The sequence below is a fragment of the Spirosoma koreense genome, assembly GCF_054777875.1.
This window is the reverse complement of record NZ_BAAHAC010000027.1, coordinates 57,672-173,014: the sequence shown is the minus strand read 5'-3', so window position 1 is coordinate 173,014 and position 115,343 is coordinate 57,672. Positions and strand designations below refer to the sequence as shown.

Sequence of the window (115,343 nt, the reverse complement as noted above, 5' to 3'; positions counted from 1 at the left end):
TCCAGCACAGCCGCCGATGTTCGATCGGTTGTGGGGTCGTACCACTGACCCGTATATTCCTGGCGAAGCGGGTTGTAAAGCAGCACCCTGGTCGCTACGGGCACGTAGACCATGATAGTCTGGCGGTCGTCGGATTGCACTACTGAGATGTACTGATCGGGAGCGGTCTGACCGGGTTGATCGGCCAGCAGCCCCGGCGCTGGTTTCAGTTGCCACCAGTTGTGTTGTCTCATAAAATGGCTCAACAGGCCGATCTGCCTGCTGCCCGGTAGTTTCAGGCATTCATCCCAGGTAGGCAAGCCGTCTGACTTACCGTGATTCAGTATGCTCTCGCCGGTTCGGAGCCAGGGCCAGATACCCCCCGCCCCGTAGGTAATGCCCGCAACCGGGGTCGAAAATAAACTCCAATAGCTGGCGTTTCGAACGTCTTTGTCTATCAAATTCGGGCTGATCCGCTCATAGACCGGCTCCATGTTGATAACTACCTTGGGTGGCAAGCTGCCCCATTCGGTTGTTACGGGGCCGGTTGTCGTCCAGCGAATAGTAGATGGCGAACTGTTATGGCCAGTCTGATAACCGATGATATCGAGCCAGTTTTCGTGAGCGTATTCTTTACCAATCCACGAACGACCCTGCGGATGCAGGGCCACCGTGCCTGGATGTTCGCGCCCAAAAACAGCCCGACCGATCGTTTTCCAGCGCTGCTCATATTCCTGTACGTATTTTCCGTCGCCCCCCAGAATCCAGATGACCTGATTGCCACCGTACCGGGCGACCATATAGTTAGCCAGCAAGATAGCTTCGTTGTCGGGGAGGTAATACCCTGGACTTAATTCCCGGCCCTCCGCCACTGGAAGTGCCCACAGCAAAACCGGTGCGGCTACCAGGCCGCGTTGGTTGATAGCATCGATTTTTTTGTCCAGATGCTGAAAAAAAGCCGGGTTGAGCTGAATTCGGCCGCTGCCTTCGAACGCAACCTGGCCTTCGCTGTTGGTGGCGCACCCACGCCACTGCGTAGCCGCAAACTGAATGACGGTGTACTGGTTTTTTACGCGATCCTGCAGGTAGGTGTCCCACTCGGCTTCGGTCGATTTGAGAGCCCCGTTCCAGGCCGTGCAGGCAGCAAAGAAGAAAGGTGAACCATCGGCATGCGTCAGGTAGTAAGCCCCTTTTGGGTGTATGATGGAGCCTTTCGAATAAATAGCCAGTGGTGATTTTCGGTCGGTGCAATCAAACTGACCCACCACGTTGTGCAGACCGGTATTCAGCGTGTCGGAGCAGCGGGACCGGAACAGCCAGGTTCCGACTTCGTCGGGCGCAAACCGGACTTTCCAGGAGGAACCCCCGTCCCAGAAGCCACTGATGGTTTTCGTACGACCCGAGGGGGCCAGGAACTCCACTTCAAATGCCTGAAGGTCATACAGAGGATTCGTGTAGCGTTTCGAACTCTCGAAGGTTTTTTCGTACTTCATCCACACCCCGGTTTGGGCAAGGCTGGGAGTACCGATGAGCAGCAGGAAGTATAGGCTTAGACTCGAAAAAACAGACAGGCGAACCAGCGGAATGGGCATTGTTTTTCTACTAATAATTCACAAAACAGGCGTTTCTACTCACTTGCCGAACCATTTTAGTAACTCATTGGCAATAACTGTGTGGCCCATATGGTTGGGATGATTCACGTGAGACATGTATTTTGTGAGTGTGCCCTGGGCGGCTATCCGCTTAAACTGGGTATATGGGTCGGCCAGACCGACGTGGTACTCAGCGGCCAGCTGCCGAATCATCTGCCCGTACGGTTCCAGCGGATTGGTATCATCCAGGATATTCAGGCGCTGATCGGGCGAAGGAGTCAGGAGAATGACGGTAATGTTTCGGGCCTGGGCCGCCCGGATCATACTCGTCCAGGCCGCTCTGACTTTTTCGATCTCCGAAAATCGGTCGTTGAGCGCGTAGTCGATGAACAGTACATCGGGTTTATGACTGAGCACGTCGGCGTCAAAGCGAGTTTGCCCTTTGATCGAATTTTCTCCGCCAATGGCCGTCACGATCACATTGACGACGGCGTATGGGTACTGTTTTTTTAAGGCCTGTAGCAGCAGGTTCGGATACGATTCGAGCGTATGCACCTCATGATCATGCCAATATCCTGCGGGAACCGAGTGCCCATGGAACACCAGATTGATTGTACGATTTTTTGGCCAGACCGCATTCAATTCTTTTTTTACGCCGGCTAAATACGTCACCGAATCGGCTGGCTGCGCCTTCAGATTTACCGTTGCGTTGACTAGGAGAGGGATAAAAAAAAGTAACCGATTCATGAATCGAAAAGCCATTTGTAAATTCGTTCTATAAGACTACATACTTTTACCAGAAGGCAACCAGATCGCCGGTGGCGTGCTCGACTACATAATGCCGGCCGTAAGCCGGATCACCGGACTTGAAAACCGTCTGGTTTTTTTTCCACGGATAGCCGGTGTTGGAATAGACGTGCAATCCCGGCTCCGCAACGCCCTCATCCGGATAGATACGAACGGTCGCGTCTTTCAGCCCGGTCAGCCGGAGGCACCGCTTCATCCGCTGAACCCCCGACGTCATTTCCTGGCAGGAAACGATGCCGTCGGTCTGATCGATGAAAATACGGCTTTCCCGATGCCAGGCTTTGGGTAGCGTATATACGGAGTAGCCATTGGCCAGCTCCGTTTCGTAGCCGGTCAGGATAGGAGCCCCCTGGGGTAGTCTGAACCGATGCGTGACGGTTGTGTTCGGGCAGTAGCCGGAAAAGAAAAAGCCGTTGCTACTTCTTGAAATCGCCAGTACCGGATTTTTCACCGACGGGTTGCGTTTGACAAGCTGGTAGTCCAGACCGAATTGCTTCAGTACGTAGCGCACCAGCAGTGGTCCCGTAAACAACTGCTCAGGATCGTCGGGGGTCAGCAACTTACCGCCGGTCCATTTGCTGGAGTTGGTGCCCCGCACATAAGCTACTTTACCTCCTTTCCAGTCCGGCTTTTGGCGCACCCATACCACATCCCGCTCGTTGGCCGATTGAGTCATTTTCGCCAGAATCTGCGTGCCCGCATCGGCTTTGTCTTTTACCTGGGTCGCTACGCCACCGCCCGAAAACAGGGCGCTATGAACGATTTTGTCGGGGTATTTTTGGGTTAGCTCATCCCAAACGAGGGTCGACTGAAGCTGGAATTCTCCTTCCAGTGGGGTTATATTCTGTAAGTTCAGTAAAGCCAGGAAAGCCGCTCCAGCGTGGTCGGCAGGACCATAGACCAGTAGTTTTCCGCCGTTCTGTACAAAACCGATCAGGGCTTTCTCCAGCGGAGAATTGGCTTCGGGCACGATCGAAACGAGAATCGATTCTGTAAAAAAGGCGGGTTTGGCAGCGATCACTTTCTGTAGCGAACCCGTCGACAGCACCGTATTCAGAGGAAACCCGTTGTTGATGGCTTGTCGAATAAACCAGTCGCCGTAGTAAATTTCGGGGAGCCGTTCGGGCTGTTTATACGCCCAGTTATGGTACTCGTCGAACGGATACACCCACACCAGTGGCCCCGGTGCGGTAGGCGAGTCGTAACGGGCTTTTAGAATATGGGGCGTCACTTCGTCGGGCACCTGGGTCGGCATCTCCCCGTATGAATTATCTGCGGTCAGGAAATTCAGGTGCGTCGGTAAACGGATTTCGCCTTTCGCGTTGATGCGCGCCACCGCCATAGGCAGGTAAATGTCGTGCGGTTCCTGGCCATACCGATCCAGCCACGGGCTGTTCACCCACCACGGATCGTGGGTATAATACCGAAACAGATAGCGCTCATCCGGCAACTCCGCCATGCGCGACATGTAGCCAGCCAGTTCCAGCCCAAAGTCGCCATCGAGGGCGGCCCAGGGCGAATTGGGTGGGGGAAGCATGTTGTAGTGGCCGCTATAAATCTGCTTTAGATCGACCCCATCGCGGGCCAGATCGGCACCCGTCGATAAGTTGGTGCCGCGCGTCTGGATCTGGAACGTAGGGCATTCCCGGCGAAATAACTTCCAGAAGTCGGCAATCAGCGCTTTGGTCGTCGCCAGTTTTTCGGGCAGGAACGCCTTGCCGGTAAAGGTAGCACCCGTCGACGACCACCCTTCAACTCCGAAGCCAAACCCATTGCTCAGCCAGATGAAATCATACCCCAAGTCTGTGAGAAAATGCTGGCTCTGCCGACCCAGAAACGTGCCGAAGGGCGTATTGGCCGGAATGCCCTTCGGAAAACCGGCGTAGGCTTCGGTATCGGCATTCAGTGTAGAATAGCAGCTGACCATGGTTCGATGGCCCATGGCATTCCCACCCAGAATTTCAGGATGTTTTTTGTATTTAAACGCTGATTTGGCGAACTCCGGCCCAGGATCGAAAGTTGCGCCAATCCGGATGGGTTTGTTCGTAATCCGTCTGCCGGTTTCTTTCAGCGTCTGAATGATAAATTTCAGATCGCCGTACGTAAAAGCGGGTGGGTTGTCGATGTACAGATACGCCCGTTCGTGAAGCGACAGTTCTTTAGGCCCCGAGCCTACTTCGTGTTCGGTGTTGGGGTTGCCGATGTAGCGTGCCCATTCGAGAGGCTGGTCCATCCGGCCTTTGTAGTCCAGGATTTCAGACCCGTCCGACGTCCAGAGCATGACCGACACCGTATCGGTATGCCGCAGCAGCGCCGACCATTGGGTGAATAGTTCCGTAGCCACTTCCTGGATATACGCCTTATCCTTTTTCTTGAACGGCTTCAGCGACGCTTCCAGAGTAATGTTGTTGAACGGCTTTCCCTTCAGGGTCGAATGGTCCAGATTCGGCGTATCGGCGTTGTGTGTAAAGCCCAGTAAAAGTCCGCTGATCAGACAGAGTGAGGTTAAGACTTGGAAGCGCATAGGGTTTGGGGGAGTCAGTAGCACAGGCATCGACCCGTAATGTAGCTGTTTACGAACGTCGGCCCGTGCTGCTTTAGTAGCCGGTATTTTGTGTCAGTTTCGGATTGAGATCGATCTCGGCCTGCGGAATCGGGAACAGCAGCTCGAAATCCTGAACCGAGAAGTTCAGTTTCTGGGCCGCATAATAAGCATTCAGCACCGTTTGTGCTCGTCCGGTTCGGACCAGATCGAACCAGCGATGGCCTTCGTACAGAAACTCAACCCGGCGTTCGCGTTCGAGCGCCAGCCGTAGCGCGGCCTGCGAAAGCCCCGCTAATGCCGGTAGTTTGGCGCGCTGCCGCACCTGGTTGATATACGGTAAGGCGTCCGCTGGCTTCCCCTGTTCGTTCAGCGCTTCGGCGTACATCAGCAGCACATCGGCATACCGGAGAATGGTGAACGAGATGCTGCCATCACCCGGATCGACGGCTTTGAAGTCTACAAACTTCAACCCGTAGCGGCTGTACGATTTCTTTCCGCCGATCAGCAGGACCGAATCGCTGACGGAGGCTGCCCGTCGCCCGTCGCCTGTTTCGTAGGCTTTGGTCAGGTCGAGCGTAGGAACGATACGACCCGCGCCCTGTGCATTACCGGGGAAAATAGCCATGCTGGTGATGGCAGGGGTAAATAAAGCCGAATAGTTATTGCCCAGGGTTTGCCCCGACAGGTAGTCGATTTCCAGCATCGTTTCCGCCAGGTTGGTATTACCGTTCGTCGACAGGGTCTTGTAGTCGGCCACCAGCGAATATTGTTTCGAATCGATCACTTCGTTTAGTTTCGCAGCCGCCAGTTCGTAGTTCAGCTGAGTCAGATAGACTTTCCCCAGCAGGGCTTTGGCCGTCATTTGCGATGCTCGGGTTTTGTCGGCGTTCAGCGCAGTCGGTAGTAGCGTTTCGGCACTGGTTAGGTCGCTCAGGATCTGTTTATAAACTTCTTCCTTGGGTTTCAGGCTCAAATCGGCGGTTGCCACCTGCGCCGGACTGGTAAACGTCTGATTCGTGATGGGAACGTTGCCGAACAGCCGAACCAGGTAGAAGTAGCTGAACGCCCGCAGAAACTGGGCCTCGCCTTTGATCCGGTTTTTGGCCGTTTGGTCGAAGTTGACAGCGTCGATCCGGTTCAGGATGTTGGATGTCTGGGAGATGGTATACAGGCATGAGCTCCAGACGGCCCGCACGAAGCTATTCGTTGCCGTTACCGCATTCTGATCCAGCTGCATTTCGTCGGCCGAGGGCGACGACCACTGAATCTCCGTATTGTCGGTCGTCAATTCGGTCAGATAAAGAAGATTGCTACTGTTGTAGAGCCCCCGAAAAGTGCTGTATGTGCCAACCAGCGCCGTTTCGAAGTCGTTCTGATTCTGGTAGAAGCTCTGATCGCTGATCTGGTATTCCGGTTTCAGATTTAAAAAATCACGACAGGCAGATGCGATGACCGTCAGAAATAATATAACCAATAGTCGCTTTTTCATAGCGGTAATAGTCGTTAGTGGTTAGTTGTCAGTGGTTAGTCCGTAGTGGATAGTCATTGCTTGTCAGTAAGTAGTCAGTACTTGTTAGGCTCAATCCGGTCATTTTCTAAATGACAATTACTGACCGCTCATGACTGTTTACTACCGACTAACCACTATCAAAATGTTACACGCAAGCCCAGGGTATAGGTCCGCGGGTTGGGATACGAGAAAAAATCGACTCCACTTCTAGCCAGATTGTCACCACCAGTACTGCCTTCCGGGTCGTAGCCCGGGTATTTCGTGAACGTATACAGGTTCGTCACATCGGCGTAGACCGAAAGCGCCTGTATCTTCAGCTTCGTGACCACCGGCGCAGGGAACGTATACGAGAAATTGACATCTCGGATGCGGGTAAACGATCCATCGAACAGGTATTTGGTCGTGCCCGCACTGAAGCCGAACGCGTAGTCGTTGCGGATGGCCCGCCCGTACCGTCCGGCGCCTGGACTCTCCGGCGACCGCCACCGATCTGCTATGGACGCCTGTTGATTCTGAACGCCTGCGTCGTTGAGATTGACTTCGCCCCCCTGGAAGTAGACCTGGTTGCCGTACGTGCCGTTCAGACTAATATTCAGCGCAAAACCTTTGTAGCTGAAGCGGTTTCCCAGACCCCAGGTGAATGTCGGCCAGGGACTGCCGACAATGGTCTTATCCGAAGTGTTGATTGTGCCGTTGCCATCCACATCCTGGTATTTATAGTCGCCTGGCTGAACGCGCGGATTTTGCAACGGACTCTTGCTGACTTCTTCCTGGGTTTGAAAAACCCCCAGAATGTTCAATAGCCGGAAGCTGGAAATCGGATAGCCGACCTGTGCCACCTGATAGTCGGAGGTAACAATGCGAGCCGCGTCGGAGTTGAGCGCCAGCACTTTGTTGCGGTTCCAGCTGATGTTGAAATCGGTATTCCACTGGAACGGTCCTTTGCCGATATTCTGCGAATTGATCGTCAGCTCAAGCCCCTTGTTTTCGACTTCTCCAATGTTCTGCACCGAGCTCCCAAAGCCCGAAGCAGAGGGTAGGGTTACGTTCAGCAACAGATTTTTCTTGTAGGCCTGGTAAGCATCGACCGTAAACGACAGCCGGTTCCGAAACAGCGAAATGTCTACTCCCACATTCGTTTGTACGGACTGTTCCCAGGTCAGCTGGTCGTTGGCCAGACTGGTCGGCACGATACCCGATACGATCTGCCCGTTCGAGACAGTTCGGGCAACACCCAGCAAGCCCTGGGTGGCATAATTGGGAATCAGATTATTGCCCGCCACGCCATAACTCGCCCGGATTTTCAGGTCACTGATCAGGCTGACGGATTTCATGAACGGCTCATCCGACAACCGATACGCAGCCGATAGCGAGGGGAACGTTCCCCACCGGTTTTTGGTCCCGAAGCGCGAACTGCCGTCCTGCCGAATGGTCGCCGTCAGTAGGTATTTGCCCGCAAAGGTGTAGTTCACGCGGGCCAGCCACGACATAATCGCCCATTCGCTGATGTAGTTGGTACCGGTCGAAACGGTTCCGGCAGACAGATAGGGGACATAGTCGGTCGAAAAGCCCGTTGCGCCCGCTTGCAGCACTTCGTCCGAATTTTTCTGAATCGTGTAGCCAACCAGCGCATCGAGATCGTGTTTGCCGCCGAACTTATGTCGGTAGTTGATGGTATTCTCGTTCAGCCAGTTCAGGCTTTTAACCTCGGTGGCCCCCGCCGTAGCTGCTCCCGTCCGGCTGGTCGCCAGACCGACTTTCGAGGATTTCCACAACCGCGTAACGTTGTTCGAATAATTGACCCCGACGGAGGTTTTCAGCACCAGTCCCGGCGCCAGTTCGTATTGTAGGTAGTTGTTCGTGAATACGTTGGTATTGTTGCGTTTGTCCGAAAATTCAGCGGCTATTACCAGCGGATTTTCGACGGGAATGCCCGTTGGGCTGGAAAATTCCGAATACGGTGTGCCGTCGGGGTTATAGACCGGAATAGTTGGGTCGCTGGCTAAAGCGGCTGAAATCAGGCCCCGGTATTGCAGGTGCCCTTCGGCCCGCGCGAAGTTGCCGTACGAATGCGCACCGGAAAAGGAAGCCCCGATCTTCAGCCGTGGAGTCAGGTGCGCGTCGATGTTGGTACGCAGGGTAAACTTGTTAAAATCGGAGCCGATGATGATGCCCTTCTGGGTGAAAAAACCACCGGACACGTAGTAACTCACATCTTTGCTGGTGCCGCTGGCCGACAGCTGGTAATTCTGCACCATGCCTTTCCGGAAAATGACATCCTGCCAGTCGGTTCCATACCCCTGATCGGCAAACTGGCTGGGATTCCGGAATTCGGGTTTTATCTGCGTGGCGGTGCTGCGTACGCTATTCGGATCGGTGGCTTTGCCTCCGGCGAATACCCAGGCATTGTCGCGGCCTTCCGCGACGAATTCAGCGTATTGCCGCGGTGTCAGCAGTTTCATTTTTCGGGCCAGCTCCTGCATGCCGGTCGACTGTTCGAAGCTGATCGTCGGCTTGCCTAGCTTACCGCGCTTGGTCGTTATGATAATGACCCCGTTGGAACCCCGCGAACCGTAAATGGCCGTGGCCGATGCATCTTTCAACACCTGAATCGACTCGATATCTGCGGGGTTGATGATACTGAGTGGGTTGATCCGGTTAGTCGAGCTACTGCTGACGATGCCACTGGCTGAGTAAGCATTCGAGCCGAAGTTCGTCAGGTCGGAGCCGCCCCCGCCCGTTCCAATAGCGTACCCGTCGACAACGTACAGGGGTGAGTTCCCGCCGGTGATGGAACTGATACCCCGAACGATCACATTGACGTTCCCGCCCGGTGCGCCCGATGTCTGGGTAATCTGCACACCCGCCACTTTGCCCTGCATCATCTGATCGACGCTAGTTGCGGAGGGTACCGGCACCAGGTCTTTCGTGGTCAGATTGACGATGGAACCGGTCAGGTCTTTTTTGCGCTGGGTGCCGTACCCTACCACTACTACGTCCTGTAGTTGCTGCTGGTCTGTTTTCAGGGCAACGTTGATCGTTGTGCGCGGTTGGCCGCTGCTGCCGCTGACGGTAGTTTCCTGAGTAGCGTACCCAATAAAACTGACGACCAGGGTGGCCTGGGGCGATACGTTCAGCCGAAAGCGCCCTTCGGTGTCGGTGGTTGTGCCGTTGGTGGTTCCTTTTTCCGTAACGGTAGCACCAACCAGTGCCTCGCCGTCTTCATCGGCGGTGATTCTGCCACTCACAGGCCCTTTGGCCGACTGGGCAACCGATACATTGAGGCCGGTCAGCAGACTCAACAGGCTACCCATCACCAACAGCCGCAGGCGATGGAATAAAATAGGCTTCATGGGTAAAAAAATGGATGGTTTAGGAGTTTGGGAACTATTGAAGCGCACTTCAGGTCGGAATAATAACCGAGTCGACTTTCAGGTAGTCGGCAATTTTCCGGATGGCTTCGGCATGGTGCCCAACGCCCAGCGCAAAGTGGTGTGTTGGGCCTTCCTGAATCCAGCGCTTGAGAAACGTGCGTACATCGGGTTTGAAAAACCCGCGCGTATTGGTATTTCCGGTCGGTGGGATAGGCCCCGCAATCGATTCCCCTTCCGCAATGACGAACTTTATCCGGCCCTCGTAAGTCGAGCTGATACTCAGCATGGTAATCGGCCCTTCCTTAATTTTAAACTCGACACCGGCGCCAAAGCCAGGTTTGCCGTGGTACTTTTTCAGGCTCCGCAGTACCGGCTGGCCTTCGGCAATGGTGATGTTGTGGGGCCCATCGTGGCCGACCAGCACAAAATCTTCCTTGAAGTCGACGGGGTGAAACTCGGCAAAACTGCCGCCGATGCCGAGCCGCTCCATGATGAGCATGGCAATGCAGGTTTTCAGGTCCGATTCGCCACACATCGGAAAGCCGGCGCCCTGAAGCAGAGAATTGCCCACGATCAGGTTCGACATAACCACCCGGGTATCGCTGCCGTCCGGGCCGTCGTAATAATACGCCAGCCCATCCAGGTTTTTGGATTTAATGAATTTTTCCAGTGCTACGGCCGCCTGAGCCGCCGTGTGCAGATCAGTGTCCCGGAGTTTTTCGGAGATTGGGTCTGAAACCGGATCCGGGGTAGCGAAGAAATCCAGGATCCGGTCCCGGACCGCATCGATTTCGTCGGCGGTTGCCCGCTGGTATTGCGAAACGATTTCATGTGCCTCGCACTGAACAATATGCACACCAAAATGTGCTGTCAGCATGGTCGAATCCGAATGCATGTCCAGCATAGCCTCGATTGGATGACCAATGTGCCCGATGCGTGCTGTTTTCAGGTCGTGCAGCACAGCCGCAATCCGGCAATATTCTTCGAGTTCAGCCTCGGCAGCCGGATCGTCGTGTAGCGTGCCGATAATGATTTGGGGAACTTTCTTGCCCATCCGGACCGCAACCCCCGCAAATTCGGGCAGCGAGCAGATGTCGTCATTGTACAATTGCAGGTACGTAGAAGCCCGGCTGTAATCCATAGCCTGGTCGGGCTGGAGCGCGACCAGTACAATCGGGACGTCGATGCTTTTGATAATGATTCCGAAAGTGCTGGAAGTGGCATACGTGAGCATGTCGCAGAAAATCAGATCCAGATTCGCTGCGTTCAGTTTTGGCACCAGTTCGTAGGCCTTGGTCACGTCATCGACCAGACCAAAGTCGACGATTTCGGCCTGATCGAGCGCTTCGATTTTCTGGATCAGAGTGGACTGCTTCTTCAGCATATCGTCTAACAGCCCGTCGAACTGGCTCCAGTATTTGAAATACCCTACGCCGAATAAGCCAATGCGCGGGCGGGTCTTTTTTCGTTTCACCATCTCTGTTCGATGGGAAGCGATACTGTTCGGGGAATGATCATTCATATAGTTTACTTCTATCTTTTTCTGTTCTTACTTAGTGCACTAAGTTCAAAAGATCACTATTGATTTTTCGTAACGAGTGTTTAGGGTTTAAGCCTTGCTCGCGTCGGCTTTCAGTCCGTAGAGCAAGCTGTTCAAATAATTTTACGGAACCGATGTCGTTACATCTGCTGCCCGTTCGGCCTCCGATCCACCAAAATTGAGCGGTTCGATCCTGGGAATCAGCCGGAGTAACAGCACGAAGGCCAGCGGGTAGAGTAGCCCGGAGGCAATCCAGAGCGGGCGATAGGTGTACTGCTGAATAACGACGCCTATTAACGGATTGAGCAACAGGCCGGATACAGCACCAGCCGTTCCTGACAGACCGACGACTGTTGAGGTGGCTTTCTGGCCAAACATGTCTGAGATGGCAGTGATGTAGTTGGTGATCCAGAACCCGTGCGCGAACATAAATACTGCCATGAGCGTGATCGCTGTTTCGACCGATGATACCCATTCGATAGCGGGTGCTGCCAGCGTGAGCACCGCAGCAAGACCCATGACCGTTTTTCGTGCCCGATCAATCGAGAGCCGGCGAGCAATCAGTTGACCCGAAAACCAGCCTCCCACTACGTTGGCAATCCCTAACGCCAGAAACGGAATCCAGAACAGTTTCCCAATCTGCTCGAACGAAACATGACGAACCGAGCTGAGGTATTTGGGAATCCAGAACATCATGAAATAAAAGACCGGATCGAGCAGAAATCGAATGAGAATGAACACCCAGGTTGGCCGTTGCTTCAGTAAGCTGGGAAAAGAAACGGTTCCCGTCGCCACGGGTTCGCTGGGTTGGTCGCTAATACGACGCTGTTTCTGCCAGGGAATGAATAGCCAGATCATCACCCAGCCGATCCCGACGAGACCGGGAATTAGGAATCCCCCGCGCCAGCCGTAATTGGCCGATAGCCAAATGGTTAGGGGGGGCGCTGCAACAGCACCGATCGCCGAGCCACCAATGGCAATGCCATTCGCCAGTGCCCGTTCTTTCTGATCGAACCAGCGATAAACCGTCCAGGCAGCTCCGGGAAAACAGCCTCCTTCTCCTATGCCCAGCACGAACCGAAAGGCCAGCAACTGTGGAAACGTGGTCATGAGGGCATGCAGACTATTGGCCACCGACCATACTCCTACCGAAATAGCTAACCCGATTTTCCCACCCAACCGATCGATCAGCCAGCCGCCCAGGGTAAACATGATGGCATAACTGATCAGAAAGCTGGTATTGATCATCCCGTATTGAACGTCAGTAATGCCGAACTCCTCCTGAATTTTAATGATGGCAATGGACAATACCTGTCGATCCAGGAAACTGAGTCCTGTAGCGATAAAAAGCAGGAAAACAATGAGCCACCGAACGTTCGTTTGCATGGTACTTAACGCACTAAGTTAGTGTCTGCAAAGATATAAGTCGGATTTGCTGAAAATCAAGCGATATGGTATATTTTTTTAAAGGAATAGAAATAATTTCAGACTGTACCCATACACTTCCTGGCTAAAGTCGACTCAGGTAACGGGCATCATGAGCAAGGAGTGGATCGAGCAGCAGGTGTTTTTGAGAAGTACTACTGTTTATAACGACGCCCCTATTAACCGGGGCACGGTTCTGGACGAAACCGAAAACGAGGCTAATCTGCTTTGTTCGACGATGCATGAAGAACAATGAGCCGACTTAGTAATAGTCATCGTCGGGCCCATCTTTGCGGGGGGTAATGACGAGTTCGGCACCGAACAACTGCTTTACTTCGTGCTGTAGTTGGTGGGCATAGGTGATGGAGATTGGCGTCGTCCCATCCAGTAACTCCCAGCCTGTATCGTGCCTGAGCAGAGTAATAATTTCGTAGGGGGTTGCATATTGGAAGCAGTTTTTCTGCAACAGGGCCTCGGCAAACCCAAACCGTCGGAGTAGGTAATAATCCAGAGGTTTGGGGGTGATACTTTTCAGCGGCCTTACCGGACACTCATTCCAGCCGTATATATCGACAACGTCGACGGTCGTCTCGTGGAGTCCAGTAATAACAGCTGTGAACGTATCGATATCCATCTGTTGGACCACCGCTCCTATGAATAACTCCTGCGGGTCTACCGGCTTCAGCATACCTATCTGGGTCCTGCAATTCGATGGGAGCAACGCCTATACCGACAACAAGCTGAGGTGGTGTATCTCTATGATACGGTTGCTTCCCGTTTTATACGTTCACTTTAATGCCATCGACTTGCCTTTACAACGTTAGAACGCGTAAACCCTTGTTTTTTACTTGATTTCAATTAGCCTACGGCTAATTGGGTTGGATTTAAGCCATTTTCTGACCGGACTTTACCTTTAGTCGTAAAAAGATCGGTTCAGAGCGCTAGTAGCTGAGCCAGTTAGGCTTCAGGGTTGACAGCGCAGGACCGATGCACAGGCATTATGCCATTGCCACTGATCAATTCATTTCGGTCAACAATAGGGATTGATAAGAGCTTCTTGAAAAGGCTGCTGGCCATGTGTATGTACGTTAATAATTATGTGTCTATGTACATAATTGTCGACGTATATAGATGACCGAATAATACATTTTGGTTATATATCCAGGTGACAAAAGAAGCTGGATATAAGGTTTTTTGTATTATAGAAGCTTGAAATACAGCCCACTATATACGAAAATGAGCCTCAGTAACTACAAAGGATTTTCTTATTATACCTGGTATCCTACAAGTAAACTTCCACCCCCCGATTTAATATTAACTGATTTAGAAATGATCATAATGGTAGCAAACATCGGTGTTGTTGCCGGCCTGTATAGCGAACACGAAAAGTCATTTTGTATTCACTGCCAACGATACGATATGGAGCGATACGGGGGGATTATCGACTGGGAAATCAACAACCATCTGGAATGGGTGATTGAGCCTATTGCTGCGGGCACTCACTGGATGATTATTGAACGAACGACAGCATAGACGTAATTTACAGGAAACGCAACGAGTCGTCCAACGCATGAGTAAATTCGCTTGCGTCGGACGACTCGTTTTTAGTTGTTTAGCGATCAGTATTCCGAAATGGGTAGTCGCATCTGCGGAATAGGAGGTAGCTGAATGCCATTCTCAATATAGTCCCAGGTGGCCAGGGCAATCATGGCTGCGTTGTCTGTCGACCACTTTAGGGGAGGTAAGCACAGGTTTATACCGTGCTGGTCGCATAGCTTCCGGGCTTCTTCCCGCAATTGTGGACTGGCCGCAACTCCTCCGACAATAACCAGTGAGGCACAGGGATTATGCTGAATGGCCCGGTCGCACTTGGTCATCAGTACATCCATGATGGTCTTCACGAACGATGCCGCTACGTCTTCGGCCACAATGGGTTCTCCGGACTGGATATACCGAAACACGGCCGATTTTAAACCCGAAAACGAAAAATCCAACTCTTCGTCGATCAAGGGCCTGGGAAATTTAATGGTCGGATGGCCCGTTTTGGCCATTCGATCGACCAGAGGACCGGCTGGAAAATCCAGCCCCAGCATTCGGCCTACTTTGTCGTAGGTCTCACCAACCGAGTCGTCGCGCGTTGTACCCAGCAGCCGGATATCGTTCCGATTTTGCATGTAAGCCAAAAACGTATGACCACCCGAAACCAACAGGATGATCGCCGGATAGTCGACGGGCTGTTTCTCCAGTTCGACACTCCGCAGGTGCCCGCGCAGGTGGTTGACGCCGTATACAGGTTTCGACCAGCCCACCCCTAAAGCCGACGCTGTGTTCAGGCCGACGAGCAATGAACCGACCAGCCCTGGCCCGCGGGTAACCCCAATGGCTTCGATGTCGTCCAGCCCGACGTTGGCCTTGGCCAGGGCTTCTTCGACCGTAGGAATTATGTTGAAAATGTGCGCCCGTGAGGCAAATTCGGGGTAAACCCCCCCGAACCGATTGTGAATCTCGTTCTGAGAAATAATAATCGACGAACGGACATTGCCTTCCCGGTCAACTACGGCCGCAGAGGTATCGTCGCAGGAGGTCTCGATGCCCAGCACATAATTAGTCATGGTTCAGCCAGGTTTGAATTTGTTGAAAACTAATCGGTCCTTCCCGTTCAAGAAGCAACTGGTTGTGGCGGCAGTTGACAATCGTGGATGATGTATTGGATAAAATACCCCGGTCGATCACGATATCGGGCAAGGCACTGATTTCCTTTAAAATTTCTTTGACATTGCCCATATTAGCCTTACTGCCATGCGTGTTGGCACTGGTCACCAGCAGCGGACCGGTTTGCCGCAGAATAGACAGCAGCCATTCATCCGACGGAATCCGGACCGCTACTTCCTCGCGGCCTTCCAGCCAGGCTTTTCGGGGGGCGTCCGTAAATCCTAAAACCAGTGTTAAGGCCCCCGGCATAAACGGCGAATGCAATAATTTCCCGGCGTTTTCGCCGACTTCTAAACCCAGTTCGAGAATGTCGGCCTCGGAAGCCACCATGATAGGCAGATTGACATTTTTGGGGCGTGATTTTATGTAAAAAATCTTATCGATGGCTTCCGGATGCGTTGGCGAGGCTGCCAGGCCGTACACCGTATCGGTCGGCAGAAGCGCCACTTCGCCGGATCGGATTCGTTCGATTAATTCGCTGTCTTCCATAAATTCAGAGCTTATTTCAGGTTGGGATCGCCAGCTTTACAGCGTCGATTCGGTAATCGGAATTGGGAGGTTAGGATAAGTTTGCAGCCGGTTCGTCAATGAGTGGAAAAGGCTGAGCATCCGTTTCGCATTGACTTTCTGAATACCGGCGTCCGAAAATTGGCACGTCTGTAGCTGGCTGGCCAGCGCTACCCGCGCTTTTTCATAGCCTGCAATGGCAATGCTCGTAAATTCATTGTCGATCAGGGCCGCCAGATCGGCAATCGGGCCATAATGCGTCGTTACGGATTGGCCATCGTAAATTCCGAGGTAAACATTACCCTTGATAGACGGAATGACCGTCACCACCGGTCGCCTGAACTGCTCGTATGCCTCGATGCCGATCATCTCAAATGCCGACACCGGCAGGATCGGTACATGCAGGCTATAAGCTAACCCGTTGGCAAAAGCGACCCCCGTCCGTACGGAGCTTGTGCCGCCCGGACCAATATCGACCACAATACCCGTTATCGAGTGGACATCCAGATGGGCATCGGTCAGGGCCTGGGATACACAGGCCCCAATTTCATTTTTACCGTCGGGAGAAATCGCGTATTCAGTAAAATACAACAGCGTGTTCTCGTCACCGATCGCAATGCCGAGGGTAGACTGAGAACTGGAAATGCCTAAAATCATAAACGGCTAAACAGATAAATCGGATTGCTGAAAAATGGCCTGGATTTTATGTAAGCGGGAAACCCAGGAGGTACTGGCTGCCGAAAAGGAAATTTTTCGGGCGTTTAAATTGCCATCCAGGTAATCGAAACCGATCGTCAGACAATCATCGAAATAATCGGCGAATTTATCGCCCCACTCGATAAACGTAATCGATCGGTCGAAAAAATCTTCGAGCCCCAGTTCCGTAAATTCCGCGACCGTTTTAACCCGGTAGAGGTCGGCATGAATAACGAAGCCGTCGGAGATGTCGTAAAAATTGGCAATGGTGAAAGTAGGACTGGCTACGCCGTGGCCGTAGTGGAGCGCCTGCAGACAGGCTTTGACAAAATGCGTTTTTCCGGCGCCAAGTTCGCCTTGTAAGAGGATGACATCGCCGAACTCGAGAACCCTGGACAATGTTTCCGCGATCTGATTGGTCGACTGCACATCCGGTGCGATGAACTGAACCTGATACATGGTATAACGTGTATGTAGGATTTAACTAATCTGACAAAGCCCGTTCACGAGTTCCGCCCCGCCCTACCTGGGCGATGTGCCCGCTTCGCTTTTCCGGCAATCCGGCCCGGACGTTGTCTGGCAGGAACACGAAAAGGGACGCCCGAGTTAGCGCGTTGACCGTTCGTTAAGTGGATTAGACTAAATTCTCTTCTTTTCGTTAACTTAAATCCGTTTCGAAACATTCAAAGGTAGCACTTTTACCGGATTCGTTTCTTCAGCCTCTGATCCGGTACCGGTCAAGACAGTAGCGATTTGCGGAGTCGGTGAGAAAAGGACCTGTCGGACCTTTGAACGAATATGGGCGTAAGGACCTAATTTGAAAGCTTGGTTAGCTAGAGCCTATGCAGACGTTGAACGATAAATGGATGCGCATCGTTGGCGTGCCGCTACTATCACTGACGGGACAATGGATGATGTATGGATATACCAACATTCCATATCCCGACGACTGGCGAATTCCGTTTTTCTTTATTCTGGGTAGCGTGGCGGTTTGGGAAGCCAACCGATGGGGAATCATTCTGTCTCGCCGGCGTTATCCTGAGCTGGCGCAGACGCTGCCGCGAATTCTGTATCAACTGGCGTGGTTTGTCGTCTTTGCGAGCGTGATTCGCATTACCCAGACATTTTTCTACGTATTTATCGGTCTCTGGCACGGGGCCGATTCATTAGAGTTCCGGCCTTATTTTTTCAATACCCTGGTTTCGGTTGTCGGTACGGTTCAAATTGCGGCTTTTTACGAAGGGGTTTATTTGTATCAGCGCTGGAAAGTGGCTTATACCGAAACCGAAGAGCTTAAAAAAGTCAATCTGCAGAGTCAGCTCGATTCGCTGAAAACGCAGATCAATCCTCATTTTCTGTTCAATAACCTGAATTCGCTGTCGTCGCTGATTACCAGCGACGCCGGGCAGGCTGAACGATTTCTCGACGAACTGTCGTCGGTATACCGCTATCTTTTGCGTCAGAACAGCCAGGACCTCTGCCCACTGTCGGAAGAGATGAATTTTATCAAAGCGTATTTTCATCTGCTCAAAACCCGGTACGGCGACGGTATTTTTCTGGAAAATCAGATCGAAAGCCGGTATCTAAACTACCTGATTCCACCCCTGACACTCCAGATTTTATTCGAAAATGCCATCAAACACAACATCATACTGGCTAACCGGCCGTTGACGATCCGGCTTTATACCCAGGATGGTAATCTGTACGTCGAAAACAACCTGCAGCGGAAGAAAATAGCCGTTCAATCTAACCACGTTGGCCTGCAGAACATAATGATGAAGTACAAACTGCTCGAACATCCGTCTGTGATAGTTTATCACGACGACGAGAAATTTCTGGTAGGTATGCCCCTTCTGATGCCTTCTGCCGAAATCCTGCCTGCCTAAGCTAGTTTGCCGACCCTGCCACAGGTAGGTACACCTGAAACGTGGCGCCTTCGCCCGGCTTGCTGCTGGCCGTAATGGCTCCGTTGTGATTCGTGGCTACTTTCTCGCAGATGGCCAGGCCGATACCGGTTCCTTCGAATACGTTCTTGCCGTGCAGCCGCTGGAAAACCTGAAAAATACGGTCCAGGTATTTCTCTTCGAAGCCGATGCCATTGTCGGTAATGCTGATGCAATGGAAAAACCTGGCGGCCCGGGCAGGCTTGACCAAAGGGGGTAAATCGACCGAAGCGACCGGGTGCGACTCGATGTCGATGCGAGGACTGACGTCCGGCCGCCGGAATTTCAGTGCATTGCTGATCAGGTTCTGGAAGAGCTGACCTAACTGGGAAGGGTCGCCCTGCACCGTCGGTAGCGGTCCGACGGTTACTACGGCCCCGGTTTCCTGGATGATCAACTCCAGATCTGTAAGTGCTTCATTGACGATGCTCGCCAGATCGACCGACTCACTGGTGTCGCGCTGGGTAGAGATACGGGAAAAGCTCAACAAATCACGAATCAGCGACGACATGCGGCTGGCCGCCGTTTGCATTCGCTCCAGATAACCGATGCCATCGCCGAGCTGACCGCCATACCGGTTCTTCAGCAGATCGCCGAACTGCTGTACCTTCCGGAGCGGTTCCTGCAAATCATGGCTCGCTACGTAGGCGAAGCGCTGTAAGTTATCGTTGGAACGGATGAGCAACTGATTGGCTTCGGCCAGTTCCTCGTTGGCCGCCATCAATTCTTCATTCGTAGCGGCCAGCTCTTCATTCGTGGCGGCCAGTTCTTCATTTGTGGCAGCCAGTTCTTCGTTCGTCACTTCCAGCTCTTCGGTGCGCTCCTGTACCTGCTGTTCCAGACTCAGCTGAAGTTGCCGTTGCTGGGTAACGTCCTGTGCAGTACCACGCAGCGTAAGCGGATTGCCGCTGGCATCGTACGTGACCTGGGCCTGTGCATGGATGATGCGTACCTGCCCCGTCAGTCGATTGATAATCGGATGTTCGTTCTCGTAAAGACCCGATGAACCCGGTTGTATGGCAGCCGCAATGGCGTCGGCAACCGACTGTCGGTACTCGTCGGGCACCGGACTATAGGCCTCATCCGTACGTTTGGTAGAAGCCGAAAAGCCAAGCCAGTCCATAAACCGGGGCGAATAGCTGAACACACCCGTCTGAACATCCATGCTCCAGATGGCTAGTTCGGCCAGCTCGACGGCGCCCCGCATGGCCGCTTCGGCGTCTTCGATCTGCTGTTTCGCTACGACCACATCCGTTACTTCGGCGGCCGTATTCATCACCCCGTATATTTGCCCATCGGCATCGAAAAGGGGCGTAAAGCTATAGTTGAAATAATAAGGCTGCAGTTTACCATCGACTACAATATCGACGCGCTGGTATTTGGCGTGGAACGCCGTTCCGGTCGTGTAGACGTCGTCGAGCTGAGCATAAATATTCTGATTGGCCAGTTCGGGCAGTATCTCTGAATAGCGTTTGCCAATAACATCGTTTCCTTTGCCCCACACATCCATAATCGACTGGTTGGCCAGCATGATGCGCATTTCGCGGCCGATATACACGCCGATGGGGAAGGGGGCGCTTTGAACAAAACTGCGGAGCCGCTGTTCGCTTTTCCGCGATTCGGTAATATCCTGCAGCGTACCATTGAACCGGTAAGCTACCTGGTCATCCGTAAACCAGGCTCGTCCCTTAGCCCTGACGATCCGTTCCTGGCCGGTCAGCGGATGAACGATGGTATATTCCGTGTCATATCGGCCACCCGACGAATGGTGCAGGGCAGTCGCAATTTCATTCGTTACCCGCTGCCGGTCTTTTTCGACGATGACACTCGTGGCCAATGCCAGATCGATTTCGTCTTCGGGCGGTACGCCAAACCATTCTTTCAGACGGGTATTGCCGGTAAATCGATTCGTGGCCGGATTCAGGTCCCAAAGGCCCAGTTCGGTCGCTTCGATCGCAAACGCCAGTTGGTCTTTGCTCTCTTTCAGACTTTTTTGGGCGATGACCTGCTCGGTTACCTCGGTTGCCATGGCTAAAATGGCGTCGATTTCACCGGCCTGATTCCGCAGGGGTTTATAAGTGAAATCGAAATAATACGTGCCCAATACCCCGTTGATGGTCAGAACAACGGGGCTGGCGGTAGCTGAGTAGGGTAGGCCCGTTCTGAATACGTCGACTAACAATTGCTCGAAGGGTTGTCCGGCTAACTCCGGTATGGCTTCGGCGTGGGGCTTTCCAATGACCGACTTGTCTTTGCCCCAATAACTCAGCATAACATCGTTGGCCAGCCCAATAATCATCTCCGGACCTACCAGCAGCGCAGTAGCCACCGGTGCTTCTTCGATCAGGCTTCGGAAACGTTGTTCGCTGGCCGCAATCTGCTGCCGGGCCTGTACCTCATGTGTGACATCCTGAAACGACAGTACGACCCCATCGTCGACTTTAACCGCTCGGGTGGTATACCAGTTTTGTAACCCTTCGCCCGTGTAGAGAAACTCCATCTGACGGATCTGGCCTGTTTCTACAACCTCTTTTAAGCGCTCGAACAAACCGACCTGCTTAAAGCCCGAATGCGCAACTGAATACCGCTGGCCCACCAGGTCGGTGCGGTTATTGGTCTGCTCAGTCACCCGATTAACCAGTCGATACTCAAAATCGATAATCTCGCCCTGCTCGTCGCGGACGCTTTTCAGGACGCTGATGCCGTCGGCTGAACTGTCGAAGAGCGATTGCAGCAGCTCCGCTGTTTCCTGGCGTTTTTGCCGGGCGGCTGCATCCGGGGTGATATCCTGAACAATACCGGCAAGGCGATAAACCTGCCCGCCGGCGTCGACGTACTGTTGCCCGGAGAATCGAACGGTATACAAAACTTCCTGGTCAGGGCCGACGGTCCGGTACGTAGCTTCGAAAAAATCGCCCGATCGAGTACTGATCGCCCGGCTGATTGTCTGCTCAAAGGAGGGAATATCGTCCGGGTGAATATGGGTTTTTAGCTGTTCATACGGTACTGGAGTCGCATTTGTCAACCCGAACAACGCCTGACATCGTTCATCCCAGCGGATCAGCCGGGTGAGTGTATCCAGTTCCCAGACGCCGAGTTGAGCGGCTTTTAAGGCAAAAGGTACGTCTAAACGTTCAATAAGCGACTTATCTTCATTCGACGGCATGTTGAGTAATCCGGCATTTAGTCGTTGGTTTAGCAAATAAACTGCAAAGTAAGCGCTCTGTTTGGCTCCCCGGCCGGAATATCAACGCATCGGGGATTTATGGTTGAATAAGGAGGGCGGCTCGGCTGTCCTGCAATGACTTATCGTGGCAAATACACCTATTCGGTCAGAATCACGTTACATCCATAGACAATTGCGAGGGAAGAAGCGTTATGTTTTCGGAAGCCTTCCTGGCGGATTGATCGCAAAATTTTCTCAATTCAGCGGGTAGACCCTGGTAATTGGGCCGTTGGCGACCAATTTTAAGTCAGTAGACAACGATATGTCGATGAGCCGCTTAATTAAAAAAACGTTCGCGTCCTTTCGATAGCTTTGATCCAAGCCCCCATCTCAGTACATTTATTGGCTACGCCGTGGGGGTAAGTTGCCAACGGATTGTCTTCCTCTCAAATAAACCCAGACGTACTGTTAACGCATTCAGCCGATGTTACTAGGAAAATGGATCATGGTCAGCTTACTTGGCTTGCTGTTGAGCGCCGAACCGACCCAGCCCGCTCTAACATACGACGTCTTGATCAAAGACCGTACGATCGGTCAGATGCAGGTAGCTACTTTACCTACACCGAGCGGAACGCAGTACCGCGTAGATGCCGACGTGCGGCTACAATTTCTGGGAGAACGCCGGATGGTCACTCATTTTACCAGTACGTATCAGAATAACCTCCTGACCGAATCCTCCTTCCATGATCAGCTCAACGGCAAAACCCGCACCGATGCACTGGTGCGCTGGGATGGAACTTCGTACAAGATTCGGATCAACGGCAGTCAGTCGCAACTGCACAACAAACGAGTGACCTACAGCACGGCCAGCCTGTATGCCCGCGAGCCGCAGGGCGTTCGTGAGCTTTTTTCCGAGCGGTACGGACAGTTCTGCGCGTTGCGTCCTGTGGGTGCCCATACCTACGAGCTGACCTTACCCGACGGCCATAAAAATCAGTACCACTACGTAGAGGGCGTTTGCCGGGAGGTCGTCGTAGAGCAAGCCCTGTTTACCCTTTATTTCCGGCTGCGTCCTGACAGATAAGCCAGCGACGGCACTCCACATCGGCACTTTATTACGGGCCCAGGGCCGCATTGGGCGAACGATGGTTGCGCAACCGGGCTGGCCCCTCTTTTTCTGGCCGTGGTAGAACAGCCAGTACGGGTCGCTTCTTTCTTCAACCGCGCCTGGGGCCATGGCTGTCGGACCAGAAGCCTGGCAAAAAAACAATTGAAAATTTTTCTGAAAATATTGCAACTCGCGTAAGGGTTTGTACGGCCTCACCGTGTCTATCCTTATTCGAGCATATTTACCGATTGGCAATTCATCTTTAAGCGTCTGTAACATGCAGCAAAAGGGTATTGTGCGGGTTCTTCCGACGACCGACCCAGCTTCGTTTTTGCCGGTCGACGACCCGGCCGACCGGCCGCTGGTGACCGACTCCGAGTTGTTTATCCGGCGAACGTTCGAGACGGATGTGCGGCTGGGGTGCGAGCTGCTGTTTCGGCAGTATTATGGGCCGCTGTGTAGCCACGCCGTTCGGATGCTGGGAAGCAAAGCGATTGCCGAAGATTTGGTGGCCGATGTATTCTGTCGGTTTTATGCCGAACAAACGTTCCAGACAATCACCACGTCGTACCGGGCGTATCTATACAAAACCGTGCGGAATCGAGCCTTCAATTACCTGCGGGATACGCTTCAGCGTGAGACCGACCTGGACGAAGCGCAGAGCCAGTCGGCCGCCGAAACCCTGCAACCCGATGCCATCACGCATTACGAAGAGTTGTACCAGGATGTCGAGCGGGCTATTCAGTCGTTGCCGGTGCAACGGCGCCGGATTTACCTGATGCACCGCTTCGAAGGTAAAAAGTACGACGAAATCGCCAGTGAGCTGCAACTGGCTCCCAAAACCGTTGAGGTTCAGGTTCGAAAAGCGAGCCATCAGCTGCGCGATCTGCTCCGGGCCAAGTGGACGCTGTTTATTGCCACACTCTTAACCCTACTGGTATGAAACCGATCGTCAGTCAGGAACTTCTGTTCGATTACTTCGCGGGACGGGTGACCAGTCTGCAACGGCAGCTGATTGCCGACTGGTTGCGTGATCCGGCCAACGAGGAGATTTTCTATCGATACCTCGATGAGTGGGAGCGCCAGAAGCTTCAGTACATGGTCGACGCAACCGATGCGCTACCTCGGTATCGGGCCTTTCTGCACCACGAACAGCCAGCCGCCGAACCTACAGTGGCTCCCCCAAATCCGCCGGCTCGTAGTACCTTCCGGAACTGGCTTCGGGTAATCCAGGCGGCCTCGGTGGTGTTGCTGATCGGCCTGATCGGCTGGCTTTGCCGCGATTTAATTCAATACCGTACGGTCACGACCACCTACGGCGAAACCCGGTTGCTGCACCTGGCCGACGGTAGCAAGGTCATGCTGAATGCCAATTCGTCGCTTCGGGTGCCCCGGTTCGGCTTCAGCAACCGAAAACGGGAAGTGCTCCTGACCGGCGAAGCGAACTTTACGGTTTCCCATACGCCCGATGATCAGCGGTTTGTCGTACACACCATCAAAGGGCTCGATGTCGTGGTGCTGGGAACTGAGTTTACCGTATTTACACGACCCCGCCAGACAAAAGTAGTCCTGGCCAAAGGAAAGGTCCTGGTCAGCTATCGGGCCTCGGCGCGGCAAACCGGCCAGTTGATGCTGAAACCCGGTGATCTGGTGACACTCGATAATCGCGGTCGCCTGAATCGAACGACAACGGCTCAACCCCGCGACTTTGCTGCCTGGCAACAGCATCGGTTTGTTTTCGACAAGACTACGCTGCAGGAAGTAGGTCAGCTATTGACCGAAAATTACGGTATTCAGGTCCAGATCAATGGTGAGGGACTGGCTCAGCAAACCCTTACCGGCTCGTTTCACGCCAAAACCGCCGACGAACTCCTCCAGGCTATTTCGGAGGTCATGAGCATCAATGTGGTGCGCCACGACGATCAGGTTATTTTAAGCGACAACAATTGATAAACCCTTATGCGATGAAGAAAATGATTTACGTATTTCGTTCGGCCTTTTTATTAGTGGTGGCCTGGTTCGTGCATGAACCGCCGGGGATGGCACAGACACTGGCGATGAACCGACTGACGCAGGTTCGCCAGCCGGTTGGTGGTGCTCAGCCAGGTACGGCGGTGCGGCAACTGAAAGACGTACTGATCGAACTCAAAAGTCAGTACAACGTAGACATTCTGTTTGCCGACCGGGTGGTGAGCGGTATTACGGTTTCGCAACGCCTTGACTTGTCGGCCGCCCTCGAACGAAACCTGGAAGCCGTACTAAAGCCCGCCGGGCTACGCTACAAAAAAGTGAAAGCCGGTACGTACCTGATTACGGAGCGGAAAAACAAGGTCAGTGCCCGCACTACCGACGGTGAGGAAATAAACGAGGAAACCTCCCTGAGTAGTCCGGAACGGGTAGCGCTCGATGGGGTGAATCCGATTGGGCCACTGGGCCACGCCCAAACGGCCGATATACCCATCAGGGGGCGCGTGACCGATAGCGAAAAAGGGGAAGCGCTGCCGGGTGTGAGCGTCGTTGTGAAAGGAACGACGCTGGGCACCACAACCGATGCTACGGGGAATTTCCAGTTGGCTGTCGCAAATCAAAATGTAGTACTGGTTTTCAGTTTCGTGGGGTACGAGCGGCAGGAAGTGGCTCTTGGAAACCGGACATCCGTAGATGTGGCGCTGGCGGTCAGCGACAAAACCCTGAATGAAGTCGTGGTGGTGGGGTATGGTCAGGTCAGGAAAAGTGACCTGACCGGTGCCGTATCGACGGTGCCGGTCGACGAAATTCGCAAAGTAGCGGTCACCTCCCTCGATCAGTCGCTGCAGGGGCGGGCCGCTGGGGTACAGATCACGCAAAATTCGGGGGCGCCGGGTAGCGCAACGACCATCCGCATTCGGGGCGGCAACTCCATCCAGGGCGATAACGAACCGCTGTACGTGATCGACGGTATTCCGTTCAAGAACGATGGGGCCGGGAGTGGATCGAGTTTCAATGTCCTGAGTACCCTCAATCCCAGCGACATCGAATCCATCTCGGTGCTGAAAGATGCGTCTTCGACCGCCATCTACGGGTCACGCGGGGCTAATGGCGTGGTCATCATCACCACCAAACGGGGCAAAGCGGGCCGGTCTACGATCAACTTCGATACGTACTACGGCATTCAGAACGTTCGGCGGAAATACCCCGTGCTGAACGGGCGCGAGTACGCCCAGTTTGTCAACGATGCGAATACCAACGAAGGCCGGTCGCCGGTGTATACGGCCGATCAGGTAAACGCTTTTGGCGAAGGCACCGACTGGCAGAACGAGATTTTCCGGCAGGCGCCCATTCAGAACTACCAGCTCTCGCTCAGCGGGGGCGACGATAAAACCCAGTATGCCATTGCGGGCGGTTATTTTAAACAGGGTGGCATTGTAACCAACTCCGATTTCGACCGGTACTCTTTTCGGATAAACCTGGACCGCAAACTAACCAACCGGCTTAAGATCGGGAATAGCCTGACGGTGAACCGGACGGTAACGAATCAGTCGCGCACCGACGGTGACCTGGGAAGCGGAGGGCTGGTCACGATTGCAGCGCTTCAGTTTCCGCCGATCCTGCCTGTTTATAACCCCGACGGGACGTACCTGTTGACCAGTCCGGCCCTGCCCTTTACGGCCGACAATCCGGCGGCACTGGCTCGCGACAGCAAAAACCGCAATACCGCCTTTCGAACATTCGGAAGTGTGTTCGGCGACTGGCAGATCATCGATGGACTGAACCTGCGGGTGCTGATGGGTATAGACGCGGTTTTGCAGAAGCAGGATTCGTACCTGCCCCGCTCGGTGTCCAGTGGCCTGGCGCAGGGGGGAGTGGGCTCTATTTCGAACGGGCAGTCGGTTACCTGGCTGAACGAAAACCTGCTGACCTACACCCGTACGTTCGCCAGTATTCATAACGTAACGGCGCTGCTGGGTTATACCCAACAGGCAAACCGAACGGAAAACAGCACCGCTTCGTCCCGCAACTTCGTCAACGACAACCTGGGTTCAGGAAATCTGGGAGCGGCTTCGGTACCGCTGGTCCCATCGTCGGGCGTCGGCGCGTGGGGGCTCCAGTCGTATCTGGCGCGGGTCAACTATGGCTATAAAGACAAATATCTGATCACGGCTTCGTTCCGGACAGATGGGTCGTCGCGTTTTGGAGCCAACAAGCGATACGGCTATTTCCCCTCGGCTGCTTTAGCCTGGCGGGTGAGTGAAGAGCCATTTCTGAAAAATGTCCGGGCGCTGAGCGACCTGAAACTGCGGGCCACCTACGGTTCGACGGGAAACCAGGATGGGATCGGCAATTATCCGGCCTATTCATTACTGGGTACGCAGAACTATGTCTTCGGGAATGTCGTCTCGACCGGAATCGGGCCCGCTCAGGTAGCCAACCCGGATCTATCGTGGGAAACGACCACACAGGCCGATTTTGGTATAGACCTCGGCTTGCTGAACAACCGCATTACGGTTACTGCAGATGTGTATCTGAAGCGGACGAAAGACCTGCTGCTGAGTGTAACGATTCCGAGCACGTCGGGCTATTCGAGCGCGATCAAAAACCTGGGAAAAGTTGAAAATAGAGGAGTCGAGTTAAGTATTTCCTCGCGCAACATCGACAAAGCGTTCAAATGGAGCACGGACCTGAACCTGTCGGCCAACCGCAACCGGGTACTCGATATTGGCGGGGCTCCGCAGATTTTCGCCGGACAGGTTGCTAACATCGGGCAAAACCTGACGTCGGGAATCATTCGGGTAGGCGAACCGCTGGGCTCGTTCTATGGCTACGTTACCAACGGCCTGTACCAGACCACCGACGAACTGGCCGCGCTGGCCGATCCGCAGGCCCGGAAACCCGGCGACCGCCGATACGCGGACCTGAACGGCGACAAAAAGATCGATGACAACGACCGGACGATTATCGGGCGGGCGCAACCGAAACTGGTAGGTGGCCTCAACAATACCTTCTCGTATAAAGGGCTGGAGCTAACCGTATTTTTTCAGGGTGTTTACGGAAACAGTATCCTGAATGCCAATCGATTCGAGCTGGAATACCTGAACGCCACGACCAACCAGGACCGCGACATGCTGGACCGCTGGACACCGACCCACACCAACACCGACATTCCCCGGGCATCGACCACGCGTCCGGCGAACCGGATCTCTACCCGGCAAATTGAGGACGGGTCATACCTGCGGCTGAAGAACCTGCAACTGGCCTACAACCTGCCACAGACCGTACTCCGAACCCTGAAGATTCAGTCGCTGCGGGTGTACGCGGCTGCGCAGAACTACCTGACCTTCACCAGCTACTCGGGCTTCGATCCTGAAGTCAACCGGTTTGGGCAGGACAGCCGAAGCCAGGGCTTCGACTACGCGAGCTATCCGGCCGCCAAAACCATTCTGTTTGGCCTGAACGTTGGCTTTTAACCTACATCCGACATCGATCATGAAAAAAATAGTTGCCATCCTGGTGCTGCTGAGTGGCCTGACGGCCTGCGAGGTGCTGGACCAGACGCCCCAATCCAATTTCACTCCCGATAATTTTTACCGCAATGCCGACGATGCCAAAGCGGCCGTCAGTACCGTGTACGATCCGCTGAACTCCGCCAACATGTACGGGCAGGTCATGTGGATTCTGCAGGATCAGGCAACCGATGACGCGGAGTGGGGAAACGGTCGCTCGACGGCCAACCAGCCTAAAAACGACCTGGACAAATACACCTTTACGCCAGCTACCAGCACCTTTCAGTCGCTCTGGACCACGGTTTATCAGGGGATCAACCGGGCAAATACCGTTATTGCCCGGGTGCCCGCCATCCCGATGGACAATGCGCTCAAAGCACAGTACGTAGCCGAAGCGAAGTTTCTGCGGGGATTCTACTACTTCACGTTGGTTCGGCTGTTCGGCGGGGTTCCTTTGCAGGTAACGGAAGTGACGTCGCTAAGCAACCTGAACATCGGCCGGGCGTCGGTCGAGGACGTGTATAAACAGATCATTGCCGATTTCACCGAAGCCGAGGGGGTGTTGCCGGTCAAATTTTCGGGCGCTGATCTGGGTCGGGCTACGAAAGGAGCCGCCAAAGCGTTTCTGGCGAAAGTGTACCTGACCCGGCAGGAATGGGCCAAAGCATCGGCCAAGGCTAAAGAAGTGATGGATATGGGAGTATACGACCTGTGGACGAACTTCGGCGACGCGTTTCTACTGGCCAACAAAAACGGTAAGGAAGCCGTCTTCGAGATGCAGGCGCTGGGCGGGGGCGTTGGCGAAGGAAGCCTGATGCAGGGCTACATGCGCCCCAACTTCGACCGGGTCAATGGCGTAGCGGGTTTCGGCGACGACCCGGTGACGGAAAACCTGTACAAGACCTACAACCCGGCCGATAAACGGCGCGACGTAACCATCAAACTGTATTCGGCCAGCACCAATCCAGCGGCACCGGCCAGTGTGGTGTTCCCTGGTTATGTCTATAAATACCTGGACCCCACCGCTACGGGAAATAACGATGGGTCTAACAATTACCCCATTATTCGGTATTCGGATGTCCTGCTGATGTATGCTGAAGCGCTGAATGAACAGGGAGCCGGAAACGCCGAAGCGTATACCGCCGTCAACCGGATTCGGAAGCGGGCAGGCCTGCCTGATCTGGCCGGACTATCCCAAGATCAGTTTCGCGATGCGGTGTTGCTGGAACGGCGACTTGAGCTAGCTTTCGAAGGCCACCGCTGGTACGATTTGGTGCGTACGAAGCGGCTGATCAGTGCGATGAAAGCTCAAAATCCGACTATACTTGTGGAAGAACGGCACTACCTGTTCCCAATTCCGCAAACCGAGCGCGACGTAAACCCGGCGCTGGAACAGAATCCGGGCTACTAGCACCTCGGCAATCGGTTCTTCACGACGTTGTAGTACCGACCGCCCCGGTCGGTACTACAAATGACAACCTTCGGTTTCGATCGTACTATCTCGATAGACCAATAAATAGCAGTCGTTTTTTAACCGTCAACTGATGCAGCGTCGATCATTTTTACAGAGTTCGCTGGGATTCGTTCCGCTGGCCTTGCCGACACATCTGGTGGGGAGTTCCCGGAGTTCGGTTAACCCGGAAATCATCAACGCCGGGGTAGGAGGCAACAATACGGTGGATCTGCTCGCTCGAATCGACGTCGACTGCCTGGCGAAACACCCCGATCTGACTCTGCTGATGGTCGGCACGAACGATGTGAACAGCAAAAAATACGTGCCGCTGCCCGACTATGAGCAAAACTTGCGAACCATGGTGAGTAAGCTTCTTGCCGTCAGGAGCCGGGTCGTACTGATGACCATTTTGCCGGTTTATGAACCGTATTTAATGACCCGTCACGATCCGGCTTTTTATCGGCCCGAAGGCCACGCAGCCCGCAAAAAGGCGATGAATGACACGATCCGCAAAGTAGCCGCCGACAACCAGTTGCCTTTACTGGATATGCATCACATCTTCGAAGCCGTGGGTAATATTGGTCTGGACGCAAGTAGCCTGATAAAAAACGAAGCCAACAGCCAGAAAACTGATGGCATCCATCCTACACCCGACGGGTACCGCACAATGGCCGTAGCGCTTTATACCTTTCTGACCCAACGGCAGTTATTGACCGGCCGGATTGTCTGTTTCGGCGATAGCATTACCCGCGGGGACGACCAGGGGCGAAACTATCCCGCTTATCTCCAGCAACTGATTACTACCTGATTCTTTACCTGAATTTTTATGAACCTATTCCTGTATCCCACTTCCAGATTAGTCTCTAAAATCGGCCGAAAAGGATGCCTGGTCGCCGGTCTGATCAGTGTGTTTATCGGCTTGTCTGGCTACCGAACACCGTTAAATGAACCTGCGCCGAGCGCTGTGGCCGAAGTGCGCCGGGCCGATGTCATTGTGTACGGGGGCACATCCGCTGCCGTAACCGCTGCTGTACAGGTGAAAAAAATGGGTAAATCCGTGATTGTCGTTTCGCCCGATAAGCACCTGGGAGGGTTATCGGCGGGCGGGTTGGGGTTTACCGATACCGGAAATAAAGAGGTTATCGGCGGCCTTTCGCGCGAGTTCTACCAGCGACTGTATCAGCATTACGATCAGGAAAGCTCCTGGAAATGGCAGAAGCGGAACGAATACGGGAATAAAGGACAGGGAACACCCGCCATCGACGGAACGAACCGGACCATGTGGATTTTTGAGCCCCATGCCGCCGAGCAGGTATTTGAGGATTTCGTGAAAGAGTACAAGCTCACTATCTACCGCGACGAATGGCTCGATCGATCGGCAAAAGGAATTCAGAAGCAGGGAAAAGCCATCCGGTCGTTTCGGACCCTGAGTGGCACGACTTACGAGGGCAAGATGTTTATCGATGCGACCTACGAAGGCGATCTGATGGCGCTGGCCGGCGTTCGTTACCACGTAGGGCGGGAGGCCAACAGCTTCTATAACGAAACGCATAACGGTGTTCAGGTCGGCGTGTTTCAGCACGGACACTATTTTAAAAAGAACATCAGTCCCTATAAAGTGGCAGATGACCCAAAGAGTGGCCTGCTTCCCGAGGTGTCGGCCGACAAACCCGGAGCCAACGGTACCGGCGACCATAAAATTCAGGCCTACTGTTTCCGGATGTGCCTGAGCAATCACCCTGACAACCGAATCCCGTTTCCGAAGCCCGAAGGGTACAATCCGGACCGCTATGAACTGCTGGCGCGCGTGTTTGCCTCCGGCTGGCGCGAAACCTTCGATAAATACGACGCCATCCCGAACCGGAAAACGGATACCAATAACCACGGCCCGTTCAGCACCGACTACATCGGCAAAAACTACGACTATCCCGAAGCTACCTACGAACGCCGGAAGCAGATCATCCGCGACCACGAACTGTACCAGAAAGGGCTGATGTATTTCCTGCAAAACGATTCGCGCGTACCGGCCGATGTCCACGAGCCGATGCAACAGTGGGGCTTGCCCAAAGACGAGTTTACCGACAATGGCGGCTGGCCGCATCAGCTCTACATCCGCGAAGCCCGTCGGATGCTGGGGGTGTTCGTGATGACCGAAGCCGATGCGCTGGGTAAAACCGATGTACCGAATCCGGTGGGTATGGGTTCTTACGCGCTGGATGCCCACAATTCCCAGCGGTTCGTCAAAGCCGACGGTTTCGTACAGAACGAAGGCGATATCGGCGTGCATCCTGACAAACCCTATTCGATTGCCTACGGCGCGATTCTGCCCAAAGAAAGCGAGTGTACGAACCTGCTGGTGCCAGTCTGCGTATCCAGCTCGCACATTGCGTACGGTTCCATCCGCATGGAACCGGTGTTTATGATTCTGGGCCAATCGGCAGCTACCGCAGCCTGCCTGGCGATCGACGGCAAAACGACGCCCCAGCGACTGCCGTACGCCAAACTTCAGGCGGTGCTGCTCAAAGACAAGCAGCGGCTGACGCTATGATCGATAAAGGAGAGTGACTGAACTCAAGGGGTCATGAACTCCCAGGTGATGGTGCTGTACTGAAAAGCAGGGTTTTTGGGGGCGGACCAGCTACCGGTTAGTTCGCCTTTTTTGCTCTTTTTGACCGTCAGTGTCGTCCAGGTAAAAGCACCACGTTCGTAGTCGAAGGTAATGCCGTCATCGTCGTACAAAGTCCAGGTCGCTTCTATTTTTCCGTAATAGCGTACGGTCAGCGGTAATTTTTCAGATTCCTCCGGTGTGTGTAATACTGGGGGAATCATCGGAATAATACCGCCTTCTTTAACGTATAACGGAATCTGTACCGACCCACTTGCCGTTTGGATCACTTCGCCTTCGCCCGCCAGTTTGCCGGAGTAGAAGTCATACCATTTGCCGGGTGGCAGTACAACTTTCCGGCTCGTCTCTCCCGCGAACAAGGGAGCCACCAGCAAATAATCGCCGACCATGAACTGGTCCTTAATGTCTTTCCGGACAGCAAGGGCATACGGGTTGTCGGTGGAGTTCAGTTGTCCTGCGGTGGCCGTATCGTCGAACGAAAAGCCATCGACCAGATTCATTGCCCGGATGGGTGGTTTGCCGTCAAAATGATATTGGGCAAAGGTGGTGTAAAGGTAGGGGAGCAGTTGCATCCGCAGACGCATCACCGCTTTTACCTCGTCGGCTACATCCGGAAACGACCAGGGTTTGGTGCCATCGGCCCAGGCATTGATCATTGCCATGGGCGAAAAGCAAACCGACTGTATCCGACGCAGCCATTCCTCCGACGTTTTTGACGACCGGGCTTCGGGCGTCCAGAGTACTCCAGCGAAACTACTGGTACACAGGGCGGTAATGAAATCGCGGTGGTCGTAATAATCGTTGTAAATCACATACGGCATGGAAGTAGCTCCTGCGTTCGAACCACGGACCAGGCCGTAGGTGCGCTGGTTGCGTTCCCGAAACCAGTCGGCGGTCATCTTCTGAAACTGCAACCCGTATATCTGTCGCATCTGCTCGGCACTGACACCCGACGGAAAGGTGGCCACGTCGGGCCAGAGCCAGCGGTCGTACCCGTCTACTTCGTCTACTTTATACCCCGATACCCCGATTTGCAGGTGCCGGGCCGTGAATAAGTCTTTATACAGCTTCCGGGCAGGGGGCATATTGAAATCAGGCACCCGACCTACCCAGACCGTGTGAGAACCCGTGTAAGGGATGATTTCCTTATAAATAGGCGAATGCGACGACACGTAGGGATTGATCCACAGGTTCGAGCGGATATGTTTTTGGGCTAACTGCTCCAGAAACCGGGCTGGTCTGGGAAATCGGGTACTATCCCAGACAAAACTATTTGGGTAGGAATGCGATTGCCAGCCGGGTTCCAGCCCGACAAAACTCAACGGATACCCTTTCGCTTCAAAATCCGCTACTTCCTGCAGGATTTGCTCGTCCGTAAACAGGGTTGGCATCCGGTGCGTAAAGCCGAGTCCCCATTTGGGCGGTATAGGTCCACCTCCGCAGTAGAGGTTATACCGCTGGACCACTTCCAGGGGCGTACGGCCTGCAAACACATACACCTCCGTGCCGGCGGCTGGAACGACCATTTCGACGGCGTCTGAATACGGCTGCGGATTCCAGTCCTTCTGGCTGTTGCGGTTCATTTCCGGTGGGCTGTGCGGCCCACCGGCCAGCACGCCCGTGCCCGCGTATACGGTGAGGTAGCGGGCCGTGTTGATGAGCACGCCATACCCCAGGCTGGAAACGTAGAACGGCACCGGCGCGTGGGTTCGGCCGTCGTCTTTGCCATTGTAATGATCCACGTGCAGGGTCTTTATCGTGCCCCGCTGCTGAACGGTTTTGAAACTGAGCCCCAGTCCGAACAACTGCTCACCTTTTGCCAGCGGGAAGCGTAGAAACGTTTTGTGGTCGGTTTGCTGGTGGTGACTTTCGCTCAGTAGCTTCGGAAACGGCAGATCGCCCAGCTTCTGAAGCCCATCCAGCCGCGGGCTTGTGTTTGCTACGCCTAAGGGGGTCAGGCCGTCTGAGCTACCGACCACCGATTTCCATACTCCCGGTGCTACCGGTTGCCATTGAAAAGCAGTCGGTTGGGAAAAACTAGTGAGAACCTTAAGCAGCAGAAGAAGGGCGATACCTACACCCCGTGGTAGAATGCACATAGTTTACCGGAAAAGCGTTGGCGGATGCGGTTCAATCTGACCCGATACTGGTCAAAAGAGAAGAACACAAAAGGCTTACTCTTACCGGTTAAATGCACGATGATGCAGCTTTAGCTGGGTTTTGGGGTTTCGGCGTGGGGTGTATGCAGGAATTTTTTACCGGCCTGTTTGAAGTTGAATAACGACCGAAACATACCGAAGATCAGCGAAGGCAATACAAAAAAGTCGCGAAGGGTAATCTTTCGGAACAGAAACGGCGGAATCGAGATGAGCAGCGTACCGACCAATAAACCCAGCAGCCCCATAGCCGAAAACTGAACGAAAAAAGAAGGCACGAACAAACTGACGAAGGCCTGAAAAAACAGAACCGCCAAAAGAATCATCCGGGGTAGCAACAACGATTTGACCAGGGTGTTGAAGGCCTGCCAGTTTCCTCTGGTTAACTGATCGATACCAGTGCCGAAATAAGCTTTGACGAAATACAATTGCGCGGCAATCCACCGGGTTCGCTGCCGCTGGAACACAGCCACATTCTGAACTTTTTCGTCGTAAATGATCGCGTCCTGAAGGTAGCCGATTCGGATGCCGTCGATGACCAGCAGCATTTCGAGTTCTTTATCGTACCCACCCACCGTTTGAATCTGGTTAAGGGCTCGTTTGAGCAAAGCCGGTTCGAACGCCATGCCGGAGCCGATGAGGGAAGCCGACAACCCCAGCGCCCGCTGCCCCGCCCGGAAGATGGTGTTGTTGGTTTCTTCGTTCATGGCATCGAAGACCGCAACGCTGGTGTTTGTATTTTTCGCCGTTCGGTGTCCCTGAACGGCCCGCCAGCCCCGATCGAACGCCTGATTGATGCGCTTCAGAAAATCGGGTGCCATGTGGTTATCGGCATCTGAGATCAACACGATGTCGTAGACGTTCTCCGGGAGTGCATTCAGCGCATACGTGATGGACTTCTGAACCGTCGACTGCTCAAACTGGACCGGAACGATCTTGATCGGATACTGAGTAAGCTTACTTAATGTTTCGGGAAGGAACGAATCGGCAATGACGATAAGATCATAACTTTCGGCTGGATATTCCTGTCGGAGGTTCGCCACGACCGATCCCAGAATGACGGCGTCTTCTTTATAGGCCGGAATCAATACGGCAATGCGCCTTATTTTACTGACCACATCGGTCACGGGAGCGTCATCTGCCTTCCAGGTACGGCCTGCCACGGCTGACGCAAACAGGTACAGAACATTGAAGGTCAAATAGACCAGGATGACCAGGTAAGCGATGTCTAGAAAAAGATACATTCTGTAAGTATAGGTTAACAGAAACACTTGTTAGCGAAGAAAAATAATTTACAAACTTATGATTTCCTAAAATTGCTTCCTTTTAATATATATTGAGCGGTATAACAAACAAAAAGGTTAATATTTGTATAGGTATAATTAACTATTCTTCTGTCTAGATGAACAAAATTTTATTTTATACTTATCTGTGCCTGATGACGACGGCAGGATTGTTCGTAACGGATTACAACATCTCCTTACCAACCCGGTTTCCAGACCGCACTGGTTCTACGAAACAGACTCATCGAATGACCGCTAACTTACCCGGTCATATCGAAGCGGAGGATTATTCCGCTATGCAGGGAATCATGGCAGAGTCGACGGCTGATGCAGGCGGAGGCCAGAACATTGGTAGCATCGACGATGGCGACTGGCTCGACTACACGTTAAGCGTACCGCATGATGGAGTCTACACCTTCCGTTTCCGGGTGGCCAACGGTTACAGCGATGGAGCCAAACTCGAACTGCGCAACGCAGCCGGTACAGCGCTGGCTTCGGTAGATATCCCCCGCACAGGTGGTATGCAGAACTGGGGTACCATCGGCGCTACGGCCCGGCTAACAGCTGGCAATCAGACCCTGCGCCTTTACGTGGTCAAAGGCACCTGGAATCTTAACTGGTTCGAAGCTTCGGAGAGCCGCCCGCTGACGGGGCGCATTGAAGCTGAAAGCTTCGATGTAGCCAGCGATGTGCGCCCGGAGCCAACCTCCGACGAAGGGGGCGGTCAGAATCTGGGTTATATCGATGATGGCGACTTCATGGATTATAACGTGACGGTACCTTCATCGGGAACGTATACGTTTGCCTTTCGGGTAGCCAACAGCTATGGCATTGGTCGGATCGAGTTGCGTTCGGAGAGTGGGGTTGTGCTGGGAGGTATAGACATCCCCCGGACGGGTGGCTGGCAGAACTGGACGACGGTGAACCTGCCCGCCAGCCTGAGTGCGGGCAGTCAGGTCTTGCGCGTGTTTGCGCTGCGTGGGGCTTTCAACTTCAACTGGTTCAGTATCGTCTCGGCTCCAACGAATATGCTGAGTCATGTGGAAGCGGAGGATTATTCCGCTATGCAGGGAATCATGGCGGAACCCACTGCGGATACAGGCGGTGGGCAGGACGTTACGCAAATCGACGATGGCGACTGGCTCGACTACACGTTAAGCGTGCCGCATGATGGAGTCTACACCTTCCGCTTTCGGGTGGCCAACGGTTACAGCGATGGAGCCAAACTCGAACTGCGCAACGCAGCCGGTACAGCGCTGGCTTCGGTAGATATCCCCCGCACAGGTGGTATGCAGAACTGGGGTACCATCGGCGCTACGGCCCGGCTAACAGCTGGCAATCAGACCCTGCGCCTTTACGTGGTCAAAGGCACCTGGAATCTTAACTGGTTCGAAGCTTCGGAGAGCCGCCCGCTGACGGGACGTATTGAAGCTGAAAGTTTCGACGTGGCCAGCGATGTGCGCCCGGAGCCGACTTCGGATGAGGGGGGCGGTCAGAATCTGGGCTACATCGATGATGGCGACTTCATGGATTATAACGTGACGGTACCTTCATCGGGAACGTATACGTTTGCCTTTCGGGTAGCCAACAGCTATGGCATTGGTCGGATCGAGTTGCGTTCGGAGAGTGGGGTTGTGCTGGGAGGTATAGACATCCCCCGGACGGGTGGCTGGCAGAACTGGACGACGGTGAACCTGCCCGCCAATCTGAGCGCAGGTAGTCAGCTCCTGCGGGTGTATGCATTACGTGGTACCTTTAATTTCAACTGGTTTAGTGCTTCGCCGGGCGGAATTACCCCTCCTGCACCGGGACAGGCAGTCATCACCTTTGCTGAACTGCCGGATAAAACAACCGCCGATGGCAGTTTCAATCTGGTTGCCAGCAGTACGAATTCTGAAGCCCCAGTCACGTTTACGTCATCGAACCCATCGGTCATTTCGGTATCGAACAGCACGGGTTCCTGGAAAGCCACAATCGTGGGCGCCGGTACAACCACGATAACCGCATCGCAGGCTGCTTCGGCTTCGTTTCTGGCCGCCAGCGACGTGGCCCGGACGCAGGTCGTTCAGACGTCTTCATCGTTCGTACTGGCATCAGTGCCGAAGATTCCCATCGACCCAAAGCGCTGGTATCAGCTTTCCAACGTAAGCAACGGCCTCGACGGTTTGTTCGACGGGATTGTTGACGTCAATGTAGAAACCGGCTGGGGAAAAGTGCTGCCTCAGTACGATGCTTATTACCCACTGCTGGACGGCGAGTCGATGAACATTCAGGCCATCCGCTTCTTCGATTTTGTGGGCAACTTCAGTTCGAATCCCATGACCCTCTCGATCATTACCGATCAGTGGGAACGGATTCCGATCGCTACTTTTACCGGCGAGTCATATGCCGTCTGGGTAGGACCTTATCCGGGCCGGTCAGTCTCGGGCGATGCGCAGTTCAAGCTAGACCAGCCCATCGGCAACGCCAGGTATTTGGTAATCAATACGTACGGCGCGTTTCCGACCGAGATGGAGCTGTATGGAGCCTATACTCCGACCACGCAGACCTTTACCCCGGCACCCGTTAAAGCCGTCAAGCTCAAGGATATGCTGGGCGTAAATGCCTATGAGTGGAACTTCGAAGATGGGAATACCCCCTGGCAGATTAACGAAGACAAGATGAACGTCGTGAAAAGTTTCAGCGGTGTCCGGCATTACATGGACTGGAATAAACTTGAATCCGACCAAGGAAGCTACTCCTATAACCCCACCCTGAGTGGTGGCTGGAATTACGACGCTATTTACGACCGCTGCAAAGCCGAAGGTATCGAGGTACTGGCTTGTTTGAAAACCATTCCGGAATGGATGGCCAATACGTATCCGCAGGACCAGCGCGACGCCGAAAATACGCCTTTGCGTTATGGCAAAGACTTCGCCGACCCGAATTCGTACCTCGAGCAGGCTAAAATGGCGTTTCAATATACGGCCCGCTACGGAAGCAATCCAAACGTAAATCCCGCCCTGCTCAGCGTTCACTCAACTCCGCGCTGGACGGGCGACAACCCGAATACGATCAAAATCGGGCTGGGACTGATCAAATACATCGAGTGCGACAACGAGCGGGACAAATGGTGGAAAGGCCGGAAAGCTTACCAGACTGCTCGCGAATACGCGGCTAACCTGTCGGCATTCTACGACGGACATAAAAACACCATGGGGCCGGGTGTCGGGGTTAAAAATGCCGATCCAACAATGCAGGTAGTTATTGGCGGGCTGGCATCGGCATCGAGTGGATCAGATTACATAAAGGGAATGATCGACTGGTGCAAACAGTATCGCGGCTATAAGGCCGATGGAACCGTGAATCTGTGCTGGGATGTGATCAACTACCACATGTATTCCGACAATACGTCGTCGTCGCAAAGTGGAAGCTCGACCCGTGGGGCCGCTCCGGAAGTAACTCCTATTTATAAGATCGCCGAAGATTTCCGGCAAACTGCTCATCGGCAGTCGTACGACATGCCGGTCTGGATTACCGAAGCCGGCTACGACGTGAACCAGGGGAGTCCGCTGCGCGCCATTCCGATCGGAAACAAGTCGGCCTTGGAAACCCAGGGCGACTGGATTCTACGAACGTCGCTGTTCTACGCCCGCAAGGGTATCGAAAAAGTATTTTTCTATCAGCTCTACGACGACAATGCAACCGGTGGCATGTTCGGTACGTCGGGTCTGGCCAACGGCGATGACATGACCCGCCGGCCAGCCGCCGATTATCTGTACCAGACCAAAAAACTATTTGGCGAATATGTCTATAAACAGACCCTGAACAACGACCCGATCGTCGACCGCTACGAGCGAAACGGCACCTCGGCTTATATGCTGGTGGTACCGGACGAAATTGGGCGAACCGCGACGTATACCCTGGATTTAGGCAGCGCAACGCAGGCTCGCATCTACCGACCTCAGGTTGGCAGCAACGATATGAGTGTGGAAGTAGTCAACACCAATCAGGGCAAGGTACAACTCACCGCCACTGAAACGCCAATGTTCGTGGTAGCCGGTAACGTGTCGCCTAACGCACGGGCAGCCGCCGCGTCATTGACGGAGACCAAGAGCCTCGCGGAAGCGGTGCGGGTATACCCAAACCCGGTCACTGACTTCGTCACGATTCAGGCGGAACGGAATTCTACGGCTCCCATGAAGGTCACTGTTTTCGATGCGGGCTTGAGCCACATGCACCAACAGGTAAAAATTCAGAAATCGGGTGATCAGTTTTCGGGTAAACTCGATCTGACTTCGTTGCCCGTTGGGACTTATCTAATCGAAATCAAGCATGCCGGTGAGCGCGTCGTCCGGAAAGTTCTGAGGGTAAATTAAGGGAAACGAAACCGATTCTTTTTGAAGGTATTAGACCACTTAATCACAAAACAGACTTTAGTATTTATACTTAATGGCTGCCTCGGTCAACAGCGCACCGGATCCACCCGGTGCGCTGTTATTGCTAAAAGCATCCACCCAAAATCAGCTATTTGACAGCTCTAAGTGGCTTTCTATATTTATTCATATGTTTTTTATTGATTTTAACAAAAAATTTACGATATATCTAAATAATAAATATTTGCGTATCTTTACATGCAGACAGGGGCACTTATAAACAGCTACTTTACAGGGCGTATACAAAGAATACGGCTGATAAAAAGCGCTTTTTGAGCTACCTCCCTATACCACACAACTCCCGATTTAATAAGCCGTGCGCTTTGGTGTCAATGCCATTGGTAGGTTCCAGGTTATGTAAGGGCTCGACTCGCCTTACGATAGTCGTTTTTGGTGATTAGTTTGTGTATATCCGGGCTTACAATCCCAAAATGGACCAGGCTGGCAGCATAATCAATTTTTTGGCTAAACAGAAAACTCTAACTAACCGCTAAGTCTCTTCATATAGTAAAGGATTGCTCTTTCGTATATGACTCATTAGCGAGTTTACCGGGTAGGCTAGTCTGCTAAAAATGGCTAACAAAATGTTACCGCTTAGTTAATAAACTAAAATCTTTGGTTGTAAATTGAAATAGACTAGGTAATTTTACTTATATCTTGTACGTATACTTTTTCCGAATACACCTTTGTCCCTATGAAAGCACTCTACAACGTATTGATTGCTGAAGACGACCCATTTATCCGCAAAATACTTCGTCAGACCCTTAAAGATGAGTTTGAGGTCGTTACTAAAGAAAACGGTATCGAAGCCTTGAGCTGGCTGGAAGAAGGCAATCCGGTCGATATTATTCTGACAGATATTCAGATGCCGTACATGGATGGTAAAGACCTGCTGGGTATGCTGCGCGTCAGCCCACTGTTTCAGAAAATTCCCATCATTATCCTATCCTCTTTTTCGGATAGCGATACCCGCATCAAATTCCTTAATCTGGGGGCGGACGATTACATCGTAAAACCCTTCAGTCCGATTGAGGTGAAGGCCAAGATAACGAACGTATTACGTCGGGTAAAAGCGAACAACGCCGGCTAGTTTCCAGATCATTCCTGACTTACCTGTAACTTCTGACCATTATGCAGGACGTAAAAGAGGCTATTCAGCAATTTCGGATTCTATACGTTGAAAAAGACGACCACCGCGTTCAGACGTTTCAACAGGCGTTTCAGGCGCAGGTCAGCATGGTTGCCGTTCAGGATACCCAGGCGGCTCTAACGCATCTGGACGGCCAGGCGCCCGTCGACCTGGTACTCTTCAACGACGACGCAGAGAGCACCCGCTTTCTGAATAGCCTGAGCGCACGCCGGAACCTGACCCACTTACCCGTGATGTTACTCACGAACCAGACCGGGATCGATCTGACCGTAGCGCCGTTTCACGGTCGTGTGATCGACGCCTTTACCCCCGATTATTCGGAAGACGATCTTCGTACGCGTCTGAACTACCTGATTCGAAAAAAAGAATACGAGCAGAACGGTCACATTTCGACCAAGTCGGCCTCGATTCGCATTCCGGTCGGGAAACGGCTGTTCGACATTGGCTTATCGTTCTTTATTCTGCTGATGATTTCACCGCTGCTGCTGATCGTCGCCATTCTGGTCAAGCTCGATTCGAAGGGACCGGTTTTTTACAGCTCCAAGCGAGTCGGAACGGGGTTCAAAATCTTCGATATGTACAAGTTCCGGACCATGCGCACGGGGGCCGACAAGCTCCTGGCCGGTATGTCTTCGCTGAACATGTATAACACCGACAAAGCCGACAAGCCAGCCGACGAACGGTGCGAAAACTGCCAGTTGGCCGGGGTCGAGTGCCAGCAACCGCTGTTCATGGACAACAAGCAGATCTGCGAAGTGCTCTACCAGCGCGAGCAGAAAGCCAAAGCCATGTTCAGCAAATTTAAGGAAGACCCGCGGGTGACGCGCCTGGGCAAAATACTCCGAAATACCAGCATCGACGAACTACCGCAACTGTTCAACATTTTGCGGGGCGATATGTCTTTCGTGGGTAACCGGCCGCTGCCTCTCTACGAAGCCGAGAAGCTCACCATGATCGGCTACGGTCGTCGGTTTGCGGCTCCGGCGGGTCTGACGGGCCTCTGGCAGGTTACCAAGCGTGGAAAAACCAGTGTGTCGGATCAGGAGCGGATTCAGCTCGATGTGCTGTATGCCAAGCGCTATTCGTTCCGTACGGATATGCTCATTCTTCTGAAAACCCTTAAGGCTGTATGGCAGAAGGAAAACGTATAGAATCGACGCCCCTGATCTCACTGATTACCATCAACTACAACCAGGCGGTGGTAACCTGCGACATGCTGGAGTCTGCCCGAACGCTGACGTATCCTCGTTTTGAAATTATCGTCGTCGACAACGGTTCCCGGGAGGACCCCACCGCAGCTATCGAGCAGGGAAATTACCCCAACGTGACCGTGGTGGTCAGCCCCGAGAACCTGGGTTTTTCGGGAGGCAATAACCTGGGCATTCAGTATGCCAAAGGAGACTACTACTTTCTGCTGAACAACGACACCATTGTGACGCCGGATCTGCTGGAGCAGTTGCTGGAACCGTTTCTGCGGGATGAAACCATTGGGGTTACCTGCCCCAAGATTCGCTATTACGACCAGCAGAACATCATCCAGTACGCCGGGTATCGGCCACTGGACCCCTACAGAGGTCAGACCTGGTCTGTTGGGCTGAAGGAGCCCGATCAGGGACAGTACGACCAGTCGGGACCGACCTATTTTGCGCACGGTGCTGCGATGATGGTTCGTCGGGAGGTACTGGACCGGGCGGGATCGCTGGATGACAGTTTTTTTCTGTACTATGAAGAACTCGACTGGTCGGCGCGAATACGGCGGGCAGGCTTTCAGATCTATTATCAGGCCAAAGCGCTGATTTTTCACCGGGAGTCGATGAGCGTTGGCAAGATGAATCCGCTGAAAGTGTATTACCATACCCGGAATCGGCTGTGGTTCATGCGCCGGAACGTAACGGGGTTACCGTTGCTGATTTTCTGTGTATACTATTTTACCCTCGCCATTCCGAAAGCACTGATGCAGTACACCCTGCGCTGGCAACCTGACTACCTGAAAGCAGTGAAGGATGCCATTGTCTGGAATTTGACCCATACGACCCAACAGCCCGCTTCTGCCCCATCGCCCGTAGCGATACCGGCTTAGCGGATCTATTTATCCAAACTATATGGAAGTATTGTTACTGATCTGCATAGGCCTTGTTCTCTACACATATCTCGGTTATGGGGTGGTGGTATGGGGGCTGATCAAATTACGGCCCCGGCGCCCGGCTGTAGCGGATATCTCCGCCGATTTCACGCCAGACGTTACGCTGATCGTTCCGGCCTACAACGAAGAAGATTGCCTGCCCGCTAAGGTGACCAATTCGCTCGGGCAACGCTATCCGCGCGAGCATATCCACTTTCTGTTCGTAACCGAAGGGTCGACCGATGGGTCCGATACGTACCTGCGTACGAACTTCGGAAATGCGGTCGAGATCATGGGAGGCACCGAACGCCGGGGGAAAGTAGCCGCCATGAACCGGGCCATGCAGCAGGTGCAGACGCCCATCGTCATTTTTACCGATGCCAATACCCAGCTGAATCCGGATGCGGTTCGGAACATCGTCCGCCACTTCCGCGATCCGGAGGTAGGGGCCGTTGCGGGCGAAAAACGCATTCAGACTACCAGCACCGAATCGGCTGCGGGATCTGGTGAAGGACTTTACTGGAAATACGAATCGCAACTGAAGCGCTGGGACGCCGAACTACGCACGATCGTGGGGGCCGCCGGCGAATTGTTCGCCGTTCGGACGGAGCTGTACGAACCTGTCTCAACGGATACGATCCTCGATGATTTCATGATCTCGCTGCTGATTGCCGAGCGCGGCTACCGGGTGGCTTACGAGCCGGAAGCCTACGCCCTGGAGCGGCCATCGTTCTCTATCCTGGACGAACAGAAACGAAAAATCCGGATTGCTGCGGGCGGATTTCAGTCGATGGCCCGCCTGACGAGCCTGCTGAACCCGGTCCGGCACGGCTGGCTCACTTTCGAATATGTATCGCACCGGGTGATGCGGTGGGCGGTCACTCCGCTTTGCCTGCCCCTGATTCTGCTGCTCAATATCGGCCTTGTAATCCGGGACGGCTGGGTGTCGGGCTGGGGATTGCTGCTCGGGGCTCAGATTCTGTTCTACGGCGCATCCTGGCTTGGTTACCTGCTCGAGAAGCGCCAGCTGCGCTGGAAAGCCGTGTTCGTTCCGTTCTATTTCACCTTCATGAATGGCTGCGCGCTGGCGGGTTTGGTGCGCTACCTGCGTGGCAATCAGTCCGGAACCTGGGAGAAGGTTCGTCGGGCCAATGCGGTCGATGCACTCACGTAACGATCTTTTCTGGTATTGACTCATTATGGCGCAGTCGGCTCTACTCAACGCAAGATCATCCAACTATTTCGGGCTCTATAGCCTGCTGGGTTGCCTGTATACGTTCGGAACCGGTTATCTGGTTTCCAGGATGGGCGCTACGGGAGCCGTGCTGGCCATTCTGGCACCTATCTCGCTGACGCTGCTGGTGCTGGTCATGATCAATCCACGCTATGGGCTGTTCCTGTACCTGCAACTCAGTTTCATGATCGGGTTCACCCGATTTTTCCCCATCGATGTGCCCGCCGGGGTGATCATCGATTGTCTGCTGGCCCTGACCCTGCTCAGTTCGCTCGTCAATGGGCGGTACATGACCTGGAGCCGCCTGCGTAGTCCGGCGTTTGCTTTCGTTGCCATCTGGTTTTTATACACAGTTATCGAGCTGTTCAATCCGGAAGCACCTTATCAACCGGCCTGGTTCTTCCACGTACGCGCGTTTTCGCTGCACTGGTTCATGGTTGCCGTCGTCGTGCTGGTAGCACCCATCACCCGCAAGGATATCCAGATTATGGTGACCACCTGGCTGTTCTGGTCGTTTGTGGCGGCACTCTGGTCGTTCAAGCAGCAGTACATTGGCCTGACAACCAACGAAACCATCTGGCTCAACAGCGGCAACAATGCCAAAACGCACCTGCTTTTCGGTCAGCTGCGCTCGTTTTCGCTGTATTCCGATGCCGCCCAGTTCGGGGCCGAAATGGCGGGAGCTACGCTGGTAGCCGTCATTCGGATTTTCGAAGAGAAAAAACAACTGTATAAACTGGGATATGCCGCGCTGGCGCTGGTCTATTTCTGGGGATATGCCGTTTCGGGAACCCGAAGCGCGCTTTTTGTTATGTTAGCTGGCTTTCCGTTCTATCTACTCCTGAAACGCGATTTTCCGAAACTGCTGATCGGTATGGCCCTGGCCGTACCGCTGGTGCTGCTGCTGATGTACACCAGCGTGGGTAGCGGCAACTACCAGGTGCAGCGGATGCGTTCGGCCCTGACCCCGATGAACGATCCCTCGTTTATCCTGCGGTTACAGAACCAGGAAAAACTGGCGACGTATCTAAAAGACTTTCCGTTTGGGGCGGGTATCGGGACGTCGGCCGACATGGGTGCCCGGTTTTCGCCCCAGCACTGGGCCGCTCAGATTCCGCCCGACAGCTGGTTCGTAGAACTCTGGATCGAGACCGGGCGCGTTGGACTGACCATCTACATTCTGATGCTCATCGGGCTGGCGGGCGTGGGTGTTTATCAGGTCTGGCGCCTGAAAGATCCCTGGCTGATCAAGGTAATGTATGCTTTTCTGGCGGAGTTCGTCGGGCTGAGTCTGATGGCCTATTCCAACCCGGTGCTGGGGCAGTTCCCAACTACCAGCGTCGTCTTCATCAGCACGCTCTTGATTGCTACCTGCTACCGGTGGGACCGTGACCCGGCCGTTCAACCAACCGATCAAACGGTTCAACCCGCGCTCCGCTATGAAACAGTTTGACAGCATCATCTGCATCACCCAAACGCCCTGGAAAGGTGATTTCCAGAAGGCAGCCGTTCAACTGATGACCGAGCTCTCAGCCCGGCACCGGGTCCTGTATGTCGACTATCCGTACACGCTAAAGGATATGGCCCAGGGGCTAACCGGCAAGCGGGATGTGCCGGTGCAGGAGGTTATACGGCTGCGCAATCCGCTGACGCAACTGGAGCCAAAGCAGGCAAGCGGAGAACTGTACGTCTGGACACCCCCGGCTATGCTGCCGCTGAACTGGCTCTCAAACAAATCGCACGATCGCTTTTTAGCCTGGAATACAGACCGGCTGGTGCGTAGCCTTCGCGGGGTGATGAGCCGGTTAAAGATGAACCGGCCGCTGATCATCAATGCCTACAATCCGGTGATTGGGTTGCCGCTGCTGGGTAAGCTGAACGAATGTGCCACAATTTATTACTGTTTCGACGAGATTACCACCGCCGGCGACTGGATGAGTCGGCACGGTTACCGCTATGAAGAAGCGTTTCTCCGGCGGGTCGATGCGGTCGTGACGACTTCCGAAACCCTGCGCCAGGCCAAATCGGTAGCGAACCCCCAAACGTTCTGCGTCAAGAACGGGGCCAATTTCGAACTGTTCAACCTGACTCGCCAACTGGCGCAGCAGCAACCGCCCATGAAACCCGTGGTCGGGTATCTGGGCTCGGCCGACAACCGGATCAACATTGATCTGATGGAGCATTGCGCCCGAACCATGCCCGATGTCGAATTTCAGTTCATCGGCGAAGTGCACGAGCCCGAGTTGCCCCGGCGGCTGGCGGTTTACCCTAACGTAACCTTTATTCCACCCCATCAGCCTGCCGAATTGCCTCCTTTTCTGGCGAAGCTGAGCGTGGGAATCATTCCGTTCGTGTGCAACAAACATACGTACACCATTTACCCGCTCAAGATCAACGAGTATCTGGCGGCCGGACTGGCGGTTGTGTCGACACCCTTTTCCATACTGGACGATTTCGCCGGCGTTATCGAGCTGGCCGATACCCCCGAACAGTTTGCACAGGCACTCCGACGGGCGCTGGCCGACCGGTCTTCTGAGCGCATACAGCAGCGGGTCGATATGGCGTTGGGTAACTCCTGGGAACAGCGGGCCCTTGAATTCGATAGAGTGATCCAGCACATACCTAAGGCCTGGCGACAGGAGCAGCCCGCGTAACCGACAACTTTAACAATACTAGTGAGAATGTTTTTTTTCAGGCAACAGGAACGTATGAAACAGAAGATAACCAACCGATGGATTCGCCTTGATCGGCGGCTTATACTGGGACTGGCCGTGGGGATTTCGGTACAGTTCGCCGGGTATGGGCAGGCCGCAGCGCCGTCTTCGGTAACTACCGGCCAAAAGGCATCCGCCACCCCAATTCAGACCGCTACGGCAGAGATGAAGCTGGACAGTCTTCCGTTTGATTTCAACCAGGATATCGCCAACCAACTGATTCCATTCGAAGAGATCTACCAACTGGCGCTCAAATACTCGCCCCAGGTGAAGTTCGAAGGGGCTGTAGCCGATGCACAACGGGCAGCCTATCAGCTCTCCAAGCTTCAGATCCTGCAGAACGTAAACGGCTTTGCCAACTACTCGACGGGTAACCAGGCCATTTTGTCTACCGGTACGAACGCCAACGATCAGCTGGGTCAAATCTCGAACGGTTATCGGGCGGGGGTTGGCGTAAGTATCAGTCTGCACGATCTGTTTGCCCGGCCGCAGGAGATTCGGCTGGCCAAAGCCAACTTCGAGTCGAACGTACAGCGTCGGCGCATTGCCGAAATTCAGCTCAAGCGGGAGTTGTTCAACCTGATGCAGGACCTGATGCTGGCCCAGAAAATCCTGCACATACGCCTGCGCGACGATCAGGCTTCGCTGGCTTCCTTCCGGATTGCCGAGGTAGAGCTTCAGAAGGGCAAGATCACTCCAGAAGCGCATGCTTACAACAGCAACCGATACGCGCAGAGCCGGACAACGGTGGAAGATTCCAAGACGCAGTTTACCAAGTACATCTACGCCCTCGAATTGCTCGTTGGGGTGCCTATCTATCAATTGAAACGCAACTAAGGCTATGACACTTCAAGGAATCGGGCGGCTGCTGAAACAGCACCTTATCTGGTTTATCCTGTTCCCCTGCCTGGGTGCCGGTACGGTCTACTACTTCATGCGCAATGAAACGAAGACGTATAAAACCAAAGCGACCTTATACACGGGTCTGGCTTCGGGGTATTCGCTGCGTTCGGCCCAGGGAAATTTCAACCTCGACTATTCGGCGGTGAGCAATGCGTTCGACAATATTCTGACGACGCTCAACTCTAACCAAACCCTGTATCAGGTTGGTATCAACCTGCTCAGTGGGCATCTGTTGCCACCCAGCCCTACAGAAGCGCAGCCCTCGGCGGCCACCCTGCAGCGGTTGCAGCAGGTCATTCCGGCCAGCCTTCGCCAGTCGTTGATCAAGGCGGGCGACCCTGCTTTTACCCGCATTCGGATCGACAGCTTGGCGCACAGCAAAACCGATAATCCGGTGAAAGCGCTCGTCTACAATCCCGACTCGTTTTATTCGGCGGAGTATATCAGCAAACGGCTGAAAGCTAACCGCAGAAATTCCAGCGACATGATCGATCTGGAGTACGAAACCGATGATCCGGCCGTGGCCCAGCAGACACTGAATCTGGCTACTAAAGAACTCAATGAACGGTATACGTCGTTGAAACGGGGCGAAACGAATCCGGTAATCAAGTATTACGAAGACAAAACCCGCCAGGCTAAGCGACTGCTGGACAATACCGAAGCTAAACTACGGGCGTTCAACGTGCAGCACAACGTGCTCAATTTTGAGGACGAACTGAAGACCCGGTCGGCAACTCGTGAGGCTCTGGTGACGGAATACAACACCGAGCTCATGCGTAATCAGGCGGCCAAAGCGGCCATGAACGCCCTGAACCAGCGCATGACGCAGGGAGGAAGCGTGCTTAAGATCAACACACAGCTGACCGACAAGCAGGCCGAGCTGACGCAGGCCGAGACAGAACTCATCAACGCCCGGACCAACAAGCAACCGCAGTCGGTGCTGGATCAGTATCAGACCAAAATCAACCAACGATCGGAAGAACTGAAGCAGATTGCGCAGACGTATTTTGCCGCCGATAACTCCTCGGAGTCCGTGCCCAAAGCGCGGCTGATCGGCGAGTGGCTGGGTAAAGTCCTGGAGTTCGAAGAATCGGGGGCACGGCTGTCGGTGGTGAAAAAGCGGCTGGACGACTACCAGAACGAATCGACCTCGTTTACTCCGCTCGAGTCGGAGCAGCGGCAGTTGACCCGTGATCTGGACGTGGCCGAGAAAGACTATCTGGGGCTGGTTCAGTCACTGAATCAGGCAACGACGCATCAGCAGGATATCGCCATCGACGGATCGATGTCGGTGCTTGATCCGCCGGCTTACCCGCATACGCCACAGGCGCCCAAGCGGCTGCTTTTCAGTCTGATCGGCGCGGCTGTAGGTTTAGTGATCGCGTTGTTGCTGGCCGCCATACGGTTCTGGACCGACAAGCGGATCAACTCGCTCGAAGAGGCCGAAGCGCAGATTGGTAGTCCCGTTACGGCGTTGTTTCCGACGGTTAAAAAGTTTGCGGTTAATTCGAAGGCTAGCCGGGCTGCCATCAGCATGTTCGAGCAACTGGGGAACGCCATCAATATCGAAATCGAACAGCGCCAGAAAACCAGTCGTCCGCCTGTCATCACCCTCTTCAGTATGCGCTCGAAACAGGGGAAAACCTGGTTTGCGCACGGTCTGGCCCGGATGTACGCCGAGTCGGGGGAGCAGGTGGCCTACTACTTCCCGCAGGAGTCAGAAACAGACCGTAAGTTCGAGCAGGATGGCATCACGTTCTTTCCCTATGAACTGCACCCGAACTTTATGAACGTACGGGAACCCGAAGATCTGTTTCCGACCGAGGATGGGTTAGCTATAAACGCCTTCAATAAGGTTATCGTGGAATTGCCCGCGCTCGTGGGTAGCCCAATTCCGCTGCACCTGGTCAACCGGAGTGCCGTTTCGCTCATGGTACTGGCCGTGCGGACCATCTGGGGGCGCCGGGATAAGCAGTTGTTCGACCTGTATACGAAGGCCGCCCGGCACCCGATCCTGATTGCGCTGAACAAGGTCGAAGGCAGCGACGCCGATGGCCCCACGCTGAAAGATATCGAACAGGGTATAATCCGGACTAAGCGGTATGCCGAGCCCAACGAAGTGACGCACCGGGCGTCTACGAACCCAACGCTGATCAGCAGTCGAAATGAGTCATAAACAACAGGCGCTTAGCGGTGGCAAGTGGATCAGCACGTCCACGGCGGTTTCCACACTGTTTCAGTTTGGTCAGGTGGCCATTCTGGCGCGGTTGCTGGAACCGTCGGCCTTTGGCATCGTAAGTGTGAGTGCCCTGCTGATTTCGTTTTTCAGCATTTTTGCCAATCTCGGCTTTTCCAATTCCATCATTTATAAACAGGAAGAAGATCAGCAGGTACTGTCCACGATTTATCTGTTGAATCTGGCGCTGGGCCTGCTGATCGGATTGGTTTTGTTTTTCAGCTGGCCGCTGGTGGCAGCTTATTACAAGGAACCCCGGCTGGAGCAGGTCATCAAGCTGTCGTCGCTGTATTTCGTGATCGTTTACTTCGGTCAGATCTATTATTTTCTGTTACAGAAAGAGCTACAGTTCAAAACCATTGCGGGCATCGACATCACCGGCACGGTCGTTGGTACTACCGTAACGGTGTTGCTGGCCTATAACGGTTTTGCCGAACTGTCGCTGATTTTTGGTCAATTGGCCCAGCAGGCCGTAAAGTCGGCGCTGCAGGTGGTGTACGGTGCCAAACTGTTTACGCCGTTGCTGAAGTTCGATCTGCATCTGATTCAGGATCACCTGCGGTTCGGGCTCTACAACGTAGGCGACGGGATTGTCGGGTTCGTGCAGGCCAATTCCGATAACATTCTGGTGGGTGGCATGCTGGGCGTGAAGCAACTCGGTTATTACACCCTGGCATCGCAGCTGGCGGTTTTCCCCATCAACCGGCTCAACCCGATCATTCTACAGGTGGCCTACCCGATTCTGGCCCGCTTCAAAGGCGATAACGAGGAACTGAAAAAGTCGTATCTGACCATTCTGGACCTGCTGACCTACATCAATCTGCCGCTGCTGGCGGGCCTGTTCATTACCGCCGACAGCGTGGTGCCGCTGTTTTACGGACCCGGCTGGGAACCCACGATTCTGCTCATCCGGATCTTCGTGTTTGTGAGCATTTTCACGTTCCTGAGCAATCCGCTGTTTACGCTGGCTTTCTCGAAAGGAAAACCGAAGCTGCTGTTTCTGCTGAACGTCGTTACGCTGTTCATCAAGATTCCGCTCGTGTACGTGTTTGCCCGCTATTGGGGAGTTACGGGCATCGCCATGGCGTTTCTGACGGCCACGCTGGCCAATTTGCTCATCAATTTCCGGGTAGTTTACTCGCTGATCGGTCCCTTCCTCCGGGAATTTATCCAGAATATGACGAAGCCGGCGCTGTTCTGCCTGCTCATGGTGGGGGCCATCGCGCTTTATAAATCCTACGCCGATACCATCAGTGTGTACCATACCGTCACGCAGGTACTCCTCGGCGGACTGATTTACGTCGGTCTCATTCTCCGGTATAAACTGTCGTTTGCCGAACTGAAAACGATGGGAAAAACAGCCTGATTTTTATGCCTGCGAAGAATCCTATGCAACAGTTAATCCTGAAGTCCCTGTACGTAGTGGCCCGGTTGCGCTACCCGAAGCTCCGCGATGATCTGCGGTACTTCGTGCGGGATAACTATTACTGTAAGCTGGTGCAGGGAAGTTACGTCGTTCAGGACTACCTCCTCAAGAAACGGTACAAAGTGATCAGCTACCACGGTGAGTTCGACCAGGAGCTGCGCTATGTACTGCCGTTTGCGTATTGGCATCACCTGAACGGAACCCTGCTCAAAACCATTTCGGCGCAGGATACCAAAGAGTTTTACTTCTTCAGCCCAGACCACGAAGAGCGGTTCCAGAAACGCGTCTGGCGGGAGTCGTACGAGCACTTCAACGTGCCGAACATGACCCACAGCAACTCGTACAGTTTTCGGAACTGGCGGCAGGTGCCCTACAAAACGCATTTCCGAAACGATATATTCGTTTACGATAAACCCCTGCTGGTCATTGCCAACAAATACAACATCGAGTGGGATCAGCCCCCGATCAATTTTCTGGATATCCCGACGCTGGACCAGATCATCCGCACGTATGGCTCCCGCTACCAGATTATATATAACCGTCCGCTGCCCAGCCAGATCGTGCAGGATAACAGCGAAACTATGCAGCTCAACGAGCATGCCTGGCTGAAGGAGGCCCATCCGGAGGTAATCCTGATGAGCGATCTGTACACCCGGTATCATCCGAAGGTGGTGAATAATTTCAACCACCTGCAACTGATGGTCTACGCCAACTGCAACCATTTTATTTCGATGCACGGCGGCACGGCGGCCTTGGCCAGCTGCTTCGGCGGCACAAACATCATTCTGTCCAACCCGAACTGGGGCATGGAACACCCCTTCGACGAATACAAAACCTTATTTCCCAGGCTGTCGGGCGCTACGATTCTGCACGCCCGCGACCAGGCCGAGGTGCTTACGCATTTGACCAATTCCTATTAATAGCAACGATCCATCATGATTATTAGCAGAATAACCAGTGGCTTAGGCAATCAGCTTTTTCAGTACGCGGTGGCTCGGCACCTCGCCCTGAAAAACAGGACGTCTTTGTATCTGGATCTGAGCTATTACAAGTACAGGTACGATACCGACACACCCCGAGCTTTCAAACTCGGCCATTTTGCGGTGCCGTATCGAATTCTGCAGCAGTCGCCACTGGAGTACGTATCGAAAGCGACAAAGCTGCTGCCCAACCGCAGCCTGCCGCCTTTTTTTCTCTTTTTGAAAGAGAAGCACTTTCATTTCGATGCGAGTGTGTTGTCTGCTCAGGCACAGTGTGTTACGCTGGATGGTTTCTGGCAGTCGGAAGCGTATTTCCAGGATAATGCCGACGCGATCCGGCGTGAGCTACAATTGACGGCAGCCCCCAGCCCCGAGTTTGAGCACTACCAGCAGCTCATCCGGAAGGCTACCATGCCGGTGTCTATCCATATTCGGCGGGGCGATTACGTCAACCATCCAGAATTCAGCAAAACGTTCGGGTTTATCGGCCTCGAATACTACAAGCAGGCAATTTTCCATATGAACGCGCAGGTGGCGGACCCCCAGCTGTTTGTGTTCAGCGATGATCACGAATGGGTTAAAGAAAATCTGCCGCTGCCCGACAGTGCGGTGTTCGTGAAGAATACCGGACCCGACGGCGACGTCGCCGATCTGGTCCTGATGAGCCAGTGCCGACACCATATCATTGCCAATAGCTCTTTCAGCTGGTGGGGCGCCTGGCTCAATCCGAGCCCCGACAAGCTGGTGATTACCCCGAAGCAGTGGTATAAAAACAAACCCGACTGGAATACGAAAGATTTGCTTCCGTCGACCTGGCTGGCCCTCTAACCGTAACTCCCTGCCCAACCGCTGACGAACCATGACGAAAGTATTCATCGACCACCAGAAATTTACAACGCAGAAGTACGGCGGAATCAGCCGCTACTTTGCCAATATCATCCAGGGAATCAAGCGCACCGATACCATGACGTATCAACTGGGAGTGCTACACGCCAAAAATCACTACATCCAGAACGAGCCGCTCCTGATGAAAGGTGGCCTGAGCGATCGGGTGTTGAGCCGAAATGAACGGTACGATTACCTGCTGAACCAGTTCTATTGCCAGCGCCTGCTCGATAAAGCCGATTTCGATGTATTTCATCCTACCTACTACGATCCTTATTTTCTGAAACAGCTGCGCAAACCGCTGGTCATCACCATTCACGACATGACCTACGAGCGGCTGCCGGAGTACTTCTGGGCGCAGGACCCACTCACGCACCAGAAACGGCTGAACATCAGTCGGGCCGATGCCATCATCACGATTTCGAACACAACTCGGAAAGACCTGCTCAGCTTTTTCGATGTCGACCCGAAAAAAGTATCGGTCATTTACCACGGGATCGATACTGACTCGCCCCTACCGGTGCAACCGGTGGAAAACCTGCCTAAGAACTACCTGCTGTTTGTGGGCGACCGGAGCGGCTATAAAAACTTTTACCTGTTTATGAACGCCTTTAAGCAGTTGGCTCCGCGCATGCCCGACCTGCACGTGGTGCTGACGGGTGGGGGCAAGCTGGAAATCGCGGACCGCGAGTTTTTGGAACGGCTGGGCCTGAGCGATCGCGTACGGCACATCAACGCTACCGACGAGCAGTTGAATTATCTGTATCAGAACGCCCAGTTGTTTGTCTATCCCTCCCTGTATGAAGGGTTCGGATTGCCTATTCTGGAGGCTTTCAAAGCCCGGTGCCCGATGCTGCTCAGCGATACCGAATGCTTTCGGGAGGTGGCCGTGGATGCAGCCGCTTATTTCAAACCCACCGATATCGATGATTTGATCGATAAACTGGAAAAAACCCTGAACGATACCACGCTGAAAGCCCGGCTGGTGCAGAAAGGGACGGAGCGGCTGGCTCAGTTCACTCTCCAGAAATCCATCGACGAGACCTTAGACGTGTACAAATCCTTAGCCTGATCGCGCATTTGTCCTATGAATATTCTGAAAGCCCCCGACTGGATCTATACTTTCCGCTACCCGTATGCCTCGTTCAGCGAGATTCCGGAATCGGTCTTTGAAGCCATCAACCGCGATCTGGAAGCCGTTCTGCAGCCCAACCCGGTCGTGAGCGTGGTGATTCCGGCCTGGAACGAGGAAGTGAATGTGCTCCGAAGCATTGCCTCGCTGGCCAAAATGAAGACGGATATTCCGTTCGAGATCGTCGTTGTGAACAATAACTCGACCGACCGCATGCAGGATACGTTAGACAAACTTCGGGTGCGAAGCGTGTTTCAACCCATTCAGGGCTGGGGGCCCGCCCGGCAAATGGGCCTTGAGCAGGCGCGGGGCGAATACATCCTGACGGCCGACGCCGACTGCCTGTATCCGCCCGACTGGGTCAATGAGATGATGGCCGTACTCCGCCAGCCGGGGGTCGTGTTTGTCTACGGGCGGTATTCCTTCATTCCGTCGCCGGGGTTTGCCCGCTGGAAACTGGCCATGCTTGAAACCCTGAAAGATGCCATTGCGGAGGTGCGCCATCTGAAACGCCCACACCTGAACGCCTACGGCATGAGCACGGGCTACATCCGTGAGCAGGCGTTGAAAGTGGGCTATGTGATGAAGAAAATACGGGGCGAAGACGGGCGGCTGTGTTTCGACCTGATGAATTTCGGGCGGGTCGAGCAGGTAAAAGCCGACAACGCCCGCGTCTGGACCGGTACCCGGACTCTCGAAAAAGACGGCGGCTTTTCCAGGACTCTCTTCCTGAAAATAGGGCATGAACTCCGGCGTCTGAAGGGCATGTTTGCCGCTCAGCCTCCGCACGATACCAAAACCTCACTCAATTCGTAAACGCTAATTCAGGGAAACTGTCCGCTTGCTCTGCATTCATGCTTGCTCCTTCGACCATATCGATCCTTGTGCACCCGCTCTGTTGGCTGGTGCTACTGGTGTTCGTGGCCAGTAGTGGAAGCTGGGCGCAGTGTAGTGAAGGGGCTATCATCTGCGAAACGTTTGGAGCCGGGCCGCGCGGACAACTGCCCCAGGGCCAAACGAGTTTTGCGTACCGGTCCATTGCCTGCCCGAGCGACGGAGAATACAACCTGATCGATACGGTATCCGGTGGTTGCCACGGGGACGCCTGGCATACGGTTCGGGAAGATCATACCCCCAACGATGTGCGGGGAAATATGTTCGTGGTCAATGCCTCGTACCAGCCTAGTGAATTTTTCAGTCAGAAAGCTACGGGCTTGTGTCCGGGCGTTACCTACGAATTTTCGCTCTGGGTGCTGAACCTGAACCGGGAGCTGCAGGCGGGTCCGTGCGATGAGTACAAGCTGCGTAACCCTATTATTGCCATGCGGGTCGAGCAAACCGACGGTACCCTGATCAACGAAGTGATTCAGCCCGAGGTGCCCCGCACCGCATCACCTGCCTGGGTGTCGCTGACGATGCGGTTTGTGATCCAGACCAATACCAATGACATCGTTGTCAAGCTGATCAACAAGGGCCTGGGCGGCTGCGGCAACGACCTGGTAATCGACGATATCGCGTTTCGGCCGGTTCACCCAACGCTGTCCATTCAGTTTGCGAACTCGACCGAAGCCCGCATGACCGTCTGCGCCGACACGCGCCTGGCGCTGACCATCGGGCAGGCCGTCGGCTATCCAAATCCGGTATATCAATGGCAGCAAAGCACAGATGGCCAGACCTGGACGGCCATTTCGGGCGGAAGCCGGGCTACGTATACCCTCGATCCGGTTCGGGCGGGTCGGACCTACTACCGCTTACGCAACGCCCAGCCGATCAATGCAGCCGCGGTCGGTCGATCGCAGTGTTCGGCCGAATCCAACGTGCTCATCGTGGATGGGCGGCCAGATGCGCCGTTCAGCCTGGGGAACGATGTGGTTTTTTGCGAGGATGCTTCCTACACCTTCCGCGTACCGAGTCCGCTACCGGCGGGCACCACCTTTGTCTGGTCGAACCAAAGCGCCGACAACCAGATCACCGTCCGTACATCGGATACCTATTGGCTGGAAACCAATCTGGACGGCTGTACTTACCGCGATTCGGTAGCGGCCCAGTCGCAGAACTGCCACCCCGAAGACATTTATGTGCCGGATGCATTTTCGCCCAACAGCGATTCGGTAAACGATAAGCTGGTGGTATTTCACGCCGGCACGTTCACCACCTATACGTTTCAGGTGTTCGATCGCTGGGGAAACGTCATTTTTCTGAGCCGACAGGCCGATGTGCAGTGGGATGGGACGTACGAGAACCAGCCCTGTATGGCTGGCCTGTATGCCTGGACCATTGAATACAGCGTAGTCAGTACGTTGAATACAAAGAATCATTTCAGCCGGAGCGGCCTGGTTACGCTGGTCCGATAAGTACAGTGCCTGTATGGGCCAAAATTATAAAACCAATTACCATGAGTTCCATTCATTGCAGCGTGTTAGTCGCGACTTATAACCGCCCGGCTGCACTGGAAAGGTGCTTGCTCAGTTTGTTTCGACAGAGTCGGATGCCGATGGAGATTATCATCTGCGACGATGGATCGGCGGAACCAACCCGGCACCTCATCGAGCGATTACAGGAAGTAAGCCCCGTGCCGTTGCGGCACGTGTGGCAACCCGACGATGGTTTTCAACTGGCGCGCATTCGGAACATGGGTATGGCTGTTGCCAGGGGCGATTACCTGATTCAGATAGATGGGGATGTGATCGTACACCCGCGTTTTGTGGAAGATTATCTATACAATGCCCGTCCTGGCTTTTTCTTTTCCGGTACACAGTACCATCTGTCCGATGACATGACCCGCCGACTGCTCGCCGATCCGGCCCTGTCGCTGGAAGCGGCTTTGCAGGAAACTGACCGCAGCTGGTCCCGGCCCCTGACAGTCAAAGCGCTGCTCCATCGGTCCCGCTGGAACTGGAGCCGCCTTCGCGTACAGCCGCTCCAGAAACTTGTGAGCCGGTTCTACCACTGGGACACCCATTACCAGTATGTGTCCGGCTGTAGTATGGCTTTCTGGCGAACCGATATCATCCGGATCAACGGCTATGACGAAGCGTTTACGGGCTGGGGTTGGGAAGACACCGATCTAGCCCTGCGGCTGATAAACCTGGGGCTTAAACTCCGCTTTATCCGGCTGGGTGCCCTACAGTTTCATCTGTACCACTCGAAGGCCTCGCGCGGGCAGGAATCGACCAATCAGGATAGAGCCATGCAGACGATCCAGCAAAAACTGACGTTCTGCCAGCACGGCCTGCAGCAGCATCTTCAATTGCAACTTCCTGATAAATAGTTACTTATATCAAACTGAATTTACAAAAGACGAAAACCGGTTTAGGACCCATACCTCCCATGCAACAGACCTATACTTTTCCCGAAGTTACCCTGTTAGTAACGCATTATAACCGAAGTACTTCCCTGGAAAATCTGCTTTTGAGTTTCAAGCGGCTGAACTGCACCTTCGGAGACATTGTCGTGTCGGACGATGGCAGCCAGGAAAAGCACATCGACTACATGAAAAATCTGCAGACCGAGTACGATTTTCGGCTCATTACAACGCCTAAAAACAAAGGTCTGGGCAACAACATCAACAAAGGGCAGGATGCCGTTCAGACGCCGTACACGCTGTATATTCAGGAGGACTTCGAGCCAGCGCCGGAATTTCCGGGTCATTTTGTCGAAGCGCTCGACCTTCTAAAAAAACATTCGGAATTCGATATTGTCCGGTTTTACGCCTATCTGCGTTATCCGTACCTGAAACCGTTCACCAATGCTTTTTCGGAAATGTATATTCCGGCCTGGGCAACCAACTACAATAAAATATATTATTACAGCGACCATCCACACTTGCGCCGGAGTACGTTTTTTGAGCGATTTGGCCGGTATGCAGAAGGTATTCACCCCGACAAAACAGAGTACCGAATGTCGGTTGCCTTTATTCAGAATAAGGGAAGAGGCTTATTTTATAACGACTTTCAGCACCTGTTTTATCAGAAAAACAGCGAAGACGAGCCCAGCACCATTAGCCGCAAAAAGTGGTCGGTAAGTGGAAACCCGTTGCTGGTGTTTATTCGGGATATCTACAAACAGATCAAGTTCAATCGGGATATCTATTTCAAGCGGTTGTAATGGGCTGGCCTGTCGGGAGGCCTGCCAGAGCGGCTTACGAGTTGGGGTCGAGGGTTGCTTCCAGGTACTGGCTTATAGCGGGCAGTGCCGCCTTCACCTCTACAATATACTGTTCTATGAGCGGAGCGATCGTGTCTATACCCTGCCTGGCCCGTACGAGCGCTTCGGTTTCCAGAATCAGCCGGGTCGCTTCGGTCATGCCGAGCATTTTTGTGTGGACCTTCTGGGTATGAATTAGTTGGCTAACGGTGGTAATGTCGGCCTGGGCCAGCGCATGTTGCAGATGATTCAGCTCGTCGGGTGTCTGGCTGACGTATAATTCCAGCAGCTCGTTGGCCAGTTCCGTGTCGTTTCCGACCGCACTGAGCAGCGCGTCGGCCGAGAAACTGGCCGACGGGGGATTGGCCGGCAGGACCTGCGTCGGTTCGGGTGCCACAGCAATTGGAACGGGCAGATGCTTGCGCATCAGCAGTTGCAGTTCTTCCATCTGGAAGGGTTTGGGCAAAAAGTCATTCATGCCGGCTTTCAGGCACTCTTCCTGCTCGCTGGCCAGCGCGTGAGCAGTCATGGCAATAATCGGTATTGGATTTTTAAACGTAGACCGAATCCGGCGGGTCGTTTCGTAGCCGTCCATAACCGGCATCTGTATATCCATCAGGATAATATCGAAGCTGTTGTTCTGAAGCAGATCGAGTGCTTTCTGCCCGTTATCGGCCACGGTGGCCCGGTAGCCTAACCGTTTAAGTACCTGCAGCACGAGCTTCTGGTTCATCAGGTTGTCTTCTACTACCAGCACGTGAACGTTTCCCTGGGGCCGTACCGCTTCGGCTGAAACCGGGCTTTTATCGAAAGTGATCTGCTCCGGCGCAATCCGGTAAGGGATTTCTACGGTAAATGTCGACCCTACCCCCAGGCTACTATCGACTGCAATCGAGCCGCCCTGTAGTTCGGTCAGCGACTTGACGATGTTCAGGCCCAGCCCCGTGCCGCCGTAGAAGCGGGTCGTAAAATCGTTTGCCTGCTGGAAGCGCTCAAAAATATGCGGCAACACATCCGGGTCGATTCCGATACCCGTATCCTGAATGATGAAGCGCGCCCGCACGAACTCGGCGGTCGATTCGCCTTTTTCGATTCGAAGGGTTATACCGCCCTGTTTGGTAAACTTAATGGCGTTACTGAGCAGGTTCAGCAGAATCTGCGTCAGCCGCGTCGGATCGCCCAGAAAAACAGTCGGCAGCGTCGGATCAGTTTCCACGACCAGGTGCAGATCCTTGTCGGTGGCTGCGTTCTGAAACATGGTTTTTATCGACGCCGTAAGCAGTGGAATACTAAACGGGATGGATTCCAGCTTGATCATCCCCGCTTCGATCTTGGAAATATCCAGAATGTCGTTCACGATCGTAAGCAGGTTCTTGCCCGCCGTTCGGACCAGGGCGACGAATTCTTTTTGCTCTTTGTCGAGTGAGGTGGTGCCCAGGAGTTCTGAAAAACCCAGCATTGCATTCAGCGGAGTACGAATTTCGTGGCTCATGTTGGCCAGGAAGTTTTCCTTAAGCTTTGCGGCCTTTTCGGCCATTTCTTTGGCTTCTTCCAGCCGCTGCTGCGACAGTACCCGATCGCTGATGTCGATGCTCGACGTAATGACGTATTGCAGCTTGTTGTCTGCGTCGTAAACGGGCGACGAAGAGGTCAGCATCTGCATGGTTTTTCCTGGTAAGCGAACCTCCAGGTCATCGACTCGCGAAGCCTCGCCCCGCAATGCCCGATAGGTTGGCCTTTCTTCGACGGGGTAAGGCTCGCCACTCGGAAAGCGGTACAGCTCCATGTTCTGCAATCGGTTCTCGTAGGGGCTGTAGGCGGATATGTTCCCAAACAGTTGCGAAGCCGCTTCATTGGCATAATAGAATTTTCCGCTGTCGTCCACGATCACAACGGGAACGGGCACGGCTTCCATTAATTTTTTAATTTGCTGTTCGCTTTCGGCTAGTTTCTGGTTGAGGCTGTTGCTGCTGCGCAGAGCCTGATTCAGCAGATACATCGCCCATAAAATCATGGCCAGAGCGGCAATGGCCCCGACCAGGTTACTGATCGTAGCGTACGAAGCCGATCGTTTGCTCTGAGCCGTACGGGTTTCGAGCAGTACGTTCTCGTAGCTCTCGGTTGCCTTCAGCACCTGATAAAAGCTTGTGCTCATGTTCAGAAAAGCACCGATCGAGTCAAGTCGCGACTTTCCACTGCTGATAGCGTTGGCCGCAAACAGAGGAGGGCTACTGATCAGCTTCTTCCGAAAAAGCTGATTCATGGCTTGGGCCCGTTTGTACTGAGTAGGATTATCGGCCGTTAGCGCCAGTATGCCGTCGAGCTGCTTCTGCATCTCCTGGCTGTTGCGGTCAAAATCTGACTTGAAATAAGGATTGCTGCTGAGCAGATGCCCACGCAGGTCATTATCCATACCGGTCAGCAGCGCCTGGATGCGCTGCGTTTTATTGAGGACCAGGTGCGTATGAACCACCCAGTTATTCATTTTGATTAACTGATGGATTGTCTGACGGGCATTTATACCGATGAGCACTGTAATCAGTAAGCCCATGGCTACCATGATCGGTATCCGTTTCGTTTGATTCATGGCAATAGACGGCTTCCCAGAGAGGTATTTCACATTTTTATTAGTTGGAAAGCTAAGTCGACCTAAAGTTAATATTAAAATACAGGAGGGTGGATAATCAAGTGCTTTGATTAACGATAAAAATTAAAAGTATAAAAAATATATTAAAAAAGAGCTAAAAGTTGAGCTGTTAGTTACAAAGTCGCCTGGCCGGGGAAGGGGTAACGAACTGTATTTCTGTAGCCTGGAACAGGCACGAATACGGTTATTTTTGTTGTAAAATATTCAGCTCAATCGGAAACCTGTGCGGTACTATCTGGGGTTATTAGTTACGAGGCCACTGCCGCCCAACCGTCTGCTACGCTTAACAATAAAGTACTGACTCAGGCAAAATAGCCTGTATAGGGTTTTCCCTAAATTTCCATAAAGTCGGGTTTTCACTATTCTATCGACCTATCAATAAGTCCTAATTTTGCTAAACAAAATTCTATTTAGTTAGAAAGGCGCGGCAGCTTCGTAATAGACCGCCGAAGCATGCAATTAATCGAGGAAACGGCTGGACGGCCCGCGCTACCTCATTCAAGTGATTAGATGATACGAGTACTAATAGCAGACGATCATAACGTTTTTGTGGAAGGAATCGAGTCCCTTATTTCGGGTTCGTCAGCCATTGAAGTAAGCCAGCGCTGCTTTACCGTCGCGTCGGTGCTCGAACAGCTGACAAAAACGACTATCGACGTAGTTCTGCTGGATATATCCTTTCCGCAGATCGACGATGGGCTTGGGCTTTGCGAATACATCACCCGAACCTACCCCGCAACCAATGTGGTGGCCCTGACCATGCACGACGACGCCAGCCTGATCAAGCGGGTGGTGAAGAAAGGGGCCAAAGGCTATTTGCTGAAGAATACGACCAAAACCGAACTGCTGCAGGCGATTCAGACCGTTTACCAGGGGAAGCCGTATTTCAATGAGATCATCACCTCGATTTTACTCCACGACGGGCCAAAAACCCGGAAATCGACAACGGGGATCAAGCCGAATCTGACGCCCCGCGAAGCAGAAGTGCTAACCCTGCTTGCCCAGGGATTGACGACTCAGCAGATGGCTAATCGGTTGTTTGTCAGCGCCAAAGCCGTCGAGTTTCACCGCAGTAGCCTGTTGATGAAGTTTGGCGTGTCGAACTCGGCCTTGCTGATCAAAACCGCTATGGAACTGCAGTACATTGATTAATGACCACCCGGTTCGACCAGACTATCCTCAACGAATATACCGATCTACATGCGACTGAATCTTCCATTCATCCTGCTGCGTAAAACAGTCATTGGAGTAGCCATACTTCTGGGAGTGAATGGACTGAGTGTGGGCGCAGGGGCCGCCGTACCACCGATCGACAGCCTGAAAAAGGAAATCAGGCAATTGGTTCTGAACAAAGACTACGCGCAGGCAGCCAAAGCCTACGATCAATTAGGCGGTTATTACCATCAGCTGTACGGGTACAATAAGTACACGATGGACTCCTATTTCAATGGACTCAAATACTACAGCCTGGTTGGCGATTCGACCGGCTATTACAACGAGCACCTGGTGATCGGCGACTATTACACGCACGATTATTTCATGCAGGCTTACGCCAGGAAGTACCTCGGAAAAGCCCGTCAGTTTTTTGAGCGGACTCGTAACATGCCGAAAGTAATCGAGTGCCGGCTGGGTCTGGCCAACATCGATCAGCAAAAAGACCCTATTCCGAAAACGCTGCTGACCGAGCTACGCGAAACCGAACGGATGAGCGTCCAGTACAAGCAGGCTTTTTCGCAGGCCTATGCGCTGAATTTGCTGGCCAATACGTATTCGCGGCTAAAGAACCCAGATTCGGCTCAGTATTTTGCCAGCCGGAGCCTGACGATCGCCAACCGGTTGCATGTCAATTGGCTGATCGGCCTGAATTATTTTTACCTGGGCCTTGTCGAGCAGTTCAGAAACCATTCGAAAGAAGCGATTGCGGCTTATCAGAAGAGCTATACGCTGGCCGAAGCTGAAAAAAATGTGGCTATGCTGCGCGAACTGGCCAAGCACTCGGCAGACAGCTATTCCCGCATGGGCGATTACAAGCAAGCCTACGCATCGTCGCTGAAGACCCTGGACCTGGCTAACCAGTTTTACGAATCCGAGCAAACGAAAAGCATCCGGTTGCAGGAGCTGGACAGTCAGATCAAAACCCTGGCAGTCGAGAAACAACTTGCCGAAGAACAGAGTCAGAGTCAGCGGTTTCTCAACTCGATGCTGGTCGGCATTCTGGTAATCAGTATCGTCGGCGTAGCAGCTCTGGTCTTTCTCCGGCGGCAGCAGAAGCTGATTGCCCGTCAGCAGGCCGTAATTGCCCAGCAGCAGATTCGCCAGCTGGAGTTGAAGTCGCTACGGGCCATGATCGAAGGGCAGGAAGGCGAACGGAGCCGGATTGCCCGGGATTTACACGATGGACTAGGCATTCAGCTGTCGCGGATCAAGCTGTTTGTAGAGGCCCATCAGGAGCTCCTGCCGCTGTCGGTAAAGGAGCCATTGAACCAGTTTCTGGACGAAGCCTGCACCGAAACCCGGCTGATTTCCAACGACCTGCGGCCCTACGCCCTATCCACCTTCGGCCTGATTCCGGCGCTGGAAGATCTGGTCCAGAAATTAAACCTGGTCAATGAAACGATGCTGGTGCTGGAACACTACGGCGAACTACCACTACTGGGCGAGGAAGCGTCGGCTATGCTGTACCGGGTGATTCAGGAGTTATTGAACAATGCGCTGAAACACGCGCATGCCCAGACCATTACCATACAGCTGATGGCCAACGACGAAACGGTTCTGATCAGCGTCGATGACGATGGCCAGGGGGGCGACTTCGCCGATGATTCGGCAAAAGGCAACGGAATCGCCAACATCAAATCGCGCATTGCTTACCTCGGCGGACAGGTTATCTGGCAGAGTGAAGCCGGTAAGGGAACGTCGGTAATGATTTCGCTACCCGTACAGAAACTCGTCAAAGCCGGGCCGATTCCCGCCTGAATAAATCAACGATCGTGGCTTACAGGCTCTACTGCCTGAATAATCCACTTAGCCTATTACCTAAGTTAACAATTAATTTTATTCCCATGATCAAACATGTGCTTTCGGGAGCCTTCCTTCTGAGCAGTTGGCTAAATGTCCACGCCCAGGAGCGAGCGATGACCGGTGCAGCCGCGGATAAAAACCCGCCTGCTCTGGCGACCATAAAAGCGGCTAAAACGAGTATCAACGCACCGGCCGATGCCAAAGGGCTGGTCAAAGGCGTTGTGTCGGACGAAAAAGGAAATACCCTGCCCGGCGCAACCGTATCAGTAAAAGGAACACAGCTCGGAACGACAACGGACGTAGAAGGGCGATTTTCCATCAATATGCCCGCCGGCTCGAAAATCCTGGTAATCTCCTTTATCGGGATGAAAACGCAGGAAGTCGAGGTGGGTTCTCGGACAACGCTGAACATTACCCTGCAGACGGGCGATCAATCGCTGGACGAAGTGGTGGTCATTGGCTACGGAACGGCCAAGCGTTCCGACGTTACTTCGTCTATTACGACCGTAAAAGCGGCTGATCTGAAAGACATTCCGGCAGCCGGGGTCGACCAGCTTCTGCAGGGAAAAGCGGCTGGGGTAACCGTAACCAGCAACGGTGGTCAGCCGGGCGGTGGTGTATCGGTCAAGGTGCGTGGGGTGACATCCATCAACAGCAACGACCCGCTGTTTGTGATCGACGGCGTACCGTTCGTGGGTGGCAATACCTCGAACAGTTCGGGATACGCGGGCCTGGGTGGCAGCGATGGTCAGACCGGCAATAGTGTGATGGCTATGCTCAACCCCAACGATATTGAGAGCATCGACGTGCTGAAAGATGCATCGGCGCAGGCTATTTACGGTTCGCAGGCGGCCAACGGGGTCATCATGATCACCACCAAAAAAGGCAAACAAGGGGAGGGTAAGATCAACTACGAGATGTACACGGGTGTTTCGGAAGTGGCCCGCCGACTGGATTTGATGAACCTGCGGGATTTTGCCCGTTACCAGAACGAAGTCCTGCCGATTATCGGAAACCCCGTAGCCGATGAGTTCAAAAAACCCGACCTGCTCGGCAACGGGACCGACTGGCAGGAAGCCATGTTCCAGCATGGGAAAATCAATAACCACCAGTTGAGCTTTTCGGGCGGGAAAGACCGGACGACGTATTACCTGTCGCTGAACTACTTCGACAACAAAGGGATTCTGCTCGGATCGGATTTCAAGCGGTATGCGTCGCGCTTTAGCCTGGATAGCCAGCTCAAAAGCTGGGCCAAGGTGGGTATCAGCGCCAACGTTTCGCGCAGCATTCAGAACGTTTCGCTGGCCGATGCTGCCGAAGGAACTATCTGGTGGGGCGCTTCGACCAGCCCGCTGATACCGGTCAAAAACCTGGATGGCAGCTGGGGCGGTGGCCAGACCGTGGGCGGGGTTCAGTATAACAACGCGAACCTGGTCGGGAACAGTCAGTACCGGGGCAATACCAAAACCTCGAACAACATTTTCGGAAGCCTGTATGCCGAACTGCAGTTCACGAAAGACCTGTCGTTGCGGAACGAACTGTCGTATGCGTTAGGGCAGGACAACAACGTGGCGTTTCAGAAAGCGGGGAACGTCGGCGGTACGTCGTTCCGGAGTAAGCTGATCGATTCGCGGTCCGATAATTACTACTGGTCGCTGACGAACTACCTGACCTATAACAAGTACATTAAAAAACACAGCATTCAGGGTACCATCGGCCACCAGGCTCAGAATTCGTATTACCAGTCGATTTCGGGAAGTAAAGTGGATCTGCAGGCGAACATTTTCGACCTCAACACGGGTAGTGCTGATCAAACCACCTGGGGACTGAGTGGGGGGAAAGGCCAGTGGGCGATGGAGTCTTATTTTGCCCGTGCCAACTACACTTACGACGATAAATACTCGATTTCGGCCAGCTTCCGGACCGACGGTTCGTCGAACTTCGGGCCGAATAACCGGTGGGGGTATTTCCCTGGCATATCGGCTGGCTGGACCATCTCGAACGAGAAGTTCATGAAAGGCGAGGTTTCGAAAGTGCTGAGTTATGCCAAACTGCGGGCCGGCTATGGCGTGGTCGGTAATCAGAACTTTCCTGGTGGGGCGCCCAACCCGGCCTACGTCGGTGCGGTGCAGTTCTTCTCGGGTCCGGTAGGGTTTGGTTCGTCGAACATGATCAATGGAATTCCGAACCCGAACCTGAAATGGGAAACGGTGAAAACGGCCAATGCCGGGGTCGATCTGGGCTTCTTTAACGGACGCATCGACGCAACGATCGACGTCTACCAGAAAGTAACTTCCGACATGATTATCTTCCTGACCGGCCCCAACCTGATCGGTGTAGGTGACCAGTGGGATGATCTGAAAGCACCCCTGGGCAATGCCGGGCAGATGACCAATCGTGGCGTCGATATCGGCCTGACAACGACCAACATCAAGAAGGGTAATTTCAGCTGGAAGACCAACGTCGTGTTTACACAATTTACCAATACCTACGACAAAGCGGCCAGTGCCGCTTCGGCGCTCGACGGCAAGATTTATTATAACAACTACCTCGTGACGCATACTACCCCCGGCCGCCCGGTGGGGTCGTTCTGGGGGCTGGTAACCGATGGGTTGTTCCGGACGCAGGCTGACCTGGACAAGAGCCTGCCGCAGTTTGGCTACAAGGTCAATCAAACCGAAACCTGGCTGGGCGATATCCGCTACAAAGACATCAACGGCGACGGTAAAATCGACGCGCAGGACCTGACCTACATCGGTAGTCCGCTGCCGAAATTCACCTGGGGGTTCACCAACACGCTGAACTACGGCGATTTCGACTTCTCGCTGTTCTTGCAGGGTAGTCAGGGTGCCAAAGCATTCAACTTTCTCCGCTGGCAACTCGAAGGGCTGAACAATGCCTACACCAACCAGATGACCACCGTCAACGACCGGTACACGGAAAGTAATCAGAATGGAGCCCTGCCCCGCTTTACGAACACGAACAAGAACAATACGGCCATGTCGGATCGCTACGTCGAGGATGCCTCTTACGCCCGGATTCAGAACATTACCCTGGGCTACCGGCTGCCTAAGAACCTGCTCAACAAAGTGAAAGTGACGAACCTGCGGATTTACGGCTCGATTCAGAACCTGAAAACCTTTACGAACTATTCGGGCTACGACCCTGAAATCGGTTCGTTCAACAACAGCATCAAGCTGATGAACGTCGACGCCGGTCACTATCCGAACCCACGCACGTTTACGGTCGGTGCTAATCTACAATTCTAATGATCAATGATCGAATGAGTGAATGCCAAAGCCCACTCTTCTCAATTTAGCCATACAGGAAGATACGTGCGGTTTATTTCAGAGAAAATCCTTACCTGACTTATTCAATCATTCACTCAATCAGTCAAAATTAAACGTATATGAAACTCAAGCCAATATATGCCCTGATGCTGCCGGCGGTGCTGTTGTCTTCCTGCTCGAAAGACTTCATCGACCGGCCTTCTCTGTCGGGCACGACCACGGGTAACTATTATAATAATGCAGATGAAGTACGGGGAGCTACCAGCACACTCTACAGTGGACTACCCTGGCGGAACTACGAAAGCCGGGCTCAGGATGCCATCGGCGACGTCATGGGGGGCAATATGTTTACCTATACCGACGTCGAATACCTGAATTTCACGGTTTCGTCGGCTTCCGACCGGATCGGTGCTGCCTGGGGGGCGTTCTACAAGATCATTGGCTACGCTAATGTCATGATCAAAACCTTCGAAGAGAAAAAAGCAGCCGGTGGGGGCGCGGCCTACCTCGACCCCGCCATTGCCGAGTGTCATTTCATGCGCGGTACGATTTACTTCTACATTGCCCGGACCTGGGGCGCTGCGCCCATTATCACCGATCCGGGTGCAACGGCCCTGTCGGGGAATTTCAATATTCCACGCTACCTGCAGAAGGATGTGCTTCGGTTTGCGCTCGAAGAGTTGAAGCTGGCTGAAGCGGGTCTGCCCGAGTCGGACGCGGCCGGACGCCTGACGAAATATTCGGCCAAAGGCATGATGTCGAAGCTGTATCTGTATGCCAAAGATTACGCGAATGCCAAAGCGAAAGCCGAAGAGGTGATCAATTCGGGCAGATACAGCCTGGTGAGTGATTACATGGGCATGTTTACCAAGATGAGCCTGAACAACAACGCCGAGTCGTTATTCTCGATTCAGCACCAGCTGGCGGGCGATCCGTGGGGAACGGGCAACATCAAAAATCCTGATCGGGGGGCGGGTGCCTTGCGTACGGCCGAAGCCGACGCCTGGGAAATGTACGTGCCTTCGCTGGACCTGCTGAAAGAGTATAAATTCGGTGACCTGCGCCGGAAATGGTCGGTGATGGAACAGGGCTGGACCAATCCCAACTGGAAACCCCAGCGTGTGAATGCTCCCAAATACAACGCCTTCATGGCCAACGGATTTAAGTACGACACCCTGCAGCCCGTAGAAGATGGCGGAAGCCTGGGACCCACCCGCTCGAACATCGTGAAGTACTTTGCCGGTCCGGGTAAAAGCTTCGGAAGCGATGCCGTACTGGGTCAGAACTCCGGCAATAATGTGGTGCTGCTGCGCTATGCCGATATTCTGCTGATTTATGCCGAAGCGACGCTGGCCGGCGCTGCCTCGACCACCGATGCCAAGGCATTAGATGCCCTAAATAAAGTCAGGGCGCGGGCAGGCCTGACACCCAGAACGGCCATCACGCTCGACGATATTCTGCACGAGCGCCGGGTCGAGTTCGCTTTCGAGGGCGACTATTGGTACGACATTCAGCGTCAGGGTTTTGCCAGGGCGAAAGAGATGATCCAGAAACAGAATCGGGGTACGGTAACGGGCGCCACCTACATCACCAACTTCACCGAAGACAAGATGTATCTACCCATTCCGGCGGGTGAAATCGTGCAGGACCCTGAACTGGGCAAAGACCCCGTTCCCTATTACAACTAATTATCATTTGGTGGTCATTCAGTTGGCATGGATTGTCATTGAATAGTCATTCGTTCATTGTCATTTTTTAGAAGCTATCAATAACCATCAAATGACAACCGAATGACTATTCAATGACCACCAAATGACCCTAAAAAACGAATCTATAATGAGAGTCAATCAATTGAATCGAATAGCGGGGGTACTGTTCCTGACGGCCACGGCCGGTTTCTGGATGAGTTCCTGCACAAAAGATACGGACGGCAGTCCACAGATAAAACCTGGAAACCCCGTAGCAACGGCGCTTTCGCCGGATTCGGCCGCTGGCGGCTCGCTGGTAACCCTGACGGGTACGGGTCTGGGCGATATCCGCAGCATTGTTTTCGAAAAAGGTAACGTACCGGCTGGCTTTCAATCGACGCTCAACACCGAGGGGGCGCTGATTTTCCGGGTGCCTGCCGATGTGTTGGGCGGGAGTCAGAACATTATTTTTACCAACAGTGCGGGCAATACCCTAAAGGTGCCGTTCAAGGCGCTGGCGTATCCGACGGTGGCATCGGTCTCGAACTATAACTTCACAAAAGGCACCGTCATTACCCTTACTGGCAATAACTTCGACGATGTGACGGCCGTGACGCTGACCGATTCCGTAAAAGGCGTGTCGGATGTGGTAACGATTGTGTCGAAAGCCAAGGCCCAGTTGGTCGTTCAGATGCCGGCTTCGTCGCTGAACCGGGCACCGTTGCGGATTACCAACGGCACTGGCCGAATGACCACGGCCCAGGAGTTTGTCAATATCGATAAAGCCTATCCGATCTTTACCGATGCCTACGGCCCGGGTTTCAAGGACGCTTCCTGGGGCGATGCGGCCGCCGTATCGACGAAGGAGTTTGCATCTGGAGCCGCTTCGGTCGGAAAGAATTTTCAGAAAGGTAACTGGCATTTAATTGGCTTTTCCACCGGATCGCCCCTGGCGTATTCCACCGACTACACGTACGTAACGGGTTGGGTCAAAGGTGCTTCGGCCGATTATTCGCTCTACCTGACGACCGATGCCAGTAAAGCCGGCTTCGGGGAGTTTGTCGATAAAAACAAGATCGACGTAAAAGCAGGCGTCTGGAATTACTTCAGACTGAAGTTGTCGGACATTGATTTCTGGGCTGCGGGAAAATCCCTGAGTCAGATCGGCTTCCGGATTCAGGGGCCAAACAACCAGGACGAAACCTTTTATTTCGACGACCTGATGCTGGTCAAATAAGTAAATTTTTAACGGCCCGAACATTAGCTAATGTTCGGGCCGATGATTTTGGCGAATACGTTGTATGAGTTCGTTCTTTACAGTTATTTTATCCGCGAGCCTATTCGCAGGCTTATTCGCTGGCCCGGTTGGACTGGCTGCACCCCGTCCGCAGTTAATTGATACGAAAGCGACCAGAGAAACCCAGGCGCTTTATCACAACCTGCATAAGCTTACCCGAAAGCACATACTGTTTGGTCACCAGCATGCCACCGAATACGGTCATGGCTGGAGCGGTGATGCCAACCGGTCAGATGTTAAATCGGTAAGCGGGTCGCATCCGGCGGTAGTAGGCGTTGACTTCAGCGGGCTATCGGGCCGCTCACCGGAAGCGATCGAGCAAGCCAAATCGTCGTTACGCCAACAAATTGCCGCTACCTATGACCGGGGCGGGGTAACTACCGTAGCCTGGCATTTTTCGAACCCTGTAACCCCACAGACGGGTTTTTACTGGAAAGATTCGGTGTCGGCCCCCGCCGTTGCCGACCTTAAGCCTGGCGGATCTCACCATGAGCAATACAAGCAGATTCTGCAAACGGTAGGGGGGCTGGCCCGGTCGGTGAAAGGCCACGACGGGAAGCTTGTGCCGATGGTGTTTCGGCCGTATCATGAGTTCGACGGTGGCTGGTTCTGGTGGGGAAAGCCGCACTGCAAACGCGAGGATTTTCTGTCTTTATGGCGATTTACGGTTTCCTACCTGCGCGACAGCCTGCAGGTACATAACTTCATCTACGCTTTCTCGCCCGACTGCCTGTTCAGTACCGAAGCGGATTACCTCGACCGGTATCCTGGCGATGAGTGGGTCGATCTGGTGGGGGTCGACAACTACGCCGATTTTGGCCGCAACGGTCATTACAACCTTCAGGCTGGCATTCAGAAGCTGAAGATTGTGTCTGACTACGCCGAAAAGGCTGGTAAACTGGCCGCTTTTACCGAAACGGGCCTGGAGTCGGTTCCGGATACGACCTGGTGGACCAACACCCTATTAAAATCCCTGAAAGCGGAGAAAATGAGGCTGGCCTACGTGCTGGTCTGGCGCAACGATGCCCGGAGCGCTACGCATTTCTACGCCCCTTACCCCGGCCAGGCCAGCGTGGCCGACTTTCTGCGCTTTTACGCAGACCCGTATACCTGGTTTGAAACCGACCTGCCCAACTTATACCGACGGAGGTAAATGATTCATGGTTGAGTCGATCGATTACGCATGACGCCCTACTCATTAGTGGCGCAGAGCTTTCCAGACTCGGATCGAGTCGTCGTAAATTTCCTGCTTCAGGCCGTAGCCACTGGCTCCCCAGAAAGTGCTGAGGTCCCGCCCACCGGTGCCCAGATCGGCATACGCATTGGGCTTGCGTTCCAACTGACCCCGAATCCAGCAGGCACCCTGTTGATAAGCAAAAGATTCCACCGCTTTCAGGAATCTGGCCCCCAGACCCGGCTGTTGAGGGCGGTCGGTAAGAACAAAATCCGTAATGAAAAAATGACGCTGCCCGTCGTACCACATGGCATACTGCCTGAATTCGCCGGTAGCGTAGCCGATAGGTTCGTTACAATCATCCAGCAGTACTAATTTATATGTCAGTGGATTGGAAGGGATCTGCGTTGATTTGACCGAATAAGGCATAGTATTCTAAATTTTATGTTGCAAATAAAACATAAAATTTCAGATTTGATAATATAACTCCATTAGAAAGCGGCCTTATGTTCGGTTTTTATGTTCAATTGTATTTTAGATAAATGCTACGGTCAGTATCTATGCAAAAAACACGTCGGCTATGACTGCGTAAGCGAAGCCAGACGGGCGTTAATCGCTCATACTGATCTGAGTTGAGTAGCGTTCGAAAACAGCTCGTCTGTAACGGCTTATGAGCCTGTCCATCTCGGTTATACTCATAGCCGTCTCTTCGGAGTCGTCCAGACTCTCGCGTAGCCCAAAAGTAGAAGACCGGTTGGCATCGGGCAGATTTATAGATTCGGAATCGACTGGTTGATGAAGACGGCAATTTCGTTGAGAATGCGATGTAGACATAACGGGCTTTATTTTGAGGATACACCCATACTATTAGGGAGAGGCAAGTAACCGTTTAATCGGCGTGCCCGCTAACACATACGTTACAATCATTGACACGTATGTTACACGAAACAAAAAAGCCCGGATTGCCGGGCTTTTTTGTTTATCAGGCAGCTACCGATAATTTATCGATAAGTCGTCTGGTACAGCGCCTTCAACGGTCACTGAGGGAAATATTCGATCTTGTCGGCATCGGTGTTGTTGTCCAGCTGGGTTTCCCCACCGCTGCCCCCCACCACCGTCGCACTCACCGTCAGCCGACCCGTCGTCGAGCCGGCCTGCAGCACACCCGTTAAGCCCACGCTCAGCTTCTGGCTCCGGGCAATTACCTGATTGGTGGTCAGCACGTAGTAGTTGGGCCGCGATGTATCCAGGCTCCAGACACTGTTCTGCACGGCCATACCTCCCACGCTCGTCAGCCCCGCATCGAAGCTCAACGGCATCTTCGGATCTTTGCTGATCATCACCGTGATCGGACCCGTGGTGGCCACGCCCGCCACTTCGACCACATCGACGACCACACTGCAGGCCGGCTGGCTGCTCATCGTGCTGGGCCGGGCGTAGAGAACCGGCGTCAGATCGGGGGGCGTGGGGCCACAGGCTGCGGCCGCATCGAAGACCAGACTTACCTCCACTCCGCCCTGCCGGGCTTTGAGCCCGATCGAAGCGCTCTGCCGCATGGAGAGGGGAATCACCAGGTTGGCATTGGACGTCCAGTCGGTGACCCCCTCGATGCGGTACTCGACCGGGGTGCCAGTACCCCCGCTGGTTTGCAGGGTGATCCAGCCCAGCGAACAGTCGTAGGCCGCTACCGACAGCTCGAAGGGATCGGCACTGGGGGCCGGCGGGTTGGGCGGATTGATCGACAGCGAGAAGCTGGTGTTGGCCGTCTGGCCGCTGGGGTCCACGGCAATGACGGTGATGGTGGGCCGGCCGGCCGTCGTCGGTGTGCCACTGATGGTCATACCCGAGAAGATCAGCCCCGGCGTTAGCCCCAGCACCGCGTAGGTCAGGGGTTCGCCCTGAGGATCGGTAAAGGTCCCTGCCGGAATGGTAAAGCTATACGGCTGATACTGGGTCGTTACCTGGCTTGCGATGGGGTTGACCAGGATCGGAGCCGGATTGGTCGAGGACTGGGGGGGCGTGGGCAGCCCGGCACAGTAGGCAGGCAGGTCGAAGACATAGCTGACGGTGATGCCGTTCTGGCGGGCTTGCAGGGTCACCTTCTTGGGGTCGCCCCGTAGCCCCCGGTCGGTGTACTGCTCGGGATTGGTGGTCCAGCCGGTGATACCGACCGCAAAGTACTCGACAGGGCTGCCGTCGCCCCCGGCGGTGTGGAAGGTAATGGCTCCGGTCTGGCAGTCGTAGTCTGGCGCCACCACACGAAACTCGTTACTGGCCTGAATGCTCAGCGTCAGACTGGCGGCCGGGCTGGTGCAGCCACCCAGGCTACAGGTGGCCGAGAGCGTATAGTTGCCGGGGTTACTGACCGTATAAAGGCTCCCGCTGGCCATTCCCGTACCGCCCAGCAGCGTCCAGTTGAGACTACCTGAGCAGCCCGAGGCTGTCACGCTGATGGGCTGATTGATGGTCGTAGTGGCGCTGGCCTGCAGGGTAGGAGCAGTGGGGGGTTGGGTGCTGCCCGTGACGGTCGTCGACGCCACCGCCGAGCAACCGTTGGCACCGACGACGGTGACCGAATAGACTCCGGCTACGCTCACGCTGACCTGATTGGCAGCCGCTAGCGGACTGGTGCCCGGGCTAAAGCGATACGTCGTTCCGCCACCTGCCGTCAGGGTTACGCTGGTCAGGCTACAGGAGAGCGGCCCAGTGTTGGTCAGGCTGGGGGTGGGCAGACTCAGCTGCTGATCGACGCTTGTGCTGGTGGTCGTGGTGCAGCCACTGGCATTGGCCACGGTCACTGAATAGGCACCGGGCGTACTGACCACCAACGTGCTGGCCGAGCCCGGCGTGCCCACCACCCCACTGGCGTTGGTGAAGGTGTAGGAGCTACCACCCGAAGCGGTCAGGGTTACCGACGTGACGGCGCAGGTCAGCGTGCCGCTGCTCACTAAACTGGCCACCGGTAGGCTGTTGATCGTGAGGTTGGCCGTAGCGGTCACCCGTTGCCCATTGGCACTCACCGTCAGGGTATAACTCTGACTTCCTGTGCCGATGGCCGTCAGATTCTGGCTAAAGGTAGTGGCCGACGTAGTACCGGTAATGGGCGTACCCTGCCCATTGGAAAGGGTATAGGCATAGCTACCCGATACGTTGCCCACACTAGCGCTGAAGGTCACTGGACTGCCCACGCAGACTGCACTCGGACTGGCCGACAAGCCTACCAACGTTGGGGTAGGATCGGTGATCACCAGGGTATAGGTCGCACTCACCCCTGAACAACCATTCGCATCGGTGGCCCGCACCGAGATGGGGAAGCTGCCAGGCTGCGTGGGTGTGCCCGACACAACACCGGAGGTGGGATTCAAACTCAAGCCATTGGGTAAGCTGCCGCTGGCCAGGCTGAAACTATACGACCCTGTTCCCCCGGAAGCCACAAAGCTCTGGCTGAAGGCACTGTTCAGGGTCGCTGTAGTGGTAGTTGGACTACTCACCGCGACGGTGCCCGTGGCGCTCTGAACGCTTGTGCTGGTGGTCGTGGTGCAGCCACTGGCATTGGCTACGATCACCGAATAGGTACCGGGCGTACTGACCACCAGGGTGCTGGCCGAGCCCGGCGTGCCCACCACCCCACTACCGTTGGTGAAGGTGTAGGAGCTACCACCCGAAGCGGTCAGGGTTACCGACGTGACCGCGCAGGTCAGCGTGCCGCTGCTGACCAGGCTGGCGGTGGGCAAGCCACTGACCGTGATCACGGTGGTCGCCGAAGCGGACTGACCGGCACTGACTACCGTCAGCGTAAACGTTTGTACACCGGACCCCGTAGCCGTCAGGGTCTGGCTGAACGTTGCATTGTTGCTGTTACCCGTTGTCGTACTGGTGCCGTTGGTCAGGGTGTAGGTATAAGAGCCCGTGATATTGGCTACACTGGCCGTAAAGGCTACAGGGCTACCCACGCAAACAGTAGAGGAGCCGGACGCAAAGCTCACCACGGTCGGTGTCTGATCGATCACCTGCAGGCTGTAGACCGTGCTGGCCACACCCCCACAGCCGTTGGCATCCTGAGCGCTGACCAGCAGGGTGTAACTACCCGCCTGCGTGGGCGTACCACTCAGGACCCCCGTGCTCGACAGGCTCAGACTGGCCGGCAGGTTACTGCTGACCACACTAAAGCTGTACGTGCCGCTGCCGCCACTGGCACTGAAGCTCTGACTGAAGAGTTGCCCCACCGTAGCGGTGGTGGTTGTGGCCGGATTACTGACCGTCAGGGTGGTGGGGTTGCCCTGGTACTCATACGCTCCCCGGTCGATGACTCCGTCGTTATACTGACGAGTCGCCCCCGCCAGATCGGTCGATGGGCCGCTGACCGCACTATAAGCGGCATTGCTGCCAGTGTTGATAGCTGGTGAGCAGTCGCGCAGTTGGGTGGCGGTGGTAGAAACGAAGGGCGAGATCGTTGTGGTGAGGTTGTTGCCCCCGTCGATATAGCCCGTTACACTTGCATCGAACAGACTGTAGCTGGCCGATACCTGATCTCCGCCGTATGGATATACTATAGAGTTGGGGCCTCCATTATTCCACAGTACTGAGTTAGTAAGTTTTACATCACCTCCTTCACTGCAAATGGCCCCTCCCTCACTGGCCTGATTAGCCAGGAATGAAGAATTGGTTATGGTAAGGTCACCACAATAAATGGCGCCCCCCCGATACGCTTTATTACCAATGAAACTGCAATTGATCAGCGTTGTGGGAGAATTTACGGAAAGAGCGCCCCCAATACCCTGGGATGAGTTGTCCTGAAAGATACAGTTGGTTAGCTTCGTACGATCTCCCTGACAATAGATGGCCCCGCCTTCTTCAGTAGCTGAGTTGTTCTTAAACAAACAATCCGTCGCTGTCAGACTACCTTGTCCGATGTAAAGAACTCCACTTTCCCCATCCGTTGCCTTATTCGACAGAAACTGGCAACGGGTCAGAATTACATCCGTATAGCTCTGGGTATTCATTACGCCTGCATCGTCGGCCGTGTTTCCTTCCATTAAGCAATCCGTAAACTCGACCCGTGACCCGTTATTACCCGAGACGAACAAGACTCCGCCACTACCGGTCTGGTTCATTCGCATGGTACTATTTTGTACCGTAAGGTTGACAGGGCCATCGATATAAAACACTCCACCATCGCCATTGCTGAAGTTACTTAGAAAGGAAGAGTTTTTCACGAGGGGACTTCCACCGCCACCAAATGCCATTGCCCCTCCCTGAGAGTTCCCTATATTGTTTTCAAAACGGCAGTTGTCAATGGTTGGGCTACTGCTTAGCGTATAAATGGCTCCACCCTCATCGTCGGCAAAGTTCTTGACAAATAAGCAGTTACGGATAGATGGACTGCTGGAGCTGTTCTTGCCGCTATTAAAAATAGCCCCGCCAAAACCTCGGCTAGTGCCAGTTTCATCGTAACTGGCACTGGTCAGGGTGAGCACAAATCCGTCCAGAACAGCCTGGTTGGTAAGCGTAGCGTTGTTAACAATAAGGTGGAAACTATTGTCGCTGGTCTGGCCTTCATCGCCCTGAGTGCCAATATCGCCCGATAGCGTACTGCTGGACGGTTGCCCCGTGACGGGGTTCACCGCCGGACGCTGGCTCAACTGGCTCTCCGTACCCACAAAACCGCCGTAGATAGCAACGCCCTCTTTCATCGAGAAACTAATGGTGCGGTCGGTGCCGGTGGTGGGCTTGTAAAGGCCCTGAGCTATCCAGACCTGGGCTCCGCAACCGGCGGCCGTGTTGATGGCCGTTTGCAGCGAAGTACCCGCGAAGGCATTGGCCCAGTTGCTGCCGTTCTGGCTACCCGCCCCCGCCTGGGTCACGTATACCACCGTGCCGCAGGGAGGAGCCGCATTGCTCACCGTCAGGCTGTAGACCGTGCTGGCCACCCCTGCACAACCGTTTTGATCCTGAGCGCTGACCAGCAGGGTGTAACTACCCGCCTGCGTGGGCGTACCACTCAGGACCCCCGTGCTCGACAGGCTCAGACTGGCCGGCAGGTTACTACTGACTACACTGAAGCTGTACGTGCCGCTGCCGCCACTGGCACTGAAGCTCTGGCTGAAGGGTTGCCCCACCGTAGCGGTGGTTGTGGCCGGATTCGTGACCGCCACGAGTGTCGTGGCACTGGTAATGGTTGTCGTCGTGGTGCTGAAACAACCCGTTTCGCTGTAGGCCACGGTGACCGAATACACCCCGGCTGCATTGACGATCGCTAACCCATTTTCAGCGTCCTGGCTGACAATACCGGGTCCACTGAACCGATAATCATCTCCGCCTTCGGCCGTTAGAGTCAGGCTGTTGACCGCGCAGGTGAGTTGGCCGCCATGACTGGCCTGCAGCGAAATTGTAGGGGGCGCGTTTACCGTCAGCACATAAGTTGCAGTGGCTAGCTGCCCGTTGTTGCTCACCGTCAGGGTAAAGGTCTGGATACCCGACTGGGTAGTCATTAGTGGCTGACTGAACGCGGTATTGCTGCTATTACCCGTTGTCGTACTGGTCCCGTTGGTCAGGGTATAGGCATAGCTACCCGTGATGTTCCCAAGGCTGGCGGTGAAGGTGGTCTGTACCCCGACGCAAAGCGGATCGGGATTGGCCAGGAAATCGGCGATGGTGGGGGTAGGGGCTACGGGGTTCTGCACCTCCAGCGCCCCCATGTCTACCCGACTGCCCACGATGCGGGGGTTAGCCGCGGCATCGGTAGCGGGTAAGCTGGTAGCCGAATAAGGACCGTTGGCTACGGTCACACTGGCAGGATTACCCGCGTTGACGGCGGAGGAAGTGTTGGGCAGGCTGACATCGCTGGCCGATACAAAGGGCGAGCCGGTTGCTGTCAGATTGCCCGGTCCGCTGGTGTAGCCGGTGATGGCCTGGTCAAGCAGGCTGTATTGGACAGTCGTGGCCACAGTTGTAGTTGGGTTGGAACCCTGAACCTGGCTACTGAACGTGCTGGCCCCACCAGTATTCCACAGTACACAGTTGGTCAACTGAATATCATTCTGCGATGGTCCGTCAGCGCTGTTGATAGTGGAGAGAGTAACCCCACCTGGTACGTTTAGGAAAGAGCAGTTGATGAACGTCGATTGATCGGTCGATGAACTTTGACTTACCGTAAGAAAAGGCAAATTCGGGCCATTGCTATTGGTGTTATTGGCAATGATACAATTCACAAATTGCGGGGCCACTACGGTTGAGATACCCGACGTTCCCTGGTTACTGATCATGCCAAATGGGTTGTCGCGGAACACGCAGTTGATAAAGCTGGGTTTGGTTATGCCTCCAGATACGGCTCTGTTTGCGACAAATATGAAACCCCGTCTTTCGGTGTTCGTGGCAGGCAGATAGCCCGTAAAAAGCAAATTACGGTATTGTGGACTACTCTCATTACCGACGGGTTGGCCTTCTTCTGTATAGGTAGGGTCGCCACTACTGACATTGGTAATGGTTCCGATGCCTCCACCTTCGGCGTAATTAGCCTGGGCAATAACGGCGCCATCCAGAATGGCTGTACTGGTCAGTCGACGGGTATTATAAATGATGTACGCAGTGTTGTTGGCCGGGGTGCCGTCGCTGTCAATATCGGCCGAGAGCGTGGTCGAAGAGGGATTGCTGGCCGTAATGGGAGGCCGCTGACTCAGGTCAGTCTCTGTACCCTCAAAGCCACCATAAATGGCCACATCGGGTAGCATCGAAAAAGCGTCGCTGATCTGCTCCGACCGGGGTGTGTACACACCCCGGGCAATCCAGATTTCCCGCAGATTGCCGGTACAGGAATACTTCAGCGCTGACTGCAAGTCGGTAAAGGCGTCTTGCCAGCTTAGGCCCGTGTTGGCCCCCGAGGCATTGGCTTTCACATACAACCGCGTCACACCCGACTGGGCCACCGTCAGACTCGCCACGGCTGTGGCCGCCGGGCCACCACTGCTCACCGTGAGCGTATAGTTCTGGACGCCCGAGCCGCTGGCGGTCAGGTTCTGGCTGAAGTTGCCGCTGGCCGAACCGGTCAGGGGGCTACTGCCGTTGGTGAGGGTGTAGTTGTAGCTGCCCGTCACGTTACCTACCGTGGCGGTAAACATCACCGGACTACCTGCGCAAACCGAGTTGGGGCTAGCCGCAAACCCGGCCAGAGTAGGCGTAGATGACGTATTTGTCAGGCTAAAATTGATGATAGGCGAGGCTCCCCTGGCCGTAGCTGCCACCGTGTAGGGCCCGCCCGCTGTGGCATTCGCTGTTACACTGGCTTCGGCTATACCACCTACAATCGTAGCTGAAACCGGACCAGGGCTAAGACCAGCGCCCGAACCCGGCCCAGTGTAGGTGACAACTCCACCATCAACGGGTTCGCTGTTAGCACTGCTTACCGTCGTCCGCAGTGGACTGGTGAAGGCTGTGCCGACTGTGGCTGACTGACTGCTGCCGCTGGTGAGGGCCAGGGTGAAACCCCGCGACTCAAACGAACCAATGTCGGTTGTTCCAACCCGGCTGATGCCACGTGTATCGGTGGTAGGGGCACCGGAAGATGTACCTGCATTGATGGCGGGGCTGCCCGGCAACAGGGCATGGGTTTGGGTTGCGCCACCGTAGTTGCCCAGTGGGGCCAGCAGGGCATTAACGCCCACGATGTTGTTGTTGACACCGTCGGTTAAACCACCCGAACCACCCGTGCCGATTACATTATAGGAGGACGAACTAATAGTGCCTGAATTAGTAATATTAGTGGCGAGGCTACCATCAGGATTGGTATTTCCGGCAATGATGCAATTTTTAAAAGACCCGGAAGATCCCGGATCGACCAAGACCCCTCCTCCGGCACTACTTTTATTGAAGGCAACAGTCGTATTGATGAAAGTAGCATCACCCGTAACAATTCGAATAGCTCCTCCCCCAACGGTAGAATTTGTTCCGGTAGTCGTATTGTTACTAAAGGTGCAATTGACAAAGGTAGTCGATGCGCGTGTTGCTACTCCTCCTCCGCCAAATACGGCTGCATTGTTGGTAAACAAACAATCGGTTATCGTAGAATTGGTAGCACCTATATGGGCCCCACCACCATTACTACCATTACTAATAGTCGTATTATTTATAAAGACACTACCGGCTACACTCAAAAAATCACCTCCGTGAGCAAGACCACCACCATAAGTTCCTGCCGAATTACCATCAAAGCGGCAATCAATCACGGTTAGTCTATTCTGATTACGCACACCACCGGCATCGTAAGTAGCCGTATTGTTAAGAATGGTGCAGTTGGTTAGTGTCAATATACCATCATTCTGGATACCTCCTCCATTATCCTGATTAGCAAAGCCATTGGCAATGGTAAATCCATTGAAACTGACGATGTTGTCATTATTGTCTTTGTCAAAACGCAGGATGTTAAAAATACGATAATTACCCCCCGAATTTCGGCGCACTGTCAGGCTGCTGGCTCCCGGCCCGATAAAGGTAACGTCTCTGGAGATGTCGGGCAGAGCACTGGCCAGGTTGATGGTACCGCTTAGGCTGGCCGTGATGGTGAAGGGACCGGGGCAGGAGGTTGTGGCTATGTTGAGCATGGCCTGGCGCAGGCTGCCCGCTCCAGCATCGTTGGTGTTGGTCACTGTGTACATATTAGTACAGGCTTCGCTCACCACCAGGATATACGTAGCGCTCACACCCGAACAACCATTAGCATCAGTGGCCCGGACGGTAAAGGAAAAATTACCACTCCCGGTGGGCGTACCTGACAACACACCGGTTGTGGCATTTAAACTCAGATTAGCAGGCAGAGTGCCACTGGCCAGACTGAATGTCAGGGGAGTTACCCCACCGCTGGCGGTAAAGCTCTGGCTGAAGGCCGTCCCCTGGGTAGCCGTGGTGGTGGCGGGATTCGTTACCGATACCGTCGCGGTGGTGCTGGTGACAGTGGTGCTGGTAGTACTCACGCACCCACTGGCATTGGCTACCGTCACCGAATACGTCCCCGGCGTACTGACTGATCGGGTGTTGCCTGATCCAGCCAGCACCGTACCGATCCCATTGGTAAAGGTGTAGGAGCTACCGCCCGAAGCCGTCAGCGTCACGCTGGCCAGCGTGCAGCTCAGCGGGCCATTGTTGGAAAGATTCGCCGTGGGCAAACTGTTAATCGTTACGTTGGTAACAGCCGATGTCGACTGGCCATTAGCACTGACAGTCAGAATTAAAGTCTGACTACCAGGGACCTGGGTTGCTAATCCCCTGGTAAACGTAGCGGACGTTTCTATATCGGAAAAGATAATGTGATTACTATACTCCAGGGTGAACGAATAACTACCCGTTACGTTGCCAACCGTGGCAGTGACGGTAATTGGCTTACCCAAACAAACCGAATTTGGATTAACTGTGAAGCCCGTGATGGTGGGGGCGGCCGCATTGACGACCAGCGTATAGGTCGAACCGACGCCCGAACAGCCATTGGCATCCGTGGCCCGCACCGTGATGGGAAAACTCCCGCTCTGCGTGGGTGTGCCTGATAAGACGCCGGTAGTGGAATTCAGACTCAAGCCATTGGGTAAGCTGCCACTGGCCAGACTGAAACTACGGGGTGCGGTTCCGCCACTGGCCGTAAAGGTTTGATTGAAGGCCGTCCCCTGGGTGGCATTCGTGGTCACCGGGTTGCTCACCGACACCGTCGCGGTGGTGCTGGTGACGGTGGTGGTGGTGGTACTCACACAACCGCTGGCATTGGCGACTGTCACCGAGTAGGTCCCTGCTACCGTCACCAGGCGGGTGTTACCCGATCCGGCTAACACGCTGCCACTGCCGTTGGCAAAGGTATACGAGTTGCCCCCTGATGCGGTTAAGGTGACAGTGGTGAACGTGCAGCTCAGTGGCCCGTTGTTGGTCAGTCCCGCCGTGGGCAGGCTGTTAACCGTTACGTTGGTGGTGGCGCTGGCCGACTGGCTGTTGTCGCTGATGGTTAGGGTAAAGGTCTGATTCCCCGAGCCCGCAGCGGTCAGGTTCTGGCTGAAGGCCGTACTGGTGGTCGTACCCGTGGTGGTGCTGGTGCCGTTGGTGAGGGTGTAATTATAACTGGCGGTTACGTTGCCAATGGTGGCCGTGAAGGTGATAGAACTACCTACACAGACGGTATTGTCTACCGTAGTAAAGCTCGTGATGGTGGGTGCTCCGATCGTATTGGTCAGGTTGAAGGTACGGGCTGGGCTAGCCCCGTTGGCACTGGCTGTCACCCCATAAGCACCTCCCACCGTGGCATTGGCCGTGACGGATGCTGAAGCCGTGGCGGTGCCAATACTGGCCGTTATGGATGCGGGGTTGATGCTGGCACCTGAACCTGGCCCCGTAAACGTCACCACGCCCCCGGCCACTGGCTCGCTGTTGGCACTGCTGACGGTGACCACTAACGGATTGGCGAAGACCGTATTGACCGGAGCACTCTGGTTGTTGCCACTGGTTAAGGCCATGGCAAAGCCCCGTGACTCAAACGAGCCGACGTCGGTAACCCCAACTCGGGAAATACCTCGATCATCAGTCGTGGGGGCACCAACAGCTGTACCGGCATTGATGGCCGGGCTACCCGGCAGCAGCGCATAGGTTTGACGTGGACCCCCATAGTTGCCCAACGCAGACAACAAAGCATCGACCCCTACCTTATTGTTGTTGACTCCGTTGGTCAAGTCACCCGAACCACCGGTGCCAATTACATTGTAAGATGAACTCGCATCGACTGGGCCAAAAATATCGGGATTGACATTTGCACTATTGCCAGCAACAATACAATTTTTTAGCAACGGAGGTACTGCGTTGAGATTGACACCAAGGGCTCCATTGTTTCCTGTGTTGCCCGCGATTGTCGTATTGGTAATCTTGACGAGTTGTATGTTCTCAACATCACTGATGGCATTACCTTGACCACCTGCATTATTGCCGCTAAAAGTACAATTGGTTACAATTGCAGCAGCATCTGCCCGAAAAATAATCCCTCCTCCTGCGATGTTTGCCTGGTTATCCTTAAACAGACAATTCGTAATCGTGGCAGACCCGTTGTATACACAAATGGCCCCCCCGCTGGAACCAACCGAGTTATTTGAAAAGGTAGAGTTCGTTACCTGTAGAAGCGACCCTTTATGGCCAATGGCACCACCAATACTCCCCGAGCCTACCATCGTATTATTTATAAACACTGAGTTAGTAACCGTTAACTCATTTAGATTTTGAATTGCTCCGCCACAATAACGTGCCTCGTTATCGCGAAACGTACAGTTTGAAACAGTTACGATGCCCGCTTGATTGTTAATTGCTCCCCCGTCTAATTCTTCGGCAAAGCCATCGGCAATAGTAAATCCATTGAAGCTAACCGTAGTGGTATTGGGGATATTAAAAATGCCGTAATTCCCGCCCGAACTACGGCGAATAGTGAGGCTGCTGGCCCCCGGCCCGACGAAGGCAATGTCTTTGGTAATATCGGGCAGCACGCTAGCCAGGTTAATGGTGCCGGTGGCGGTGACATTGATGGTGAAAGGACCTGTGCTTCCTGAGTTCATCACACTAGTCATGGCCTGCCGTAAGCTGTTTGATCCCGCATCGTTGGTGTTCGTAACCGTAAAGGTCGTCTGCGCCTGAGCCAACGTAGCGGTAAGAACGAGAAGCGAGAGGAAAAGAACGTAAACGCTTTGTTTCATAAAAAGAAGGCTTGAGTAATTATAGGAAATTCATTTTTGAGTAGGCTAGGCCACACCAGATTGTGGGTAATGATCGGTTAGCAACAGACGCTTAAGCATACGCTTGACGGCCACCCACCGCCGACGCGACACTGGCAATACATTCCCCGAACGCATATAGACCAGCCCACCCTGATCGGGGGCAGTCTGCTCCATTCGCTCGATGTAGTGGACGTTGAGTATGCAGTTGCGATGGGCCCGAACAAACATTTCGCTGGGCAACTGAGGGACGTAGTACTTTAAGGTGCGGGCGACAAACAGGCGCTGCCCATCTTTCCAGTGGAGCCAGCTATAATTGCCCTCCGACTGCAGAAACATCAGGTCGGTAAGCGGCAGCGTAATCTTGCCCGTTTTCTGGATGTACATTCGGAGCGTGTGGGCCGGTAGTGATGGATTCATAACGGACTCGTTAATAAAGAGGAAGCTCGAATAGCCAGTATCAAAGACTGTTTCGAAATCGCCCGCTAAGTACTCTTAATCCGTCTCGGTACGCTAACACTCTCGTTTCATTCATTAACAAATATGTTTCGTTTTTTGCAAAACGATCAGATTTTGAACGGTTTATGTATTAAACGGTCAGTAGCCGTTTACAAAACGGGCAGGCCTGGCTTGCCATACTGCGAGGGCAGTACCCGATACTGTTCCTGGAAGACTTTGGCGAAATAAGAGAGGTTGTCGAAGCCAACGGCATAGGCTACCTGCGTCACACTCAGCTCGCCCCCGGCCAGGAGCTCGGCGGCTTTGGCCAGCCGGATGTCGCGGATAAACTGGGTGGCCGTCGTGTTGGCTATGGCTTTCAGTTTGCGGTGCAATTGCACCCGGCTCAGGCTGGCGGCAGCTGCCAGCTCTTCGACCGAAAAGGCCGTATCGTCGAGGTGTTGGTTGACGGCCGTCGTCAGCCGGTCAATGAAGTGCTGTTCGGCACTGGGAAGAGCAGGGCCAGCCAATGACGGAACAACCGTAGGCTGCTGGTCCGGGGCTGTGCTGAACCGCTCGTACAGGCGTTTCCGCTGGTCGATCAGGTTGCGCACTCGGGCCTGTAGCTCATTTCGATTGAAGGGCTTGGTCAGGTAATCGTCGGCACCCAGCTCGAACCCTTCGATCCGGTCTTCAACCGTGGCTTTAGCCGTGAGCATGATCACCGGAATGTGGCTGGTGGCTTCTTGGCTCTTGAGGGCTTTGCAGAACCCGAAGCCATCCAGCCGGGGCATCATCAGGTCGCAGATCACGATGTTCGGCAGTTGCGCTGTCGCCTGGGCCAGTCCCGCCAGCCCATCGGCCGCTTCAACAATCTGATACGAATCTTCGAAAATACTGCGTACATACGTCCGGATATCGGCGTTATCATCGATGATCAGCAAAATATTCTCCGCACTGATTGGCGCGGATGAACCAGACGCATCGACGCCGTCCGAAACGGGTAAAGGAACCGGTGGTGCCACCTGATGCAGGGCAACCGTATCGGGCATCGCATCAGGTATATCCGTTTGGTTCAATGCAGTTGGCTTACGCGATGCAACGAAGGGGAGCTGTACCGTAAACTGGGTGCCGCTTCCTTCGGTACTGACCACATCGATGGTTCCGTTCAGCACCCGGACCAGTTCATTGACCAGCGCCAGGCCGATGCCCGTGCCTTCATACGGCCGGTTTACCTGCCCCTGAACCTGATAAAACCGCTCGAAGATATGCGCCAGATTCGCCGGGGCAATACCGATGCCCGTATCCGCAACAATGACCTGCACCGGATCGGTTGCTCCCGCTTCCGGATAGCGGACGGTCATTCGCACTTCGTTGCCCGCAGGCGTAAACTTGAAGGCATTCGCCAGCAGGTTGGTCACGATTTTTTCCAGCTTATCGCGGTCGAAATCGGTTTGGAATCGAGAGGTATTCTGGCTGAACCCGAACTGGAGCTGACGGCTCTCGGCCAGGGAATCGAAAGAACTGGCTATCGTCCGGAAAAACGCTGCCAGATCGCCCGGCTCCAGCTCCGGTTTGAGCTGACCGGCTTCCAGCTTGCTCAAATCGAGCAGTTGATTGATCAGGCTGAGCAACCGGTTGGCGTTGCGCTGAATCAGCGGGAAGCGGGCATCATGCGCGTACTCCTGAACCACCTGCTCGATGGGCCCCAGAATGAGCGTGAGCGGTGTTCGGAACTCGTGGGAGATATTCGTGAAAAACTGATTTTTCAGCGCATCCAGTTCGGCCAGCCGGCTGGCTTCCTTCTGCTCGAACCGGACTTGCTGCTGTAGCAGCAGTCGCTGCGTCTGAAAGCAGTAAAGCTGCCAGCCGATCACGGCCAGCACCAGCGCATACAACAGATAGGCCCACCAGGTTTGGTAAAAAGGCGGATGCACCCGCACCCGCACCGTAACGGGATCGCTCCAGACCTGCCCGTCGGGCGACCCGCTCACCTGAAACGTGTAGCTGCCGGCGGGCAACTGCGCATAGTTGGCAAAGCGGTTCGTACCGGCTTCCACCCAGCTTTGGTCGATACCCTCCAGCCGGTAGCGGTAGCGATTTTTGGCCGAATTGGTATAATCCATGACCCCGAACTCAAACGTTATCAGGTTCTGCGTATGCGATAGGTCGATAGACGATGTGTATTCGATTCCCTGGGTCAGGATACCATCGGGACCACCGACAGGAATGGTTTCGTTATTGACTTTCAGGCCAATGATATTCACGGTTGGTTTTCGCCCTAGGTTCGGTATCACGTCGGAGGCTCGGAAGCGGGTCAGACCGTTGACGCCCCCGAAGAGCAATTCATCGGACGGAGTTTTAAAGAAAGAACCCGTGTTGAATTCATCATCCTGTAAGCCATCGGCTTTGGTGTAATTCCGAAACGTCCGGGTCTTCGGATTGAACTGAGCCAGCCCCCTGTTGGTGCTCAGCCACAGATTCTTGTACTCGTCGGCCAGAATTCCGTACACCACTTTGTTTGGCAGCCCCTGGGCTTCGGTGATGTGGTCGAATTTGCCGGTCTGTTTATCTAATCGAACCAGCCCGCTTCCTTTTGTCGTCACCCAAAGAAAACGGGCTGGTTCGTAGGGGTCATCGAGCAGGCTTAGCACGAAGTCATTGCTCAGACTCTGGCGATCGGTCTGGCTGTTCCTGTAGATCGAAAAAGCAGGATTGGTTTGTGGATGATCGGCCCGGATCAAGCCCTGTTGCGTAGTGATCCAGAGCGTACCGGCCTGGTCGAAATACAGGAAATTTGTTTCGATTTCAGATCCTTTTAGCGGTAATAAAGCCTGATACGAAAACACCCGGAACGTTTCCGTCTGCGGATCGAAGCAAAGGAGCTTTCCGTCCGTAGCGCCGATCCAGAGCCGTCCGGCCTTATCTTCTGCGGTATAGTTTCGGTATAGTCCAAAGGACGTGCCAGCCGGTAGCGGGTATTTTTTGAGGAGCCGCCAATCGCTGGAAAACCTGAGCAGACTCATTTCCTGCGTTCGAAAATTAGTATTCGATACCCAGAACGTGCCCTGTCGGTCCTGCATCATGTACTGATGGTTTCTGTCGTCGGGCGGAATGTTCTCTCGTAAAAATGGCCGGAGTTGGGTAGTAAGCCGATCAAATTGAGCATACGTGTAGCCTGTATTCACGTAGATTCGACCCTGTCGGTCGGCGTACAGATACGTAAGGCTGGTATTGGCCAGCGACGAATGAAACTGCCGGACATTCGGATTGAATTTTCGTAACCCATACCCGCTGGTTCCCAGCCATACATTCCCGGTCCGGTCTTTCAGTATGTTGGTGATGGTGTAGTTATTGGATGGGAGCGTCGTGAATGCGTCACGTGCCGTCAGACTGTCTCGGCGAATCAGCTCATCCGTCGAGAGGACCCAAAGTAATCTGTCTGCAGCAATCGCTATGGTTACGGAATCGATTTCTTTTAAACCGGCTGCGCTGCTGGGCAGCAGAATGGTTTTCAGTTGGCCACGATGGAAACAGAAAACCTTGTTATCGACGGTCCCGAACCAGGCATTTTGACTGGCGTTTCCGTAGGATGCCGCCAGGTCGGCCGATCCGTGTCGAAAGGGATTAAATTGCCCTGTTTTCGCGGGATCATGCCAGTTGAACCAGTATAAGCCGTGCGAACACACCGCCAATGCCTGTCCGTCGGGGCGAAAACTAAGGTGGTTGATGGGCTTATTGCCTACGGCTTTGTCGATTGGAGCCTGTACAATCTGAACCTGACGGGTAAGATTCGGTGAATCCGGAAGCTTGGTGTTTAGTGGAGCGGATAAACTGATTTTGAATAGCTTATCGGTAGTCGTTACTACCCAGATGTTGTGTTGTGGGTCCTCGTAGAGTCGTTTGAGCTGATAATTCTGCGGCTGGAGCGACGTCTGATCATGAAGGTTGATGTGATAGAAGCGCTGCGTATGGGGATCGAACAGATCAAGTCCCTGATTGAGTGTACCGACCCATAGCCACCCGCGCTTATCGACCAGTAATGTCGAACAGTTGTTGTCGGAGAGGCTGTAATCGTTATACGGATCGTGGGTGAAAGCCGTAAAATTATATCCGTCGTAGCGGTTGAGCCCGTCTTTTGTCGCTACCCAGATGAATCCCTTGTGGTCCTGCTTGAGGTCGAAGACCATTCCCTGCGACAGGCCATCGGAAATTGTCAATTCCTGCCAACCCGTCGACTGGGCGAAAAGACCAAAAGGCAGAACCAGCAGCAAGCACAAGTAACGTAATCGCATTCTGACGTGAATTGGCACTCAAAGTACGAAAAAACAGTCACTTGCGATTCCTGAACATATCTAGAGAGACTAAAAAAATTAAATAGAAAGTTATATAAATTCCTGAATATAAATTGGTTGTCTTTGTAAATAGACACTAATCGGCGAAGGTTGAATTTACTGACAAAATACTAAAAGAACTCACTTAGAAGTGAGCAGCCAGCATAGGCCTGATGAGCCCGGTATGACTCCGCCCAGCCGGGCAGGCGGTCATGCTAAGGTTTTGCGGAAGAACCGGCAGTTGATTGTACATTGAGTACCGTCCTGGTTCGCCACTGCTGCAGTTGGGTGAGCAGTTTCGACCGGACAGCCGGGAGTTTTTCGGATAGATCGGTTTGTTCGCCCGGGTCGGCGGCCAGATTGAACAACTGCACCTGACCGTTGTCGAAATACGAAATCAGCTTGAAATCTCCGCTGCGAATGGCTCCGGCCGATCGTCCACCCAGGAAATGAGGCTTGGGTAACGGATAATGCCAGTAGAGCGTCCGCGAGGAGGGCTTCCCATTCTTTCGAAGCACACGAGCAAAGCTGACTCCGTCGAGCACCAAATCGGAAGCGGGTTCGACCGACGCCAGTTCCAGCAGCGTGGGGTATATGTCCAGTGTGTTGATGACCTGTTCAGATACCTTACCGGCCGGGATCGAAGTGGGCCAGTACGCGATAAACGGCTCCCGGATGCCGCCCTCGTACAGCTCCGATTTGCCACCCCGCCAGGGTGCATTTGATGTTACGTTGCTCTCGCCCCCGTTGTCGGACGTGAACAGAATCAGCGTATTCTCGCTTAGCCCCAGCTCGTTCAGGGTAGAAACGATCTGACCGACACCGTCGTCGATACTTTCGAGCATAGCGGCTAACTCCGGGTTGTTCTGCCGGATACCCGCACCAGATTTCTGCCGATATTTCGCCACTTTGTCGGGTTTGCCCGCCAGCTTGGTATGCACCGCGTAATGCGATAGGTACAGGAAGAAAGGGCTGGCCTGATTGCGCCGGATAAAATCGACCGCTTCGCTATTCAATCGGTCGGTCAGGTATTCGTTCGGAACTTTAGCCGAAACGTCGGGCATGAAAAAATACGGATGAAAATAATCACCATTGGCAATGTAGCCGGTTTCGGAGCAGATCACCTCGTCCCAGCCGTGCTTGGCGGGTTCGCCCTTTTTCTTCGTGTAATCGCCCGTTAAGTGCCACTTACCGATAAGCCCCGAATGGTACCCGGCTTTCTTCAGTTGCTCGTTCAGCGTTACGTAATCCGGCGACAGAAATTTTTCGTCTTTCGCGTCCAGGTAGTCCGTAATGCCCACGCGGGCCGGATGCTGCCCGGTCATGAGCGCAATGCGCGTGGGTGTGCAGACGGGAGCCGTTGCATACGCCTGAGTAAAGCGCATCCCGCCAGCCGCCAGCCGGTCCAGATTCGGGGTTTCATTGAAGTGCAGTCCGTCGGTACGATTGCCGTAGCAGCCCAGTTCACTCCAGCCCAGATCGTCGGCCAGAATAACGATGATGTTGGGCCGGCGGGTCTTCCCCGCTTGTCCAAAAACCGCGTTTCCGATCAGCAGAAGTAGGGTAAGCAGAAAAAGTAGGGGACTGGTTTTCAACGTCATGGGTAACTGTCTAAACGTAGTGTGTGCTTTAGTATAGAATGACAAAATTCTATTTCTTCTTTTGCGTATAAGAGATATCCAGCGCGGCACCGGTATCGCCCTGTTGCTTCATCCACGCTTCCAGTTTCTGCCGGTATTGGTTGATGCGGTCCTGATACACAGGATTCGTAGCCAGGTTATTCAGTTCCCATGGATCGGCCTGCGTGTCGTAGAATTCGACGGCGGGGCGTTTCACAAAGCGCTCGGTAATTCGTCGGGCGTTCGGGTCGTTGGTCGCCTGATGGGTCCAGGAAGACCACACCGAATCGGGGTCCTGCTTCTGGGCGTTCATCATGAACCGGTTGTAATACTCTTTCTCTGGCGTCAGATTCAGAATGAGCTTATAGCGCGTGTCGCGGATGCTGCGGATGGGGTAGGGGTTGCCTTCGGGAATGTTGTTGTGGATGCCATAGGCGTACTCCCGCGCCTGGGTACGTTTGCCGGTCAGCACCGACAGAAAGCTTTTGCCGTCCAGGCTGGCGATGGGCTTACCGCCCGCTATGTCAATGAGCGTGGGCGTGATGTCTTCGTACTGAACCAGCGCGTTGGTTTGGGCTCCGGGTTTGACCGCGCCGGGCCATTTGACCAGCATCGAGCTCTTCTGGCCAACATCCCACAGGTTCCATTTAGCTCCCGGAAACTGCGCGCCCTGTTCGCCCAGAAACACGACGATGGTGTTCTTATCCTGACCGGTTTCGCGGAGCAGCCGGGTAATGTCGCCCACCTGATTATCCAGTCGCCGAACCTCCGCCAGGTACTTCATAAACTGACGTCGGGTAACCTTCGTATCGACCCAGTTTTTGGGGAGAATCAGTTTGTCCGGATCAAATTCGGTGGTGTCGCCCGCCGTCCAGGGCGTATGCGGGTTGATGCTCATGACGAACAGACAATACGGCTTTGTGTCTCGTGTCATGAATTCCTTCACGTCATCGAGTTCGTAATCGTCCGTTGGCGCCACGCAGTTGGGTTCGAAGCCTTTCACGATCTCGAACGGAAAGACGGTTTTGGGTTTGGTCACGTGATCTTTACCTGTCAGCCCAACGCGGTAACCCAGATCGCCCAGGTAATGGCCGACGCTTTTCAGATTGTCGTATACGGGCTTGTGGTTCTGAAACGACCCATGCCGAACAGGATACAAGCCCGTAAACAGCGACGCCCGCGTCGGTACGCACATCGCTTCGGAGGTATAAATCTGATTGAATTTGAGTCCTTCAGCCGCCAGCGCATCGATGTGCGTGGTTCGTAGGTTTTTGCCACCGTAGCAACTCAACTGCCAACTGTCCAGATCGTCGGCCATAATGAGGATGACGTTAGGCTTCCGGGCCGCCGGCGACTGCGCCAGAGACGAAAGTACCGGGACGAGTGCGAATAAAAGGAGAAGTATATTTTTCATAAGTTAATGAATAATGGATAATGAATAATGCACTGATCGTCAATATGCTATGAATTATTCATTGTACATTATCCATTATTCATTCTTTTTCAGCTCTTCGACCAGATTCTGGGCGGCCCGGACATCGTAGGCCGTGTCGACGGAATAGTCTTTTGCGGCATGATCGACAATGTCTTTCACCTGCGCTACTGCCGGGCTGGCGTCTTTCCCGAGACCTTGCAAGACGCTCAGGGCTTGCAGGCGAACCAGCCGGTTTTCATTGATTAACACTTTCTTAAACGCAGCCATCGATTCTTCTTTTTCGCCAAGCTGGTAAAGCGCTTCGGCCGCGGCAGCCTGAACGGCAGCTTCCGGGTCCTGAAGAAGTTTCTGGAGCGATGCTTTAGCCGCTGCTGGTTTCAGAATGGTGCAGCCCGTAGCCGCCCAATACCGCACCACCGGATCGGTATCGGCCAGTCGGTTGATAAGTTCTCTGGCATCCGCCGGGTTGCGGGAAGACGCCAGCGTAGCGGTTTCGATGATCCGATCGGTGTTGTATCTACCCTGATGAGCGTAGTCGTACAAAGGCGTCTGACCCGCAATTTTTGCCAGGATTGCTTCGGGAATAAAGCCGACGTCGTTGCTCTGCCGAAGCCACTGCTCATTCGCTTTTCGTAGCTGGCTCAACTCGTTCGCGTACCTTGGGTCGGCGGCCAGATTATGGATGTTGTCGGGGTCGGCCGCTACGTCGTAAAGTTCTTCGGCCGGTTTGGGTTGCCAGAAGCGCGATTGCACCTCGTTCAGACGCCCGGCTTTGTATTCGGCTTCCCAGGACCGGATCGACGGAGCTTGCCAGAGGTAATTCAGGTGCTGCCCGTAAATCTTGTGCGGCAGGTAATTCCGGATGTAGCGGTATTTTTTGTCGCGCACCGACCGCGACAGATCGATGGTCTCGTCCATGCGCCCGCGAAACCCGTAGGCGTAGGGCTGTTCCGGTTTTTGCTGGGTGCCCAGAAACGCCTGGCCCTGCATGTATTCAGGAATTTTAATACCGGCCAGACTCAGGATAGTCGGCGCAAAGTCCAGAAACGTAACGAGCTGATCCGTCTGCGAACCGGCTTTGGCCTTCGCCAGCTGCGCGTATTTCTTCGGCAGATGAACCACCAGTGGCACGTGTAGCCCCGATTCGTACATAAACCGTTTGCTGCGGCCCAGCACTCCGCCGTTGTCGGCATAATAGAACACGATGGTATTTTCGGCCAGGCCCGCGTCGGTCAGTTCTTTCAGCAGTTTGCCGAATTGACTATCCATCGTTTCGACCTTGTCGTAATACTGTGCCCAATCGTGTTTGAATTCGGGCGTACGCGGATGGTAAGGCGGAATCGGTGCTTTTTCGGGATCGTGGTGCAAGGAAGGAAGTGGCTTGTGCAGCCCACTTTCGTGCGAGACGAACAGGTTGAATACGGCAAAGAACGGCTGGCCGGGTTTCCGCTTTTTATACGTCGCCGAATCGCTCGACTCGTCCCACGCGTCCTTCTGATCGACGGTGTTGTAATCTTTCTTCGAATTGTTCGTCGTGTAATACCCCGCTTCCCGCAGGTATTTCGGAAAGAATTTTACAAATGATGGCACCGGATATGTACTGCGCATATGTTCGGTGCCCAGCGAGGGCGGATACATACCCGTAATGAGCGTGTTACGTGAAGGCGCACAAACCGGGGCCGTCGAAAACGCATTTTTGTAAAGAATACTTGCTTTGGCAAACTGGTCGATGTTCGGTGTAGTCGCATACGGATTCCCGTAGCAGCCGATCAGCGAGGTATTGTTGTCTTCGCTGACGATCCAGAGAATATTCGGCCGATCGGTAGCCGATTGTGCCTTCCCCTGAAAAAAGCCAAGCAGCAGCAGCAGCCCGACCAGTCTGATTCGTGTTTTCATCTTGAGCCGGTTTTGTTCGGTCACTATTTCCCTACCAATTCCACCAGCAAGGGTAGATAATTCCGGTTAAGGATCATCCACTCCTGCCGATTCCACCAGCTGGACTTTCCGGTCATGGGTAATGACCTGAAGTTTCTCCAGTCGGCACGATATTTTCGCCCCGAATGATGGCATTGTTACCCTGACCGAGTCGATTCTGCTCCAGCTCTCTCGTCCAGCGACTGTCCTGCGTCTCGGGCCAGCCTACCCGGAATTTGTCCGAAGATTGGTAAGGGTTATTGTTTCTGTTGCGAGAGGAACGTGACGAGCGAGGCAAATTCTTCGTACGACAGCGCATTGGCAAGACCCGTCGGCATCATAGACGTTTCCAGCTCTTTGCGACTCAGAATATCCGACGGTTTTATCCGGTAAATCTGCCCCGCGATATCCCGAAGTACCACCCGATTCGCTGATTCTTCGGTGACAAAGCCGGTATAGGTTTTATTTCCTTTGGCAGTGATGAGGACCGTCACGAACCCCTGCGAGATGGAGGCATTGGGTTTCAGAATCGACTCGGCAATCTGCTCCCGGTTCATGATCGAGCCAATTTGTCCCATGTACGGTCCTTTCAGCGGTTCGCTTTTCGTCAGGCTGTGGCAGGCGATGCAACCCTGTTGGGTGAACAGGGTTTTGCCCAGCGCGGCCTCACCCGGAAGTTTGGCGATAGCCAGCATGACGTCTTCAATCGACGATTCGCCGATCTGGCCTTTTTTGTTCCGGATTTTCTCCAGATCAACCTTCGGTTCTTCCTTCGCTACCACCGATTCGTCTTCGCCCAGTTCCGTAATCTCCATCCGATAGCGGCTGTTCAGGTCACGAAAGAAAGCCTTGTCGCCGGTCTTCTTTGCTTCCTCGATCAGAAACGACCTAATGGCCGGAGACGACGCCCATTGCGCCGTTACGTTATACGGACCGTGGGTGTCGGGGCGGGTGCTCCACCAGCGCTGCCCGTCGTAGTCTGCTTCTTTCTGATAAATCCGGGATAAAGTGCTGAGAATCTGTTTTTTCAGAACCGCATCGGTAGTGTTTCGGTAAGCGGTCATCAGGCCCATAGCCGCTTTCGGGTCGTGCATATACCGCAGTGTCCAGAGTGCTAGGGTCGACTGTGGCGTACCGATCGCTTTCAGGCACGCATCCACCGCGTCGAGGCTGACCAGTGCCTGCACGGCCAGATGTGGCAAAATAATAGCCGAGTTCGGGGTGGCGTGGGGGCCTTCCGTGCCGAGCGCCGGAGCGACAAACGAAGCCGGTACCTTCACCTGGAGCAAAGCCGATGCAGCTTCTGGTTTACCAAGTCTACCTAGGCCAATGATAGAAGCCATCTGAACCCGCACCGACGGATCGGTCATACCCTGAAGGAAGGGTTGAATCGGTACGCTGTTGCGCAGGGGCTTCCGATCGGCCAGGGCGCGCAGGGCAAACTCCCGCATCGTAGCGTCTGCGCTTAGCTTGACCAGGTTATCGATGCCGCTGGCTCCGGTGGCCTGTGCATACGCATACATACCCGCCACCCGCGCGAAAAGCGGTGCGTTTTGATCAGTCGCCATTTTCCAGGTTGCTTTGGCCACTTTCTGAGCCGGCCGGGTAAGTAGTTCCTGCTGAGCAGCCAGCCGTGCTACTGAACTACCTGACTTCAGCAGGTTGACCAGCTTACCGATCGACGCTTTCCTGACGTCGGCAAAGGGTTTATACGTCCAGTTTTTAGGCACTACCCGTACCACGAACCCCTTACTCGGATTGCCCGAATAACCCGCACCGTCCCAGGCCGACAGATAAGCCCGACCCGAGGCATCGACGTCGACGTCGGTGATCTGTGCCAGTTTGATAAACTCCTCTTCTTTCTGAGTGAACGTGCTGGCGTCCGGCGTAACCCGGTGAATGAACAGCTGGCTGCGGCCCCAGTCGGCCATCATCGGAACGTGGTTGTACCGGTCGGGCCAGGTATCGTCGTCCATGAACAACGCCCCCGTTCCCGAACCACCGCCTACGTCGACCAGCGCCGGAATGATCTCATCTGTGAAATGCTTGAAGAGCAAGGGGTAGCCGTACTCGCCCGACTGGATCTGGTTGCTGAACCGGATGTTCCAGCCTCCACCGTCGTTGGTGTTGTCGCGGGTAAATATATTCATGTACGGGTCGATGGCTACGTCGTAGATGTTGCGGGTGCCGTGGGTATACACCTCCATTTCGGTACCATCGGGCCGGACCCGGACAATGCCTCCGCCGAGCATCGTCAGCTTTTTGCCCGTACGGTCTTCTGCATTGTAAAAGCCGAAATCGCCCACGGCAATGTAAATCCAGCCATCGATACCCATCCGAATCCCATTGGTCGCGTGGTCGGTTCCCCGGCTTTGCAGAAACTTTGGCGAGCTGAGGTGCTGAATGAGCGGGCGCGAAGGACCGTCGGCAACCCCATCCTGGTTGGCATCTTCGAACACGACCAGGTCCATGCCGGAAGCGAGCCCGGTTTCTTTCGAGAACACCGTATGCAGCACGAACAGCTGATGGCCGACCGGTAAAATTCCCCGTGGGTTGTCGACCATGGCGAAGGTCGTGTGCTGGTCTACTTTGCCGTCGTTGTTCGAATCGACCAGCCGGACAATCTGCCCTTTGCCCGGATTTTTGCCGAGTGAACCGATCATGTCCACACCCACATATACTTCGCCCGTCGGCGCAACGGCCAGGCAGGCGGGGCTGGGTGTCAGGTCGGCGCCTGCAAAGTTGGTAGCGGTAAGTTCAGACGGCCAGCTGGCGGCATTGCGCAACGAGTCGGCCCGAATGGCGCGACCAGGAGCCTGATTCGTTGGAGAGTAATGCTGGGTCGAACGATTGCCCAGCAGAAAGAGGAGCGCTGAAAAAAGGGTAAAGCTAACTTTTAGCATATGCAACTGAAAAACAATACGATTGGGGATGGGGCTGCCCGGTCGAGTGCCTTTGAAGGAACTACCTACGAAAGGTCGAGTGAAAAACCGGATATAAAAAGCGCCGGGCCATACTGGCTTTAACCGCTTTGGCGCAAATTATTTCCTGCGTAGCGACAAACACCGGCCTGAACGAGTAGTAAGGAGAATTTTTATCGCTTTTTAGGGGAATAAATTGGAAATTTACCTGAACCCGCAAAGAATGAAAGTATTACGCACACATTGGCCGCTTAGAACAAACGCACCGAAACGGTTTCTGATACTGGTCGGCCTGCTGGCAAGTCAGGCCTGTAGCGTCTCACAGGTTAGTGCCCAACCACCGGGAAGAACGGAATCCTTATTTGACGGCAAAACGCTGACCGGCTGGAAAACCGTCGACCCGGCGCATCAGAAACTGTGGTCGGTTAGGGACAGCGCTATTCATAGCGGGGATGGTGTGCATAAAATTCCGGAAAATACGTACCTGCATACCACAAAGGAATACGGCGATTTCGAGTTTCGCTGCCTGTTTCGGCTCTACGGCGATCCGGCAACGGGCATGATCAACAGCGGTATCCAGTATCGGTCCATTCTGGAAGGTGGTAAAATCGTTGGCTACCAGGCCGATATTGGTAATGGGTACTGGGGGGATATTTACGACGAACACCGGCGGGAAAAACTAGTCGGCGGTAATCTGAGCGTCCTCCGGCGGATTTTGAAGGAAGACGGCTGGAACAGTTACATCATTCGCTGCAAGGGCAACCACCACGAACTTTACATCAACGGGGTCAAGACCTGCGACTATACAGAGCAGGATAGCAAAATCCCTAAGAAAGGAGTCATTGCCGTGCAGATTCACAGCGGAGGAGTTGCTCAGGTCGACTTCCGCGATTTGACAATTACGGAGTTGTAAATCCTGTCAGAAACCCATTAACTTATATATCTATGCCTAGTTTCCGTTTGCTGGCGCCCTTATTGCTGGCTACCCTTCTCCTGCCTCAACCGTTCGTTAGGGCGCAGACCGTCAAAGCGGTACGTGATACCGCGAAAGTCGACCGGGACTACGCCCTGGAAGCGACCATGCTGGGCTTTTTTGGAAAGGATGGCGCCCGGAACCCTACGCTGAAAGCCAATAAAGGCGATCGGGTGCGGATAACCATTACCAATGGAGAGGTGATGACGCACGACATCGCCCTCGAAAAACTCGGTCTGAAGAGCAAGACCCTGCAGGACAAAGGCACCAAAACGAGCATTATGTTTACGGCCGATAAGAGCGATACGTATTTCTGTACGGTTCCAGGACACCGGGCCGCCGGGATGGTCGGAAGCTTCGAGGTAGTGGAAGGAGCCATCTCGGCCGCGACCGTTGCCGGCCTGACGCCTACAAAAAACGGGCAACCGTTGAACCTGAACTTCGAGACGGGGACGCTGAAGGACTGGACCGCCACGGGCGATGCATTCACCAGTCCGGTTTTTGCCCAGGATGACCCGTCACCGGTGCACGAAAAAGACATGCACATCGGCTTTGATGGAAAATATTTCCTGAGCAGTGGCGGAACCACCAATTATAAACTCACCGGAACTCTGACGTCGGTACCTTTCAACGTGACCCAGCCCTTTGCGGCCTTCAAGGTGTCGGGCGGGGCGCTGCAGGATACCCGCGTCGAACTCGTGCAGGCTTCGACGGGTAAGGTTATTTACCACATCACGGGGCAGGGGCGGGCGACGCTGCAACCGGCCGTGGTCGATCTGCAACCGTACCTGAATCAGGAGATCTTCATCCGGATTGTAGATAACGAGACGGGTATTTCGCAGATTCCCTACATCCCGAACGACAAGTGGGCGCACATCAATTTCGACGATTTTCAGTTCTATCCGACCCGGCCCAATTTCCCGAATGAGCTGAAACAGAAAGATATCATCATCCTGCCTCCGCTCGATCCGGTACTTCATGCCGGGCTTTCGGGCGTCGAAGCGGCTAAGGTAATGACCCTGCCTAACGGATTTAAGATCACCCTGGCGGCCGCTGAGCCCGACATCGTCAAGCCGATCTGTTTCACGCTGGATGCGCGCGGTCGGCTTTGGGTGGTCGAAAGCCACACCTATCCAGTGCCGGCACCGGAAGGGCAGGGCCGCGACCGCATCCTTATTTTTGAAGATACCGACGGCGACGGCACCCTTGACAAAAAGAAAGTCTTTATCGAAGGCCTGAACCTGGTTAGTGGGATGGAAGTAGGCATGGGTGGGGTGTGGGTAGGGGCCGCACCTTATCTGCTATTCATACCGGCCGACTTGAAAACCGATAAACCTAGCGGGCCTCCCCAGAAACTGCTCGATGGCTGGGGTACGCAGGATACCCACGAAACCCTGAACAGCCTGCGGTGGGGACCCGACGGCTGGCTCTACGGCACCCACGGCGTCTTTACGCAATCGAACGTCGGCAAGCCGGGAACACCCGATTCGGAGCGGACAAAAATCAATGCGGGGGTCTGGCGGTATCACCCGACTACGCACCAGTTCGAGCTGTTTTCCGAAGGCACCAGCAACCCCTGGGGGCTCGATTTCAACGATTACGGTCATGCTTTTATCACGGCCTGTGTTATTCCGCACATGTATCACATGATCCAGGGGGGGCGGTATCAGCGGCAGGCCGGCAAGCATTTCAACCCGTATACCTACGACGACATCAAAACCCACGCGGACCATGTGCACTGGGTCGGCGAACGGGGCCCGCACGCGGGTAATTTCCGGTCGGGTTCGGCGGGGGGCGGCCATGCCCACTCCGGCGCGATGATCTATCTGGGAAACAGCTGGCCGCAGGAATACCGCAATGATATCTTCATGAACAACATCAACGGTGCCAAGCTGAATCAGGACCACCCAACGCGGACCGGATCGGGCTATGTCGTAACCCACAAACCTGATTTCCTGACCATGAACGATTCGTGGTCGCAGTGGCTAAACATGAAATACGATCCCAGCGGGTCGGTTTACGCCATCGACTGGTACGACAAAAACCAGTGCCACAGCCCCAACCCGGACGTGCATAACAAAACCATGGGCCGGATTTTCAAGATTACCCACGAGAACGACAAGTGGGTGCAGGTCGATCTGACGCAGGCGTCGGATATGGAGCTGGTGAATTATCAGCTGAATCCGAACGAATGGTATGTCAGACAAGCCCGGACGATTTTGCAGGAGCGCGGGCCAAACAAAAAAGTGCACAAAGCGCTGAAAGAAATTCTGGCGAAAAACCCCGACGCAACCCGCAAGCTTCGGGCTTTGTGGGCGCTCCACGTAACGAAGGGCCTGACGGAAAAAGAACTGGCTGACCTGCTTTCGAACGAGAATGAATACGTCCGGAGCTGGGCGATTCAACTGCTGGCCGAAACCAAATCGGTATCGCCGGAAACCCTGAAGCGCATGGCCGCCCTGGCACAAAACGACAATTCGGCGCTGGTTCGGCTGTACCTGACGTCGGCCATGCTGCGGCTGGAACCGGGCCAGCGCTGGGAGGTGCTGGAAGCACTGACGCAACGGACTGAAGACAAAGACGACCACAACCTGCCCCTGATGGTATGGTACGCTTCTGAACCGCTGGCAGCTATCGATATGAAACGGGCTCTGGAGATGGCGCAGAAATCGAAAATGCCGAAACAACTGCCCTACACCGTTCAGCGCATCGGCGCCATCGGTACGGACGACGCCAAAAAACTGCTGAAAGACCTGAACGACCGGGTAGGCCAGCGGGAACATTCACACGAAAATCACGAGCTTATGGCCCTGATTGCCAAAGCGCTGGAGGAATAAGGGATGAACAATGAATAATGTAAAATGAATAATGCACAGGGCTCGGTGATGGTTGAACAGGTTGCACCCGAGGCAGTATTATCCATTATTCATTTTACATTATTCATTATCCATTAATGATTGTGTTATGAAAAGAACAGACCTACCTATTCGCTTTGTCATGAGCGGGCTTTTCCTTGCCTGCTGGGCGACAGGCGCCTACAGTCAGAATAACGACTTGTTCAAAGTTCGTCAGCAGCAGGCTGCGAATGCGCCGGGCGAGAATCGGGCGACCAGCAAAGGCGTTCCGTCGGGGGAGTTTAAGAAAACGAAAATTACCGGCGACTTCATCTCGGAGGGCGTGGCCGTTGCCGACTTAAACAAAGACGGAAAACCAGATATCGTGGCCGGCTACTACTGGTTCGAAGCGCCTAACTGGACCCGGCACGAGATGGCCCCTTCCCGAACGTACGATCCGCGGAAAGAATACAGTGATTCCTTCCTGAACCTGGGCATGGACGTCAACCAGGACGGTTGGGACGATGTTGTTGTGATCGATTTCCCCGGAAAACCCGGTTTCTGGTTCGAAAATCCGAAGAACGGAAAGGCTGGTGAATGGAAAAAGCACATCCTGGCCGATTCGGTCGGGATCGCCAATGAATCGCCTGGGTTTATCGATATCGACGGCGATGGTCGACTGGATATTCTGTGTGGCGACAAGGCCAAAAAGCAGATTGTCTGGCTCAAAGCACCCAGTAAACCCGGCGAGACGGAATGGCAGCGGTTTGCGCTGAGCAAGGAGAACGTGCCGGGCACGGAGATTTTTTCGCACGGCATCGGCTTCGGCGATATAGACAAGGATGGCTTCGACGATGTTGTCGTCCGGGAGGGGTGGTTCAAGGGAACGGCCGATAAAAAATCTGGCGACTGGGTTTTCCAACCGGCCAACCTGGGCGAGCCCTGTTCGCACATGCAGGTGCTGGACGTCAACGGCGACGGAAAGAACGATGTCGTTAGCGCATCGGCCCATGCGTTGGGTGTCTGGTGGCACGAGCAGGTGGTAGGCGAGCAGGGGAAGATAGATTTCAAAACCCATTTGATGAGCAACACGACGGCTCAGACACACTCCTCCATCATGGCCGACCTGAACGGCGACGGCCGGAAAGACTACATTACCGGAAAGCGCTTTCTGGCACACCACGGCCGCGACCCCGGCGATAGCGACGCGCCAATGCTGATGTGGTTTGAGTTTACGCCCGGCAAAGAACCGTACTACAAAGAGCATATCATCGATAATGATTCCGGTGCGGGGCTCAACATTGTAGCGCAGGACATAAACGGCGATCGAAAACCAGATATCGTGGTTGCCAATAAAAACGGCGTGTATTTATTCGAGAATAAGATGAAGAAATAAACAGTCTTTCCGACGGAAAAAAAACGCCTATTCGGTAAGTAGCCAGTAGTTGATGGCTTACCGAATGGGCGTTTATTGTGGCAGGAAATAGTAGTGTAGCGCGGGTTTCCACCCGCGCTACACTACTATTTCAGATAAGAAGAAATATGAGTTAGCTCAAGTAACGTTTAATAGAAAAAGTCTTTTGAAGCGGGCGGCTCGTATCATAGGCGGTTCGTCTGTTAACTAGTATCGAGAATGAAAAAAGATTACGTGCGTTCATTGATGAATCGGAAGCTGGTCTGGGTTTGTGCGCTGGTACCCCTGGCTGGTTTAGTGGGCTATCAGTCCGAGAAAGATCCGATTGACCGGCGGATCAAGCGAATGGCTCCTGAAAAAGCGGCCCAACTGGCCAAGGCCATCGAAGCTACTGTAACGCCCGAACTGGCTCAGGGCCTGACGTTGCGACTATGGGGCGTCGATTCGCTGGTGGCCGATCCTATTGCGATCAACATAGACGACAATGGCCGACTGTATTACACCCGGACGAACCGGCAGAAAAATTCGGAATTCGACATTCGGAGCCATCAGGACTGGGAGATTGAATCGAACCGGCTGCAAACCATTGAGGATAAACGGGCTTTTCTGCACCGGGTATTGTCGCCCGAAAACAGCGCCAAAAACGACTGGCTGAAAGACCTGAACCACGATGGATCGCACGACTGGCGGGACATGACGGTAGAAAAAGAAAACGTCTATCGGATCGAAGATACCTCCGGCGATGGGGTAGCCGACTTGTCTCAGTTGGTCGTCGATGATTTTCATGACGAAGTAACCGACGTAGCCGGGGGTGTTCTGAGCCACGGCGATGATCTGTACGTGGCGGTCGCTCCCGACCTTTGGCGGATGCAGGACAAAGACGGCGACGGGATTGCCGAAACGAAAACGTCGATTTCGCACGGCTACGGCGTACACGTCGGTTTTGGTGGACACGGCATGTCGGGTATCGTAATGGGACCAGACGGAAAGGTTTACTGGCAGATCGGCGACATTGGGTTTAATGGAAAAGGGCCGGACGGTAAAAAGTGGGAACACCCCAACAGTGGCGTCATCGTGCGGTCGAATCCCGACGGCAGCGATTTCGAAGTCTTTGCCCACGGCGTCCGGAACACTCACGAATTTGTTTTCGATGAATACGGCAACCTGATCAGTGAAGATAACGACGGCGACCATCCGGGCGAAAAAGAGCGGCTGGTTTACATCGTCAATGGGTCGGATACGGGCTGGCGGAGCAACTGGCAGTACGGCAAATACCGCGATCCGAATAACAACACCTACAAAGTCTGGATGGATGAGCAGATGTACAAGCCGCGTTTCGAAGGGCAGGCAGCCTATATCACGCCTACCCTAGCCAACTTCGTGAGCGGACCAGCGGGCATGCGTTACAATCCCGGCACGGCCCTGAGTCCGGCATACAAGAATACGTTTTTCATCGCAGAGTTTGTGGGTAATCCGGCCCGGTCGGGTATTCACGCGTTTAAGTTAAAACCCAAAGGAGCTTCCTTCGAACTGGGTGATCAGAAAAAAGTGCTCGGTAATGTGCTGGCTACCGGCATCGACTTTGGCCCGGATGGGGCGCTGTACATTGCTGACTGGATCAACGGCTGGGATGCCAAAGACTACGGTCGCATCTGGAAGCTGGACGATCAGGCCGGAGCCGCCTGGGCCGACCGCCAGCGAACCAAAACCCTGCTGGCCGAGAAGTTTGCCGGGCGCTCTGAGACGGAGCTAGGCGAATTATTGAAGAATCCAGACATGCGGGTGCGACAGAAAGCGCAGTTCGAACTGGCAAAACGGGGTGGTAAAGCGGCTGATGTCTTTACAGCCTCGACAAAACAAACCGACAATCAGCTGGCTCGTGTGCATGGCATCTGGGGCATCAGCCAACTGGCTCGCCAGGATAAGCAGTATGGCCGCTTGTTGTTGCCGCTGCTGACCGATGCCGATCCCGAAATTCGGGCGCAGGCGGCCAAATGGTTAGGCGACATTCGGTATACAGAAGCGGGTGCTGCGTTACTACCGCTGCTGAAAGACTCCAACAGCCGGGCGCGTTTCTTTGCTGCCGAAGCCCTGGGTCGGATTGCCTACGAACCGGCCATTCAGCCGATCATTCAACTGCTGGAAGCTAACAACGACGAAGACGTGTATATCCGGCACGCGGGAAGTTTAGCCCTGGCCCGGATCGGCAAAGCGGCTCCGGTAGTCGCGTTAGCCAGCCATCCGTCGCGGGCCGTTCGGATTGCGGCTGTGGTAGCGCTCCGGCGCATGAGTGATCCGGGCATTGGCGCTTTTCTGGCGGATAAGGATGAGTTCGTGGTTACCGAAGCAGCTCGGGGTATCAATGATGATCTGTCGATTCCAGCGGCTTTGCCGGCCTTGGGGAAGGTGTTGCAGAACACCCAATTCACCAACGAAGCTTTGCTGCGCCGGAGCATCAACGCCAATTTGCGGGTCGGTACCCCCGAAGCAATGCAGACGCTGGTCGATTACATGCAGAAGGAAGGCGCTCCGGTAGCCATGCGGGCCGAAGCAATGGAAGCGCTGAGCACCTGGGCGAAACCGTCGGTGCTTGACCGGGTCGATGGTCGTTACCGGGGCGTTGTCGAACGCGATCCGGCGCTGTTGAAAACGAAGACCGCCGATGCGTATACGAAATTGCTGACTCATCCGGAATTAGCGCTTCGGCTTAGTGCCGTCAAGGCCATTACGAAACTGAATCTGTCGAGCGCTTCCGAACCGTTGTTCAGCCGGCTGACGACCGACAAGGACGCTACCGTGCGAGTCGCTGCCCTGCGGGCGCTGGCTGCGATGAACGATAAGCAGGTCAGTAAAGCGATTGAAACGGCGCTGGCCGACAGCGATAAAAGTGTGCGGGTAGCCGGCCTGGATTTACTGGCTAAATCAGACATGCCCAAGGCGCGCATCGTAACCCTGCTGTCGGACGTGATCAATACCCGCACGACGGAAGAAAAACAGGCTGCCTTGCTCACCCTGGGGAAGTTGCCCATTGCCAGTTCGCAGCCGGTTCTCGATGGATTGCTCAACAAACTGTCGGCCGGAACACTGCCTGCCGAACTTCAGCTGGAACTGGAAGAAGCTCTCGAGAGCAGCCACTCGGCTCCGCTGAATACGCGGTATAAAGCGATTACAGCCAAATTATCACCCGATGCGCTGCTGGCTTCGTATAAAGGAAGCTTGTTAGGTGGAGAGCCCGACCTGGGCCGACGGATTTTCTTCCGCCACCAAACGGCGCAGTGTATCCGGTGTCATGCCTACGACGACCTGGGCGGAAATGCCGGGCCGCGATTGAACGGCGTGGCGAGTCGGCTTACCCGCGAGCAGTTACTGGAAGCACTGATCAACCCGAGCGCTCGGCTGGCTCCAGGGTTTGGCACGGTTAACCTAAAGCTCAAGAACGGCAAGGCGGTTAGTGGGATTCTCCAGGGCGAAACCCCCACGGAAGTGAAAGTAAAAGTCGGCGACCAGCCAGATGTCGCCATCCCGAAAGATCAGATTGCCAAACGGACTACGGCCCCATCGAGTATGCCCGAGATGCGCTACCTGCTGACCAAACGTGAAATCCGGGATGTGGTCAGCTTTCTATCGACGCTGAAGGATGATAAGTAAACCGGCAGAATATTGATCAGTACAAAAACGGCCAGTACAAAGTTGTACTGGCCGTTCGCCCTATCTATCCTCTTCAATTCAACCTAACAGATAAATTAAGTTAATAAAAAATAAAAATGTTATATAATTTATTGAGTGGACTGATTTTTTGTAAATAAAAGACAAATAGAATAGATCGAATTTAATTACCTACCAGTTAGTAAGTAATCAGGTAACAGAAAAGGGGCTTTCTTGAGTCAACCCTACCCTTCGTCGATTACCATCGACAGGAGTCGGCCCTGTACGACAGCTTATCCAGAGAAACCTGCATTTGAAAACCTGTTACTACCAGTTCACATAAATTGCCATTGAGTTAGCCAGGGTCTGCTTCCAACTTTGTGCCGAAGAAATTATCAGCACATACTTTAACAGACAAATGCTAACTGCACAAACTTCCTCTTCTCCGACCAATGCCCTGCGCGCCTACAATGGCGGCTTTTTTCAAATTCTTGTTTCACCCGAACAGACCGGCGGAAATTTTGCGCTCCTCGATATCACCCTTCCGAAGGGCGCTGAGCCGCCCCGGCATGTGCACACCCGCGAAGACGAAACGTTTTATGTGCTGGACGGTACTGTTCAGTTCGAAGTGGGGGATAACGTAACCATTGGACAGGTGGGGCAGGCTGTATTTGCGCCCCGCCATATTGCCCATCAGTTCAGGATTCTGACGGAGCAGGCGCGGATGCTGACACTGATCACTCCCGGCGAATTTGCCAACTATTTCGTTGAGTTCAGCCAGCCCATTGCCGAGGCTCCTGTAACCCTACAGGCTCCGCAGGGACCGCCCCCGGCCGACGTGCTGGCACTACTGGTATCGCGCCTGGCGGGCGCCTACGGCGCACATTTTGCCTAAGCCGGTTCAGTCATTACAGCACCATCAGGCCTGCGAGAGCCACAGCACAGATCTGTGCTGTGGCTCTCGCAGGCCTGCCTTTCAAACAGGCCAGCCTTAATCGATTTGGGGAAGTTTCTCCAATGTGTATTGGCGCTGAAACCGATCAACCGTTAGCCGGTACAGGAACGGGGTGAAATATCCATAAATTTTCAGTCGATAAGTACCGCCGGGGAGCTGAGAAAGATTCAGATCCCGTCGATAGAGGGTCCGATTTGAAGAATCTTCAAAATAGCGGGTGTTTTGTGACTCATCTTCCAGTGAAATGGCAACCCACCGACGTTTGGCCTGGGCAAAGTAGAGCATGAGCTTGTCCGATTGACGAAGAAATGGATGGCAGTCGACGATGACAGTTCCTTTCTTGACAATAACTCCTCTCAGCTCCAATGAGCTTGAAGGATTTACCGAAGGGCTGGGTAAAACAAACAAATCTGGATTGTCCAGATAAGTAGTGGCGAGTACGCGCTGAGTCGTCAAGTTGGCCAGCAGTAAATCGAACGCCCGGGCGGTTCGTTTCTCCGTCAGTCGGGCCGATGCGGGAAGCTGTTCCTGGTATAGAAGCTGGTGGTGTTGATCAAAAAATTGCACGACCGGTTTCTGACTGGCTTGGCCGGCCTGTAGGCGCCAGTAGGCCTGTGATGAGTCGCCCTGAACGTAGGCGTCGACGAATTGAGATTGGGCCAGTGAGCGATTGGCCATTAGTGCCACGAGTAGCATCGTAAGGCCGATGGTGAGTATCGATGACGTTTTCATGCGAGTAAGCGGTTAGCAATCATTAGCTGTCTGTCAATCTGTGTCAAGAGCTGTGCCACATCGGTTAGAGCGGTTTTGAGAGCCTATCGGACCGTGTATTCGTTCGAATCTGGACGAAAGCTGTCCGGAACTGGACGTATTAACCATTAGTCGCAGAAGGGGTAAAAGGCATAACTTACCCTGGCTGGTTATCCACCGGATTTAGGAAAAGAGGCTGTTTATCCACAAGCTTTGCTGGCTAAATGTGGATAAGTGTAGAAAGCTGGTAGCTGGGCGGTAGGAATGTAGAGACTAGCCAGTTTTGGATCACGCTGGTTGAAAGCTCATCTATTCAGGAAGCACTGAGTAGAGATAACCCGGTATATAATCGGATGGACAAGCCCTTTTGGGTAGTGTATATAGCCAAAAAGAAACGGCTGACATGAATTTGTCAGCCGATCTAAGATATGTCTAAGAGATGATGTATGCATACATACGTGCATTCTTGCTTTTCGGTTGCTTAAGACAAGCTTTTTGTAAAAAAAATACGCAGCCTACTCCCAACATGGTTTGTATTATTTTTCGATAGAATCGATTCCTACGCTATCAATGACGTTGCTCAACAAATAATACAAACGACGCTATTTGTTGACATTCAGTCATTTTAGTAAGGAAATGCTTCCTCAGAGAGCTATGTATATGCTCATTCCTGCTTATTTTTGCTAACCAGTAATGAATACGTAAATCCTTTTAGGAACATGAACAGCAATACAGAAGTAATCAGCCGGGAAGAGGAACTGATTCAAACTATTATCGACTGTAAGCAGGCGATCGCCAAAGCTCTGATTTCACTGAATCGTATGGAAATGTGCGATGACTGCGAACGCTGGCGGGAAGAGCAGCGCCAGGCCAGAGCCAGCCTGATCATTTATCAGGACAGCTTATGGGCCGCCGAAGATGAACTGAAATTATTGTAAAAGTTAGTTGCCAGGCGATGATCGAGCGGGAGCGGTTTACGGACGAGTCCGGTGATTATTACGGAGTCATTTATAAAGGTCCTTTGATCGCTCCGCTTCTGGCGGTTGGGCTGGCTGTAGCGCTTTGGTGGGTACTGAAGGACCGTGGCCGATGAACGACCAGGCCGGGTCGATTTGCTGTAAACTGACCTGATCGGCCATGACCTGAGTTGTCTCCAGCCTACCGAAGTTGTCGCTCGGCGGCTGTCTGGTTATGAAACAGCTCATACGGGCAGATAAACCGAGAAAGTAGCTCCCTGGCCCGGCTGGCTGCTGGCCGTAATAGCTCCGCCATGATTGGTCGCTACTTTCTGGCAAATGGCCAGCCCGATACCTGTGCCTGCGTATTGCGCTTTGCCATGCAGCCGTTGGAAAACCTGGAAAATACGATCCAGATACTTTTCTTCGAAGCCAATTCCGTTATCCGTAATATCGATGCAATGGTAGAGCCTGGCCACATGTGCCGGCTTTACGGCAGCCGAGAGCTCGGCTGCCGCTACCTCCCGTGCGGTTATCCGTATGACAGGGGGTAGATTATTCTTACGGAATTTGAGCGCATTGGTTAACAGATTCTGAAACAATTGCTCCAGCTGCGAGGCATCGCCCTGCACTACCGGCAGACTATTTACATCGACGATGGCTTCGGTTTCTTTAAGGCTAAGCTCCAGATCATCGAGCGCGGTTTTGACGATTTGCATGAGCGATACCGGCCTGGTTTTATCCTGACGAGTCGACACGCGGGAGAAAGTAAGCAGGTCCTTAATCTGGGTCGACATTCGGCTGGCCGCTGTCTGCATGCGTTCCAGATAAGAAACGCCCTCTCCGAGTTGGGTCGCATACTGAGACTTGAGCATATCGCCAAAAGACTGAATCTTGCGCAGCGGCTCCTGCAGGTCATGACTGGCCACGTAAGCGAACTGCTCCAGATTGGCATTGCTTCGCTGGAGCGCCAGAATAGACGCTTCTACCTGTAGTTCGGCCTGCTTGCGCTCAGATATATTCAGAACCGTGAGGGTTAATCCGTTTTCGCGTCGGACTGCCGAAATATCAAACCAGCCCCGAAGGCTCCGGGTCTGAAATTCCTGCTCTACATGAAAAGGCAGACCGGTCCTGATCACCTTGACATACTGATCGAACAGACCGAGTTCTTTGGTGTCCGGCAATACCGTCAGCATTGATTGTTCGAGCAGCTCGGCCGCCGGACGGTCGTTGAGGGCCTCGGCCATCTTATTGAGGTTAACCAGCTGAAAATCGATAATCTGTCCCTGCTCCCAGATAGGTGAAAAAAACATAATTGCGATGGGCGCACTGTCCATGATGCTCTGCAGATTATAATTTGCCTGTGCCAATTCCTGAGTGCGCTCGGCTACCTGCTGTTCCAGCGCCAGCTGCAACTCCCGTTGAACGGTCTCGATCCGCTGCCGGGCCAGCACCCGTTCGGTAACATCGACGGCCATTGCCAGAATGGCAAATACCTCACCGGCCTCGTTGCGAAGGGGTTTGTAGGTAAAGTCGAAATAATAAGTGCCGGGTTTTCCCCGTACGGGTAAGTTCGCGGGGCTGTTCAGAGCTTCGTATGTTTCTCCCGAGTTGAACACATCGTCCAGAATCTGCAGAAAAGGCTGCCCCTGGAGTTCGGGGACAGCCTCGGTGAGCGGTTTGCCGATGATGCTTTGATCTTTTCCCCAGAAGCTCAGCATGACATCGTTGGCTAATTCAATGATCAGTTGCCGTTCGACAAACAAACAAGTCGCAATGGGTGCTTCTTCGATAAGGCTCCGGAAGCGCTCCTGACTGGTCTGCAATTGCTGCCGGGTTTCGACGCTGGCCGTAACGTCCTGAGCGATACCCGAAAACCGAATAACTTTTCCGTGCTGATTGACAAATGTCTTTCCCTTGGCCTGAATCCACCGATGGCCACCGCCCGTCAGGGTCCGAAACGTAATATTGTGGTCGCTCCGATGGTCTGGATTTAAAGCAAGGTGGTTGGCCTGTTCCACCCATTCCCGATCATCGGGATGGACCTGAGCTAATAACTGAGCAGGGGTTACGGGCCGATCGGGAGAGAGGCCAAATAATTGTTTGCAGATTGGAGAATACTCCACAAACCCGGTCTCCAGATTGAAGTCCCAGGTGCCTACCTCAGCTGCCTGCAAGGCAAACGTCAGCTGTTCGATTAGAGTCGTATTCACGTCAGGGGTGTTGAGTTAGGGCTGCCATAGCGAACCATAATAAAGGAGCAAATTAACCATAAACCAGAAAAGTGCTCCTGTCAGATCCAAAGAGTAAATCTGCCTTTTCGCAATAACTACTGTACGAGTGAGGGCTAATGGGCCTGTCTCCCGAAAAGACTGGCTATTGAATACATATATGACTATTATTTCGTCAAAGACGGAATTTGATATGTTTTATTTGTTACCTATAATGTCAAATTGACTTTTTTTGAGTATAAATACGATCATTTTATCAACTTTTATACCTAAAAATAAATAAGTAGTTCAATCAAAATTGTATATGTATATTTGATGCGACTCAAACCTAAAAATAGAGTATGATGTTACAGGCTACCACTCCCTTGCCCGGCTTTTATCAGTACACTTACCCAACTTTTGCCGATCGTCCTCAGCAGCTCTGTATTCATTTCCTGACCCCGGATGGCCAAAGTGCGTTTGTCACTTACCCCAGGCACCCCAACTACAAAGCGGCTCAGCTGGTTCCCATAAGCTGGTTTCAGTCTATCGTGCTGGAAAAGCTCGACGGGCAGCCGCAGCTTATGTCGTTTCTGGAAGAAACGCTTTCCCGGTGGTTTACCGACCGTTGTTTTAAATTTATGCCCGAAGATTTGTTGACCAGCGAATCTATTGGTTGTTCGGACGATTCCCGTATGGCTGCTTAAAGACAGCCTGGAGCCAGTCGGCGGTGCGCTCGAGGTATACCTTGGGAGGCTCAACCAGCTTAGGATTTTGCAGAAAACTTTTGAGCGTGAGCAGAAAACAAGTTCGTTGTCGATAGCCCGAATACGGCTGAACTTCGTATAGCTATGTAGAGTAAGCCCTGCTCCCGCAGCAGAATTACTCTGGTGTGGATAGATAGAGAAACGTCTGGTCGATTTGAATCAGGCGTTTTTTTAGTTGTCACTCATCCTGTAAGACGTGCTTATAGACGGATGGTTGTAATCGATCAGCATCGTTATGAACAACAAATCACTCGAACGTTGAATAACGGGTTGAAAACCCAAAAACTGGAAGGTGTTCGTCGCCGGGTCTAGTTTTCCCTGCACGCCCTTATACACATACCAGAGCGGACGGTTGAACATCACCGTAAAACCAAGGTCCAGTAAGGTGTCATTCGTAATCTTCATTGTCGATGTCATCAATTGCGGAGCTAATCTAGAAAAAACTAAATTAAGTTTATGTATATATGAATCCGTAAATAAAAAAGCATCGTATGTGTATATCGGTAACGTAAATTATCTTTTCACATGGATAACAACCACTACACTCAGCCAGAATCTTTCGACGATTTTCAATCAATGTATCAGCCTGGCTTGAACCTGCCTGCCTTCATCAATCTAATGGCTCAATACAAACGCGTTGTATACGAGAAAGTTTTTTTACAGGACACGCCTGAGGATACGGACTACTTATCCTTGTAATTATAGTTGCAGTCAGACAGAGTGGGTAAACGCGGGGTAATAGGGAGATAGACAAAGCCAGCGCCCAATGGGTGCTGGCTGTTCTCAAATCTCAATGTAATAAGCTACGTCTGCATAACAGCCCATACGTTGCTTACGATTACAGTGATGAGGTAATGGGCGCGCCGGCGGGATTACCGACTCGCAAAGACAAAGCCCGTCAGGTTTTCACAGGGCGTGGCCGGGCGTTGATTCAGTACATTCTGGGCAATGGCAATAATCTGATGGCCAAGCTTTCCCTGCTCTTCCAGGCTCATCTGATCGTATTGCTGCTGCAGGAAAGTTTCCCAGGAAAATAGTTCGGTTTTGGCATCATAAATGCCCAGGGTGAGCCCGCTCGTTGTCAGACCTATCTGTTCGAGAAGCTGCCGGGCGTTGGCCAGATCAGTACAGCCAATCTGGAAATACTGGCCATGGACCGAGTAGAGTACGAAAAAGCGGTTCATAATAAAGAAATAACGTTGAGTACTTCTTTTTAACCGCCCACGTCTTGTTTAGTTTATATACAGCCTACTAGCCCACCGGTGGTATTAGAGTCAGAAATTGCCTGTAACTAACTTCAAAACAGCAACGCGATGGCAGAACGGCGGCCGTTTTCTCGACGCTCCTGGATAGTAGCGGGCTTCGTGAGTTAGCTTCGTGGTCGAACAGAACCTCATCAGGCAGTAATACTACCTGTTTTTCGTGAATCGAACAGGCGGTAAAGTAACCGTGTTGAACCAGTAGAGCCGCAGGTTTTGCCAGTACATCATCCAATCATCGGTACTGAAAGGCTTTTGAGTGAAGCTGGAAACCCCAAACGCATAAGCCTCCTGAATATCGGAATCCCGCTGGCTTACCGTAAGGATAATGACCGGGATCGAGCGGGTTTGACTATTGGCACGCAGGTAGGTCAGGAAGTCGAGCCCCGTTGTTTTTTCCTGTAAAGCAAGATCCAGCAAAATCAATTTGGGGCCGTATCCTTCCAGCTTGTCGAAATAATCTTTTGCTTCCAGCGAGCTATGAACCTGAATGAAATGGGCTTCCGGAAAACTATGTTTGGCGGTCCTGCTCAAAACGTCAATCAGGTCAGGATCATCATCTACTACCAGAATTAAGAAAGGCACTGACATTGTAAGTGAAGTTGGATCAACGAACTAAGTATTCTATCCAACCTGAGCGGCTGCAATTCTAAGGACAACTGGTGCTTCTGCACCAGGGCAAAACCTGGCTCAGGGAATGAACGTAACGTCAACGTTTTTTTACTGCTTATGGCCCGCAGTACCTGGTCGACTACTGCCCGTGCGGGCCGTTTTGACCGCCTTCTGCCCCTGGCTGCTTTGTCGCGACTGCGGAGATGCGGCAGGCAGCGGAGCCGGAGCGCCACTCTGACCGCTGGCCCCGTCGTTGGTAGCACTGCCATTCGAACCGTCGACGGTTGCGCCGGAACTTTTGGGCTTACTGCCAGCTACTTTCCCGCGGCCGATCCGGTCGTTGCCAATGGCGTTTGGGTCGTTTGTGGCCGCTGAACCTACGGTCGAGGCATTGGTCCTGTTGGTAGACTGCGCTGATCCGCTTAGAGCGGCCGAGAGCAGAAGGGCGCCCAGCAAAATCGTTTTCTTCATAACCTTAAAGTTGGTTGAATTACAAACAGGTTAACAGATGAGCAATCGTTTTGTCTACAAACGTTCCATTAATTGAGTTTCTGTTCCGCTAAATGCTCTGGCCGCCCCTAACATGCGTGTCGTATTCCGTGGCAGCGATTACTACGACCGGGCCAGAACAATGAGAATGAGTCCGGCCAGGTAAGTCAGGCTCATCAGCCATAGATAACGATTGGCTTTCGGGGGAGCACCTTTAAATTCGTGCCAGAGAAATAAGCCCCATAGTACCGACACAATAGTGGCTCCCTGGCTGAGTCCATAGGACACCGCATCGCCTGCCTGTTTGGTGCCTAGCAAAAGGGCAATCATGCCCACCCCCCAGACCAGCCCGCTCGCCAGCCCTGCCAGGTGCTCACGCAGGCCGGTTTGCGAGTAGGTTAGCTGGCCGTTCTTGTCGGGCAAAGCAAAGCGTCGTACCAGGTACTCGACCAAGGGCGTGCTTACGGCTAGTGCAGTCGCGAATAAAGCAAAACTTGTGTAGGGGGTTAGCGAACCGGATTCTGGATCGGCTAGATTTTTGACCAATGACCGGGCGACAAACCAGAAGAAGAAACCAGCTACCAAGCCACCTCCCAGAGCGATCCAGATACCCCGGTTACCTTCCGACGACTGGTCGGTTTCATCGCCCTGGCTTTGTTTGATCTGGTAGGCCAGCGCGCTGAAAACCATGGCGACCAGGATGGCCCCACCCCCGATGGACAGTAAAGCTACACTGCCTT

Annotated in this window: 72 protein-coding genes (2 of these 72 cut by a window edge); 40 read left to right on the top strand and 32 right to left on the bottom strand. The window is 53.8% G+C overall.

All coding sequences use genetic code 11. From position 1 onward, the window contains the following. The 7 genes from ACYVC2_RS26140 to ACYVC2_RS26110 form a co-directional block, all read right to left on the bottom strand. Positions 1-1,571, bottom strand: partial view of an apiosidase-like domain-containing protein gene (locus ACYVC2_RS26140; RefSeq protein ID WP_461107490.1) — the 5' portion only. 76 nt of this gene lie to the left of the window's left edge; only the first 1,571 of its 1,647 coding nucleotides appear in the window; the start codon lies at positions 1,569-1,571; the stop codon falls past the left edge of the window. A gap of 39 nt (positions 1,572-1,610) precedes the next feature. Continuing rightward, complete coding sequence (locus ACYVC2_RS26135) at positions 1,611-2,318, bottom strand: SGNH/GDSL hydrolase family protein (RefSeq protein ID WP_461107488.1); 708 nt, start codon at positions 2,316-2,318, stop codon at positions 1,611-1,613. Positions 2,319-2,364: 46 nt separating this feature from the next. Then, positions 2,365-4,902 carry a hypothetical protein gene (locus ACYVC2_RS26130; RefSeq protein WP_461107486.1) on the bottom strand — a complete coding sequence of 846 codons (2,538 nt, stop codon included), beginning with the start codon at positions 4,900-4,902 and terminating at the stop codon, positions 2,365-2,367. Between the two features lie 73 nt (positions 4,903-4,975). After that, the gene (locus ACYVC2_RS26125; protein ID WP_461107484.1) at positions 4,976-6,412 is read right to left on the bottom strand and encodes a RagB/SusD family nutrient uptake outer membrane protein; all 1,437 of its coding nucleotides are present in this window, start codon (positions 6,410-6,412) and stop codon (positions 4,976-4,978) included. A gap of 158 nt (positions 6,413-6,570) precedes the next feature. After that, positions 6,571-9,786, bottom strand: coding sequence for a SusC/RagA family TonB-linked outer membrane protein (locus tag ACYVC2_RS26120; RefSeq protein ID WP_461107482.1), 3,216 nt, complete (start codon positions 9,784-9,786; stop codon positions 6,571-6,573). 49 nt (positions 9,787-9,835) lie between these two features. Continuing rightward, positions 9,836-11,329, bottom strand: coding sequence for an L-fucose/L-arabinose isomerase family protein (locus ACYVC2_RS26115; RefSeq protein ID WP_461107480.1), 1,494 nt, complete (start codon positions 11,327-11,329; stop codon positions 9,836-9,838). 141 nt (positions 11,330-11,470) lie between these two features. Then, the gene (locus tag ACYVC2_RS26110; RefSeq protein WP_461107478.1) at positions 11,471-12,733 is read right to left on the bottom strand and encodes an MFS transporter; all 1,263 of its coding nucleotides are present in this window, start codon (positions 12,731-12,733) and stop codon (positions 11,471-11,473) included. Between the two features lie 151 nt (positions 12,734-12,884). Between ACYVC2_RS26110 and ACYVC2_RS26105 the strand changes: the two genes are divergently transcribed. Then, positions 12,885-13,028 carry a hypothetical protein gene (locus ACYVC2_RS26105; protein ID WP_461107476.1) on the top strand — a complete coding sequence of 48 codons (144 nt, stop codon included), beginning with the start codon at positions 12,885-12,887 and terminating at the stop codon, positions 13,026-13,028. Positions 13,029-13,034: 6 nt separating this feature from the next. On the opposite strand, the gene ACYVC2_RS26100 is transcribed toward ACYVC2_RS26105, so the two are convergent. Beyond that, the gene (locus ACYVC2_RS26100) at positions 13,035-13,460 is read right to left on the bottom strand and encodes a hypothetical protein (RefSeq protein WP_461107474.1); all 426 of its coding nucleotides are present in this window, start codon (positions 13,458-13,460) and stop codon (positions 13,035-13,037) included. A 548-nt stretch (positions 13,461-14,008) separates the two neighbouring features. Between ACYVC2_RS26100 and ACYVC2_RS26095 the strand changes: the two genes are divergently transcribed. Then, entirely contained in the window at positions 14,009-14,305 is a 297-nt protein-coding gene (locus ACYVC2_RS26095; protein ID WP_461107472.1) for a hypothetical protein, read from the top strand. An 86-nt stretch (positions 14,306-14,391) separates the two neighbouring features. Here the strand turns inward: ACYVC2_RS26095 and tsaD are convergent, their stop codons facing one another. From tsaD to tsaE, 4 genes are all read right to left on the bottom strand, one after another. Beyond that, positions 14,392-15,384: a tRNA (adenosine(37)-N6)-threonylcarbamoyltransferase complex transferase subunit TsaD gene (tsaD, locus tag ACYVC2_RS26090; protein ID WP_461107470.1), complete on the bottom strand. Its 993-nt coding sequence runs from the start codon at positions 15,382-15,384 to the stop codon at positions 14,392-14,394. Beyond that, positions 15,377-15,973 carry an L-threonylcarbamoyladenylate synthase gene (locus ACYVC2_RS26085; RefSeq protein ID WP_461107468.1) on the bottom strand — a complete coding sequence of 199 codons (597 nt, stop codon included), beginning with the start codon at positions 15,971-15,973 and terminating at the stop codon, positions 15,377-15,379. Before ACYVC2_RS26085 ends, tsaD begins: the two co-directional genes overlap by 8 nt. A 36-nt stretch (positions 15,974-16,009) precedes the next feature. Further along, the gene (gene tsaB / locus ACYVC2_RS26080; RefSeq protein WP_461108114.1) at positions 16,010-16,585 is read right to left on the bottom strand and encodes a tRNA (adenosine(37)-N6)-threonylcarbamoyltransferase complex dimerization subunit type 1 TsaB; all 576 of its coding nucleotides are present in this window, start codon (positions 16,583-16,585) and stop codon (positions 16,010-16,012) included. A gap of 69 nt (positions 16,586-16,654) precedes the next feature. Then, on the bottom strand, positions 16,655-17,146 hold the full coding sequence (gene tsaE / locus ACYVC2_RS26075; protein ID WP_461107466.1) for a tRNA (adenosine(37)-N6)-threonylcarbamoyltransferase complex ATPase subunit type 1 TsaE: 492 nt from the start codon (positions 17,144-17,146) through the stop codon (positions 16,655-16,657). Between the two features lie 383 nt (positions 17,147-17,529). Between tsaE and ACYVC2_RS26070 the strand changes: the two genes are divergently transcribed. Next, positions 17,530-18,573, top strand: a complete 1,044-nt coding sequence (locus ACYVC2_RS26070; RefSeq protein ID WP_461107464.1) for a sensor histidine kinase — start codon at positions 17,530-17,532, stop codon at positions 18,571-18,573. A 1-nt stretch (position 18,574) separates the two neighbouring features. Here ACYVC2_RS26070 and ACYVC2_RS26065 read toward each other — a convergent pair whose 3' ends face one another. After that, a complete protein-coding gene (locus ACYVC2_RS26065; RefSeq protein ID WP_461107462.1) occupies positions 18,575-21,796 on the bottom strand; it encodes a PAS domain-containing sensor histidine kinase in 3,222 nt (1,073 codons plus the stop codon). Between the two features lie 484 nt (positions 21,797-22,280). On the opposite strand from ACYVC2_RS26065, the gene ACYVC2_RS26060 reads away from it, so the two are divergent. The 7 genes from ACYVC2_RS26060 (at position 22,281) to ACYVC2_RS26030 (ending at position 32,385) form a co-directional block, all read left to right on the top strand. Beyond that, positions 22,281-22,880: a DUF6134 family protein gene (locus tag ACYVC2_RS26060; protein WP_461107459.1), complete on the top strand. Its 600-nt coding sequence runs from the start codon at positions 22,281-22,283 to the stop codon at positions 22,878-22,880. A 301-nt stretch (positions 22,881-23,181) separates the two neighbouring features. Beyond that, on the top strand, positions 23,182-23,847 hold the full coding sequence (locus tag ACYVC2_RS26055) for an RNA polymerase sigma-70 factor (RefSeq protein WP_461107457.1): 666 nt from the start codon (positions 23,182-23,184) through the stop codon (positions 23,845-23,847). Beyond that, positions 23,844-24,854, top strand: coding sequence for a FecR family protein (locus ACYVC2_RS26050; protein WP_461107455.1), 1,011 nt, complete (start codon positions 23,844-23,846; stop codon positions 24,852-24,854). The genes ACYVC2_RS26055 and ACYVC2_RS26050 overlap by 4 nt, the downstream gene beginning before the upstream one ends. A 23-nt stretch (positions 24,855-24,877) precedes the next feature. Beyond that, positions 24,878-28,348, top strand: coding sequence for a SusC/RagA family TonB-linked outer membrane protein (locus ACYVC2_RS26045; protein ID WP_461108112.1), 3,471 nt, complete (start codon positions 24,878-24,880; stop codon positions 28,346-28,348). Between the two features lie 19 nt (positions 28,349-28,367). Then, the gene (locus ACYVC2_RS26040; protein WP_461107453.1) at positions 28,368-29,795 is read left to right on the top strand and encodes a RagB/SusD family nutrient uptake outer membrane protein; all 1,428 of its coding nucleotides are present in this window, start codon (positions 28,368-28,370) and stop codon (positions 29,793-29,795) included. A 133-nt stretch (positions 29,796-29,928) separates the two neighbouring features. Beyond that, positions 29,929-30,645: an SGNH/GDSL hydrolase family protein gene (locus ACYVC2_RS26035; RefSeq protein ID WP_461107451.1), complete on the top strand. Its 717-nt coding sequence runs from the start codon at positions 29,929-29,931 to the stop codon at positions 30,643-30,645. 18 nt (positions 30,646-30,663) lie between these two features. Continuing rightward, positions 30,664-32,385, top strand: a complete 1,722-nt coding sequence (locus tag ACYVC2_RS26030) for an FAD-dependent oxidoreductase (protein WP_461107449.1) — start codon at positions 30,664-30,666, stop codon at positions 32,383-32,385. Positions 32,386-32,408: 23 nt separating this feature from the next. On the opposite strand, the gene ACYVC2_RS26025 is transcribed toward ACYVC2_RS26030, so the two are convergent. Further along, positions 32,409-34,562, bottom strand: coding sequence for a glycoside hydrolase family 31 protein (locus tag ACYVC2_RS26025; RefSeq protein ID WP_461107447.1), 2,154 nt, complete (start codon positions 34,560-34,562; stop codon positions 32,409-32,411). 110 nt (positions 34,563-34,672) lie between these two features. Then, positions 34,673-35,863 (bottom strand): glycosyltransferase family 2 protein, encoded by a 1,191-nt coding sequence (locus tag ACYVC2_RS26020; protein WP_461107445.1) that lies wholly within the window; start codon positions 35,861-35,863, stop codon positions 34,673-34,675. A 158-nt stretch (positions 35,864-36,021) separates the two neighbouring features. Here ACYVC2_RS26020 and ACYVC2_RS26015 point away from each other — a divergent pair, with 158 nt between their 5' ends. From ACYVC2_RS26015 to ACYVC2_RS25935, 17 genes are all read left to right on the top strand, one after another. Further along, positions 36,022-40,260, top strand: a complete 4,239-nt coding sequence (locus ACYVC2_RS26015; protein WP_461107443.1) for a carbohydrate-binding protein — start codon at positions 36,022-36,024, stop codon at positions 40,258-40,260. 751 nt (positions 40,261-41,011) lie between these two features. After that, entirely contained in the window at positions 41,012-41,407 is a 396-nt protein-coding gene (locus ACYVC2_RS26010) for a response regulator (protein ID WP_461107441.1), read from the top strand. A 41-nt stretch (positions 41,408-41,448) separates the two neighbouring features. After that, positions 41,449-42,618 carry a sugar transferase gene (locus tag ACYVC2_RS26005; protein ID WP_461107439.1) on the top strand — a complete coding sequence of 390 codons (1,170 nt, stop codon included), beginning with the start codon at positions 41,449-41,451 and terminating at the stop codon, positions 42,616-42,618. Continuing rightward, the gene (locus ACYVC2_RS26000) at positions 42,597-43,547 is read left to right on the top strand and encodes a glycosyltransferase family 2 protein (protein WP_461107437.1); all 951 of its coding nucleotides are present in this window, start codon (positions 42,597-42,599) and stop codon (positions 43,545-43,547) included. Before ACYVC2_RS26005 ends, ACYVC2_RS26000 begins: the two co-directional genes overlap by 22 nt. A 22-nt stretch (positions 43,548-43,569) precedes the next feature. After that, positions 43,570-44,763, top strand: coding sequence for a glycosyltransferase family 2 protein (locus ACYVC2_RS25995; RefSeq protein ID WP_461107435.1), 1,194 nt, complete (start codon positions 43,570-43,572; stop codon positions 44,761-44,763). A 25-nt stretch (positions 44,764-44,788) separates the two neighbouring features. Further along, positions 44,789-46,276 (top strand): O-antigen ligase family protein, encoded by a 1,488-nt coding sequence (locus ACYVC2_RS25990; RefSeq protein WP_461107433.1) that lies wholly within the window; start codon positions 44,789-44,791, stop codon positions 46,274-46,276. Next, positions 46,263-47,477, top strand: a complete 1,215-nt coding sequence (locus ACYVC2_RS25985; RefSeq protein WP_461107430.1) for a glycosyltransferase — start codon at positions 46,263-46,265, stop codon at positions 47,475-47,477. The genes ACYVC2_RS25990 and ACYVC2_RS25985 overlap by 14 nt, the downstream gene beginning before the upstream one ends. A gap of 54 nt (positions 47,478-47,531) precedes the next feature. Continuing rightward, positions 47,532-48,374, top strand: a complete 843-nt coding sequence (locus ACYVC2_RS25980; protein WP_461107428.1) for a TolC family protein — start codon at positions 47,532-47,534, stop codon at positions 48,372-48,374. A 4-nt stretch (positions 48,375-48,378) separates the two neighbouring features. After that, positions 48,379-50,616: a GumC family protein gene (locus tag ACYVC2_RS25975; RefSeq protein WP_461107426.1), complete on the top strand. Its 2,238-nt coding sequence runs from the start codon at positions 48,379-48,381 to the stop codon at positions 50,614-50,616. Beyond that, complete coding sequence (locus ACYVC2_RS25970) at positions 50,606-52,042, top strand: MOP flippase family protein (protein ID WP_461107424.1); 1,437 nt, start codon at positions 50,606-50,608, stop codon at positions 52,040-52,042. The genes ACYVC2_RS25975 and ACYVC2_RS25970 overlap by 11 nt, the downstream gene beginning before the upstream one ends. A gap of 23 nt (positions 52,043-52,065) precedes the next feature. After that, on the top strand, positions 52,066-53,022 hold the full coding sequence (locus ACYVC2_RS25965; RefSeq protein ID WP_461107422.1) for a hypothetical protein: 957 nt from the start codon (positions 52,066-52,068) through the stop codon (positions 53,020-53,022). A gap of 15 nt (positions 53,023-53,037) precedes the next feature. Next, positions 53,038-53,910 carry an alpha-1,2-fucosyltransferase gene (locus ACYVC2_RS25960; RefSeq protein WP_461107420.1) on the top strand — a complete coding sequence of 291 codons (873 nt, stop codon included), beginning with the start codon at positions 53,038-53,040 and terminating at the stop codon, positions 53,908-53,910. 31 nt (positions 53,911-53,941) lie between these two features. Beyond that, positions 53,942-55,039, top strand: coding sequence for a glycosyltransferase family 4 protein (locus ACYVC2_RS25955; protein ID WP_461107417.1), 1,098 nt, complete (start codon positions 53,942-53,944; stop codon positions 55,037-55,039). Positions 55,040-55,054: 15 nt separating this feature from the next. Continuing rightward, positions 55,055-55,915: a glycosyltransferase family 2 protein gene (locus ACYVC2_RS25950; RefSeq protein ID WP_461107415.1), complete on the top strand. Its 861-nt coding sequence runs from the start codon at positions 55,055-55,057 to the stop codon at positions 55,913-55,915. 38 nt (positions 55,916-55,953) lie between these two features. Next, positions 55,954-57,453 (top strand): T9SS type B sorting domain-containing protein, encoded by a 1,500-nt coding sequence (locus tag ACYVC2_RS25945; RefSeq protein WP_461107413.1) that lies wholly within the window; start codon positions 55,954-55,956, stop codon positions 57,451-57,453. Between the two features lie 41 nt (positions 57,454-57,494). After that, entirely contained in the window at positions 57,495-58,370 is an 876-nt protein-coding gene (locus ACYVC2_RS25940; RefSeq protein WP_461107411.1) for a glycosyltransferase family 2 protein, read from the top strand. Positions 58,371-58,429: 59 nt separating this feature from the next. Next, a complete protein-coding gene (locus ACYVC2_RS25935; protein ID WP_461107409.1) occupies positions 58,430-59,206 on the top strand; it encodes a glycosyltransferase in 777 nt (258 codons plus the stop codon). Between the two features lie 34 nt (positions 59,207-59,240). On the opposite strand, the gene ACYVC2_RS25930 is transcribed toward ACYVC2_RS25935, so the two are convergent. Further along, on the bottom strand, positions 59,241-61,832 hold the full coding sequence (locus ACYVC2_RS25930; protein WP_461107407.1) for a response regulator: 2,592 nt from the start codon (positions 61,830-61,832) through the stop codon (positions 59,241-59,243). A 570-nt stretch (positions 61,833-62,402) separates the two neighbouring features. Here ACYVC2_RS25930 and ACYVC2_RS25925 point away from each other — a divergent pair. The 6 genes from ACYVC2_RS25925 to ACYVC2_RS25900 all read left to right on the top strand — a co-directional run bounded on the left by ACYVC2_RS25925 (position 62,403) and on the right by ACYVC2_RS25900 (position 72,338). Then, the gene (locus tag ACYVC2_RS25925; protein WP_461107405.1) at positions 62,403-63,044 is read left to right on the top strand and encodes a response regulator; all 642 of its coding nucleotides are present in this window, start codon (positions 62,403-62,405) and stop codon (positions 63,042-63,044) included. A 48-nt stretch (positions 63,045-63,092) separates the two neighbouring features. Then, the gene (locus tag ACYVC2_RS25920; protein WP_461107403.1) at positions 63,093-64,865 is read left to right on the top strand and encodes a tetratricopeptide repeat-containing sensor histidine kinase; all 1,773 of its coding nucleotides are present in this window, start codon (positions 63,093-63,095) and stop codon (positions 64,863-64,865) included. A gap of 86 nt (positions 64,866-64,951) precedes the next feature. Next, positions 64,952-68,179, top strand: coding sequence for a SusC/RagA family TonB-linked outer membrane protein (locus ACYVC2_RS25915; protein WP_461107401.1), 3,228 nt, complete (start codon positions 64,952-64,954; stop codon positions 68,177-68,179). Between the two features lie 140 nt (positions 68,180-68,319). Next, positions 68,320-69,888, top strand: coding sequence for a RagB/SusD family nutrient uptake outer membrane protein (locus ACYVC2_RS25910; protein ID WP_461107399.1), 1,569 nt, complete (start codon positions 68,320-68,322; stop codon positions 69,886-69,888). A gap of 148 nt (positions 69,889-70,036) precedes the next feature. Beyond that, positions 70,037-71,125 carry an IPT/TIG domain-containing protein gene (locus tag ACYVC2_RS25905; protein ID WP_461107397.1) on the top strand — a complete coding sequence of 363 codons (1,089 nt, stop codon included), beginning with the start codon at positions 70,037-70,039 and terminating at the stop codon, positions 71,123-71,125. A 64-nt stretch (positions 71,126-71,189) separates the two neighbouring features. Beyond that, a complete protein-coding gene (locus ACYVC2_RS25900) occupies positions 71,190-72,338 on the top strand; it encodes a glycoside hydrolase family 26 protein (protein ID WP_461107395.1) in 1,149 nt (382 codons plus the stop codon). A 45-nt stretch (positions 72,339-72,383) separates the two neighbouring features. Here ACYVC2_RS25900 and ACYVC2_RS25895 read toward each other — a convergent pair whose 3' ends face one another. The 8 genes from ACYVC2_RS25895 to ACYVC2_RS25860 form a co-directional block, all read right to left on the bottom strand. After that, positions 72,384-72,788: a hypothetical protein gene (locus ACYVC2_RS25895; protein WP_461107393.1), complete on the bottom strand. Its 405-nt coding sequence runs from the start codon at positions 72,786-72,788 to the stop codon at positions 72,384-72,386. A gap of 608 nt (positions 72,789-73,396) precedes the next feature. After that, entirely contained in the window at positions 73,397-85,060 is an 11,664-nt protein-coding gene (locus tag ACYVC2_RS25890) for a putative Ig domain-containing protein (protein ID WP_461107391.1), read from the bottom strand. Between the two features lie 45 nt (positions 85,061-85,105). After that, positions 85,106-85,498: a LytR/AlgR family response regulator transcription factor gene (locus ACYVC2_RS25885; RefSeq protein WP_461107389.1), complete on the bottom strand. Its 393-nt coding sequence runs from the start codon at positions 85,496-85,498 to the stop codon at positions 85,106-85,108. 188 nt (positions 85,499-85,686) lie between these two features. After that, the gene (locus tag ACYVC2_RS25880; protein WP_461107387.1) at positions 85,687-89,811 is read right to left on the bottom strand and encodes a hybrid sensor histidine kinase/response regulator transcription factor; all 4,125 of its coding nucleotides are present in this window, start codon (positions 89,809-89,811) and stop codon (positions 85,687-85,689) included. 254 nt (positions 89,812-90,065) lie between these two features. Beyond that, the gene (locus ACYVC2_RS25875; RefSeq protein WP_461107385.1) at positions 90,066-91,451 is read right to left on the bottom strand and encodes a sulfatase; all 1,386 of its coding nucleotides are present in this window, start codon (positions 91,449-91,451) and stop codon (positions 90,066-90,068) included. A gap of 49 nt (positions 91,452-91,500) precedes the next feature. Then, a complete protein-coding gene (locus ACYVC2_RS25870; protein ID WP_461107383.1) occupies positions 91,501-92,883 on the bottom strand; it encodes a sulfatase family protein in 1,383 nt (460 codons plus the stop codon). Between the two features lie 75 nt (positions 92,884-92,958). Beyond that, on the bottom strand, positions 92,959-94,800 hold the full coding sequence (locus ACYVC2_RS25865; protein ID WP_461107381.1) for a sulfatase-like hydrolase/transferase: 1,842 nt from the start codon (positions 94,798-94,800) through the stop codon (positions 92,959-92,961). Positions 94,801-95,075: 275 nt separating this feature from the next. Then, positions 95,076-97,721, bottom strand: coding sequence for a DUF7133 domain-containing protein (locus ACYVC2_RS25860; protein ID WP_461107379.1), 2,646 nt, complete (start codon positions 97,719-97,721; stop codon positions 95,076-95,078). Positions 97,722-97,962: 241 nt separating this feature from the next. Between ACYVC2_RS25860 and ACYVC2_RS25855 the strand changes: the two genes are divergently transcribed. From ACYVC2_RS25855 to ACYVC2_RS25835, 5 genes are all read left to right on the top strand, one after another. Then, complete coding sequence (locus tag ACYVC2_RS25855) at positions 97,963-98,652, top strand: 3-keto-disaccharide hydrolase (RefSeq protein ID WP_461107377.1); 690 nt, start codon at positions 97,963-97,965, stop codon at positions 98,650-98,652. A gap of 32 nt (positions 98,653-98,684) precedes the next feature. Next, positions 98,685-101,549, top strand: coding sequence for a PVC-type heme-binding CxxCH protein (locus ACYVC2_RS25850; RefSeq protein WP_461107375.1), 2,865 nt, complete (start codon positions 98,685-98,687; stop codon positions 101,547-101,549). Positions 101,550-101,676: 127 nt separating this feature from the next. Then, entirely contained in the window at positions 101,677-102,942 is a 1,266-nt protein-coding gene (locus ACYVC2_RS25845) for an FG-GAP repeat domain-containing protein (RefSeq protein ID WP_461107373.1), read from the top strand. Positions 102,943-103,179: 237 nt separating this feature from the next. Then, a complete protein-coding gene (locus tag ACYVC2_RS25840; RefSeq protein ID WP_461107371.1) occupies positions 103,180-106,608 on the top strand; it encodes a HEAT repeat domain-containing protein in 3,429 nt (1,142 codons plus the stop codon). Positions 106,609-107,023: 415 nt separating this feature from the next. Further along, the gene (locus ACYVC2_RS25835) at positions 107,024-107,500 is read left to right on the top strand and encodes a cupin domain-containing protein (protein ID WP_461107369.1); all 477 of its coding nucleotides are present in this window, start codon (positions 107,024-107,026) and stop codon (positions 107,498-107,500) included. Positions 107,501-107,596: 96 nt separating this feature from the next. Here ACYVC2_RS25835 and ACYVC2_RS25830 read toward each other — a convergent pair whose 3' ends face one another. Next, positions 107,597-108,292: a hypothetical protein gene (locus tag ACYVC2_RS25830; protein ID WP_461107367.1), complete on the bottom strand. Its 696-nt coding sequence runs from the start codon at positions 108,290-108,292 to the stop codon at positions 107,597-107,599. A gap of 737 nt (positions 108,293-109,029) precedes the next feature. On the opposite strand from ACYVC2_RS25830, the gene ACYVC2_RS25825 reads away from it, so the two are divergent. Continuing rightward, positions 109,030-109,248, top strand: a complete 219-nt coding sequence (locus tag ACYVC2_RS25825) for a hypothetical protein (RefSeq protein ID WP_461107365.1) — start codon at positions 109,030-109,032, stop codon at positions 109,246-109,248. 66 nt (positions 109,249-109,314) lie between these two features. Here the strand turns inward: ACYVC2_RS25825 and ACYVC2_RS25820 are convergent, their stop codons facing one another. Both ACYVC2_RS25820 and ACYVC2_RS25815 read right to left on the bottom strand, forming a co-directional pair. Next, positions 109,315-109,515 (bottom strand): hypothetical protein, encoded by a 201-nt coding sequence (locus ACYVC2_RS25820; protein WP_461107363.1) that lies wholly within the window; start codon positions 109,513-109,515, stop codon positions 109,315-109,317. Continuing rightward, positions 109,512-111,479, bottom strand: coding sequence for a PAS domain-containing sensor histidine kinase (locus ACYVC2_RS25815; protein ID WP_461107361.1), 1,968 nt, complete (start codon positions 111,477-111,479; stop codon positions 109,512-109,514). The genes ACYVC2_RS25820 and ACYVC2_RS25815 overlap by 4 nt, the downstream gene beginning before the upstream one ends. Positions 111,480-111,838: 359 nt before the next feature. Here ACYVC2_RS25815 and ACYVC2_RS25810 point away from each other — a divergent pair, with 359 nt between their 5' ends. Further along, positions 111,839-112,183, top strand: coding sequence for a hypothetical protein (locus ACYVC2_RS25810; protein WP_461107359.1), 345 nt, complete (start codon positions 111,839-111,841; stop codon positions 112,181-112,183). Positions 112,184-112,414: 231 nt separating this feature from the next. On the opposite strand, the gene ACYVC2_RS25805 is transcribed toward ACYVC2_RS25810, so the two are convergent. From ACYVC2_RS25805 to ACYVC2_RS25785, 5 genes are all read right to left on the bottom strand, one after another. After that, complete coding sequence (locus ACYVC2_RS25805; RefSeq protein ID WP_461107357.1) at positions 112,415-112,648, bottom strand: hypothetical protein; 234 nt, start codon at positions 112,646-112,648, stop codon at positions 112,415-112,417. A 467-nt stretch (positions 112,649-113,115) separates the two neighbouring features. Further along, the gene (locus tag ACYVC2_RS25800) at positions 113,116-113,427 is read right to left on the bottom strand and encodes a hypothetical protein (protein WP_461107355.1); all 312 of its coding nucleotides are present in this window, start codon (positions 113,425-113,427) and stop codon (positions 113,116-113,118) included. A gap of 225 nt (positions 113,428-113,652) precedes the next feature. Then, complete coding sequence (locus ACYVC2_RS25795; RefSeq protein ID WP_461107353.1) at positions 113,653-114,093, bottom strand: response regulator; 441 nt, start codon at positions 114,091-114,093, stop codon at positions 113,653-113,655. 129 nt (positions 114,094-114,222) lie between these two features. Then, complete coding sequence (locus ACYVC2_RS25790; RefSeq protein WP_461107351.1) at positions 114,223-114,585, bottom strand: hypothetical protein; 363 nt, start codon at positions 114,583-114,585, stop codon at positions 114,223-114,225. Positions 114,586-114,726: 141 nt separating this feature from the next. After that, on the bottom strand, positions 114,727-115,343 hold the 3' portion of the coding sequence (locus ACYVC2_RS25785; protein WP_461107349.1) for a GRP family sugar transporter. It continues 394 nt past the right edge of the window; only the last 617 of its 1,011 coding nucleotides appear in the window; its start codon lies beyond the right edge, outside the window; its stop codon occupies positions 114,727-114,729.

What these genes read in the sequence shown, in the direction of transcription:
- ACYVC2_RS26135 (WP_461107488.1), bottom strand. Translation starts at nt 2,318, where the DNA reads ATGAATCGGTTACTTTTTTTTATCCCTCTCCTAGTCAACGCAACGGTA.
- ACYVC2_RS26130 (WP_461107486.1), bottom strand. Translation starts at nt 4,902, where the DNA reads ATGCGCTTCCAAGTCTTAACCTCACTCTGTCTGATCAGCGGACTTTTA.
- ACYVC2_RS26125 (WP_461107484.1), bottom strand. Translation starts at nt 6,412, where the DNA reads ATGAAAAAGCGACTATTGGTTATATTATTTCTGACGGTCATCGCATCT.
- ACYVC2_RS26120 (WP_461107482.1), bottom strand. Translation starts at nt 9,786, where the DNA reads ATGAAGCCTATTTTATTCCATCGCCTGCGGCTGTTGGTGATGGGTAGC.
- ACYVC2_RS26115 (WP_461107480.1), bottom strand. Translation starts at nt 11,329, where the DNA reads ATGAATGATCATTCCCCGAACAGTATCGCTTCCCATCGAACAGAGATG.
- ACYVC2_RS26110 (WP_461107478.1), bottom strand. Translation starts at nt 12,733, where the DNA reads ATGCAAACGAACGTTCGGTGGCTCATTGTTTTCCTGCTTTTTATCGCT.
- ACYVC2_RS26105 (WP_461107476.1), top strand. Translation starts at nt 12,885, where the DNA reads ATGAGCAAGGAGTGGATCGAGCAGCAGGTGTTTTTGAGAAGTACTACT.
- ACYVC2_RS26100 (WP_461107474.1), bottom strand. Translation starts at nt 13,460, where the DNA reads ATGCTGAAGCCGGTAGACCCGCAGGAGTTATTCATAGGAGCGGTGGTC.
- ACYVC2_RS26095 (WP_461107472.1), top strand. Translation starts at nt 14,009, where the DNA reads ATGAGCCTCAGTAACTACAAAGGATTTTCTTATTATACCTGGTATCCT.
- tsaD (WP_461107470.1), bottom strand. Translation starts at nt 15,384, where the DNA reads ATGACTAATTATGTGCTGGGCATCGAGACCTCCTGCGACGATACCTCT.
- ACYVC2_RS26085 (WP_461107468.1), bottom strand. Translation starts at nt 15,973, where the DNA reads ATGGAAGACAGCGAATTAATCGAACGAATCCGATCCGGCGAAGTGGCG.
- tsaE (WP_461107466.1), bottom strand. Translation starts at nt 17,146, where the DNA reads ATGTATCAGGTTCAGTTCATCGCACCGGATGTGCAGTCGACCAATCAG.
- ACYVC2_RS26070 (WP_461107464.1), top strand. Translation starts at nt 17,530, where the DNA reads ATGCAGACGTTGAACGATAAATGGATGCGCATCGTTGGCGTGCCGCTA.
- ACYVC2_RS26065 (WP_461107462.1), bottom strand. Translation starts at nt 21,796, where the DNA reads ATGCCGTCGAATGAAGATAAGTCGCTTATTGAACGTTTAGACGTACCT.
- ACYVC2_RS26060 (WP_461107459.1), top strand. Translation starts at nt 22,281, where the DNA reads ATGTTACTAGGAAAATGGATCATGGTCAGCTTACTTGGCTTGCTGTTG.
- ACYVC2_RS26055 (WP_461107457.1), top strand. Translation starts at nt 23,182, where the DNA reads ATGCAGCAAAAGGGTATTGTGCGGGTTCTTCCGACGACCGACCCAGCT.
- ACYVC2_RS26050 (WP_461107455.1), top strand. Translation starts at nt 23,844, where the DNA reads ATGAAACCGATCGTCAGTCAGGAACTTCTGTTCGATTACTTCGCGGGA.
- ACYVC2_RS26045 (WP_461108112.1), top strand. Translation starts at nt 24,878, where the DNA reads ATGATTTACGTATTTCGTTCGGCCTTTTTATTAGTGGTGGCCTGGTTC.
- ACYVC2_RS26040 (WP_461107453.1), top strand. Translation starts at nt 28,368, where the DNA reads ATGAAAAAAATAGTTGCCATCCTGGTGCTGCTGAGTGGCCTGACGGCC.
- ACYVC2_RS26035 (WP_461107451.1), top strand. Translation starts at nt 29,929, where the DNA reads ATGCAGCGTCGATCATTTTTACAGAGTTCGCTGGGATTCGTTCCGCTG.
- ACYVC2_RS26030 (WP_461107449.1), top strand. Translation starts at nt 30,664, where the DNA reads ATGAACCTATTCCTGTATCCCACTTCCAGATTAGTCTCTAAAATCGGC.
- ACYVC2_RS26025 (WP_461107447.1), bottom strand. Translation starts at nt 34,562, where the DNA reads ATGTGCATTCTACCACGGGGTGTAGGTATCGCCCTTCTTCTGCTGCTT.
- ACYVC2_RS26020 (WP_461107445.1), bottom strand. Translation starts at nt 35,863, where the DNA reads ATGTATCTTTTTCTAGACATCGCTTACCTGGTCATCCTGGTCTATTTG.
- ACYVC2_RS26015 (WP_461107443.1), top strand. Translation starts at nt 36,022, where the DNA reads ATGAACAAAATTTTATTTTATACTTATCTGTGCCTGATGACGACGGCA.
- ACYVC2_RS26010 (WP_461107441.1), top strand. Translation starts at nt 41,012, where the DNA reads ATGAAAGCACTCTACAACGTATTGATTGCTGAAGACGACCCATTTATC.
- ACYVC2_RS26005 (WP_461107439.1), top strand. Translation starts at nt 41,449, where the DNA reads ATGCAGGACGTAAAAGAGGCTATTCAGCAATTTCGGATTCTATACGTT.
- ACYVC2_RS26000 (WP_461107437.1), top strand. Translation starts at nt 42,597, where the DNA reads ATGGCAGAAGGAAAACGTATAGAATCGACGCCCCTGATCTCACTGATT.
- ACYVC2_RS25995 (WP_461107435.1), top strand. Translation starts at nt 43,570, where the DNA reads ATGGAAGTATTGTTACTGATCTGCATAGGCCTTGTTCTCTACACATAT.
- ACYVC2_RS25990 (WP_461107433.1), top strand. Translation starts at nt 44,789, where the DNA reads ATGGCGCAGTCGGCTCTACTCAACGCAAGATCATCCAACTATTTCGGG.
- ACYVC2_RS25985 (WP_461107430.1), top strand. Translation starts at nt 46,263, where the DNA reads ATGAAACAGTTTGACAGCATCATCTGCATCACCCAAACGCCCTGGAAA.
- ACYVC2_RS25980 (WP_461107428.1), top strand. Translation starts at nt 47,532, where the DNA reads ATGAAACAGAAGATAACCAACCGATGGATTCGCCTTGATCGGCGGCTT.
- ACYVC2_RS25975 (WP_461107426.1), top strand. Translation starts at nt 48,379, where the DNA reads ATGACACTTCAAGGAATCGGGCGGCTGCTGAAACAGCACCTTATCTGG.
- ACYVC2_RS25970 (WP_461107424.1), top strand. Translation starts at nt 50,606, where the DNA reads ATGAGTCATAAACAACAGGCGCTTAGCGGTGGCAAGTGGATCAGCACG.
- ACYVC2_RS25965 (WP_461107422.1), top strand. Translation starts at nt 52,066, where the DNA reads ATGCAACAGTTAATCCTGAAGTCCCTGTACGTAGTGGCCCGGTTGCGC.
- ACYVC2_RS25960 (WP_461107420.1), top strand. Translation starts at nt 53,038, where the DNA reads ATGATTATTAGCAGAATAACCAGTGGCTTAGGCAATCAGCTTTTTCAG.
- ACYVC2_RS25955 (WP_461107417.1), top strand. Translation starts at nt 53,942, where the DNA reads ATGACGAAAGTATTCATCGACCACCAGAAATTTACAACGCAGAAGTAC.
- ACYVC2_RS25950 (WP_461107415.1), top strand. Translation starts at nt 55,055, where the DNA reads ATGAATATTCTGAAAGCCCCCGACTGGATCTATACTTTCCGCTACCCG.
- ACYVC2_RS25945 (WP_461107413.1), top strand. Translation starts at nt 55,954, where the DNA reads ATGCTTGCTCCTTCGACCATATCGATCCTTGTGCACCCGCTCTGTTGG.
- ACYVC2_RS25940 (WP_461107411.1), top strand. Translation starts at nt 57,495, where the DNA reads ATGAGTTCCATTCATTGCAGCGTGTTAGTCGCGACTTATAACCGCCCG.
- ACYVC2_RS25935 (WP_461107409.1), top strand. Translation starts at nt 58,430, where the DNA reads ATGCAACAGACCTATACTTTTCCCGAAGTTACCCTGTTAGTAACGCAT.
- ACYVC2_RS25930 (WP_461107407.1), bottom strand. Translation starts at nt 61,832, where the DNA reads ATGAATCAAACGAAACGGATACCGATCATGGTAGCCATGGGCTTACTG.
- ACYVC2_RS25925 (WP_461107405.1), top strand. Translation starts at nt 62,403, where the DNA reads ATGATACGAGTACTAATAGCAGACGATCATAACGTTTTTGTGGAAGGA.
- ACYVC2_RS25920 (WP_461107403.1), top strand. Translation starts at nt 63,093, where the DNA reads ATGCGACTGAATCTTCCATTCATCCTGCTGCGTAAAACAGTCATTGGA.
- ACYVC2_RS25915 (WP_461107401.1), top strand. Translation starts at nt 64,952, where the DNA reads ATGATCAAACATGTGCTTTCGGGAGCCTTCCTTCTGAGCAGTTGGCTA.
- ACYVC2_RS25910 (WP_461107399.1), top strand. Translation starts at nt 68,320, where the DNA reads ATGAAACTCAAGCCAATATATGCCCTGATGCTGCCGGCGGTGCTGTTG.
- ACYVC2_RS25905 (WP_461107397.1), top strand. Translation starts at nt 70,037, where the DNA reads ATGAGAGTCAATCAATTGAATCGAATAGCGGGGGTACTGTTCCTGACG.
- ACYVC2_RS25900 (WP_461107395.1), top strand. Translation starts at nt 71,190, where the DNA reads ATGAGTTCGTTCTTTACAGTTATTTTATCCGCGAGCCTATTCGCAGGC.
- ACYVC2_RS25895 (WP_461107393.1), bottom strand. Translation starts at nt 72,788, where the DNA reads ATGCCTTATTCGGTCAAATCAACGCAGATCCCTTCCAATCCACTGACA.
- ACYVC2_RS25890 (WP_461107391.1), bottom strand. Translation starts at nt 85,060, where the DNA reads ATGAAACAAAGCGTTTACGTTCTTTTCCTCTCGCTTCTCGTTCTTACC.
- ACYVC2_RS25885 (WP_461107389.1), bottom strand. Translation starts at nt 85,498, where the DNA reads ATGAATCCATCACTACCGGCCCACACGCTCCGAATGTACATCCAGAAA.
- ACYVC2_RS25880 (WP_461107387.1), bottom strand. Translation starts at nt 89,811, where the DNA reads ATGCGATTACGTTACTTGTGCTTGCTGCTGGTTCTGCCTTTTGGTCTT.
- ACYVC2_RS25875 (WP_461107385.1), bottom strand. Translation starts at nt 91,451, where the DNA reads ATGACGTTGAAAACCAGTCCCCTACTTTTTCTGCTTACCCTACTTCTG.
- ACYVC2_RS25870 (WP_461107383.1), bottom strand. Translation starts at nt 92,883, where the DNA reads ATGAAAAATATACTTCTCCTTTTATTCGCACTCGTCCCGGTACTTTCG.
- ACYVC2_RS25865 (WP_461107381.1), bottom strand. Translation starts at nt 94,800, where the DNA reads ATGAAAACACGAATCAGACTGGTCGGGCTGCTGCTGCTGCTTGGCTTT.
- ACYVC2_RS25860 (WP_461107379.1), bottom strand. Translation starts at nt 97,721, where the DNA reads ATGCTAAAAGTTAGCTTTACCCTTTTTTCAGCGCTCCTCTTTCTGCTG.
- ACYVC2_RS25855 (WP_461107377.1), top strand. Translation starts at nt 97,963, where the DNA reads ATGAAAGTATTACGCACACATTGGCCGCTTAGAACAAACGCACCGAAA.
- ACYVC2_RS25850 (WP_461107375.1), top strand. Translation starts at nt 98,685, where the DNA reads ATGCCTAGTTTCCGTTTGCTGGCGCCCTTATTGCTGGCTACCCTTCTC.
- ACYVC2_RS25845 (WP_461107373.1), top strand. Translation starts at nt 101,677, where the DNA reads ATGAAAAGAACAGACCTACCTATTCGCTTTGTCATGAGCGGGCTTTTC.
- ACYVC2_RS25840 (WP_461107371.1), top strand. Translation starts at nt 103,180, where the DNA reads ATGAAAAAAGATTACGTGCGTTCATTGATGAATCGGAAGCTGGTCTGG.
- ACYVC2_RS25835 (WP_461107369.1), top strand. Translation starts at nt 107,024, where the DNA reads ATGCTAACTGCACAAACTTCCTCTTCTCCGACCAATGCCCTGCGCGCC.
- ACYVC2_RS25830 (WP_461107367.1), bottom strand. Translation starts at nt 108,292, where the DNA reads ATGAAAACGTCATCGATACTCACCATCGGCCTTACGATGCTACTCGTG.
- ACYVC2_RS25825 (WP_461107365.1), top strand. Translation starts at nt 109,030, where the DNA reads ATGAACAGCAATACAGAAGTAATCAGCCGGGAAGAGGAACTGATTCAA.
- ACYVC2_RS25820 (WP_461107363.1), bottom strand. Translation starts at nt 109,515, where the DNA reads ATGAGCTGTTTCATAACCAGACAGCCGCCGAGCGACAACTTCGGTAGG.
- ACYVC2_RS25810 (WP_461107359.1), top strand. Translation starts at nt 111,839, where the DNA reads ATGATGTTACAGGCTACCACTCCCTTGCCCGGCTTTTATCAGTACACT.
- ACYVC2_RS25805 (WP_461107357.1), bottom strand. Translation starts at nt 112,648, where the DNA reads ATGAAGATTACGAATGACACCTTACTGGACCTTGGTTTTACGGTGATG.
- ACYVC2_RS25800 (WP_461107355.1), bottom strand. Translation starts at nt 113,427, where the DNA reads ATGAACCGCTTTTTCGTACTCTACTCGGTCCATGGCCAGTATTTCCAG.
- ACYVC2_RS25795 (WP_461107353.1), bottom strand. Translation starts at nt 114,093, where the DNA reads ATGTCAGTGCCTTTCTTAATTCTGGTAGTAGATGATGATCCTGACCTG.
- ACYVC2_RS25790 (WP_461107351.1), bottom strand. Translation starts at nt 114,585, where the DNA reads ATGAAGAAAACGATTTTGCTGGGCGCCCTTCTGCTCTCGGCCGCTCTA.